We start from the raw sequence: 111,685 nt of genomic DNA on the forward strand, positions 1-111,685 counted from the left end.
GTACAAATGATAACAAAGGCGTTACCAATTCCCGTGGTAATGCCTTTTTTGTATCTTTTGTTAAGGGCAGTTTTGCCCTATCTCTCCCTTTTATATTAGACATGAGACTCCGGCTGTGTTTTTTGTGCGCAGCCGAAGCCTTGAGTCTGATATAATGTATCAAGCTTTTTTAATCCCATCCCCACCAGTCTTCGCTCAGCTTAATAATGAGATATTCCTGGCCGCTTTCTTCGTTGGAGAGTACCTGTATATAATTATCACTGGGATAACAGGGCATTGCATCTACAAGCGCACCAAAATCATTTTGGAAGGATTCAAAGAACAGAGCCTCATCATCTTCGGAAAAGTACTGTTCCATAGGATATCCAAGCTGACTCATAAAATAAACGATTCTGGGCCGATACATGGTTTTCTCCCAGGCATCAAATGCAAATTCTGAGACGCCCATAACATGTCCCCTCATACAGGTATCATTGTAAGGAAGCTCTGGGCGCCCAAGGAACACGGTCTTTAAAAAGAGGGAAGAACTATATTTTCCAGAGTTTTGCAAAGCCAGAAGCTTGCTGTAGATATCACCTGCAAGCTCCTTGTCATACTGATATCTCCACTCATCTGTATAATAAAGGCGGTTGCAGTAACTAAGCTGAGCAGAGAAATCCTTCCATAATAAAACAACAAGGAACAGAGCAGCACCTCGGCGAATCCATAGTTTTACGCTTGCTTCAGTGAGATTCTTTTTTTCCGGCAGCATAAAAGTAATCATGTAAAGGATGCATCCCTGGCTAAAAGGCAGAAGAAGCTGCATTCTGTCAGGAATCAAACCTCCATATATAAGGATGAAAACGGATGGGACAGCAATAATAAAAAGTTCAACTAGAATAAATAAGAAGGCAGAGCCCGTCCATTTCCGTTTCCCTGTATATAGCTGATAGAACGTGAGGATAAGCAGAAGCAGAGCAAAGTAAGGGTAGAGCCCTGTTGTATAGGGCGGATTATTTCCGCATAAGCCTCTGAGCGTATCCAGGCATAAGCGGGCGGCCTCTGAGGTTTCCATCAGGTTCCACCACATTTGGCTTTGAAGATAGTCGGTTCCATCTAAAAAAAACAGATTCGATATAATGAGATAGATAAGAAAGCCGCACAGGAATACAGAAGCATGATATAGGATCCACAAGAGCTGTTCCCTGACAGTATGCTTTGACTTGAAGGCGGATAATAAAAATATGGCAGCGATTGCAGTAACATAAATCATAATCAGAACCTGATAACAGGAAAAAACAGGCTGCATAAATGCAACCGCAAAGACAATATAATACCATTTCCGATGAAAGGCGCTCCTTGCTTTTTCTGCCAATGATATAATAATGGGTATTAAAATGCAGCTAAACAGAACCTGTGGACTTTGATTCAAAAAGTAAATCTGTGCAGTCCAAAAGGGTGAGATAACAAAAGAAAGGCCAAGCAGAAAAAGTGGAAGAACACAAACGTCTTTTCCGCTGGCGTTCCAAAACAGATATCCAAAGGAAATAGGGGCAAGTATGAGAAATAATATAACCAAAGCCTGCGCATAGTAGAGATTAAACCATTCAAGTCCCAGCAATTGTCCCAGCCAGACCAGACCCTGACGGCCTAAAGAGTTAAAATTGTGAACGCCGCTCATAATGAATTCAGTATCAATACCAAATCGCTCAGAAAACAGAAGAGAGCCATGGCACAGGAAGACGGATGCGGCAATTAATAGAATTGCCCAGGAGGTTCTGCGGATATAGGACTTAATGGAATTCCATTCATTGATCATTATTTTTGTACGCTCCAGACTACTTTTTTGTAGTATTGTACCACAATATGAGGTTTTAGTCTATTTATCCTTGCAGGATTTTGGGAGACTGCGGCGGTGTACGGGCATAAGCTCGATTCTGTTTTGCTCATAGCCCCATAAATGGGAGGATGCCAGGCAGCTAGTCTGCCTGGCATTTATTATGAAAAAGTTTATTCAAAAAATAGTAATTGCTTACTAGGGGCTGTCATGTTGTTTTTTGTCTTGCTTTATCTTATGGTCTTATTATATAGAATAGAAATGAATGGATTATGTTAATCAATTTAACGTTTTTTGAAAGATATGTGAATAAAATATGAACGTGGTTATGGTTGGATTCATTTGGAGGCATTGTAGGGATTTCGTTTGTTTGCGTGGATATGAAGTCATGAAAAGGATAAATTTTGTGAAAATTTCCAGATATATAAATTTTTTAACAATAATTTTTTGGAACATCCTACCATTGACTTTCAAAATGGGAGGGGTATAATAAGGGTCATATCAAAGGAGATTTTGATGAACGGAAATCGTTCATGGAAATCTCCTTTTTTATATTTCTTAATTTACAGGGCGGCCGCCTGTATGGAAGCTGTATTCACAGAAAAGAAGCTGGTTATCAGACAGCAATCCTTTTGGAATGCGAAAGAGCCAGAACAAAGAGGAGGAAATGTTATGACAGAAGAATTAATGAATGCTGTAAGCGGCCAGGTTTTCGCAGTCTGGTTTTTAATAGGCGCAGCGCTGGTATTTTGGATGCAGGCAGGCTTTGCCATGGTTGAGACGGGCTTTACCCGGGCAAAGAACGCAGGAAATATTTTAATGAAGAACCTGATGGACTTCTGTATTGGTACGGTCGTGTTTATTCTGATAGGCTTTAGCTTATTATTGGGCGAGGACTTGATGGGGCTGATTGGAAAGCCGGGCTTTGATATATTTACCGGCTATGAAAGCTTTGACTGGTCAAACTTCGTGTTTAACCTGGTATTCTGTGCCACCACAGCAACCATCGTTTCCGGCGCAATGGCAGAGAGAACAAAGTTTTTATCCTACTGTATCTATTCGGCGGTGATTTCCGCCCTGATTTATCCCATTGAGGCACACTGGATCTGGGGCGGCGGCTGGCTCTCGCAGATGGGCTTTCATGATTTTGCCGGTTCCTGCGCCATTCATATGGTAGGCGGTATTTCCGCACTTATCGGAGCAAAGATTCTCGGTCCCCGTATCGGAAAATTTGTAAAGGATAAGGATGGAAACATAACAAAGGTAAATGCATTTCCGGGACACAATCTTCCCATTGGATGTCTGGGCGTATTTATCCTCTGGCTGGGCTGGTACGGCTTCAACGGCGCTGCGGCAACAAGCGTAGAGCAGCTTGGCTCCATCTTTGTAACAACCACAGTTGCTCCCGCAATTGCCACTGTAGTTTGTATGATATTTACCTGGATCAAATATGGAAAGCCAGATGTATCCATGAGCCTGAATGCATCCCTGGCCGGTCTGGTAGCCATTACTGCTCCCTGTGATGTTACGGATGTGACGGGGGCCCTGATAATTGGCGCAGTATCCGGTGTGCTGGTAGTCTTTGGTGTTTGGCTTTTGGATTATGTGCTGCATATTGACGATCCCGTAGGCGCCGTAGCCGTACACTGCTTAAACGGCATCTGGGGAACCATTGCGGTGGGACTCTTTGCAACCACCTCCGCACCGGGCAATGACAGTCTTATCGGCTTGTTTTACGGCGGCGGTTTTGAACTGCTCGGCATTCAGCTCATAGGCTTTATCGCAGTAGCGGCCTGGACAGCCGTAACTATAACCATCGCATTTTTCATCATTCGGGCAGCCATCGGTCTTCGTGTATCCGAGGAAGAAGAGATCATAGGACTGGATTCCTGCGAACACGGTCTTCCATCCGCCTATGCAGGCTTCAGCATCATGGATATCGCCAACACCATGACCATGGAAATAAACGAAAATACCAACCTTGGCGTAGAGGATTATGATGCGGCATCCAATGCACAGAGAAACGCCGCCGTAAAAGTAGCAGAAGCCCCCATCTCTCCTTCCGGCATCTACAAAGTATCCATTATCGCCAAGCTGTCCCGGTATGACAAGCTTAAGAAAGCTATGAATGACATCGGCGTAACCGGAATGACCGTCACCCAGGTTATGGGCTGCGGTGTACAGAAGGGAGCCGGCGAGCGCTATCGGGGCGTAGAGATGGATGCCACCCTGCTCCCGAAAGTAAAAGTAGAAGTAATCGTAGGAAACATCCCGGTAGACACCATAATAGAGACAGCCAAGAGGGTTCTCTACACAGGACATATCGGGGACGGCAAGATCTTCGTCTACAATGTAGACCGGGTAGTAAAAGTCCGCACCGGTGAAGAGGATCTGGCAGCGCTGCAGGATGTGGAATAAACAACAAAACATATTTAAGTCACTTGCGTATACTAACTTATTAGCTTCATTAATAAGTTCCGGTTATTTCAAAAACCAGGGACAGCCATAAAACAGATCCGCCGGCTTTTCCGATATCAGGTGTCCGCCTGTTCTCGAAAAAGCCGGCGGATCTGTTTTATGGCTGTCCCGTCCGTCCTCAAAATACACCCCTCCCCATACATACTTTACACAGAATTTACAAATACTGCGATTGTATTTTACATCCCTCTGTTATTCTGATTCGGACCACAAATAACAAAAAATGTAAAATACACACGGAGGAAACCACATGCAGCATATAGAAATGCTATTCCGCTTTATCGGCGGTCTTGGAATGTTCTTATATGGTATGAACGTAATGGCAGACGGCCTGCAAAAATCCGCAGGAGGCCGTATGCGCCATCTCCTGGAAGTGCTTACAAAAAATCGCCTTATGGGAATCCTTTTGGGCGCAGCAGTCACCGCAGTTATCCAAAGCAGCTCCGCCACCACAGTCATGGTCGTAGGCTTTGTCAATGCCGGCCTTATGAACCTCACCCAGGCGGCCGGCATCATCATGGGAGCCAATATCGGAACCACCATCACCGCATGGGTCGTATCCATGAGCGAGTGGGGAAGCGCATTAAAACCCGAATTTTTTGCCCCCCTGCTAATCGGAATTGGTGCATTTCTCATACTCTTTTCCAAAAAAGAAAAGGCACGGGAGCTAAGCGAGATCCTCATGGGCTTCGGCATCCTGTTCATCGGTCTGAGCTTCATGTCCGGCGCCATCACTCCCTATCGGGATGCGCCCATCTTTTCCGAAGCCTTTCGAATCTTAGGAGGAAATCCCATCCTTGGAATCCTCACAGGACTTGCAGTGACAGCCGTAATCCAAAGCTCATCCGCCTCTGTAGGTATTCTCCAAACCCTTGCGGCAAATGGAGTCGTGACCTGGAACTCAGCAATCTATATCACCCTGGGTCAGAACATCGGAACCTGCGTTACAGCATTGCTGTCAAGCCTTGGGGCACAGCGGACAGCCAAACGGGCGGCGGCAATCCATCTGCTCTTCAACGTTATAGGAGCAGTCATATTCGGCGGAATTATGTTCAGCATATTTACCCTGAACCGCACGCTGGCGGCATCCTCCATCAGCAGTGTACAGATCTCCGTCTTCCATACAGTCTTCAACATAACAAACACCCTCATTCTATTCCCATTTGCCAACTGGCTGGTAAAGATGTCAGGGCTTCTGGTAAAGGGAGAAGAAGAAACGGAAGAAGAGAAAGAGGAAGAATACGGACTTCCTCATCTGGACGAGCGTATTTTGGAGACCCCATCCTTTGCGGTAGAGCATGCGGCAAAAGAAGTAGTGCGCATGGGTGAGCTGTCCTGTCAGCATGCGAAGCTAGTCTTTGATGCAGTCCGCACGGGCAATCAAAAACGAGTTGACAAAGCTTATCAAATAGAAGAAACTATGAATAAGTACGAAAGTCGAATGACAGAATACCTGGCTAAAATCAGTACCACTTCCCTGACCGATCACCAGAGACAGGTGGTGGGGAACCTTGTTTATACAGTGAGCGATATTGAGCGAATGAGTGATCACTGTGATAACATTGCGGAAATGGCAGAACGAATGATTCAGGAGAGGCTGACCTTTTCCATGGAAGCTATGGAAGGTCTGGAAGAGCTAGAAGGGCTGGCGCTGGACTCTATGAAAGCATCCATATTAGCCCGGCAGACAGAGAAAATAGCTTATGTGCAGCAGACCATACAGCTGGAGGATGAGGTTGACGATCTGGAAGAGGAACTTCGGGAGAAACACATCGAACGTTTATCCCGGAATCAATGCTCCGCCGCTAGGGGAGTGATTTACCTGGATATCTTAAGCAATATAGAGCGAATTTCAGACCATGCCAATAACATTGCAGGCTATGTGGCGGATGAGATATAGCAACAAAAACAGCGGCCCATTGAACAGTGCCGGAGGGACTTACGGGCACATGGTCTTAAGACCGGAAGCCTTTTCCATATAAAAGGTGCGGGGAATAGGAACGTCATGGATTTGAAAAAGAAATTTTTAATCGGCTATGCGGTGGCTGCGGTAATAGCCTTGCTGGCCTTTGAATATGCATTTTGGAGTAATGGATTTACCTATCTGGAAAAACAGAGCGAAGTCGGATATCTGACCCAGGCGGAGCTGCTTCGGGATATTCTTTTGGAAGAGGATACCAGGGGTGTGTTTCCCTCCGGTGAGGAATTAAAAGATTTTGCAGAGCATTACGGAGAAAAATACAATATAAGAATTACGATTATAGATGAAAAAGGACAGGTGCTGGGAGACTCTAAGGGGGCCGGACAGGTGATGAGCAACCATTTGGATCGGGAAGAGGTGCAAAAAGCATTATCCGGCGAGAGCAACAGCATCATTCGCCGTTCATCCACTTTCGGGATGGATTACTGCTACTGTGCGGTACCTTTGCGTGTGAAAAGCTTTCGGGGTGTGCTGCGAACGGCCATTCCCATGGAGGAGCTAAAGAATATGGATGATGAATTTTTTCGCTCCACCATATTAGCCATTGCAATCCTGCTGTTACTGGTACTTTCCCTGATCATGTATTTTCGAAAATATCTGTCGGCTACGAAAGCGGTAGAAAAGCAGCGTCGGGAGTTTGTTTCCAATGTAACCCATGAACTGAAAACACCTCTGACTTCTATCCGGGGATTTGTGGAAACCCTGAAAAATGGGGCCTTGGAGGACCCGGAATGTGCAGGAAGGTTTCTGGATATTATTGACATTGAGACGGAGCGTCTGGGGAATCTGATTGATGACACACTGCTGCTTTCCGAGATTGAAAATAAAAAAGATGTGCGGCAGGAGCCCTGTGATGTCAATAAGGTGATTGAGGAAGTGGTGGAGCTTCTGACACCAAAGGTAAAGCCCCATGTGCGTCTGATCTTCACACCGGATTCCAGCGTGCGTCCCTATACCTGCAATCGAGATCGCTTGAAGCAGCTTCTGATTAATCTGGTGGACAACGGACTGAAAGCTACGGAATTCGGAGCAGTGACCATTAACTGCAGGAGTACGCCAAAAGATTTGGTGCTGGAGATCACCGATACGGGAATCGGCATGGAGGCAGAGCAGACAGAGCGTATCTTTGAGCGGTTTTACCGTGTGGACAAGGGACGTTCCAGAGAACAGGGAGGAACGGGCCTGGGGCTGTCTATCGTGAAGCATATTGTGGAACTATATAAAGGCACGATTCAGGTAAAAAGCCGCCCGGGGGAGGGAAGCGAATTCCGGGTGGAGCTGCCCTATTATTTCTGAGAGTGGAATACATGTCTCTTTAGGACAGGAGAACTTTGCCTTGCAACATGATAAAATGGGAGGAACATATGGGAAAGCAGGTTATTCTAACCATTGATGACGAGCAGCATATACGGGAGCTTCTGGAATACAATCTGACAAAGGCAGGCTATAAGGTTCTTGGGGCGGAAACGGGAGAAAAGGGTCTGGAGCTTTTAAAGAAAGCACAGGTGGATCTGGCGCTGCTGGACTGCATGCTTCCGGGGATAGACGGAGTCGAGGTGCTACGGAGAATCCGAGCTGATTCTATGCTCGCTTCTCTGCCGATTATCATGCTGACTGCAAAGGGAGATGAGATTGACAAGGTTCTGGGACTGGAGATGGGGGCGGATGATTATTTAAGCAAGCCCTTTGGCATCCGGGAGCTGGAGGCCAGAGTCAAGGCCCTTTTGCGCAGAAGTACCCCCGGAAAAACGGAAGTCCAGTCGGAGCCTAAGCTTCTGGCAGGGGATTTGGAGATCGATCATGGGGCTCGGGAGGCAAGGCTTCGGGGAGAGCCTGTTACCCTTTCCCTAAAAGAATATGAGCTGCTGTATCTTTTGGCCAGCCATCCAAACAGGGTATATACAAGGGAGCAGCTTTTGGAACAAATATGGGGTTACGCTTACTTAGGAGAAACCCGGACAGTGGACGTTCACATCCGCAATCTGCGGAGGAAGCTGGAGCGGATTGCAAAAAAGCCGGAGTATATTCAAACGGTTCGGGGGATTGGGTATAAATTTGTAAAATGACAATGAAGCAAACCTCTCTTTTTTGTGCAGGAATAGAGAGGAAACAGAGAAGAAAATATTTTATAATAGTGTGTGAAAACAGACGATTTTAAACGCATTCATTGGACTGCGTCAGTTTTGTCCAATGAATGCCAATGGAAAGCAGGAGGTATTTTCATGGAATGGGTGGAACGGTTAAATGACAGCATGCGCTACATAGAGGAGCATCTGACGGAGGAGATGGATTATGAGCGGCTTGGGAGGATTGCCTGCTGCTCCGCATATCATTTTCAGAGGATGTTTACCTATATGGCCGGCATTACCCTGTCCGAATACGTTCGAAGAAGAAAAATGTCCCTTGCTGCAGTGGATCTGCAGGGAGGAAAGGAAAAAATCGTGGACATTGCGGAAAAATACGGCTATCATTCTCCCACGGCCTTTAACCGGGCCTTTCAGGGAGTTCATGGGATAGCGCCCTCCGCAGTTCGAAGCGAGGGCGTATCCGTGAAATCCTTTCCGCCTCTTGCATTTACCATTGCGGTGAAAGGAGCAGAGGAAATGAATTACCGTATTGAAACAAAGGAGAGCTTTCGCATTGTAGGCGTATCAGCGCCCTTGCAGCAGGAGGTTGAGAAAAATTTTATGGTAGTGCCCCAGATGTGGCAGGATGCAGTCACAAACGGAACCATAGAAAAGCTGGCCGGCTTGATGGACACACCTCCCATGGGTCTTTTGGGCGTGAGTGCCTGCGGCAACGAGGAGCAGTGGAAATACTTTATAGCCGTTTCCAGTACAAAGAAGGCAGAGGGCTTTGAGGAATATCAGATACCGGCGTCTGCCTGGGCCATTTTCCCGGGAAGCGGAACCAATCAGTCCATTCAGGAGCTGGAACAGCGGATTATCAGTGAATGGCTGCCAACCTCGGGCTATGAATATGCAAATGCGCCGGATGTTGAGGTTTATCTCAATCCGGACCCGCAGAATGCCCAGTATGAGGTGTGGATTCCCGTAACAAAAAAATAAGAAATCAGGAAAGAAAGCACAGAGCCAATTGCTTGTGAAGCAGCACAGGGGATTAGTTCTGTGCATTTTTTGTGCTTACTTTTGTACTTTTTAAAGAGTAGAATTTTTCCAAAAGTGTCGAAAATTCTTAATATTCATTTAAGAATCAGAAAAATAATTAAAATTGTGAAGAAATAAGGGTAAAATAATCGTTTAGAAAGATAGATAAGCAAATCAAAGAAGAATGACAGCAAAGGAGGGAGAGAAAATGACCCAAAAGAAACAGAAGATTATAAATCTAATTACCTGGGGCTCCATGGCAGCGCTTTTGATTTTTACCATATATGGCATAAAGACGGGAATATTTACGGATCGAAGTCAGATGGAGGCGCTTGTGGCAAAAAGCGGAATCTACGGTCCGTTGATATTTGTACTGATCCAGATCATACAGGTAGTCATTCCTATAATTCCCGGAGGGATTTCCTGCGCCGTGGGCGTTATCCTGTTCGGTGCCTGGGAGGGGCTGCTCTACAATTACATTGGAATCGTCATCGGTTCCTTTATTAACTTCTATCTGGCCAGACGATACGGAAAATGCTTTGTACAGGCATTTGTAAAGGAAGAAACCTACGAAAAATATGCAGGCTGGCTGGAACGGGGAAAGAAGTTTGACCGTTTTTTTGCCATGGCAATTTTCTTCCCCTGTGCGCCGGATGATTTCTTGTGCATGCTGGCAGGACTTACCCGTATGTCCTGGAAGAAGTTTGGAACCATTATAATATTAGGAAAGCCTGCGTCCATTGCCATGTACAGTTTGGCATTGCTTTACACGGGAAGCTGGCTGGGAGGATTGATAGCATGAAAATTTTGATTACAACCGATTTATTCCGCTCCACCATCAACGGCGTGGTAACCTCTGTGCTGAATCTGGAGAGAGAGCTTGCAAGGCAGGGACATGAGGTGCGGATTTTGACCGTATCCGATACGGGAAAGGCTTACCAGGAGGAAAATGTGTGGTATCTCCGCTCTGTTCCGTCCGGAATCTATCCGGGGGTGCGCATTCCGGTACCGGGAGACGGATCCTATCGGCGGGAGCTGACGGAATGGATGCCCGATATCGTTCACAGCCAGTGTGAGTTCTGCACTTTCAGCTATGGAAAACGGATTGCGGAGGATACGGGAGCTGTCTTTATACATACCTGCCATACTCTGTATGAGCAGTATACAAAATATGTTCCCATGGGAAAATATCTGGGTCCTGCAGCCGTAGCCGCATACATGCGCTGGCGGCTTCGCCCTGTAGATCGGATCATTACTCCGACTAAAAAAGTGGAGAGAACCTTTCTAAGCTATGGGGTGGAAAAGAAAACAGCCATCATTCCCACGGGAATCCAGCTGAAAGAGTTTTCTGCTCCCATACCCGGGGATATGCTTTCCGAAATCCGAAAGGAATGTAAAATAGAGCCGGATGTTCGGATCGTCCTGAGCCTGGGGCGCCTTGGATTTGAAAAACGGGTGGACGAGCTGCTGCGCAGCTGGAAAGAGGCGGATATCTCCGGCCAGGAAGCCATACTTTTGATTGTAGGCGGCGGTCCGGCGGAGGATAGTCTCCGGAGACTGGCCGGGGAACTGGGGCTTGAGAAGCAGGTTTATTTCTATGGAATGGCAGAGCCTAAAATGGTTCCGGCTTTTTACCGGATGGCGGATTTGTTTGTCTGTGCATCCACCAGTGAAACACAAGGCTTAACTTATGTGGAAGCGCTGGCAAGCGGCCTGCCTTTGGTCTGCCGCAGAGATCCCTGTTTGACCGGAGTACTGGATCATGGAGAGAATGGCTATTCCTACCGGGGCAGAGAAGAATTTAGCAGCTATGTGAAAGAGATTTTAAGAGACGGGCAAAAACGAGAGCGGATGAGCATTCATAGCCGTGAACTTGCAAAAGCTTTTGGAACGGAGGCTTTTGGGCAGGCGGTTAATCGTTTATATAACAGCAGCATCCGGGAGAGTCTCCCGGCGGAGCCGGGGACACACGCTTTCGGTGACCGGAAATTCATCTAGCAGTCCGTACTGTTCCGGATGCTGCGGTACTGGAATGGAGGTTGAGGGTACATGAAAGTTCTTTTGTATTCGAAGAATCAAAAGCTGCTTTCCCGAAGCGGAATCGGGCGGGCTATGCAGATGCAGAGAGACTCCCTTGAAGAAAATGGCGTGGAGGTCACGGATAATCCGGAGGAGGATTATGATATTCTGCATTTGAACAGTATTTTTCCCAGTGATTACCAGATGGCGAAAAAGGCGAAGAGAGCCGGAAAGAAAGTGATTTATCACGCTCATTCCACCAGGGAGGATTTTGAAAATTCATTTACAGGATCCAATCTTTTGGCGCCCCTCTTTCAGAGGTGGCTGGTAAAATGCTATGAGCTGGGAGATTTGATTCTTACACCCACGGCTTATTCCCGCTCCCTTTTGATAAGCTATGGGATTCGCAGGCCCATTGCCGTGATTTCCAATGGGGTAGATACTTTTCGCTTTCAGAAAAATATGGCTGTGCGCAGCCGGTTCAGGAGAGAGTACGGCTTTACGGAGACGGATCGGGTCATTCTTTCCGTAGGGCTTTACTTTGAACGAAAGGGAATCCTGGACTTTGTGGATATGGCCCAGCAGATGCAGGAGTACCAGTTTATTTGGTTCGGCTACACGCCGGATATTCAGATTCCCGGAAAGGTGCGAAAGGCCGTGCGCACCCGCCTGCCGAATCTGACCTTTGCAGGCTATGTGTCTCCGGAAGAGATACGGGAGGCTTACAGCGGCAGTGATCTGTTCTTTTTCCCGTCCTACGAGGAAACGGAGGGGATTGTAGTTCTGGAGGCCCTTTCCTGCGAGATTCCGGTTTTGCTCCGTGACATTCCCGTTTACCAGGGATGGCTTAAGAACCGGGCGGATGTGTACAAGGGAAGCAGCCAGGCGGAATTTGAACGTTTGATCAGCCAGATTTTGGAGGGGGAGCTGCCGAATTTAACCACTCGTGGAAGACAGAGGGCTATGGAACGGGACGTGTTCCGGCAGGCAAGAAAGCTGTATCAGCTGTATGCAAAGGCAGCTGTTCTGTAGAGTGATGAAAAACAAATGATAGAAATTTTTCGGCATAAAAAGGGGAACAGGAAAAAAACGGAAACAATCGGAAAAATTTAATTGGAAACGTGATTTTTCTTCATAAAAAATTAAGGTGTTGCTGTTATGCTTATCTGAAAGGATGAATGATAGTAATACCTTAATTTTTTCGTTTTATGAGGCAGAAAAGGGGTGAAAGGAATGAAAAAGAGTATACTTTTATGGGGGATGATGCTTCTGATTCTGTTAACAGCGGCTTGCGGCAACAGGAAAAGCGCACAAGATCCCATGGCGCTTCCTGCGAAAGAGGACTCGGAAAATACCGGTTCATCCGGAATCCCCATCCGCATCTATTACAGCGATGAAAGCGGAGAACCCCTTTGCGTCAGCATGACCCGGACAGAAGAGATTACCCCGGAGATCCTGCTTTTGAATCTGTCTTTTTACCAAATGGTTCCGGATACGGCATCTGTTCAGGGCTTTGAACAGAGAAAGCAGGAGGATGGTCTTATGCTGATGCTGGATCTGTCGGAGGATTTTGAGACGTATCTCTCCGGTTTGGATGCGGCCGGGGAAGCGGCGGCAATGGGAAGCCTGGTAAACACCTTTCTGGACGCCTATCAGGGAAGCTCCATTCTTATAACCGTAGAGGGAGAGACGCTGAATACTGGTCATGGTGTTTACAGCGAGGCCCTTGAGCTTTATCCCTATGAAGAGGCATCCTATCATGTGGAGGAAAAGAAATTGTCCCGGAATCAGATACAGATTTCTTATCCCCAGATTGCCGGACTTTCTGACGGGGAAGCAGAGAAGAAATGGAATGAAACCATCCGTGGACATGCCGAGAAAGCCTTAAGCGAAGCTGAAGAGGGAAGCAGCATGGAGGTCACTTACTCGGTAAAGACCATGAATGATCAGATGCTTTCCATACTGATAGAGGGTCTCTACAGTCAGAAAGATGAGACGGACCCCGCCCGCTTCTGCTACACCTATAATATTGACATAATTTCCGGAGAAAGCGTCCGCCTGGCTTACTGCCGGGATACGGATGAACTGGCGAAAAAGCTTTTAGAGGGGAACGGATATACGGCGGAAGGTGAGCTTGACTGGGAGCTTAAGGAGCGTCTGACAATCCTTTACGGAGATAAGGAGCAATTGGCAGATGCACTGAGAAGCTTTGACTATGGTGAGAATCGGGAAACGCCTCAGGGCTTTTCCTACCATGAGGACGGGCAGATCCATTTGTGTATAAAAATACCCCATGCCCTGGGGGATTATGTGGACGTGATTCTGGAATGAATTTGTATGAAATTAATAGAATATTTCTGAAAATTAAAATAATTAATATAAAATAATAAAATGATACAATTAAAAATAGAAAAAATAAAATTTTTTCCAAAAAAGTGTTGACAAATTAAAAATACCGGGTTATAATGATTTCAACATAAGAAATACAAAACACCACATAATCTAATCGATATATAAAAATATATTTCATATAGATGTGAGGTGAAAAATTAAGAATAGGAGGTACGGACCAACAAAAACTTAACGAATTACCTCATAATTTAAGAAAAGGAGGTACGGGCCAAAGTACAGTTAGGTTAGGCTTTCTACTATAAGATAAGAAACGGATGTAACACACATCTGAATCAAAAACTATAGTAAGAAGAAAGCCAGGGACAAAAAAGTTCGACGAGAATCGGTAAAATAGAAGCAGCCGGAAAAGAAGTAAAGAAGAAGAAAAGAAAACCGGAAAAGAAAATCTTATGATTACAGAGGGGAAAAGCCGAGAACAGAAGAAGTCGAACAAGAGAAGTCAATAAGACTTCGGAAAATTACCAACTGAAGAAAAAATTTTCGAGAGCAGAAGTTCCCGGAAGAAAAATTCAGAATGGTAAGCGCAACTTGAAAACCCGGCAAAGAAAAGAGGTATAGGTCCAATGGACAGCATAGTTTAACAGAGGGTATCAGAAGACAATACGTACTGATACCCTCTAATTCTGTCTTAAATAAAGAATTCGTCAGCCGAAATTCAATCTAACACTTTACAACTCTAAAGTTCCGTGGTAGAATATCACCAGATTTCCGTTGAAATAAAATAGATTGATGATAACTTCGCAGGAGAGGTAACAGGGACTCCTGCGTTTTTTAATAGGATTTATGAACTGAATAAAAGGAATCACGGCTTGAATTATGGAAACGGAAGAAAACAGAGGAGGAAGTGTGTTATGATAGAATTTATCACAAATGTCAACAGTTTTGTCAATAATATTGTCTGGGGCTGGCCGGCCCTGATTTTGCTTTCCTTTGTGGGCGTGCTGATGACTTTTTTGACAAAGTTTTTTCAGTTAAGCCATATTGGTCATTGGTTTAAAATGACCTTAGGGGCGATTTTCAAGGACAAAGGAGTTATGGGGCATACGAAAGACAGTTCCATTTCCCAGTTTCAGTCTTTATGCACCGCACTGGCGGCTACGGTAGGAACGGGTAATATCGTAGGCGTGGCGGGAGCTATTATGGCAGGTGGTCCGGGAGCCGTATTATGGATGTGGCTGATTGCCTTTTTCGGCATGATGACCAATTACTCTGAGAATGTGCTGGGCATCTATTACCGGCGCAAAAACAGCGCCGGTGAGTGGTCCGGAGGGGCCATGTATTATCTCAGGGATGGTCTGGGTGCGAAAAAGGGATGTAAAGCCATTGGTTCTGTTCTGGCGGTGCTGTTTTCCGCCTTTTGCTTTTTGGCATCCTTTGGCATCGGAAATATGACTCAGGTAAATTCCATTTCCGGCAATATGAATTCCGTATTTGGCGTGCCTGTATGGATTACCGGTATTGTGGTTCTGGTTTTGGGCGGCCTTGTCATTGTAGGAGGATTGAAACGGATCGCTTCGGTTACGGAGAAGATTGTACCTTTTATGGTGGTTTTGTACATAGTGGGAAGTGTTGTGATCTTCTTTACCAATATCTCTCAGGCAGGAGCCGTGTTCAGTGCCATTTTCCAGGGAGCCTTTGGGCTGAAAGCGGCAGGCGGCGGTGTGGTTGGTTATGGCGTGAAGCTGGCCATTGAGCAGGGTATGAAACGTGGCGTATTCTCCAATGAAGCGGGTCTGGGTTCTTCTGTTATGGTACATTCCAGCTCCAACGTCAGCGAGCCGGTACGTCAGGGGATGTGGGGAATCTTTGAGGTATTTGCGGACACGATCGTTGTCTGTACGCTGACTGCCTTTTCCGTATTGTCCTCAGGACTGGTTGATCTGGAGACAGGCGTGGCGGCAGCCGAGTATGGCGGCATCGAACTGACAAAGGCAAATATCGTTTCTACGGTCTTTTCCATACATTTTGGTAAAGTGGGAGCGGGCTTTGTGGCTGTTGCAATTATGCTGTTTGCTTTTTCTACGGTATTGGGCTGGAGCCACTATGGAAGTAAAGCATGTGAATTCCTGTTTGGAGAGAAGTTTACCATTATATATCGGGTAATTTTTGTGCTGGCTATTTACGGCGGCGCTGTGATGGGGGACAACCTGGCCTGGGATCTGGCGGATACCTTTAACGGTATGATGATGATTCCCAACCTGATTGGCGTTCTGGTGCTGTCTCCGCTGGTTTACAAGATTACAAGGAATTATGTGGATCGGGTGCTGAAAGGGAAAGATGAGAAGCCTATGCTGTCCGCATTTCCGGAGATTCAGAAAGAGCAGGAGAAAACATTGTAGACGGAACGCATGTTTATCTGAGACATGGAAGACAAAAATAAGCCGGCTGACTTTTTTATAACCAATGTATGTTTTGGGAAAAGCTATAAGGAAAAACGTACGGAACTGGGATATAAGAAAGTTGGCCGGCTTATTTTTGCGGGATTTTTTTCTGTATAAAGGAATTTTCAAAATTCTGGCATTTCTTTGGTGCTGACTTCTTTTTCTGTTTGTGTTACACTTAAAAATGCAGGCGTATGTGATGCTTTTTATAGATAGGAAAGACATCAGCAGTTTTCGAAAGAAAGCTCTTACGGCTTATCGCCGGGATGATGTTGGTTTTGTATTCCGATTTTACAATTTGGTGCAGAATCTTGTTCATGCACAGAGGCATTTATGGACGCATGTACTTGCGGCCGGAAATGTCTCTAAGTAAAGGTGTATGAAAAAGATTCTGCGGAACTGGAATGGAGAAGATATGTCACTTCAATTTATTTTAGGAAATTCGGGGGCCGGAAAATCCCATACCCTTTATCAGAATATTATCCGGGAGTCCAGGGAGAACCCGGAACAGAAGATCTTGGTACTGGTGCCGGAGCAGTTTACCATGCAGACTCAGAAAGAGTTGGTAACCATGCATCCGGACGGCGGCATTCTTAATATTGATGTATTAAGCTTCCAGCGTCTGGCTTACCGTGTATTTGAGGAAACGGGAACCCGTGTGGGAAAGGTTCTGGAGGAGACAGGCAAGAACCTGGTGCTTCGCAAACTTGCCCAGGAGCATCAGGAGGAGCTTAAGATCCTAAGCGGAAATCTGAAAAAGACGGGCTATATCAATGAGATCAAGTCGTTAATCTCGGAGCTTACCCAGTATGCGGTGTCAGAGGAAGAGCTTGAGCGCTTCACGGAGTCCAGTAAAAAAAGACCTCACCTTTATTGGAAGCTTCGGGATCTGCAGGTGCTTTACAGGGCATTTCATGCCTACCTGGCGGATCAATATATTACGGCAGAAGAGCTTCTGGAGGTATTATGCCAGGTTGTGGAGCGTTCGGAAATGGTGCAAAGCAGTTTTATTGTTCTGGACGGTTTTACGGGCTTTACTCCCATTCAAAATAAATTAATGCAGAAGCTCATACGGTATGCGAAGAAAGTTACGGTGACAGTTACCATAGACAGCCGGGAGGATCCGTACAGATCCCAGGGCGAGCATCAGCTTTTTTCCCTGAGTAAAAAGACCATTTCCACATTAATGAGTCTGGCCCGGGAGGTGGGAGCTGATATAGAGGATGCCTTGGTCATAAAGCCCTCCAATCAGTCACGGTTTGGCAGGGCGAGCGCTCTGTCTGCTCTGGAACAGAACCTGTTCCGCCCTCATCGGAGGTCCTTTGGGGAGAAGCAGGAACAGATAAGTCTTCATCTTCTTCGCAATCCCGAGGAAGAGGTAGGCTGGACGGCTTTAAGGATCTGCCGCCTGATTCGGGAGCAGGGCTTTCATTATCGGGATTTTGCTGTCATTACGGGCAATATGGAGGCTTATGGACACTGTCTGGAGCGGATATTTCCGGAATATGGAATCCCTTGTTTCCTGGACTACAAGCGAAGTGTCCTTGGAAATCCGTTTATTGAGTTCCTGCGGTCGCTGCTGGAGATGACGGAGCAGGACTTTACCTATGAGACCGTATTTCGTTTCTTAAGAAGCGGGCTGTCAGGCATGAAGCGGGAGGATACGGATCTTCTGGAAAACTATGTCCTGGCCCTTGGGATTCGGGGGAGGAAAAAATGGGAAAACCGTTTTATACGCACCTATGGAAGCTTAACGGAAGAAGAGCTTTTCCGGATTGACGATCTCAGGCAGCAGTTTGCCAGTATGGTTCTGCCCTTTGGAGAGGTTATGAGGAAAAAGGGGGTGGATGTATTCACACGTACTGCGGCTCTTTACCGGCTGATTGAAAAGCTGGAAATTCAGAAGAAATTGGCAGCCTTTGAGGAGCGCTTTCAAAAAGAGGGCAATCAAGTACTGGCAAAGGAATACCATCAAATCTATCCCATTGTTATGGATCTTTTGGATAAGTTGGTAGATCTTCTGGGAGATCAGAAGCTTTCCGCAAGGGAATACCGGGAGATTCTGGAGGCCGGATTTGCGGAAGCCCGTGTAGGAGTAATTCCTCCGGGGGTAGATCAGGTGGTGGCCGGCGATATGGAGCGTACCCGCCTTAAGGATGTAAAGGTGCTTTTTTTCCTGGGTGTAAATGAGGGAAATGTGCCGAAAAACACCTCTCGTACGGGACTTTTGTCCGATATGGAACGGGAGCAGCTAAAGGCACAGGGCATGGAACTGGCGCCTACGGCAAGGGAGCAGGGATATATTCAGCGGTTTTATTTATATTTGAACCTGACAAAGCCCTCCAAGAGACTTTATGTGTGCTGCAGTCTTTTGGACGGCGGCGGAAAAGCCCTGCGCCCGTCTTATCTGATGAATGTGTTAAAGGGAATGTTTCCGAACATGGAGCTTATGAGGGAAGAGGGATGGAAAAAGGAGGCTTTTGCAACGCCCAGGGAGGGTCTTCGTCTTTTGATTGAGGGCCTGCGCTCTTACCGTGCCGGGGAGGAAAGTGAAAAGTTTTATGAGCTGTATCGGTGGTATGCTTCCAGGGAGCAGTACGAGGAAAAGCTTTCCAAGCTTTTACAGGCGGCTTTTTCCCGGCATACAGATAGTCATCTGGGGCGTGCGGTAGCTCATGCCCTGTACGGAACGGTGCTGGAGAACAGTGTCACAAGGCTTGAGCGGTATGCGGCCTGTGCTTACGCTCATTTCCTTATGTATGGCCTGAGGCTTTCGGAACGGGCCCTGTATGAGTTTGCACCGATGGACATGGGAAATATATTCCATGAGACTCTGGAGCTGTTTTCCAAGCGGCTTGAGGAGAGCGGCTATACCTGGAGGGATATTCCCGAAGAGATCCAGGGAGCCTGGGTGGAGGAATGCATGGAGCTGGTGACCTCAGATTATGGAAATACCATTCTTAAAAGCACAGCCCGAAATGCTTACGCCGCAGAGAGGATGAAACGGATGATGAAGCGGACCGTCTGGGCTCTTGGGAGGCAGATTGAAAAAGGTCTGTTTACGCCGGAGAATTATGAGATCGTCTTTTCCGGAGTGTCAGATCTGGATGCAGTGAACATTGCACTTTCCCCGGAGGAACAGCTTCGGCTTCGTGGACGGATTGACCGTATGGATATTTGTGAGGAAGAAAAGAATGTCTATGTAAAGGTGGTAGATTATAAATCGGGAAATACCTCTTTTCAGCTTGTGTCCCTGTATCATGGGCTGCAGCTTCAATTGGTGGTTTATCTGAATGCGGCTATGGAGCTGGCGGCAAGGGAGCATCCGGATAAAGAAATCCACCCGGCAGGAATCTTCTACTATCAGATAGAGGATCCTGTGCTGGAACAGGAGGCCGGAGGGCCGGCGGAGAACCTCAATGAACGGGTAATGGAAAAGCTTAAGCTGTCCGGATTGGTAAACAGCGATCCGGAGGTTATTCAAAAGCTGGATCGGGATATGCCGGGAAAATCCTCCGTGCTTCCTCTGTCTTATAATAAGGACGGCAGTCTTCGGGCAGGATCCAGTGTGGCGGCGGAGCGGCAGTTTCGGGATTTGTCTTCCTTTGTCAATCGAAAGATCCAAAAGATAGGCTCCGAGATACTGGAGGGGCAGATGGAGGTGAATCCTTACGAGATGAAAGGCAGAACTGCCTGTGATTACTGTGCCTATAGAGGTGTATGCGGTCTGGACTCCAAGGATGAGGGATACGGCTTCAGGCGTTTGAAAGCCTTTGAGGATTCGGAGGTTTGGGAGCGGATAGAGAAAGAAATACAGTAAAGACTGGAATGGAGAACGTAAAAATGAGCGTCAAGTGGACAGAGGAACAGCAAAAAGTCATTGATGTGCGGAATAAGGATGTGCTGGTGTCGGCAGCAGCCGGGTCCGGCAAGACGGCGGTGCTGGTGGAGCGGATTTTATCTTTGGTCTGCGCAAAAGGTGAGGGGGATGCGCCCATAGATGTGGATCAGCTTCTGGTAGTAACTTTCACCAATGCGGCGGCGGCAGAAATGCGGGAGCGGATCGGCCTTGCCCTTACAAAACAGTTGGAGGCAGAGCCGGAAAGCGTGCATCTGCAGAAGCAGCAGACCTTAATTCACAATGCCCAGATTACTACCATCCATAGCTTTTGCCAGTATGTGATTCGGAATTATTTTCATCAGCTGGATTTGGATCCCTCTTTCCGAATCGGTGAGGAAGGAGAGCTGAAGCTTCTAAAGGGAGAGGTATTAAAGGAACTTCTGGAAGAGCGTTATGCACAGGACAGCCCGGAATTTGTGAATTTTGTAGAAACCTATGCAGTGGGAAAAAGTGATGCTGTCATTGAAGATCTGCTCCTGCAGCTCTACGAGTTTTCCATGAGCTACCCGTATCCCTCAAAATGGCTGGAAAGCTGTATGGATACCTATCAGGCGGCGTGCAGGGAGGATTTGGGTCAAAGCAAATGGATGGAATTTCTGCTGGAATATGCAGGAAAACTTTTGGCAGGTTGGAGGGAAGAGCTAAAGGGGGGACTTGAACTCTGCAAAGAGACAGATGGTCCTTATATGTACCAGGAGGCTCTTTTAAAAGATTTGGAACAGGTGGAAGAACTCTGCGGCTGTCATACCTATGAGGAATATCAGGAGATTTTGGAAAACTTGGCATTTGCCAGACTTTCCGCTAAACGGGATGAAAATGTAGATGAGGGGAAGAAAGCCCGGATTAAGGATCTTCGGGACCGGATGAAAAAGAGTTTAAAGACTTTGAGAGAAGCCTATTTTTCCTGCTCTTTGGATGAGGTATGGGAGCTTCTGCAAATGGCAGCTTCCCCTACGGAGGTTCTGATTTCTCTTGTAAAGGAATTTATAGAGCGGTACCAGGAGAAGAAGCGAAACAAGAATCTGGCGGATTTTTCCGATCTGGAGCATTTGGCGCTGGAAATTCTGGTGGCTGATGTGCGGGAGGAAGCCGGACGCTTTACGGTAACGGTTACAGATGCGGCCAGAGAGCTTTCCGAGCGCTATGTACAGATTATGATTGATGAATATCAGGACAGCAACCTGATGCAGGAGATTATTCTAAACAGTGTAAGCCGAAGAGAAGCTGGCAGCCAAAATGTGTTCATGGTGGGAGATGTAAAGCAGAGCATCTACCGGTTTCGACTGGCACGGCCGGAACTGTTTATGGAGAAATACCGCTCCTATCCCCAGACGGACGAGGGAACGGCTATACGAATCGATCTTCATAAAAACTTCCGAAGCCGGGAAGAGGTGCTTCAGGGAGTCAATGAGATTTTTTATAGCCTGATGACGCCTGGTGTAGGAGGGATTCTCTATGATAAGGCGGCAGCCCTCTATCCGGGGGCTTCCATGCCGGAGCCGGAGCAGGTGATGAACGGACCGGAGCTTTTGCTATTGGATGGAGATGCACCGGAGCTTTCCGATGAGGAGAGGGATTTGACTGTGAGGGAAATAGAAGCCTATGGGGCGGCCCGGCGCATTAAGGAGCTTCTTGCCTGCCAGCAGGTATGGGATGCGGGAAAAGAGAGCTTTCGGCCTGCGTCTTATGGGGATATTGTGATCCTGCTCCGCAGCCTGACCGAATGGGGGGATGTGTATGCCCGGGTGCTGACGGAGGCAGGAATTCCGGCTCATACGGAGTCACGGACCGGATATTTTACTACCATTGAGATAAAGACCCTTTTGAATCTGCTTCGGGTGGTGGACAATCCAAGACAGGATATTCCTCTTGCGGCAGTATTGAAGTCTATGATCGGGGGCTTTACGGATGTGGAGCTGGCTCTTGTGAAAAGCCGGTATCCTGACAGGCCGTTCCATGAGGCGTGTATAAGCTTCTGGCAGGGGGAATATGGCAAAGAGGAATTGGGACAACGGCTGCAAGCATTTTATAAACGGCTTAACCGCTATCGAAGCAAGGCGGAGTATCTTCCCATCCATGAGTTTCTCTGGTTTGTACTGGAAGATACAGGCTACGGCGATTATCTGGCGGCGCAGCCGGGAGGGGAACAGCGTGAGGCCAATGTGCGGATGCTGATAGAGCGTGCCATTGCCTTTGAGAAGACCAGCTATCGGGGACTGTTTCATTTTGTACATTATATGGAGCAGCTTCAAAGCTATCAGGAGGATTTTGGCGAAGCCGGAATTACCGGAGAAAATGAGGATGCGGTGCGCATTATGACCATTCATAAGAGCAAGGGATTGGAATTTCCCATTGTCATTGTGGGCGGTCTTGGCAAAAGCTTTAACAGGCAGGATACCAGAAGCCGGGTGGTGATTCATCCGGATCTGGGGCTTGGAGTAGATTATGTGGATACCAGGGAACGGGTGAAAATTCCCCTGCTGCCTAAGAAAGTTTTGCAAAGGGCGCTGGATCTGGAAATGTTGGGAGAAGAGCTTCGGGTGCTCTATGTGGCATTTACCAGGGCAAAGGAAAAATTGATTCTTCTGGGGAGCGCAAAGAAGCTGAATGAGAAGCTGGAGCAAAACCAGGGGACACAAGGGAACGCTCAGCTGCCGTTTTCCAGGCTTTCTTCGGCAGGAACCTACCTGGACTGGATTTTGCCGGCAGCCGCAGGCACCAGCTTTGCTTTGTCCCAGGTACAGCCGGAGCTTTTGTTGGAGGAGACTATCGGAGAACAGATCTCAATGGAGGAGCTGAGGGAACGGCTTGGCCGTCCGGAAGAGCTTCCGGGCAGAGACGAAGCATTTGCAAGGGAACTGGAGGAACAGTTTGGAGAGGGATATCCCTATGAGGAGGAAACCTCCCTGAGAGTAAAGGTGAGTGTCTCCGAGCTTAAAAAAGCGGGGCAGACGGAGGATGAGGACGTGGACACCCTTTTGTATCCCCAGGAGGAGATTGTTCCTTATATCCCCCGGTTTATGCAGGAGGAGGAGCCGGTCAGCGGAGCAGCCCGTGGTACGGCCTACCACCGGGTATTGGAGTGTCTGGATCTGTCGGGTCTCTATCACTCTGACCGGGTACGGGAGGCCATCGGAAAGCTGGTTGAGGATGGAAAGCTTACGAAAGAGCAGGCGGATGTGGTTCGGCCTTATGATATTTATGCCTTTGGAAAGACGGACCTGGCGAAGCGCATGATGGCGGCAAAGGGGTGCGGACAGCTTCGCACGGAACAGCCCTTTGTGATTCAGCTTCCGGCCTGTGAGCTGGACTTAGGTTACACCAGCAGGGAACCGGTGCTGGTGCAGGGAATTATTGATGCCTATTTCTATGAGGATGACGCCATTGTGGTAGTGGATTATAAGACGGATTATGTGCAGCAGGGAGAAGAACTGCTGGAGAAATACGGGCGGCAGCTGGATTATTATGAGATTGCTTTGCAGAAGCTGACCGGAAAGAGGGTGAAAGAGAAAGTAATCTATTCTTTTTGCCTTGGAAAATGTGTAAAACGGTAAAGGCTGGAAATTCTTTTGATAAGGGGGTATACTAAAACATGGCGGATTGCCGTTTACGCCCGGCATCATGAGATTTTGTTAAGTTTAGGAAGACTTTAGAGCCGGATTTTAGAGCTTAAGGTAATGGTATTGCGTCTGAGCAGGAATAAGGAGACAGCGGCGAAAGGGATAGATTTATGTACCAGATTGAAAAGATGAATAAAAAACTTCTGGCTTCTCAGGTTGAGGAGGAGTTGATGAATTATATTCTCCACGAACCTGTGGAAATCGGAGAGAAGATTCCAAATGAATATGAACTGGCGGAAAAATTCGGTGTGGGAAGAAGCACCATTCGTGAAACCATAAAAAGCCTGGTAACAAAAGGCATTCTGGAGGTCCGGAGAGGATCCGGAACCTATGTGATCAGTAAAAGCACTTTTGAAGAGGATCCTTTGGGGCTGGCAAGATTTACGGATAAGTATAAGCTGGCGCTGGAGCTTTTTGAAGTGCGGCTGATGCTGGAGCCGGAGATTGCGGCCCTGGCCAGTGATTATGCGCTGCCGGAGGAAAAAGAGGAATTAAAACGTCTCTGTGACGAGACGGAGCAGCAGTATCTTTCCGGAAAAAACCATACTTTAAAAGATATTGAGTTTCATACCTGTATTGCAAAATGCAGCAAAAACCGGGTGGTGGAATTGCTGCAGCCCATTATTCAGACTGCGATTGTCACTTTCGTGAATTTAACCAACCGGCGTTTAAAGGAGGAAACGATAGAGACACACCGTGAGATTACAAATGCCATTCTGAGAGGAGACCCGGTAGGTGCAAGATGCGCCATGATTATGCATTTGACTTATAATCGTCAGATGTTGATGAAAATGATGGAAGAAAAAGATGAATAAATCAGGGTCAGACTGCACAGACTATGGAATGCAAGCGAATTTTGATAAAGTGCAGATGGCTGACAAAATATATAATACTGGTAAATATAAACAAAAATAAGGTGGATTTCCTCTTTGAATCCATCTTTTTTTGTTCAAAAGGGAGAAAAGGAAGAAAATACATCAGATGTATTGACTAAAAAATAGAGAAAATATATAATAATTTCAATACAACATATGACGTCAGATGTTAAAAAGAAAACGTAACTCACAGAATATTTACTGCTGGACGGTAAAGCTGCGAAAGCGCACGAGAGGAACTTTCATGAGTGCACTTTCGAATGAAAGTTTCTCTCATAGGTGTGCGCTGAAGTGATTTTACCCTTTCGTGCTGCCCGGCAGCAATTTAAAAAGGAGGATTTGTTATGGACGCTACGGTAACCCTTAATCCCACCAGACTTGTCATAGCGGCAATTATAGGCCTGGCGCTGCTTTTGCTGCTGATTATTAAGTTTAAGATTCATGCGATGCTTTCCATTCTGATTGGTGCGGTTGTCATCGGCCTGGTGGCCGGAATGCCCTTTACGGATATTGTTACGGCGGTGGATGACGGTATTGGCAACACCTTAAAAGGGATTGCACTATTGGTAGGACTTGGCTCTATGTTCGGCGCAATTCTGGAGGCTTCGGGCGGGGCCCAGACCCTGGCTGTCACCATGGTAAATAAGTTCGGAGATCAAAAGGCAGCCTGGGCTTTGGGAATCACCGGCCTTGTTATTGCCATGCCGGTATTCTTTGATGCGGGACTGATTATTCTGATTCCCCTGGCATTTTCACTGGCAAAAAGAACGAAACGCTCTTCTTTGTTTTATGTGATTCCGCTTCTGGCAGGTTTGGCCGTAGGTCATGCGTTTATTCCTCCCACACCTGGTCCGGTACTGGTAGCTACTATGCTGGGGGTAGACCTTGGGTGGGTAATTCTGGTAGGTGTTTTCTGCGGTATCTTTGCTATGATTGTGGCTGGTCCTGTGTGGGGCTCCATCTGCGGCAAAAAATTTGATGTGGCAATTCCGGAGCATGTGGCTAATCAGGAAGACTTTGACGAATCCAAGCTGCCCGGCTTTGGTACGGTGGCAGGCATCATTTTGATTCCCCTGGTGCTGATTGTATTGAAGTCTCTGGCAAGCGTAATCCCGGCTTTAAGCAGTGCCGAGTCCCTGTTGAGCTTCCTGGGTCAGCCTTTTGTGGCGCTTCTGATTGCAACACTGGCAGCTATGTTCCTGCTTGGAACAAAACACGGTTATACTCTGCCGGAGCTGGAAAAAATAATGACAAAATCGCTGGAGCCTACAGGCCTGATTCTTCTTGTAACGGCCTGCGGCGGCGTGCTCCGCTACATGCTCCAGTATTCCGGACTTGGTGAGGTCATCGGAAACGCAGTGGCATCCGCAAATCTTCCTCTTGTGCTGGTAGCATTTTTGGTAGCTGCGCTGGTTCGTATCTGTGTAGGCTCCGCAACGGTGGCTATGACAATGGCGGCGGGAATTATTGCGGCAATGCCCGGCATATCGGAGCTTTCTCCCATGTACCTGGCATGTGTGACAGCGGCGGTGGCCGGCGGTTCTACCGTATGCTCCCACTTTAATGATTCCGGATTCTGGCTGGTGAAATCTCTGGTAGGACTGGATGAGAAGACTACCCTGAAGACATGGACCATTATGGAAACCCTGGTGGGCGGAACCGGATTTGTGGTGGCACTGATTATTTCATTCTTTGTGTAAATTGCGGAACTAAAACAGCAGCATCATGTAGAGTGCCAGAAAGAATTCCAGGCACATGAACGTGTGACTGGAAATCTTTCTTAGCAGAGGGCACCGGAAAGATGCTGCGGAACTTTAAATGGAGGGCTTCTTATGGAACTAGTAAGTCAGAAAATGCGGAAATTGGCTCCGGAGCTGGATCCCTTACGTATCGGAACAGGCTGGAAGCCGGAAGATTTGGAAAAAATTCAGGTTATGATTGAGAGCACCTTTGGAGACAGCCATCCGGGAAGCGGCCATCTGGATGTTCTGGTGGAAGAGGTGAGAAAAGGAATCGAAGAGGCAGGGGGCTATGGGGCCAGATACTTTGCCACTGATATCTGTGACGGAGAGAGCCAGGGAACAGACGGAATCAATTACAGTCTGGCCAGCCGTGAGATGATTGCCAATATGATTGAGATTCATGCAAATGCAACGCCCTTTGACGCAGGCGTTTATCTTGCAAGCTGCGACAAGGGAATGCCTGCCAATCTAATGGGCCTGGCCCGTGTCAACATTCCTGCCGTAGTCGTACCGGGAGGAACCATGAATGCAGGGCCCGAGATGCTGACCCTGGAACAGCTGGGCATGTACAGCGCCAAATATCAGAGAGGTGAGATTGACCAGGAAAAGCTTGACTGGGCAAAGTGCAATGCCTGCCCAAGCTGCGGCGCCTGCTCCTTTATCGGAACAGCTTCTACTATGCAGATTATGGCAGAGGCATTGGGACTTGCGCTTCCGGGAAGTGCATTGATGCCGGCTGCCAGCCCGGATCTTCTGGATTTTGCTCATAAGGCCGGAGAGCAGGCAGTGAAGCTTGCCGCTATGCCAAATATGCGCCCCGGCGACATTGTAACAATGGACAGCTTTGAAAATGCCATTCTGGTTCATGCTGCTATCTCCGGAAGCACCAACTGTCTGCTCCATATTCCTGCTATTGCCCATGAGTTTGGAATCGAGATCACGGGAGATACCTTTGACAGACTTCACAGAGGAGCCCGTTATCTTCTGGATGTTCGCCCAGCCGGACGCTGGCCGGCGGAGGTATTCTATTATGCCGGCGGAGTACCGGCCATTATGGAAGAAATCAAGGATCACCTGCATCTGGATGTAATGACGGTAACGGGAAAGACCCTTGGGGAAAACTTAAAGGAGCTGAAAGAAAACGGCTTTTATGAGCGCTGTGAAAAATGGCTCCGGGATTTCAACAGCCGTTACAATGTGAATGTGACCAGAGAGGATATTATCCGTCCTTACGATAAAGCTATTGGAACAGACGGAAGCATTGCAATCTTGAAAGGTAATCTGGCTCCGGAGGGTGCGGTTATCAAGCATACGGCATGTCCAAAGGAAATGTTTAAGGCGGTTCTTCGGGCAAGGCCATTTGACAGTGAGGAAGAATGCCTGGATGCGGTGCTGAAGCATCAGGTACAAAAAGGCGACGCAGTATTTATCCGTTATGAGGGGCCCAAGGGAAGCGGTATGCCGGAGATGTTCTATACATCGGAGGCTATCAGCAGCGATAAGGAGTTGGGACGCAGCATTGCCCTGATCACCGACGGACGTTTCTCAGGGGCATCTACCGGCCCGGTAATTGGACACTGCAGCCCGGAGGCTGTAGACGGAGGTCCCATCGCTCTGGTAGAAGAGGGGGATTTGATTGAGATTGACGTGATGGAGCGTAAGTTGAATATCATTGGCATTGCCGGTGAGAAAAAAACTATGGAAGAGGTGGCAGCCGTTCTGGAGGAAAGAAAGAAGAAATGGAAGCCCCGTGCATCCAAATATAAGAAGGGCGTACTGCGCTTGTTCAGCGAATTGGCCGCCAGTCCCATGAAAGGCGCCTATTTGGAATATGATAAATAAAATGGCATACGAAGCCTGGAAATAGTTGCAAGTATCCGGCGGATGTGGTACGGTTACAAAGTAAACCCACATGCACCTCATTGGTGTATCACCATAAATGAAAGTTGGCAGTGGCGCATGGGGCATCCCTGAACTCAGTTTTCTGCTACACAGAAAAGGGATCTTAATGTAGTAAAGAAATAAATGAAACAATAAAATAAAACGGAGGAGAATTTCACATGGAAAAGATGCAGGAACAGCTTCAAAAATTCGGTGTGGTTCCGGTAGTTGTATTAAATAACGCCAAGGATGCCCTGCTGCTGGCAAAGGCTCTCATAGAGGGCGGACTTCCCTGTGCGGAGGTTACTTTCCGCACGGAAGCGGCAGAAGAATCCATTCGTCAGATGGCGGAAAAGTATCCCGAGATGCTGGTGGGGGCAGGGACAGTACTGACCATAGAGCAGGTAGATCGGGCTGTAAATGCAGGGGCAAAATTTATTGTTAGTCCTGGTTTTGACCCGGAGATTGTAGATTATTGTCTGTCCAGGGAGATCCCGATTTTCCCGGGATGCGTTACGCCCTCCGAAGTAGCGCAGGCGGTAAAACGGGGATTAAAGGTAGTTAAGTTTTTCCCGGCAGAGCAGTATGGCGGAGTCTCTGCCATCAAAGCGTTGGCGGCCCCCTATACCATGGTGCGGTTTATGCCTACCGGCGGCGTAAGCTTAAAGAATCTGAAGGACTATTTAAGCTGTGACAAAATTATAGCCTGCGGCGGAAGCTGGATGGTAAAGGGCGATCTGATTGAGGCCGGAGAGTTTGATAAAATCCGTGAAATGACAAAAGAGGCTGTGACACTTGCAGAAGAGATTCGTGGAGAAAGGTGACAGGGGACAGAGATTATGAATTTAAATGTAAGACCGAAAGAAGAGTGCAAGTTTGACGCCGTATCTCTTGGAGAAGTGATGCTGCGTCTGGATCCGGGAGAGGGCCGCATCCGCACCGCCCGTTCATTCCGTGCATGGGAGGGCGGCGGAGAGTACAATGTTGTCCGTGGACTTCGCAGATGCTTTGGTATGAATACGGCAGTGATTACGGCTTTTGCAGACAATGAAGTGGGCATGCTGATGGAGGATTTCATTCTCCAGGGAGGTGTGGATACCTCACTTATTAAATGGATGAAGACGGATGGAATCGGCCGTGTCTGCAGAAACGGAATTAATTTTACGGAGAGAGGATTTGGAATCCGTGGGGCGGTAGGATGCTCAGACAGAGCTAACACGGCGATTTCCAAGGCAACGCCGGAGGACTTTGATTTTGAGTACATCTTTGGTGAGCTTGGAGTTCGCTGGCTTCACACGGGCGGAATTTATGCGGCTCTTTCCGAACAGTCCTGCGAGACGGTTTTGGCAGCTATCAAGACGGCGAAGAAATACGGAACCCTTGTATCCTATGACCTGAACTACCGTCCCTCCATGTGGAGCGCCATCGGCGGCCAGGCGAAGGCACAGGAGGTAAATAAAGAGGTTGCCAGGTATGTGGATGTGATGATTGGAAATGAGGAAGATTTCACGGCTTGCTTAGGCTTTGAGGTTGAGGGAAATGATGCGGACTTAAAGGAACTGAATCTGGAGGGCTACCGAAAGATGATCAATGAAGCGGCCAAAGCTTATCCGAACTTTAAGGCGGTAGCAACGACGCTTCGCCAGGTGAAGACCGCAACCGTCAACGATTGGAGCGCCATCTGCTGGGCAGACGGGGAAATCTATAAGGCTAAGGACTACAAAGGTCTGGAGATTATGGACCGGGTAGGCGGAGGAGATTCCTTTGCCAGCGGCCTCATCTACGGCTTGATGACCACAGGGGATGCGCAGCTTGCGGTTAATTATGGTGCGGCTCACGGCGCACTGGCTATGACAACCCCTGGTGATACGACTATGGCAAGCAAGAAAGAAGTGGAAGCAATCATGGGCGGTGCAGGCGCCCGGGTGCAGAGATAAATAGAGTTGGAGTAAAGCTGGGGCTGTCCTTTGGGGCAGCCCTATATTCACATGATGGGCAAGTTGGCGGAAGTTAATATCGGTGGGAGGGGAGCATCTCATACATGTTCCTCTGCATGAAAATAAAAATGCATTGAAATGCGCTTCCTGCGGCAAATGGTTATACATGCCGGGGAAAGAACATTCGCAGATATGCCTTGAGTATTGTAAGATGGTAAAGGAAATCCCGCTATGTTTTGGCTGTGCGTGGGAATTGGAGGCTGATTTGAAAAAATAAAAGCCGGAAGGGAGAGCAGCATGGAAATATACAAATATGAAGGGAAAATGTTGCTTATGGAGCACATGATTACTGGAAGTTGAAAAAGTATTTGTAAAATGGATTGGTTTTGGAGATTGAGTATCCCGAAGGAAGAATTATAGGAATGGTGACCCGTCAGGTTACGGTGGCTTTTGACTTGGGGAGAATATATCCCTTTCTCACAGTATTGAGCTTTTGGAATATTAGAAAAGAACCCTTCTGTCCGGATATCCTAAGGGATGGAAGGGTTCTTTGTTTCTTAATTATTAAAAAGAGTTTTATAAATAGATATAAAAAGGGGTTGAAAACAAATTTTTTATGGTATAATATCCAATATAAATTATAAAAACCAAATAAAAATAGCAAAAACGATAATTTAAGTTAATATTTTTTTAAAATAAATTAAATAAATGAGGGATATATGAACGATGGAATTAACAGCAAAGTAATGAAGGTAAACAATGCTTTGCTGGTACTGGAAACAATTATGCGCCGGGGACCTATAGCGAGAAATGAATTGACAGGCTTGGTGGGGCTGACACAGGTTTCTGTGATCAATGTAACGAATGCGCTTCTGGAGGCAGGGATTATTGTAGAAGTAGGCCGTGCTAACAGTGGAAACCAAGGACGCAGATCTATGGTTGTAGATATTAATGAACATGCGTTTTACTGTTTTGGAATGGAGCTGAGTGTTGGAAAGCTGGTGTGCGGGCTTGGCGACGCAAGGGGAAGGCTGCTTCAATTTGAGGAGATTAAATTTCCTTCCAGATCCAGTGCGGAGATGCTGCTGGATAAGGTAGATGAGCTTGTGGAAGAGTTTTTAAAAAACAACCAAATAGATAAAAGAAGAATTTTAGGAATGGGGATTGCTGTTCCGGGTCCGCTGGATGTGCAGGAAGGCATAATGATTAATCCTCCCAACTTTCCTGGATGGAAGAATGTGCCGATCCGAAGTATGTTGGAGGAACGTCTGGGTTTTCGGGTGTGCCTGGACAAAGAGACGAATCTGGCGGCTTTGGCGGAAAGCTTTTATGGAGTATCCGTAGGGTATAAGACATCCTTTTTTATGAGTCTCTTTCGTTTGGGAATCGGAGGCGGACTCGTTGCAGAAAACAATATTTTCCATGGCTTTTGCGATGGAGCAGGTGAAGTGGGTCATATGACAGTAGAATCATCTGGAAGAAAGTGCGGATGCGGAAATTATGGCTGTCTGGAGACTATGATTGCGGAAGATTATCTTATTGAGCAGGTACGTCATTTGTATAAGATCGGCATGGAGATAGAGCGGCCGGAAGATATAGATGGTATTACCCTGGAAGAGATTTTTGAACGGAGCAGCAATGGAGACGACGTCTGCAAAGATGTGGTAAAACAGACGGCAGTTTATATTTCAATTGCCATAGGAAATATTGTAAATTTATTCAGTCCGGAGATGATTGTTTTAGGCGGTCCCCTGCCTGAAATGAGCACTCAGCTGGTGGAACTGGTGGCGGATCGGATTCACAGTAAGAAGTATCCGAGTCATTGTAAGGATATTAAAATTGTAAAATCGGTTCTTGGCCCTCAGGTATATGTAAAAGGAGCTATCGCATTGGCGGAAAAGACTTTTTTAAGCTATGTGCTGCCGGAAAATTTTTAGATTACATTTTGCAGAAAGCTGTAATAAAGGCTCATTAACCAAATAGGAGGCATCAAAAATGAAGCGTTCAGAGATTAACAAAATTATGCGTGAGGCATTAAAACTATTTGAAGATTATGAGACATCCTTGCCGCCCTTTGTACTTTGGACACCGGAGGAGTGGAAACAGAAAGGAGAAGAGGCCCAGGAAATCAAGAATAATATGCTGGGCTGGGATATCACTGATTATGGACAGGGAGATTTCGGCAAGGTTGGCCTTTTGCTGATTACTCTGCGTAATGGAAACCAGATGGACAGTCAAAGATATCCAAAACCCTATGCGGAAAAATTGATGGTAGTCAGAGAAAATCAGGTAACACCTATGCATTTCCATTGGAGCAAGATGGAGGATATTATTAACCGTGGCGGCGGTAATTTGCTGATTAAACTTTACAATTCTACAGAAGAGGAAGGCCTGGCCGATACGGAAGTAACTGTGAGCATAGATGGCGTGAAGCATGTGTTTCCGGCAGGCCATGTAGTATGCCTGAAGCCGGGAGAAAGTATTACACTGACACAGGGGCTTTATCATAGATTTTTGGGGGAGGAAGGAAAAGGAACTGTTTTGGTGGCGGAAGTATCTATGACAAATGATGATAACATGGATAACCGGTTTTATGACACGGTAGGACGTTTTCCGAAAATAGAAGAGGATGAAGAACCATTATATTTTTTGTGCAATGAGTATCCGGAATAAAGCATAGGGGAGGTATAACAGATGAAAGCAATGTATTTAAAATTTTCTTTGGAACAGGCATGTGAGGGTATTATGGAGTTTTTAACCAACAAAACGGAAGCTGTGAAAGCTGTAATGCTTACGGAATGACAGCATCAGATGGGAGACATACCATGAAAAACGGAATTGCAATAGCAGGAAATCTTATTGTGGATTATGTGAAGATGATTGATACATATCCAAAACAGGGAATGCTCTGCAGCATTCTTGATAAAACCCAGAGTCCGGGAGGCTGTGCGGCGAATACCCTGGGGTGTATTGCGGCTATGGACAGGGATGTTCCCCTGCGGTGCTTTGGATCCATTGGAGATGACGAAGCGGGAAAATATATTCAAGAATTTCTGGAGAAATATGGAATCTGTTCGGATGGGGTATCCATAAAAGAAGGATGTATGACTTCTTTTACGGATGTTATGACGGTGAAGGAGACAGGGGCAAGAACCTTTTTTCAGGCCAGGGGCGCCAATGCGGTATTCGGATTGGATGATTTGGATCTTGAACAAATTGGGAAATGCAGGATGTTCCATATTGGGTATGCATTGCTGCTTGATCGGTTTGATGAAGAAGATGAGGAATATGGAACAGTTATGGCGCATGCCCTGGCCGGAATTCAGAGCTTTGGGGTGAAGACTTCTATGGATGTGGTGAGTGAGGACGGAGATCGATTTGCCCGTATTGTAAAACCAAGTCTGAAATACTGTGATTATTTTATAGCAAATGAGATAGAAGGCGGCAATGTCACCGGCATAAATCCAAGAAAAGAGGATGGAACTCTTAACCAGGAAGCGTTGGGGGAGATCTGCAAAAAACTGATGACATATGGAGTATCGGAGCTTATAGTGCTGCATGCGCCGGAGGGGGGAGCCTATCTTACAAAAGATGGTAAGCAGGGGTTTGTTTCTTCTCTAAAGCTTCCGGAAGGGTATATTAAGGGAAGTGTAGGAGCAGGAGATGCATTTTGCGCCGGAATTCTCTATGCACTGTATCAAAATTATTCCATTGAAGAAGCTGTGGTTTTGGCCAATGCCGCTGCTGCCGCCAATTTGTCCCAACCGGATTCCCTTTCAGGACTTCGGCCGGTGAAGGATATTTTTAAATTGTCAGAGAAATATCGGTAAGAAAGGAATTGTTGATATGAAAGCGGTAATGTACGGAGGGGGAAATATTGGCCGTGGATTTATTGGACTTCTGTTCAGTCAGTCCGGCTATGAAGTAACCTTTGTTGATGTAGTGGACTCTGTAGTAGAGTCTTTGAACAGAGAGAAACGATATCCGGTGAGATATGTCTCAACCAAAGGAAAAGAAGATATTTTTGTAGGGCCTGTAGCGGCTGTGCATGGAAATAATCGGGAAAAGGTGGCACAGTCGATAGCAGAAGCTGATGTTATGGCTACGGCTGTGGGCGTGAGAGTTCTGAAGTTTATTGCACCCAATATTGCAGAGGGGATTCGCAGACGTATGCAGACAGGCGGGAAGCCATTGAACATTATTATTTGTGAAAATCTGATTGATGCGGATAAACTTCTGGCAAGTCTCATAAAGGAACAATTGTCAGAGGATGAGAAGACTTGGTTTGAGGACAACATCGGTTTGGTGGAGGCATCCATTGGACGTATGGTTCCGGTACAGACAGAAGATATGAAAGAGGGGGATCCTCTGCGTGTATGCGTGGAGCGGTATGGTTTCCTGCCGGTGGATCAAGCAGCGTTTAAAGGGGAGATTCCTTCTATAAAAAATATGGTTCCTCATATACCCTTTGGTTTTTATATAGAAAGGAAGCTGTATGTGCATAATATGGGTCATGCTGTATGCGCATATCTGGGAGATTATTTGGGAAAAGAATTTATTTACCAGGCTATAGATGACAGTGATATACAGTATATTGTAGAAAATGCCATGTTAGAAAGCGCAAGAGCAATTGCGAAGCAATACCATGCGGATTTATACAGTATTTTCCTGCATACGCAGGACTTGCTGGCACGATTTACCAATAAAGCGCTGGGGGATACTTGTGCCCGTGTAGGAGGAGATCCAACAAGGAAGCTTTCGGCAAAGGACAGGCTTATCGGTTCCTCCGGTCTTTGTATAGAGCAGGGGATTTATCCTGCGTACATATTTTTGGGAACGGCCGGGGCAGTTTACCAGTACTTGAAAGAAGCCGGAAAAGAGCAGGGAATGGAAAATGCGGCATTTGTCTTAAGAGAAGTATCAAAGCTGGATGAGACGGATGGCAGAACAAAGGGGATACTTGCCTTTTATGAGAAATATCTAAAAGGGGCCTCTGTAAAAGAACTAAAGCAGATGGCTCAGCAGATGGAAGCGGAGCAGCTTGGAAATATTGTATAATAAAAAATTTTTTAAAGTTTCTTATAATGAGTGGAGGAAGTATTCCGCAAGAGCAAGAAAATAGCTTTTAAGAATTGCTCGACTTCACCTGCCACTTCCCGGTTCGATACTCCCCATAAGAAATCAAAAAATTCACCAGCCATCCAAGAGGCACCGCATACCACACCATAGCGATTCCACACCGTGGCGCCATGGTGACGGCAAATATTACCCGAAGAGAAAGATTGGCCAGGTTTGCTATAGTAAACATTTTCATATCAGCAGCGCCCCGAAGAAGACCATCCGTGCACATCTTCAGGCCGATAAGGGCGAAGAAAAAGCCAATGAATCTTAAGTAACTGCTTCCGGTTTCCAGAGCCAGAGCCGTTCCGTCGCTTCCGAGGAAGGAGGCAATAATAGCGGAATGGAACAGTTCCAGTATCAGACAAAGAAGCAGGGCAAAAAAGGCGACAAGCCCTAAGGCGGAATGGTAGCCCTTTACAACCCGGTCTTTTTGCTTTGCTCCCAGATTCTGGGCGGTGTAGGAAGACATGGCATTGCCCAGAGCGGCCATAGGAACGATACAGATACTCTCTACCCGCATGCCGGCGGAGAAGCCAGCCAGCATCTGAGGGCCAAAGCTATTAACCACAGACTGTACCAGCATCATACCAATGGAGACCGTGGACTGCTGGAAGATAGAGGGAAGTGCCACACGGCACATAGTAGAAAGTTCTCTGAAGCTGTAATATTTATGAACAAATCGTGTAATAGCGGTTCTTTCGGGACTTTGCGGTTCCTGTGTAACAGTCCGTGTATTCTCAGGATATGCCTGCAGCTCTTTCAGGAAAATCACAAAGGAAACAAGGGCAGAAATCCCCTGAGCAATCAGCGTAGCCCAGGCAACTCCGGCAATGCCAAGTCCCAAGGAGCGTACCAGATAAATATCCAAAACAATATTAAAGACAGAGGAAAAGATCAGCAGGTACAAAGGAATCCGTGAGCGTCCCAGGGCATTGAACATAGAGGACAGCACATTATACATAAAGAGAAAGGGCAGTCCCATAAAATAAATATTCAGATATTCCACAGCCATTGGAAGGATATCCTCCGGCGTTTTCAGGAAGATCATAAATTCCTGTCCAAAGAAAAGTCCAAGAACTGCCAATATCAGGCTGACTGCCAGAAAGGTCAAAAGAGCCGTGGAAATGGATTTTTTCATGCGTCCATATTCCTGAGCGCCAAAATATCGGCTGGTGAGGATGGAAGCCCCCACACCGCCGCCGATGGCAACACAGATAAACACATTGGTAAGTGAGTAGGAAGCTCCCACAGCAGCCAGGGCATTTTCACTTACATAGCGGCCAACCACCATGGAATCAGCCATGGTATAAAACTGCTGAAACAGATTTCCAATGATCATAGGCAGTGCAAACAGAAACAACGCCCGCATAGGGCGTTCTTTTAACAGATAATCTTTTTTCATAGTAATCTCCATTCCGCCGCCTTTTTAGCTGGCGGCACAAATAGTAATGAAAGTCTGTTTTCTTTTTAAAGCTTATCATTTCATTGTCATAATTAGAACCGTTGTCTTTTTTATCATATCCCCAATATGGATTAAGGGAGCGTGAAATACCAGGTCATTTATTACAGGCAGTCGATTTTTCCCTTCTTTTTAGAATCCTTTTTGCATACTTACGGATTTCTTCATTACTGTCAAACAGGCATTCCTGCAGAAGCTTATTGGTCAGCAGCCTGCGCTTTCCCATTTGATATAGTGTATATTCCCGGCAGCAGGAGCAGTAGGTAGTCTCATAGATATGAGAAAGTAATGAGGCAGGCGCTTTTTGTCTATCATCCTTCATACTCAGTATGTACAAATGGATTCCATGCCATCCGGTGGTGTCCCGGAAATTCACAGGAATAGCCTGGATATGGCCCTCTAATAATCGGGCATCCTGCTCCTGATAATTCTTAATCAATACAGGCAGGGCAGCGTTCGGATTTCCTTTCAGTTCTTCCAGAGCAAATTTTCGTACCAAAGGATGCCGGATATTAGAAAGCGCTTCCCATGCGGCGTCATTCAAGCTCTTGTACTGGGATTTTGCGTCTTTTATAATGGGCAAAGGGTCTTTCGGGTAGGGACAGCGGCAAAAAGCGGTTAAGGCTTCGGCACGTGCTTTTGGCTCACGCTGTCCCAGATATGCTTCTGCATAGGGCAAAAGGGCTTCCGGATCATTTATTCTTTGCAGGCGGAGAGACAGGCGAACTCCGGTTAGAGGAAGAGCCTGCGGGCGGCATTCTTTCCTGTTTTCCGTTACTTTTTCATATTCCTGGGATATGATAAGATATTTTTCCAAATACCTTGATTTCATAGCTTCCCTGACAAGGGCAGTAAGGTAATATCTTCCCCTGCTGTCATACAGCCAGAGAAAATCATAAGCATGATAAAGAGATTTCTTTTCATATAGTCTGCCTATGTCTTCTGCTATTTTTATAAAAGCAGTCTTATTTTCCGCCAGAATGATACATAGCATTTCAAAATCATCCCTTTGGGGAAAATGCTGTCCAGGAGAGAGTTTTTTCTTCATCAATTGGGCATAGAGCATCTCATACTTATGCCATAAAGCTTGCTGTGCGGCCGAAAATCCATCCAGTGAAAATTGATTTAGGAGCTCTGCAAGATAAAGGAATTTCCAATTACCATTAGACCTTGTGTGGCGGAAACTGTCAATTGCAGCTGTTAAAAATGTTTCTTTGTCTGGAAAACAGCAGATGAATTGATACAAATACCAGGCCCGGGATCCCTCGCACTGAGGATCAAAGGCCAGAGAATGGCTGCATGCCCATAAAATGACTTCCCGATAGTTTTCCCGATCTTCTTGCAGAGCCTGCATACAGCAGCCCCGCCCCCTCAAAAGATTCTCTTTGAACTGCCTTTTTGTCATAATGCCTCCGGATGTTTTTGAATGGGAGATGAGATGCGCTTTTATTATAGTACAGAAGAAAGATTTTTTCTACTTTTGTTAGAAGTAAAAAATCACGAAGGCGCACACTTAAGTATCTTGATACGTTATACTTTATGAATCAAAGCTTATGGTATTATTATAAGCTGCAAAAGAAAAGCTGTATATACAAGCAAAACATGCGGATTCAAGGCGAGAAAGGAGGGGCCATGTCAGCGGATCTGGAAGAACAGTACAATAAAATCTACCGCTACTGTTATATGAAGCTGGGACACCGGCAAACGGCAGAGGATCTGACACAGGAAACCTTTCTCCGGTTTTTGGCGGACAGGCGTTATCAGGATATGGGGAGAGAGTTGGCCTATCTCTATACCATAGCCAGAAATCAGTGCATTGATTATTACCGGAAGCAGAAGCCCCTGGCATTGCCAGATGAACTGCCGGAAGTTCAGGAAGAGGACGAGCTGCTGACCTCCTTTGCCTTACAGGAAGCAGTTAAACAATTACCTTTGGAAGAACAGGAATTAATTTTTCTGAAATATGTCAATGAGCTGAGTGCAACTGAGATTGGGCAGATTCTGGGATGGTCCCGGTTTGCGGTATACCGCCGGCTGAAGGGGTGCTTGAAACGTCTGAAGCAATTATTAGGGGAGTTTTAATGCTGAGAGGATATTACGGAACTTAAAACAGTAATATCTTTTCAGTGCACAAATCAAATTACAAGCACATGGACTTGTGATTGTAGTTTGATTTAGTCAGAGGTGTACTGAAAAGATATTACGGAACTCAAAATAGGAGGGATTTTTTGACCAGCAAATTACAAAAGGATCTAAAAAACTTATATCCGGCCCCTCCGCCCCTGGAACGGGAGAGTTTTTTAAGAAGCCTTCCGGCTCCGGAGCTGTCTTTCGGGCAGTTCCTGTGGAGGCAGGCCGGTTATATTCAAAAAGGAAATTGGCTGTTGGCAGCAGGACTTTTGGCTTTAACAGCTATAAGTAGCCGCTATGCGGATGGGACAATGCTTGGAATCCTTGCGGCCTGTACGCCTTTCCTGGCACTTGTGACAGTGGCAGAAGGCAGCCGTTCTCTCCGCTTTGGAATGGAAGAGCTGGAGCTTTCCAGCCGGTTCCCTTTAAAAGTCATTGTGGCGGCAAGGCTTGGAATACTGGGGCTTGGCAATCTGCTTTTATTAGGAGGAATTACACCCCTGGTACTTTTTGGAGAGGGAAATTCCCTCTTTCGCTCAGCCTTTTCCCTGCTTTTGCCTTATCTTCTGACTGCATTTTTGAACCTGTGGGCAGTCCGCACTTGTCAGGGAAGCAGCGGCCTGTACCTGTGTATGGGAATCACGGTACTGGTCAGCGGCCTATGCCTGCTTATGGGAAAGCAGGGGCCATCTTATGAAAAATGGATGCCGGACTTATTGCAGAATTTTGCCCTGACAGCCGGTACCCTTCTGTTTGGAGCCCTTACCGGCTTTGAATATAGAAAAACAATCAGACAATCGGAGGAATACAGATGGAGCTTACAATAGACCGCTTGACAAAGCAGTATAAAAACAAAATTGCAGTAGATAGGGTTTCCTTACACCTTAAGCCGGGCGTGTGCGGCCTGCTTGGATCCAACGGCGCCGGAAAGACTACCCTGATGCGTATGATCTGTGGTGTCTTAAAGCCCACAGGAGGAACGGTATCTTTTCAGGGCAGCGATGTATCCACAGAAGAATACCGCAAAAGCTTAGGCTATCTGCCCCAGGATTTTGGCTATTACCCCGGTTTTACCGGATTGGAATTTCTGGATTACATGGCACTTCTTAAAGGACTTCCCAAAAGTGCAGCAAAAAAGCGCAGTCAGGAACTCTTGGAGTTGGTAGGATTAAAAAATAACGCTAAAAAAAAGATTAAAACCTATTCCGGCGGAATGAAACAGCGCCTTGGGATCGCTCAGGCAATGCTGAACCGCCCGAAGCTGCTTGTTTTAGACGAGCCCACGGCCGGTTTAGATCCGAAAGAACGAGTTCGCTTTCGGGAGCTGATAGAGGAACTGGGAAAGGAAAGTATTGTGCTTTTGTCCACTCACATTGTATCAGACATAGAGCAGGCAGCAGACCGGATTCTCATGATGAAGGATGGACAGATTATATTTGACGGAACCGGAAAGGATGTGGAGGGACCATTGGAGGATTTTTATTTGAAACAATTTGGGGAGGAGGAAGCAAGTGATGAGTAATAATTTCTGGCCATTGGTTATTTATGAATACCGTAAGCTTTTCCGGCGTAAAATCCTTTGGATTACCCTTGGGGCCATGACAGCCCTCTGTATCTTTGCGGCCTGCAGCCATCTCTTAGGCAATGCGTATGTGAATGGGCAAGTCTATGAGAGCCACGGCGAGGCTTTGGAAAAGAAGATTGCTTTTGCAAAAGCCCTTTCTGGGAGAGCCCTGGATGACATGCTTCTTTCGGAAATGCAGGAGGGCTATGCCAAGGTACCGAATATTCCGCTGGCCGGAGTTTCAAGGGAATACCAGACATATGCCAGACCCTATGAGGCGATCTGGCAGTATGCCTTTTTGCTTGCGGGAGATCCGGCCTATAAAACGATCACAGAGGAAGAATTGTATGCTGCCAGAAGCGAAAAGCTGGAACAGGGCTGGACAAATGAACAGCTTGGCAGCAGAGAGAAGGAATATCTGAGAGCCGCAGAGGAAAAGGTGGAAAAGCCCTTTGTCTTTACCTACTGTGAGGGCTGGGGTGTTCTGGCAAATCTGATGAATATGCTGTGTGTGCTGCAATTACTGCTGATTGCAATCTGTATACCGCCTGTTTTTTCCGGAGAGCACAGCTGCAGAACGGATCAACTGATTCAGTCCACCGGTCTGGGGAAAAAGCCTCTGTATCTGGCAAAGCTTTTGGTGGGAATCACCTTTTCCGCCCTATCCACACTTTTTCTGGGTATGGTACTTATGGGGGCCCTCTTTTGTGTTTATGGAACGGAAGGGGCCGATGCGGCGTTGCAGCTTCTTAATTTCAGGTGTGTTTGGCCCCTGACCGTAGGTGAAGGGATTCGGATTTTGTTTGGATTGCTTTTGATTACGGCGCTGCTTCGCACTGTACTTGCCATGCTGCTGTCGGAGTGTTTTCGCAGCAGTACGGTTCCGCTGGCGTTGATGTCAGGCTTTCTGCTGTCCGCCCTGCTTTTTCGCATTCCGGAAGAATATCGGCTGTTATCGGGGATTTGGAATACAATTCCGGTGAATCTGGTGGCTGTCTGGGAAGTTTTCGGAAGCCGCCTGTATCCCTTTTTCGGAACATTCCTGACCCCATGGCAGGCAGCCCCAGTCATTTACCTGCTGCTTGGCGCAGGAGCCGCTGTTTTGTGCTTTCGGCGGTATAAGGGCTTTCAGGCAGGAGGAAGATAGGGGATAATAAAAGAGGAATGTTACCATGTACATGATAGATAAAATTCCTTGAGACAGGGCAGAATAAGTAGTAAGATATAGAAAAGCCATTGGAGGATAATATGTGCGGCAGATATTATGTGAACGATGAAACGGCCAGGGAGATTGAAAAGCTAATCCGGCAGATGGATGAAAAAAGAAGACAGGAATCCATAAAGGCCATAGGCAGGATAGCAGCCGGAGATATTCATCCGGGCAAGGATGCTCCGGTTCTGTCAGGAAAAGGCGGTTCCATACACTGCGGATGGCAGCGCTGGGGGCTTCCGGGGTTTCAGGGGAAAAAGCTGATCTTCAATGCCAGATGCGAATCCGCTCTGGAAAAGTCCCTGTTCTGGGACAGCATCCTGCACAGACGTATTGTGGTTCCGGCAGCCTGGTTCTATGAATGGAATCCTCAGAAAGAAAAGAATACATTTACCAGGAAGGATACGCCGATACTATTTATGGCCGGATTCAGCAGGTATTATGAGGACGGGGAGCATTTTGTGATTCTCACCACGGCGGCCAATCCTTCTATGAAGCCGGTACATGAACGTATGCCCCTGATTTTGGAGAGGGAGGAAATTGCGGACTGGATGCTGGATGATACGAAGACAGAAGCCATGCTCCATAAGATTCCCTGCCTGTTGGAACGCCGGTCTGATTATGAGCAGATAAGCCTGTTCTGATTCCTGCCAAATGGAACATAGGCAGACCAATTAGCATAAATTACCGCTTGAAACAGGAACGTATGTTTGATAGAATTTCTCTTACAGGAGGTGAACATACGTTTGAAAAACATAATCTTTCATATTGACGTGAACTCGGCCTTCCTTTCCTGGGAGGCCGTTTACCGTCTGGCTCACAAAGGAGGAAAGCAGGATTTGAGGGAAATCGCATCTGCGGTAGGTGGAGATGTTACTTTGCGGCATGGGATCATACTGGCAAAATCCATTCCGGCGAAAGGCTACGGGATCAAAACAGGCGAGACGATACCGGAGGCACGAAGAAAATGTCCGGGGCTGGTACTGGTTCCGCCCAATTACAACCTGTATGAAAAATGCTCTGCCGCCTTTATGGAGATCTTGAGAGAATATTCGGACGTAGTGGAGCAGTACAGCATTGATGAGGCATTTGTGGATATGAGTGCAAGCTGCCATCTGTTCGGTTCACCGGAAGAAACAGCCGGACAGATCAAAGATCGCATCCGGGAGGAACTGGGATTTACGGTCAATGTAGGAGTGTCTGCAAATAAGCTCCTTGCAAAGATGGCCTCTGATTTCCGGAAGCCAGATCGAGTGCACACACTGTATCCGGAAGAGATAAAAACGAAAATGTGGCCTCTTCCGGTATCGGAGCTTTTCTTTGTGGGAAAGGCTACGGCCGGTAAGCTGCTTTCCATGGGGCTGCGGACAATTGGGGAACTGGCACAGGCGGAGCCGGCATGGTTAAAAAGTATGTTGAAGAAGCAAGGGGAGATAATATGGGGCTTTGCCAATGGGATTGATTTTTCTCCGGTACTGGAAAAGCCAGAGGCAAATAAAGGGTATGGAAACAGCACTACCACGCCCTATGATGTGACAGACGAGAAGACCGCAGCCCAAGTGCTCTTAGCCCTTTCTGAGACTGTGGGGAACCGCCTGCGGGCAGATGGGGTGCAGATATGCGTGGTGTCTGTGGGAATCCGATATGGAGATCTGTCTTATACCTCCCATCAGAAGCGGCTTTGGAGTTCAACAGATCTGACAGTGGAGATCTATGGAGCTGCATGTGAATTGTTTCGGGAATTATGGAATGGACGGCCTGTTCGCCATCTGGGTGTGCATACAAGCCGGGTGAATGAGACGGATTTTGGAAGGCAGTTGAGCATATTTGATGAGATTGATTATGAGAAGCTCAGCAGGATGGATCGAACCGTAGACGAGATAAGGAAACGCTTTGGTGGGGATGCCGTGATGCGTGCCGTATTTTTAAATGGGCCCATAGACCATATGAGCGGAGGGGTATCCCGGGAGAAGCGGTCCGTAGATTATGATGAAGTGATAGTTCAGTAAAGGGGAAATGGACAATGGCATTTGGGATTGGGGTAAATCCGCCGGAAGCGGATGCAGGCAGCGTCAGGGGGATTCAAAGGAAGGTAGCCTGTGAGTGCTGGTTCACCAGCACAGGAAGGGTTATGCCGCTTATGCTGAAGATACAGGATGAGGATGGTGAGATACGGACGATACGGGAGATTACGGTGCATTCTCAGGAAAAGAAAAGGTACGCCGGAATCCCCGCCATAGAATATGACTGCACACTGGTGCTTCGGGGACAGAGCAGAAGGGTGAGACTGATTTATTATCAGTCGGAAAATCGGTGGGTGCTCAACTTTTGATAAAAGTATGGGATGATTTAAAAATAGGCCGATGTAGCAGCAAAGGCAGCAGAAATTTTTGTGAACAAAAGGGGCGGAGCTACACACGTTTGATTCTTATCAATTGTATAGTAGCTCCAAGCAATTATATTTGTTTTTTTGAATGTAAAAAAATGATACAACAAGTATATCAGGAGGAGAAAAGAATGAAAAATCAGGGATTATATAGTAGAGTGATCGAGAATATAAAAATAAAAATTATATTACCGGTATAATGACAAAGATGTAAATTGGTGTTATAGTAATTACAGTTAAACAAAGCGGACGAAATAAGTTCAGAAAGGAAAAATCATGGCAACAGTTAATTTCGCTGGGAATGGCTTCACATATTACCTGCATAGTGAATATTATGAGACACTGCTTAGTAAAGAAAAAGAGCAGAGTCTTGTTAGGATACGCTCATGTAAGGTAAGGAAAAGGCGAAGAACTGTTTGAGAGCCGGAAGACAATGGGGTATAGGAGCTTTCGGGAATAGAACATGGATTTAGGTGCCGCTTATCTTGTGTGAGATAGGCGGTATTTTTAATGCTCCATTAGCTCAGTTGGGAGAGCACTCGACTTTTAATCGAGAGGTCATGGGTTCGAGGCCCATATGGGGTACTACCGCCTGGATATTTATTCTCACGGTAACAAGTCAAGGATACGCTTGCATGCCTTGGAACCGTAAAGAATTTGAGTTGAGATAACAGGAGGTGAGAATTATGGTGAATCTGCCAATCATCGATATGGTAAGAACAGGAGAGAACATCAATAGGCTGCGGAAGCAGGCAGGACTTTCCGTAAGAGAACTGCAGGATATTTTCGGATTTGCTACGCCGCAGGCCATATACAAGTGGCAGCAGGGAGCAGCCCTGCCGACGATAGATAATCTGGTGATGCTGGCGGCAGTCTTGCAGGTACGGATAGATGATATTCTGGTGACTGATGCAGCAGTGCAGATGCAGATTGGTGCATGAATAAAAGAGAAGCCGGTAATGCGGCTTTAAGTTCCACAGGAACTATGGTGGCTATAGGATAATGGTAGTCCGGCAGATTGTGGCTCTGCTCGTGGGGGTTCGATTCCCTCTGGTCGCCTTTTGGATGGGTATGCCTAGCGGCGAGGGCAGCGGACTGTAAATCCGTCACACAGAAACAGCGCAGGTTCGAGTCCTGCCCCATCCACTTTGGTTGGCAGAACAAACGTCCATTAGACGTTTTGTATGCCTGCCCCAACTATTTCCTGTTTGCGTGTCCGAGAGGTTTATGGTGCCGCCCTGCTAAGGCGGTGTGCGGCAACGCACCGAAGGTTCGAATCCTTCCGCAAACGCTCTGAAGTCGAGGAAAATTCGGCTTCTTTATTTCTGCGGGCAACGAGCCAAGCAGACATGCTGGCATGTCTATTTGGCGACTGCCGCGAGGGTCAAATACTCCGCAGCTTGCTGCGGGGTATTTGACTACTTTTTTCGGAAAAATCTGAAAACTCATTGAACTATAAAAATGCCATGATGAGAATGGATGACAAAAATAACGATACAGGAAAATTGCTCATAGAAAAAATTTTGCTTATGGTGAAAACCAGAAGATAATGCTAAAATAATATAAGCCAGATAACATACTTTGACCTATCAAAATACTTTTCAAGAAAAAACAAGCTTACAGCTTGCATGCGGCACCCATTCTCGGAGGAAAAAATGTACATAGCAGATTTACATATCCATTCCAGATATTCCAGAGCCACCAGCAGAGACTGCACACCGGAGCACTTGGACCTATGGGCGAGACGTAAAGGAATCCATCTGGTGGGAACCGGAGACTTTACCCACAAAGCATGGCGGGACGAGCTGAAAGAGAAGCTGGAGCCGGCAGAGGAAGGCTTCTATCGTCTAAAAAAGGAATACCGAATCAAGGACAAGACGGCCCGGACCTCCTGGGAGCCCCGTTTTGTGGTAAGCGGGGAGATTAGCTCCATTTACAAAAAATACGACAGAACCAGAAAAGTCCACAGCCTGATTCTGCTTCCTGGCTTAGAGGAAGCAGATGGGATTGCGGCCAGACTGGAGACCATAGGCAATATCCATTCTGATGGACGCCCGATTCTGGGATTGGACTGTCATGATCTTCTGGAAATCATACTGGATCTGTGTCCCCAGGCGCTCTACGTGCCGGCCCATATCTGGACGCCTCATTTCTCCCTTTTTGGAGCTTTCTCCGGGTTTGATACCATAGAAGAGTGCTTCGGAGATCTCACACCGGAGATTCATGCTCTGGAAACGGGACTGTCTTCCGATCCCTCCATGAACTGGCGGGTTTCTGCCTTGGACAGGTATCAGCTTATCTCCAATTCGGATGCCCATTCCCCGGCAAAGCTGGGGCGGGAGGCGAACCTTCTGGATATCCCCTTGTTCTATGAGGGACTGTATCAGGCGATTCAGAGAGGTGAGGGCCTTAAGGGAACCATTGAGTTTTTTCCGGAGGAGGGCAAATACCATTACGACGGACATCGCAAATGCGGAATCTGCTTAAGCCCTGCAGAAGCGGAAAAGCATCAGGGCCTATGTCCTGTTTGTGGACGAAAGCTGACCACAGGGGTTTCTCATCGGATTGAGCAGCTTTCCGACCGTCCGGAGGGCTTTTGGCGAAAGGAAGCAAAAGCCTATGAAAGCATGGTGCCTCTGCCGGAGGTGATTGGCGCCTCCATTGGAAGAACGGCAGCCAGTGTAAAAGTAGTACGTGAGTATGATTCCATGCTGGAAAAGCTGGGAGCGGAATTTGAAATCCTGCGCACCATTCCCATAGAAGAAATCAGGAGCAATGCAGGAACACTGATTGCAGAAGGAATCAAACGCCTGCGCCAGGGGAAGGTAGAACGCACACCAGGTTTTGACGGAGAATATGGTAAAATATTTCTTTTTCGGTCAGAAGAATTGGAAAGTCCGGATGGACAGATGAGTTTTCTTGAGACGCTTGGCATCTCAGAGATGGGAAATAAGAAAAAGACCAATTATAATAAGATTGAATCGAGTAATATCGACAATAAAGTAAGAAAATTAGATGGAAGAGAGGAAAATAGAGATAAAAATCCAAAGCAGCAGGAAGCAATCCGTTCCCTGGCTCCAACGGTTGCCGTGACTGCAGGTCCGGGAACCGGAAAAACTTTTACTTTGATATCCCATATTCTTTATTTGGTTCAGGAATGCCAGGTAAAGCCATCGGAAATCACAGCCGTCACCTTTACCAATCGTGCGGCATGCCAGCTTAGAGAGCGCCTGCAAAAAATTGCCGGCAGCAAGCGAGGCTGGAAGAAGCTTCAGACAGGAACCTTTCATGCCCTTTGCCTGTCCTATCTCCAGGAAAAGGGCGAGACAAAGATTCTGATAGACAATGTGGAAGCCCTGGAGCTTATTCGGGAAGCAGCAGAGAAGATTGGAGTGAAAAGAAAACCGGAGCGGCTTCAAAACATCATATCCCTTTATAAAACTGCCGGAGAGAATAGGAAGCCGGATTTAAATGAGAAAGAGCGGCAGGTAATGGAGACTTATAACCAAAGTCTGCAGGAAAATGGCCTTTGGGATTATGACGACCTTTTAAGAGAAGCTTACTGCCTGTTAAAAGCAGAGAATAATGAAGAAGAAAATAAAAACCAAGAGAATAAGGAAAATGAACCCATAAGAGGAAAAAAGCCTACAAAAACCGAAAAGGTCCATAGATATCTTCTGGTAGACGAATTTCAGGATATCAATCCCATCCAGTACGAATTGTTAAAGCTATGGAATCGTGGAGGAAAGCAGCTGTTTGTGATTGGCGATCCGGATCAGTCTATCTATGGATTCAGGGGAAGCAGTTCCAAATGCTTTGAGCAGCTTAAAAATGACAATCAGGAGCTTTTGGAGATAACATTATCTGCAAATTATCGCTCCGCTCCGGAGATATTGGAAGCAGCGCTTCCGGTGATTTCCAACAATCCGGGATTAGAAAGGCAGCTTTTTTCCGTTAACCCCAAAGGCCCGAAGGTGCGTCTTGTGACTGCGCAAAATCTGAGAGAAGAGGCAGCCTTTGCAGCCAAAGAGATTGTGCGTCAGGTAGGCGGTGTGGATATGCTGCAGGCCCATGAAGCGGCAGAAGAGGATAGAGAGGAAAAAAATAGGAGCTTTGGAGATATTGCAGTTCTTTACCGGACACATCGTCAGGCGGAGCTTATAGAGCAATACTTAAAGCAGGAAGGAATTCCCTGTGTCATAGGAGGAAGAGACAATTTTCTATCTGAACCGGAAGTTCGGGGAGCCATATGCTTTTTCCGGCACCTGATGAATCCCGAGGATGTGCGTTCGGAGAATACCTGTAAACGGCTTCTGTGGAATAACCGAGAAGATTTTGCTCAGATGGAAGAACAATATCGCTTACTTCTGCAAAAAACCAAACCGGAGAAGCTTTTCATGCAGTGGTCAGAGGATATGGGATTAAAGGAAAAAGAATCAATAAGGAAGCTTAGCCATATGGCAGGTCTTTTTGTAAGCATGGAAGAGTTTTTGAATGGCCTTCTTCTTGGTGTGGAAAGCGATCTGCAGCGCTGCTCAGGACGGCATTACACCTCGGATGCCGTAAAGCTGATGACCCTGCATGGGGCAAAAGGACTGGAGTTTCCGGTTGTTCTCTTATGCGGCCTGAGCAAAGGACTGCTGCCCCTGGAGACAGGAGCAGGACAGGCAGATATTCAGGAGGAGCGCAGGTTATTCTATGTAGGCATGACAAGAGCGAAAGAGGAATTAATACTCACCACATCAAAAGAATCCTCCCCCTTTGTAAAAGAACTGCCCAAAAGCGCAATCCAACAGGAAGCGGCGGCCGCAAAGAAGCAGGAGGACAGGGGAATCCAGATGAGCCTTTTTGACTGGATGAAATAAGACAGAATATCATTTATAATGCCTTGTAATGGTAAATCTATTGGTATGATATATTAAAATTTATTGGATTATAATTCAAAAATCTACCGGAATAAATTATATTAATAGATCGGATTATTCTTCCGGAAAAATTAGAGCAAGGAATGAAAAATATTATTTTGAATCATAAGGAGAGGATTACCGGATTCAACAGAACAAAATTACCGGAATACTATAACCATAAATAGTATTCCGGTGATTTATCATGTATTCCTTTCTTTTCGAAATATTGCTTCTGGTGACGGCCTTATCCGTAGATGCATTTGCCGCCGGCTTTGTATACGGCGTAAGTAAGATAAAAGTCCCATTTACTTCAATTATAGTAGTAACAGGCATTTCCAGCCTGATGCTGGTCTTATCCCTTCTGGCAGGAAATCTGGTCAGCAGCCTGTTCCCAGAAAATCTTACCAAATACTTTAGCTTTCTGCTTCTGTTTACACTGGGACTGATAAAGCTCTTTGACCATTCACAGCATGACGAAGCAGAAAACGCTGATAAAAATAAGGACGATTTGGTATCCCCCACAGAAGCATTCACCCTGGGGGTGGCCCTCTCCATCGACAGCCTTGCGGCCGGAATCGGAGCAGGCATTGGGAGTGCCTATATACCTGTGGCATTTCTTGTTTCCTTTCTCATAGGTGCTCTGGCCCTCATTGCAGGAAGCTGGCTGGGGGGCCTAATATCGTCCCGCTGTCGATCGAACCTCTGTTGGATTAGCGGTGTACTTCTGATACTTCTTGCTTTTATGAAATTGCTGTAAAATGCGGCCGGGGCTTAGTAAAAGCAGCTCATGGGCCACAAGGGGCATAGCAGACAAAAGAATAAGCTGCGTCCACTCCCGAACCTTAAGATGGCAGGTGCCGAAGGCCTGAATAAAATAAGGAAATTCCGTAACAAGTCCCTGAAGACCAAGACCTATGACAAAAGCCGCCAGCATCAGACGATTGTTCAGATGCTTCATCCGAAACAGAGAGGTTTCCACATCCCGCATTCCGATGGCATGGAAGAGCTGGGAGATCCCAAGAACCGTAAAGGCATAGGTCTGGGAACGGGAGAGAATCTCCGGTGCCGCCAAAAGTAGCCGCAGGTTTTCAAGATTCAAGGAAGCCCCATGAGCCATTAACAGGGAAATGGGAAGCTGTAGGAAAGCCGTCATGCTGATAAAGGCAATCAAGATTCCGTAAAGCAGGGTACAGCTTAACCCCCCGGCGGCAAAAAGGCTTTCATTCCGGGACCTGGGAGGACGGTTCATAAAATGCCGTGGGTCCCCGGGGTCAACACCCAAAGCCAGAGCAGGCAGGGAATCGGTAATCAGGTTAATCCAGAGGATATGGCTGGGCTTTAAGGGGGAGCCGAGGCCCAGTAAAATGGCAGTCAGCATGGTAATGATTTCCCCGAAATTGGAGGAAAGCAGAAACAGTACCGACTTCTTAATATTTTCATAGATTCCCCGTCCCTCCGCAATGGCTTTGGCAATGGTGGCAAAATTATCATCGACCAATATCAGATCTGCTGCGTTTTTTGCCACATCCGTTCCGGTGATTCCCATGGCAACACCCACGTCCGCAGCCTTTAGGGAGGGAGCGTCATTGACTCCATCCCCGGTCATGGCTACTATTTTTTCGGAAGCCTTTAAAGCCTTTACAATGCGAACCTTATGTTCCGGAGAAACCATGGCAAATACGGATAGCTTTTGGACTGCCTGAGAAAATTCCTTGTCGGTCAAACCATCAATCTGTGCACCTGTCATACAGTCTTCCGGTCTCTCTGCGATTCCCAGTTCTTTTGCAATGGCAAAGGCCGTATCGATCCGGTCGCCGGTGATCATCACGGTCTTAACTCCGGCACGGCGGAAATCACGGACAGCCTTTACGGCTTCCGGGCGGATGGGATCCATCATTCCTACAGTTCCAACAAAGGTCAGCCCCTTTTCAGTAGGACGGTTGGTGCCTGTCTTCATTCCCAAAGCTAAAAGCCGTAAGGCCCGTCCGGAGAGGATTTTCATAGCCTGGGAGATTTCACGGCGTTTCCCCGTATCCAGGGGAACAATTTTTCCATTTAATAAAATAGTACCACAGCGTTTCAGAATCTCATCCGGAGAGCCCTTGGTATAGGAGACGGTAGAGCTGCCGCTTCGATGGAGGGTAGTCATCATTTTTCGATCCGAATCAAAGGCAAGCTCCTGAATCCGGGGGAATTTTCGTTCCAGTGCAGGCCGTTCCAGATAAAAGCGGCGGGCCAGGTCCAAAAGAGCCAGCTCCGTAGGATCCCCTAAGCGGTCATCCGAATTAATAACAGCATCATTACAGAGGGCAAAGCCCTCCAAAAGCGGCCCATTTTGCTCGGGGGAGAGGGCAGCCGCATCCAGAATTCTGCCATTGGTGTAGCAGGCGGTGACTGTCATTTTGTTTTGTGTGAGGGTGCCTGTTTTATCCGAGCAGACCACGCTGACGCAGCCAAGAGTTTCCACGCTGGGAAGCCGTTTTACAATGGTATTAACCTTTACCATTCGGGAGACGCTTAAAGCCAGCACCATGGTTACAATAGCAGGCAATCCCTCCGGAACTGCGGCCACTGCAAGGGAAATGGCGGTGATTAGCATTTCCAGAATATCTCTTTTTTGCAGAATGGCAATAAAGAAGAGCAGGGTGCACAGCAGAAGAGATACAATACTTAAGAACTTCCCAAGCTCGGCCAGCCGGTGCTGAAGAGGTGTGGTTTCTGTGGGAGCTTCGTTAATAAGGCGAGCGATTTTACCGATCTCCGTATCCATGCCAATGGCCGTAACCATACCCTCTCCACGTCCATAGGTTACATTGGTGGACATGTAGGCACGATTGTTTTGAGACAAATCTTTTTCTACAGGAACAGATTCTCCGGTCAGTGCAGCTTCTTCAATCTTCAGGCTGTTTACGGAAATCAGCTCCAGATCTGCGGGCACCTGGCGGCCGGCATCCAGGCAGACAATGTCGCCAGGCAGGAGATCCCGGGCCGGAATTTCTTTTAAAGTTCCATTTTGGCGAATCAGGGCAGTAGGACTTGTCATCTGCTTTAAAGATTCCAGAGCTTTTTGAGCCTTTCCCTCCTGGACCACACCGACAATGGAATTTACTAAAATCACGGCAAGAATAATGGCCGTGTCGCTAACTTCGCCCAGCAGCATGGAAATGGCGGCTGCAATAAAGAGGATGAAGATCAGGGGATCGTTCAGCTGTTCAAAAAAGGATTCCATCAGAGTTTTGTGATGTCCGTCCTCCAGAATATTCTGTCCCCGAAGTTCATTTGAAGAGGTTGTCTCTTGCTTCATGCACGATTCGTCCTTTCTTGCATATTGCGGATATTAGGCTCGTACATAAGTTAAAACTTATTCCTGCGGGAAGTTTGCCTTACAAATGGTAAATACGGAAAACCTTGTACGAGCATTCGTTATCAAAAGATATGAAAAAAGGGACAAAGTTATGTTAGGAAAAAATAAGTTTATGGAAAAGCCAAAAAATCTGCCGTATAATAATTGCTAGAGTAACGATTTTCAAAGCAGGCTCCCCGGCAGGAAAGGAAAAGGATATATCTTATGAAAAAGATCGCAGTCATTGACGATGATATTTACATTGGTGATATGGTAGAAGAGATTTTAAAGAAAGAGGGCTATGGCGTCCTGCGGGCTTACTCCGGGACGGAGACGGTGTATCTTTTGAAAGAGCACCACCCGAATCTCATTCTCCTGGACCTGATGCTGCCCGGCCTGACCGGAGAGCAGGTACTTCCCTTAGTACAGGGAATCCCGGTGATTGTAGTCAGTGCAAAGGCGGATGTGGCGGATAAGGTAAAGCTGCTTCGAGACGGTGCGGCGGACTATATCACGAAGCCCTTTGACACAAGGGAGCTGTTGGCCCGTATCGATGTGCAACTTCGCACGGCGGTCTCTCTGGGCAGCGGCGGGAGCCTTACTTTCGGCGGCTTAAATCTGGATTTGGACAGCCACGGCCTGAGTGTAAATGGCCAGGCCGTAAGGCTTACAAGAACGGAATATGCCATCCTGAAGCTTTTGATGCAGAACCCGAGACAGGTTTTAACAAAATCCCTCCTGTTGGAGAGGATCAGTACGGACACGCCAGACTGTACGGAAAGCTCCCTGAAAATCCATGTGAGTAATCTAAGGAGAAAGCTTCGGGAGACAGGCGGAAGAGATTATATAGAGTCCGTGTGGGGCATTGGATACAAAATGCAGGAAGAATAATTATTTACGATTTCTTAACCATTTCCTTAACCGTTTTCTAAATCCCTTTCTGCTACACTTAGTGTACCGAGAGACATATTACGGAACTAAAATAGGAGACGAAAAATGGAATATTGTTTAACAGCAGAAAGATTAAGCAAACACTACCGGCACTTCAAGGCTCTGGAGGGACTTTCCATCCACGTCCCCAAAGGCTCTATCTACGGTCTGGTGGGAAGAAACGGTGCAGGCAAGACAACGCTCATCCGCCTTATCTGCGGACTCCAAAGCCCGACGTCCGGCGAATACATTTTATACGGAAAACGAAACACGGAAAAGGGAATCACAGAAGCACGCCGCCGGATGGGGGCCGTAGTGGAAACGCCCTCCATATATTCGGACATGACTGCAGAGGAAAACATCCGGCAGCAGTATCAGATCCTGGGAATCCCCTCCTTTGACGGGATTCGGGAGCTTCTGGAACTGGTGGGTTTAGAGGATGTGGGAAAGAAAAAAGCCAAAAACTTTTCCCTCGGCATGCGTCAGCGTCTGGGAATCGCCGTGGCTCTGGCAGGAGATCCGGACTTTCTCATTCTGGACGAGCCGGCGAACGGCCTGGACCCGGAGGGAATCATAGAAATGCGGGAGCTTATTCTGCGTCTCAACCGAGAGCGTCAGATCACCGTCCTGATATCCAGTCATATCCTGGATGAATTGTCCAGGCTTGCAACCCATTACGGCTTTCTGGATCAGGGCCGCATGGTAAAGGAATTAAGTGCACAAGAACTGGAGTCTGCCTGCCAGAAATGCGTCCGGCTTCGAATTTCGGACACAAAGGCACTGTCACAGGCATTGGAGAGAGTGGGATTGGAATACAAGATCCGAAGCCATGAGGAGGCCGATGTATACGGGGAGGTCAATCTGTCACAGTTGATTCTGGATCTTGCAAAGGAGGACTGTCAGGTGTTCGGTATCCAGGAGCACAACGAAAGTCTGGAGAGTTATTTTATGGGTCTGGTAGGAGGTGGAGAGCATGAATAAGCTGTTTTGGGCGAACCTGAACCGCCTGCACCGGGACAAAACCTTTAAACTTGGATGTGCATTTCTGGCAGGCATGAGCATATATTTACCCATTCTTCATTATGTGGAACAGGGAGAGAAAGCAAATCCCAACAATTATTTCTGGAACTTTAACCTTGTAATCGGAGTGATTGCGGCCGTCTGCTGCAGCATGTATCTGGGTACGGAATACAGCGACCGAACCATGCGTAATAAACTGATAGCAGGACATACGAGAAAAGACATCTATTTATCCAATTTAATCATCTGTACCCTTGCCTGCTTTTTTGCGGTGGCAGTATATATAGCGGCGGAGAGTCTTGTGGGGATTCCACTAAACGGAAATGTCCGGATGGATCCGTGGGAGCTGGCGGTCCGGTTTCTGGTAAGCGGACTTATGATTTTGGCCTATGTCTCCATTTTCACCATGATCAGTATGCTGAATCAGAACAAGGCTTCCGGGGCTGTGGCCAATATCCTCCTGTTTTTCGCTCTGCTGGTGTTGGCCTTTGTTGTTAAAGCAAGGCTGACGGAGCCGGAATTTCTCACAAACCACTATACCTTAAATGAATTAGGGGAGGTGACACAGGGGGAACCCATGCCACATCCACGGTATCTTCAGGGAACTGTACGTGCCGTTTATGAGTTTCTGTATGATTTTCTTCCCACGGGGCAGATGATTCAGATGTGCAACCAGGTATTCATATGGTGGCAGCGGATGGCGTTGTGCAATGTGGGGATTACGGCTGTGACTACGGGGATTGGGATGTATTTGTTTGGGAAAAAAGATATTCGGTAGTTTAAAAGGACATGGATGGAAAAAATGATTTGTATGGAAATATTGTGTCTGGTGCTGTTGGCGGTCTGCCTGCTGCTTTTATGGAAAATACACCTTTTGCGTAAAGGGGCAAAAGAAATACGCAGAGAATTTGAACAGAAGCTTTCGGAGGATACCAATACGCCCATTGTGATTTCCACCCGGGACTTATGTATGCGTCAGTTAGCAGAGGGAATAAACCGTCAGCTTAAGCTTCTGAACCGGGAACGCCATCGGTTTTGGCAGGGAGATCGGGAGCTTAAGGAAGCGATCACCAACATTTCCCATGATCTGCGGACACCTCTGACGGCCATATCCGGGTATCTTGATCTGCTGGATCAGGAGGAGCACACCCCGACGGCAAGGCGGTATCTGGAAATGATCCGCAACCGGACCAATGCCCTTGGTGACTTGACGGAGGAGCTGTTCACTTATTCCGTCATAACCTCCCAGGAGGAGAATGCGGGGGAGTACCTGTCACTGAATCGTGTATTGGAGGAAAGCCTGGCCTTTTACTACGGGGCCTTTGTGCAGCATAAGATAACACCCGAGATCTCCATTCCGGGGGAAAAGGCAGAGCGATTTCTCGATCGCTCTGCCCTTATGCGCATCTTTGGAAATATCATCAGCAATGCGCTGAAATACAGTGACGGAGATCTGTCCGTAGTGATGAAGCCTGACGGGACCATTGTCTTTGCAAATAAAGCAGCGAGCCTCACTCCGGTTCTGGCAGGCAGACTCTTTGACCGCTTCTACACGGTGGAAACCGGCAGTCAGTCCACGGGTCTTGGCCTGGCAATCGCAAAACAGCTATGCAAGCGCATGGGCGGCAGCATCCGGGCCGACTATCAGGAAGAAAAGCTGATCATAACTCTGTTTTTTCCAAAATAAAAACGGTATAAATGTGTTTCCAAAAACATGGTCTCTGCCAATGCAGAACATATACGGGCGTATCCGATTGACAGACATATTCTTACCTTATTTCAAGTTTCAAAAGCATCAGCCGCTTTCCGGAAACGCTCCATAACCTGAGAAAGAGAACGCACACCCGTACAGGCTCCCAGGGATTCCACGGCCAGAGACGCGGTCATATTGGCAAAGCGGCCGCAGTCCGCCAGATCCATATGCTCCGAGAGCGCATAGAGAAATCCGGCGGCAAAATTATCGCCGGCTCCCGTGGTATCAATGCATCTTGTATGGGGATAAGCGGGAATCACAAGCCTCTGCTCTTTTGTCTTAATAAAACATCCGTCTTTCCCCATCTTAATCACCATACAGGACACGCCGCAGTCCAAAAAGGCATCGGCAATCTCATCGGGCTTGGAAAGGCCCGATACGGCCTTCGCCTCTTCATAGTTGGGAAATAAATAATCCAGATATTGAATGGCGTCCCGAATATCCGCAAGCCGTTCGCCGTTCTTGCAGCGGGTCATGTCGGCACATAGAATACAGCCCTGCTCCTTAGCGGACCGGAACAGAGAAGCCATAGCCGGAATGTCAAAACAGGGTGAGACGAAGATACTGGCAAAGCACAGAAGGGGAGCTTTTTTCAAAGCATCCGTATTAACATCCGAAAGCGCCAGTTTACGCAGGGACCCGTTCCGGTTGGTGATAAAGGAACGTTCGGCCTCCTGCTCCACCAAAACAACATTGATCCCGGTGTCCAGATCCGATTCGATCACCATATCCTCCGTAGAAACACCATTTTCCCGGAAATAATTCAGAAGAACCTGTCCGCTCAGATCCGCCCCGAGCTTGGTAATAAGATTCACACGCTTTCCCAGGCGCGCCAGAGTGACAGCTTCGTTGGCGGCGTCTCCGCCGGGGGTAAGGGTAACGTGGTCTGCCGGACAGGAGCGGCCGGCCAGATCCTTTTTGGAAACGGGCCGGGCCAGAACATCCAGAACGGCGGCGCCGATGATGGTAATGTCGTACATATGGGTTATCTCCTTTGTGTGGTTGAAATGAATGATTCGAATCTTCCCCGCTTTATCAAATACTGCCATAATATAAGAGAGCCTTGCGACTGCTATATTAGCAAAGCTGCAAATAACTATTAAAATTATAGCATTTGCTGATACGGCGGGCAATGCCAAAAACGGCTGCTGCTGTTTGCAGAATGAGCAACTATAACTACTTCCGCCGCAATGGTACAGGAGTAATATCCTTCTCATCCGGATGCTTCAGGTAATACCGCGTATCCCTGGCAATGGTTCCGGACAGCAGCAGGACAGCCAGCAGATTCGGAACCGCCATCAGAGCATTGAGGGTATCCGAAATGCTCCACACCAGCTCCAACTGCACAACCGGTGCAAACACAAGTACCAGTATCCAAAGAAAACGATAGGGGAACAAAGATATTTTCCCAAATAAATATTCCAGACATCTTTCTCCATAGTAAGACCAGCCCAGTATAGTAGCATAGGCAAAGGTGATAATGCCAAAGATAAGAATGGGCCTGCCGATATAAGGAATCTGGGAAAAGGCAGCAGTAGTCAGTTCCCCTCCGGAAAGAGTATCCCAGGAAATAGAGCCGCCCCTCAGAATGCTGCTTACCAGCACCAGCCCGGTGATCAGGCAGACCACAACCGTGTCCCAAAAGGTAGCGGTAGAAGCGATAAGAGCCTGGCGAACCGGATTCCGGGTACGGGCGGCCGCAGCAATAATAGGGGCCGACCCCATGCCGGCTTCATTGGTAAAGAGGCCCCTTGCAATGCCGTAACGGGCAGCCAGCATCATACCGGATCCGGCGAAACCTCCGGCTATGGTTCGGGAACTTCCAAAAGCGGAGGACAAAATCAGAGAGACACTTTCCCCTAAAAAGCTTCTGTTTAGAAAAAGGATCATAAAACAGCCGGTCAGATAAGAAAGGGCCATAAAGGGGACAAGCTTTTCACAAACCCTGGCAATGGAACGAACGCCGCCCAGAATAACCAGGCAGGTAATAAGCCCGGTTACAATACCCACAATCAGGCAGATGGAATCCGGACGTATCTCTAACAGCCGAACAAAAAAGGAAGAGGTTCCCTCTATGGCGGAGCGAACGGAGGAATCAATGATTACGGCAATTGCATTCACCTGAACTCCGCATCCGATGCCAAAGGAGGTCAGAACTCCAAAGCATGCAAAAAGGACCCCAAGCCACCGCATGTTAAGTCCCCGTTCCAGAGCGTACATGGCACCTCCTAACATGGTGCCGTCCTTGGTGCGAACCCGGTACTTTACGGCAATGAGGGATTCGGCATAGGTGGTGGCCATGCCAAAGACCCCGGTAAGCCAGCACCAGAAGACGGCCCCCGGACCGCCCAGAGCAATGGCGGTTCCCACACCTATGATATTGCCGGTTCCCAGGGTGGAGGCCAGAGAGGTTGAGAGGGCGGCAAAAGGACTGATATCACCATTGGAATCCGGATCCTTAGTAAAGGAAAGCCGAATAGCTAACGGTGTTTTCCGCTGAATAAATCCCGTTTTCCAGGTCATAAAAAGGTGAGTGCCAAAGAGAAGCACGATCATAGGCATGCCCCAGAGATATTGGTTGATGGTTTCAATAAATGCAGAGAACGTGGACATGAGGAATTCCTTTGAATTTGCGAGGGTTGTTAGATTATATGCAGAGGAGGATAGAAGAAATGAGTTGACTTATGAAGCCTAGTGTACTGACCTGATTATATTCAGCCAAACTTACTTGTCTATTTGCCCATCTGCTACGTTGAATTTTCTAGTCGTAGCCACCGCTACGCCGTCGAAAATTCGCCTTGCAGATGAACAAATATCCTGCGTAATTTTGCTAAATATAATCAGGTCAGTACACTAGTATAACAAATATTAAGTTATACCAGTACCAGTTTTATTATAAAGGATATGAAAGGATCTCTTTTATAAATATTGTAGAATTTTGTACAAAAACATTAAAAAAATCCATTTTATTCAAAAAAATTGGAAAGTACTTACAATTTAATAACATTTGTAGTATAATAAATGTCAGAGCAAGTGAAAATACATAATTTATAAGTCTGGGAGGTCACAAACTCTAAAGAATCAATTAATTTAGTTTCAAGCTGTGTGTTTCGAGTCAAGATTAAGGCCTATGTCTTTTCGTTTTATTTTGGCACATTGCAATACAGCGGAAAGGCAAGGTTACAAATGAAGAAACTTCGTACACTAATTGTTGGGTTGTTGGTGTTTGCACTTATGTGGAACAGCAGCTTTTTTGTGACGGCACAAAGTAAGAGCACGCTGGGGACATATACGATTACTTTAGACAGCGGCGTGCCGGGACAGACATACAACATTTATCCGGTCATTAAAGAGAATGGCGGCTATGTACGGCCGTTGGGAGAGTGGGCATCTGCAGGATGGGATTTGTCTGAAAATACGATTCCGTCAAATAATGCTTTAGGCGAGGGAATAAAGGGAATTTCTATTTATAACAATGGTGAGGAAATATTTCCTTTTGCCAACATAGACGTGGGAAATGCGGAAGAGACTGCCAAGATTTTGGATCAGAATGTAATGACGGACGACAGCCTGAAAGTTGATCCGCCAGATATTGGTTACGTGCTGTTAAGGCCGGATTTGGCCAAGGAGATGTATCAGGAATTAAGGCATGGAACTACGCAGAATAATCAGCCAGTTCTTCACAATCCGGATACAGTGACAACGGATGAAAATGGACAGGCCCGTTTTGGCAAGGGGCAAAATAAGTATTTTTTAATAACCACTGGACAGGCCGGGACGGAAGAAGAAGCGTTTGTGTGTATTTTCAGGCTTGTATATGGTGATGGTCATCAGGGTAATTCCGGAAATACACCGGGTGATGTGGTAATTGATGTGAAGCCTAAAAAAGAAACACCGGAGATTCATAAAACCATAGGCGAAAATCCGGATGAGCCGGTAAATGGGGCGGGATATGATGTGGGCAGCAGGGTTCCTTTTACCCTGAAAGGAACAGCACCTGATCTTGAGAAAGCAGACAGTTATCATTATGTGATGAACGATACTTTGAGCAGCGGGTTGGAATTTGACTCAAATAGTGTAAAAGTTTTTATTGACGGCAGTCTTTTAGACGAAAGGTTTTACAGCATTTCATCAGAGCAGAAAGATACCAGAACGGTGGTCAGATTTCAATTTGGAGGAGAGAATGGATTAAAAGATGTTCCTATTACTTCAAACAATCCCTCCATTGTCGTAACTTATGAAGCAATATTGAAAGAAAGTGCTTTCCGAACGGATAAGGAAAGCAACGAAGTATTTTTGGAATATGATAATGGAGGCGGAATAAAGACGACTCCCGGCGAAAAAGTAAATATATATGATTTTGGCATTGGTATAGATAAAGTTGCCATAGAAGAAAACGGAGATAAATTATCCGGAGCTCGATTTGCACTTGTGAAAGGAAGTGAGGATACGGGTTATCAGGCTTACTGTCGTACGCAAACGGGTGTAGAATGGAAAAGTGTTGTTCTTGCAGATGGGCAGAATTTGCGGGAAGCATTAAAGCAGATGCAGGATATAACCATAGGAACTACAGATGATAAAGGATATACTTCGTTTTCAGGTATAGCTGATGGCGAATACCTGTTGATTGAGATAGAGGCTCCGACGGGTTACGCTATATTGGCGGATCCGGTAAAGGTTACAGTTAAAGCCGTCTATGAGGAGGATGGAGAACTTAATCAGGAAGAGTCTACGGTAAAACTTACGGAACAGCGTTATGAGGCGACAACAAAAGTGGTTAACCGAAAAGGCGGTGCTCTTCCTGATACAGGTGGCATTGGCACGAGAATTTTTTATGTTGTCGGAGGTATTCTGGTAGTAGGAGCATCTGTTCTTCTGGTAGTAAAAAGACGCATGAACAGGGAAGACTGATATATTTAGGGGGTGTCGGGAAATAAGACAGCCCCCTTTTTTCTGAAACAAAGAGCATCTGGAATTTGAATATAAAAAAGAGTATAATAAAAAAAGCTCTTTAAGAAAATGAGTCAGAAAAGAGAAAGATGAGGATAAAATCATGGGACATCTAGCAAGCAGAGATGCCTACAAGAATCTGGAGGACCGGATCAACTGGTTTACCCAGGGTGCTCCGGTATCAAATACCCTGTATAAGATTCTGCAGGTACTCTATACGGAAAAAGAAGCCAAATGGGTATCGCTCCTGCCCGTCCGCCCCTTTACGGCGAAAAAAGCGGCCAGGATCTGGAATACCAGTGAGGCGAAAGCAGAAAAATTCCTGACCCATCTGTGTGAAAAAGCTTTACTGGTGGATTCCTGCCACAACGGAGTGCGTAAGTTTGTAATGCCCCCTCCTATGGCGGGATTTATCGAGTTTGCCCTTATGCGGACAAGAGGGGACATTGATCAAAAATATTTAAGCGAACTGTATTATCAATACATGAACGTGGAAGAAGACTTTGTAAAGGATCTGTTCTTCGTCACGGAAACCAGGCTGGGCCGTGTCTTCGTTCAGGAACCGGTGCTTACCAATGCCAACACATTGCACATTCTGGATCACGAGAGAGCCAGCCATATTGTAGAGGAAGCCGAATACATTGGCTTGGGAACCTGTTACTGCCGTCACAAAATGCTCCACGCAGGTCATCCCTGCGAGATAGACGCTCCTTTAGATGTCTGTCTTACCTTTGGAAACGTAGCCAGATCCCTGGCAGAGCACGGCGGTTATGCCAGACTCATTGACAAGTCAGAAGCCATGGATGCACTGGAGCGATCCTATGCCCATAATCTGGTGCAGATCGGAGAGAATGTCCGGGAGGATCCGGCATTTATCTGCAACTGCTGCGGCTGCTGCTGTGAAGCATTGCAGGCGGCCCGGAAGTTCAGCCCCATGCAGCCCGTGGCAACCACTAACTATATACCGGAGGTGGAAAAAGAAACCTGCGTAGGCTGCGGAAAATGTGCCAAAGCCTGCCCCATATTTGCCATTTCCATGGAAGAGGGAGAAAATGGGAAGAAAAAGGCGGTAGTCAACAAAGAAATCTGTTTGGGCTGCGGTGTCTGTGCCGGAAACTGCCCCACAAAGGCTATTGAAATGAAACGCAGGCCCATACAGGTGATCACTCCGGTGAACAGCACCCACCGCTTCGTATTACAAGCTATCGAAAAAGGCACCCTGCAAAATCTGATATTTGACAATCAGGCATTTGCCAACCACCGGGCGATGGCCGCTGTATTTGCGGCAATTCTAAAGATGCCGCCCTTAAAACAGGCATTGGCAAGCAAACAATTTAAGTCCATATATCTGGACAAGCTTCTGTCCATGCAGGAAAACCAAAAAAAGAAAAAAATGTAAGATTACCAATAACAAATTCCTCTATAGAGTATTGCAAAAAAGCAACAGGATATAGAAAAGTCTTCTGTCTTATTTCCCGACAACCCCAGCAATACTTCATATGGAGGAATTTGTTATGAAAAACTATAAATGAGCAAATTTAAAAATTGTGCAATTAATCTACGCCGCTAGAGCCAAAACTTCCTCAAAAAGGACATGCCTTGCCCCACACTGGAAGCCAAAACGGAGACGTTCTTCCTGGATATGGCGATAAATATAAGCATAGCCGTCCTCAAAGGACATGGTTTCACCGCATCCGGTGCAGGCAATCAAGTGAGTCAGCGACATCAGCAGCCAATACCTCCGGATTCCTTTCAACAAACGAATCTGGTATCTGTCAAATGCCGGTTTGTCCTTGCGCTGGCGGAAGAATACTTACACCGGCTACCGTTCTACATATGAATCAATGTCATTAAGTTAAACAAGGCTTGTCAGAGGAACCCTGCCATAAATCAGCCATATATTGTGATGATATGAGGATTCTGTTAGCTGTCAGAAGTTCTATAAGCTGATCTGCAGTATAATGGGAAGTTTTTTGGTATAGCAAACAGACAGATTGCATATCTGCCTCAAATAATGGTATACTGTTAGCGGCAGTTGCGCTTTATATGAAACGATAAGCGAAACTGGCTGGTGCTTGGAACCTTAGCTGGCGGGCATAGGTTCTCTCTGGCCTGATCGGCAGTATATAACGGCTGATCAGGTCATTTACGCTTCCGGGACCCACATGGTCTGAAAGGAATGCAAAGCATATTTTTATTGCCATAGACAAATTGACTTGATATTCCCATTTCTCCGTTCTCTTTTCTATGGGAACCTCCATGGTTATAATCGTGCAAAAATTATACAGGGTCATCCGGCTAAGAATCTCGAACTCGATGTATTCCGGAGACTTGGAATGAAAGTTTGCGGTTCCGATTGTATGCTTCAAATCACGGAAAGAAGTTTCCTGGCCCCACCGGAGATAGTAAAGTCGCTTTATCTCTTCCAATGAAAATTCATCCGAGGGGAGATTGGTAAGGATATTCTCAAAAACCCCTTCCGCTATCTGAAAACGAACCACACGCAGCCGCATGTGGTATTCCGGAGAGTTGTCCGAGATAAAGTCAAAGGGGACAGTTTTGCATATATAGCGGTACAGGGGGGCTGATTCCGGGTGCTGCATTTTCTTTCTGGCCCTGGACCGGGAAAGGATAACTTCTGTCCAGCCATCCATCCGGTCCGTCAGGCTGTCGGCTGCAAGGAGACGTTTTATGTTGATGTCTTTGGTGCGGATGGCAAAGAAACAGCCTTTTTCAATGGCATGTGCAAAGACGTTATAGCTGGAACCCCCCCCTGTCAGCCACGAAGATTGGGAAACCGCCATAAATATAGCGGTCAATGAGCTGGCAGATAGCGTGAAATTCATTTTTGAGTTTTCCCGGCTGGAGAACCACATCCAAAAACCTCTTGGAAAGCAGGTCATACAGAGAAATGGTATGGAGAGAATTGAAGCCTCTTTTAGACCTTCCGCTTGTAGGATGGAAGGTGGAAGGGTCCCCAGGGTTCCGGGCAATGTTAAATTCACAGCCGTCTACGGCAATGAGGGAATACTTGCCCCAAAGCCCTTTTGCCGGGAAACGAAGGTTAAACTGCGTGAGGACATGTCGGAAAGCTTCGGGAAGGAGCTTGGCCCGCTGTTGGATGAAGGAGGAAGCAGAGGGGATTTCATCGGGAAGGAAATAAAAATATTTCAATAGTTCGTGGTTGATGCAGCCGCTTTCCATAGAGAGAAAGAAACGGATGAGTTGAGCAAAGCCCAGCTTACGGTTACGGGTAAAGTCCTTTTTTGGTTTTTTAACGAAGCAGGCAGTGTTGCAGGCCATGTTGTCCACGATCGCCCGCACATTTTAGGCTCTGTGTCAACCACTTTTTGAGAAATTTATTGATAAATTTGAGTTAGACCATAGGATAAGATTTTTTCAATCAGCTTAACTTAATGACATTGGGTGTGAACAGTAACAAAAGAAATGAAAAATTGTTGAATTTATGAGAAAATGCTTGAAATCCCTCTGCTTTTATGCTACACTTTATAGGCTGTCTATACTGACAGGGAACTGTAGGGACTTGCAGGGATAGCCCAGGGAAACTTACTGTGGAAGCATCGGAGCAGTATTGACTGGGAATTGGAGAGACAGAAGTTCACAAATTAAAATGAGAGGTGAAAATCATGAAGGAAGGAATCCATCCAGCGTATTATCAGGCAACCGTAACCTGTAACTGCGGCAACACATTCGTAACAGGTTCCACAAAGAAGGACATCCATGTTGAAATTTGTTCCAAGTGCCATTCGTTCTACACAGGACAGCAGAAGGCTGCGGCAGCCCGTGGACGTATTGATAAGTTCAATCGTAAATATGGTATCAACAAATAAGAATGTGTAAGTCAGGGTTGAGGTTGGAAAATCTCACCCTGTTTTACTATGCGGCAAAGCGTATGGCGTCAGGACCGCTGGCGCTGTGGAGGAAGAACATGAAGAATGCATGCAAATCTTCGGGAATCGGGGGGCAGGCTGTATTGGAAGGCATCATGATGAAGAATCAGGAGGTTTATTCCATCGGTGTGCGCAGGCCGGACGGAGAGATTGAAGTAAATTTAAGTACCCATGAGGGGATTGGAAATAAAAAGTTGAAAAAGGTACCGCTTATCCGGGGCGTGATAAATTTTGTGGATTCTCTGGTACTGGGAATGAAGTGCCTTACTTTTTCTGCCAGCTTCTATGATGAGGAGGAGGCTCAGCCCTCTAAAGCAGATGAGGTAGTGCAGAAGATTTTTAAGGATAAAGCGGAAAAAGTTGTTATGGGCGTGACGGTGGCATTTTCTATCGTAATGGCAGTAGCTATTTTTATGGTGCTGCCCTATTATCTGGCCGATATTTTCCGCCGGTATATTGTGTCAGATACTGTGCTGGCGGTAGTGGAGGGAGCTATCCGGCTGCTCTTATTTATCACTTATGTGCTGTTGATTTCCTTGATGAGAGATATTCAGAGAGTATTCCAGTATCATGGAGCTGAGCATAAGTGCATCAATTGTATTGAGAAGGGATTGGAACTGAAGGTAGAAAATGTGCGGAAAAGCTCCAAGCATCACAAACGGTGCGGAACCAGCTTTATGCTGATTGTTATGGTGATTAGTATTATTTTCTTTATCTTTATCAGGGTAGAATCGCCGATTCTCCGAGTGGTATATCGTGTGGCGCTGGTTCCGGTGATTGCAGGTGTATCCTATGAATTCATCCGCCTGGCCGGTAATACAGATAACCTAATTATCCGCATACTGAGCCTTCCCGGTATGTGGCTGCAGTCTTTGACTACAAAGGAGCCGGATGATGATATGATTGAGGTTGCCATTGCAGCAGTGGAAGCAGTCTTTGATTGGAGAGCTTATCAGGGGAGAACAGAGGAGGAAGCAGCCATCGAGATATTGACGGAGCTTCCGGATGATGAATCTGCGCAGTCAGAGGAAGAACTGCCAAAGGAAAAAGAGCTTGATCCGGAAGAGGGAGTTTTGGAAGAAAGAGAATCTGACTTGGAGGAAGAATTTTCGGCAGAGAAAACATCGGAGCAGGAACAGGAAACCATTGAAAAGCAAGAAGCAGAGCCAGAGAAAGATTTGAAGCAGAAAAAAGAACTGCAAGAACTCCAGGATATTGAGGATATTCTGGAAGCGGAACAGTGACCCTTTTGGAAGCCTGTCAATATGGTGAAAAGCAGCTGGAAGCGGCAGGCGTACCAGAGGCCAAACTGAATGCATGGCTTCTTTTGGAGCATGTGAGCGGCTGTACCAGAAGCCATTATTATGCATATCCGAAGGAAATGCTGTCAGAGGAAGTGCAAAAGAATTATTTGGAAGTGCTTAAGCTTCGGGGCCGGCGGATTCCGCTGCAGTATATTACAGGTGTTCAGGAGTTTATGGGGCATTCCTTTCTGGTCAATGATCAGGTGTTGATTCCCCGCCAGGATACAGAGCTTTTAGTGGAAGAGGGGTTGAAGTATCTGAGACCTGGAATGCATTTTCTGGATCTGTGCACAGGATCGGGCTGCATTCTGTTAAGTCTGCTGCTTGGCTGTCCCGAGGCAATCGGAATTGGTTCTGATATTTCTTTGGAAGCCTTAAAGACAGCAGAGCAAAACCGAGAGCGTATGGATACCAAGACTGTACTGGTAGAGAGTGATTTGTTTGACAAAATAGAGGGGATATTCGATTTGATTATATCGAATCCTCCTTATATCCCAAGCCAGGAGATTTTGGGACTTATGGATGAGGTTCGGAATTATGAACCTGTGTGTGCATTAGACGGACATGAGGATGGTTTGTATTTTTACCGAAGAATTGCAAAGGAAAGTCCTTCTTATTTGAAGGCGGGAGGAAGGCTGTATCTGGAAATCGGATATGATCAGGGCGCTGGGGTTTCACAGCTTTTAAAAGAACAGGGCTTTTGTGACGTAGAGGTAAAGAAGGATCTGGCCGGCTTAGATCGGGTTGTGAAAGGGACTTATCCCGGATATTGCGGAATTGGAATGGAGGAATAACATGTTTGATAAGCTAGAAGATCTGCTGTTGCGGTTTGAGGATGTATTGAACGAGCTGAATGAGCCGTCGGTGGTCAATGATCAGGAACGTTTTCGAAGGCTGATGAAGGAACAGAATGATCTGCAGCCTATTGTAGATGCCTACAGAGAGTATAAGAAGTGTAAGCAGACCGTTGAGGAAAGCCTTCAGATGCTGGAAGAAGAAAATGATGAGGAAATGCGCGAGATGCTCAAAGAGGAATTAAATGATGCCAAGGAACGTATTTCCCAGCTGGAGCGTACGCTGAAAATTTTGCTTCTGCCAAAGGACCCCAATGATGATAAAAATGTAATTGTGGAGATTCGGGCCGGAGCAGGCGGCGATGAGGCTGCTCTGTTTGCTGCGGAGATTTATCGTATGTATGTTCATTATGCAGAGAGCCGCCGCTGGAAGGTAGAAGTGATGGAGGCAGATGAAATCGGCATAGGGGGCATGAAGAGCGTTACTTTCCAGATCAACGGACAGGGAGCCTATTCTGTTATGAAATATGAGTCCGGTGTCCATCGGGTACAGCGTGTTCCGGAGACAGAGTCCGGCGGAAGGATTCATACCTCTACGATTACTGTGGCAGTGATGCCGGAGGCAGAGGAAGTAGATGTTCAGATTGATGAGAAGGATATTCGGATTGATGTAATGCGTGCTTCCGGAAATGGAGGACAGTGCGTCAACACTACGGATTCTGCTGTGCGTCTGACCCATTATCCTTCTGGAATCGTCGTATACAGCCAGACAGAGAAATCTCAGCTTCAGAATAAAGCAAAGGCTTTTGCACTGTTGCGCACAAAGCTTTATGACATTGAATGTCAGAAAGCCCATGATGCGGAAGCAGAGGCCAGGAGAAGCCAGATCGGAACAGGGGACCGCTCGGAAAAGATTCGGACTTATAACTTTCCTCAGGGCAGGGTGACGGATCACAGAATTGGTTTGACCCTCTACAAATTGGATAAGATAATGAATGGGGATATTCAGGAGATCATAGATGCATGCATCGCAGCCGACCAGGCGGCGAAGCTGGCAAAAATGAATGAGGAATAGGTGGCGGAGGAATACTGCCACAGGAGGCTTACATGGCAGATGCACGCAGCCGGACTATAGATGCATTAAAGGGAATTGCTATTTTAATTGTGATGGCAGGGCATGTTTTGAGTTGGAATCACATGGAGGACGGATATATCTATGATGCCGTAAAGGTAATCCAGATGCCGCTGTTTATGCTGGTTAGCGGCTATGTGTGCGGAATTGGAAGACGGATAAAGAACTTGGCCGGATATGGAGCAGTTTTAAAAAAAAGGATGCTGGCATATCTGGTTCCCTTTTTTTTCTGGATTGTAGTTCAGCATCCGCTTCATCCCTTTACAAGCATTAAGGAGGTACTCTTCGCCCTGGATAAAGGGCTGTGGTTTTTGATGACGCTCTTTTTGCTTAATTTGATGACTTATACGTCACAGCTTGTGAGCGCTAAGGCTAAGGGCTTTGAGAAGCAGGTTTTTTGGCTTGTATATATGGGGTTTGGGGCCTCCGTAGTGCTGGAGACCTATTTGGGCTGGGAATTTTTAAGTCCCGGACTGACGAGACTATACTTTCCTTTTTATGTAATCGGATATGCAGCAGGAGAGTGCAAAGAGAAGATAGAGAGGATACCAACAGCTGTAAAGGGGGCGGTCTTTTGGATATCAGCAACTGGGTTAGTGCTGTTGGTAATTTTTTATGATTTATTAGATGTGGGAAGTCCGTTGCTGCTGGGAAGACAGCTTTTTGCATCTGTTTTGGGATGTTATGTGGTCACGTACCTGATTGCTTTATGTAAAGACGGAAAGGGAAAGCGCTTTTTGACCTGGCTTGGACACTATACTTTGGAAATTTATGTACTTCATTTCCATTTTGCTGCAATTTTAAACCAGGGTAAGAGCTATGAGTTGTATACGTGGAAGGGCTTATTCTTTGTTTTGGCTTCTTTTACAGTTATGAGTCTGATTACAGCAGGGATTATCATAGTGACAAAGCAAGTTCCTTTACTGGACCTTTTTCTATATGGGAAGATTCAGAAGAAAAAATAAGCTGATCAGCTTTTGGAGAGTAACATGGGAATTACATCGCTAACTTTTTTAAGCTTTTTCCTAATTGTATATGGAGTGTATGTGTTTATACCTTCGAAAATGAGAGCATGCTGGCTTCTCGCAGCCAGTTACGGGTTCTGCATGAGCTTTGGAACAAGGTATGCTCTCGTGCTTTTGATTTCTACGGCAGGAACCTGGCTGGCAGGGATTTTTATAGAAAGATGTCAGGGAAAAAGCTTAGGAAGGCTAATTGTAACAGGGGTTATCGCTCTTCACATTCTGCTTTTGTGCTTTTTTAAATTTGACAGCAGGAATCTGGTGCTTCCTGTGGGTATTTCCTTTTACACCTTTCAGGCAGTGGGATATTTAATAGATGTATATGAGGGAAGGGTACGGCCGGAGCATAATGTAATCTTTTTCGGTCTGTTTCAATCTTTCTTTCCTAAACTGGTTCAGGGGCCCATTGAGCGTTCAGACGGATTTTTAAAGCAGCTTCACAGTTTGGAGAATGTAACGCTTTTTGATTTGCAGCGCATTCGCAAGGGGCTGCAGCTTATCCTGTGGGGATTATTTGAAAAGCTGATGATAGCGGATCGGATTGCGATTCCGGTAAATGCGGTTTATAAGCAGTTTTGGGCTTTCGGCGGAGTAGAGATATTGCTGGCAACGCTTTTGTATGCATTTCAGATCTATTGTGATTTTGCCGGATATACAAATATGGCCTGTGGAATTGCACAGCTTTGCGGAATTGAACTGACGGAAAATTTTAAAAGGCCTTATTTGGCGATTTCTGTTCGGGACTTTTGGCGCAGATGGCATATTTCCCTAAGCAGCTGGCTTCGGGATTATGTCTACATTCCGCTGGGAGGGAACCGGAAAGGGAAGCTTAGAAAGCATATCAATATGATGCTTACTTTTCTTGTCAGCGGAATCTGGCATGGAACAGGCTTTCATTTTTTGGCCTGGGGCGGTATGCATGGAATGGCGCAGATTTTAGAGACAAAGCTTTCAAAGGCACCCAAACTACTTCGATGGTTTTTAACTTTTTGTTTTATAGATGCATCCTGGATGGTGTTTCGAGTTAATTCTCTGGGAGATTTAAGGGGGATGCTTTGGGTTGTAATTACGGATTTTCGGCTTCGGGATCCGGCCGGAATGGAGCTTGGAGGATTCGAATGGCTGCTTTTACTTCTGGGAATTCTGCTTATTATTGGGAAGGATATTTTGAACGAGAAAGGAATATCCCTTCGGGAGCAGCTAGGGAGGCAGAGCTGGCTGGTGCGTGCTCTGATTTACACGGCTCTGCTTTCAGGAATTGTGATTTTGGGTGTATATGGCGGTGCTTATGATACCAGCGGATTTTTGTATACACAATTTTGACAGGAGAGGAGGTCTGAGATGCGGAGAGAAGGATTTGGTTCAGGTGTAAGGTTTCTGGGCATGGGGCTGTTGGTGCTGTTGCTGACAGGATTTTTGATTTGTGGTTGTAATTATCTTCTTTTGGATGACAGTCAGAGTTATACGCGGCTTACCATGCATGAGCTGTATGAGTCTAAAGAACCTATAGACACTCTTTTCCTGGGAAGTTCCCATTGCTTTCGTGCTTATGATCCACAGCTTTTTACGGAATTAACGGGGAAGATATCTTTTAACCTGGGTTCATCCTCGCAGAATTATGATACCTCCTATTACCTCCTTCGGGAAGCAGCAAAGAAGCATGATATAAAAACGGTTTACCTGGATATGCATTATAAATTTCTCTTTATAGGAAAGGAAGGTCGGGATTTAGTACAGGCCAATATTATTTCTGATTATATGCCTCCGTCTTTGAACAAGCTTGAATTTTTAACTGTAACCTCAGAGGCTAAGCAGATAACGAATCGTATATTTCCTTTCCGAAGGGAATGGAAGAGGCTTGAAGATATTTCCTATTTGTGTGAGGTTTTTGAAAAAAAACAGACAGAGTCCTATCGGAATTATGAACCGGTTATACTGGAGAAGGAATATTATGCAGGAAAGGGCTTTGTTTATTCCATGGAGGAGCTGGATGCAAAGGCCATCACCTGGTGGGAGAATTTTGGACTAGTGAAGGAAGACATGGACAGCGATGAGACTTACAGTATTTCCTATATTGAGAAGATTGTAAAGTTCTGTAAGGAGGAAAATATTCGCTTGATTTTTGTTACTGCCCCCAGCTTTGACCAATATCTTGAGACTGTAGGTCCTTATGATTTGGCTTATGATTATATAAAGGCTATGGCAGAGAGCTATCAAGTTCCTTATTGGGATTTTAATTTATGTAAAAAAGAGTATCTGGAGTTGAAAGAGGAAAGCTTCAAGGATGTAGATCACTTGAATGGAAAAGGGGCAGAGGAAGTGACAAAACTGTTAGCAAAATTGGATTCTGGTCAGGTGGAGATTGACGAATATTTCAACCCATGTTATGATGAAAAGAGTTTGGACCGATAAAAAATGACAGTCCTTCATAGAAAAAGTGTACAGTCAGAAGTCTGCGGACTGGAACAGGAGGAATAAGATTGAAGATAATGGCAAACCGCATGGATCGGGGATTTTTCCGATACCAGAAAGAGTTTGAAGATAGAGCCCTTGAAGTCTTACGTTCCGGCTGGTATGTGCTTGGAAATCAGGTGAAGAGCTTTGAGGAAGAATTTGCGGCCTATACGGGAGGCGGATATTGTGTAGGCTTGGCAAGCGGCCTGGATGCCCTGTGGATTGCCTTTCGAGTTTTGGGAATCGGGCCGGGGGATGAAGTTATTGTCCAGGGAAATACCTATATTGCCAGTGTGATGGGAATTACCATGAATGGAGCAACCCCTGTTTTCGTGGAGCCGGATGAATATTTTAACATTGATACAGCAAAAATAGAGCAGAAGATTACAGAGCGTACGAAGGCGATTCTGGTGGTGCACCTCTATGGTCAGGCATCTAAGATGGACACGGTGGCGGAGCTGGCACAGAAGTATCATCTTAAGCTGGTGGAGGACTGTGCCCAGTCTCACGGAGCCTGCTTTCACGGACAGATGACAGGAACCTTTGGGGATGTGGGTTGCTTTTCTTTCTATCCTTCTAAGAATATCGGAGCCTTCGGAGACGGTGGTGCGGTTGTCGTGAAGGATGAAAAGCTTGCAGAGGACTTTCGTGTTTTTCGCAACTATGGAAGTGAAAAGCGTTACTATAATAAGATTGTAGGGGCTAATTCCCGTTTAGACGAGCTGCAGGCAGGACTTCTGCGGGTGCGGCTGAAGCATGTGGCAGAGTGTCAGGAAGAGCGTATTCAGATTGCCGAAAGGTATCAAAGAGAGCTTACGAATCAAAAGTTTATGCTGCCCAGGGTAAGAGAGGGGGCAACAGCTGTATGGCATCAGTTTGTGATACGTACCTCCAAGCGAGAAGAGTTGATCTCCTACTTAAATGACAGGGAGATTGGGACCATTATTCATTATCCCATTCCGCCCCATTTATCGGAAGCCTACAAAGACCTGGGTTATCAAAGGGGAGCATTCCCAATCACAGAGCGGTATGCGGATGAGGTACTTTCCATTCCTATGTATAATGGGATGACAGACGAAGAACAGAGTTATGTTATAGAGGCCTTAAATAAATTTTAAGGATGGGAAGGCAGTGCTGCATTAGGAGGCAGAATATGAATATTAAGGATCAGTACCGGATTCTGGAGTTTGGGGATTTGGGAGATGAACGGGGCAATCTGGTAGTTGTGGAGGGGGAACAGGACATTCCCTTCGAGATTAAGCGAGTATTTTATATTTATGGTTCGGATAGTGAAGTAGTCCGGGGGCAGCATGCCAACCGCAACTCAGAATTTGTTCTGATCAATGTGAGCGGAACCAGTAAGGTTCGGGTAGATAACGGCTTTGAGGAAGCTGTCATTGAATTAAACCGCCCTCGTATGGGCCTTTATCTTCCCACTATGCTGTGGAAAGATATGTATGAATTTAGCGAGGATTCCGTACTTTTGGTTTTAACCAATACGCACTATGATGGGACGGAATATATCCGTAGCTATGATGAATATCTAAAGGAAGTAGGAGGTACTGGAGCCAAATGAGCAGGCTTTCAATTATAGTTCCTGTATATTGGAATTCCGATACCCTGATGCTCCTCTATGAGGATATGAGGGAAAAGATTCTCCACAAGCTGGAGGATTATGAGATTGTATTTGTAGATGACGGATCCGGAGATAACTCATGGGAGATTATGAATCAGATTCGAGAGATGGACGGACATGTAAAGCTTGTAAAGCTGTCCCGAAATTTTGGGGAACATGCAGCAATATTGGCAGGACTGTCCAACTGCACAGGAGATTGTGCTGTGACGAAGCAGGCGGATCTCCAGGAGGATTCTGAGCTGATCCTGGAGATGTATGAGAAGTGGAAGGAAGGCAACAAGGTGGTTCTGGCTGTTCGCTCTGACCGGGATGAGGGGCCGATCCAAAAGTTCTTTGCAAATCTGTATTATACCTTGATGCGAAAGCTGGTTATCAAGGATATGCCCAAAGGTGGTTTTGACTGCTACCTGTTGGATCGTCAGGTGATTCAGGTTTTGATGATGCTGGATGAGAAGAATTCGGCCTTGACTCTGCAGGTGCTGTGGGTGGGCTTTAAAAGCGATAAAGTATATTTCCACAGAAAAGCCAGAGAGATCGGAGAATCCCGCTGGACGCTCTCCAAAAAAGTGAAGTTGGTACTGGACTCTATGATGAGCTTTTCCTATTTCCCCGTCCGTTTTATGTCCGGAATGGGGACAACCTTTGCTTTTATTGCTGTAATATGGGCGATTGTTCTTGTGGTCCAGCGTCTCAATGGAATAGAGGATGTGGCAGGCTGGACCTCCATGATGGTATTGATGCTTTTTGGCTTTGGCGTGATTATGGTGATGCTGGGGCTTTTAGGAGAGTACATCTGGAGGGCCCTGGATGCCTCCCGGAATCGACCGCCGTTTTTGGTAGACGAGATGAAAGGTTTTGATGACAAGAAATAATTCTAAGGACAGAAGGAGTACGGCAAACAGGCCGTACTCTTTTTTTGAGGCGGCAGTTCCAATATAGCGGCATATAACCCGGAAGCTGAGATCACGTTCTGCGGGTGTTCCATTGACTGCAAGAGTGCCGTGAGGATAGAGATCTACATAGTTTGCATCATGGAACTGAAAATAAATATAGTTATCATTACTTTGAGTAACAGGCTCGATAGAAATAGTATAAACTGTTTTTCCGGCAGGGACAACCGGATTAAATTGAATCTCGTAGAGCGGGTTATATCCGGCATCCTTACCATAAATCATACCATCATAAAGAATAATGCCAAATTCATCTGACAGAGTAAGACGATAGACGGAAGAATTGGCTTCAGGGTTTGAAACATCATAATAAAGATTCAGGACATTAAAAATATGTCCTGTTTCAAAGGTTTGTGTCCAGACTTCCCCGGCTTTGATGTCAGGCCCCTCTTTTGAGCTTAACATCAAATGCTGATTTACAACGAAATCACTCATAATAGATTCCTCTTTCGTATAGAGGTTTTTGTTTGTCAGAAGAGAAAAACTGCTGGCAAACAGACAGAATATGGAGCAGAAAAAGAGAATAACAGAAGAATATCTGTGTTTAAATACAGGTACTGTGTTTAACTGTTCCATAGCATCAGAGGCGACAGCATAGGAAAACAAAGTAAAGGGAATGCTGTAGAAGGGGCCGGCTTCCCACAACAGATGAAAAACCATTCCGCCTAAAAGATTCAATGCCATGAGAAACATGCCGTCGGCCCGCTTTTTCGCAAAGGCAAAAATACAATAAATGCAGGTCAGAAAAAGCTGCAGTCTGCGGAAAATCTGTGCATATGCTGCCAGGAAACCGGATTTGCTGCCTATGACATAAGTATGAAGTTTATTAAAATCTGTACAGTGAGTGTGCTCTTTGGTGAAAAAATCCGTTCCATCCGCCCAGCAATTTAATTGTTTATTCAAAAGAAGACGGATGTTTCCAGCCAGTCCATTCTCAGACAGGCGCTGACGAATGACGGCTACGGTTCCTTCCAGCTTGGCTTCTGCTGTTGGGAGGGACACAGTGTAAACAAGATCGCTTGTATCGAAGCTGCCATCCTCTCCAAAGGTGCCAAGCATAATGAAATGTGTTATGGGAAGAGCCGTATCCTTTGTATCAAAGGGGACATAATGATTAACGATACCTTTCCATATGAAAAAGGAAAGAAGAGCGGAAAGGATAAAAACGGCGATAGAACGAAAGTGCTTTTTGAGGCTCCCCTTTTTATGGGTGACGCTCCAATAAAGTATAATAGCGATATAAGCGATGAGTGAGGTGGCCCGCACTTTAAAGCCGGTAATACAGAGAAATCCCAATAATCCGGCCCAAAGAAGCTGTTTTTTTTCAGAGGACGAGCTGCAGATACAGGACCAGATGAAGATGGCTGCGCATGCAAACATCATGGAAGTGGTAGAAGTATAATAATAGGGTGTCCATACATACAGGTAGGGCGATACAGCACAAAAAAACAGGAAAAAAGCAGATGCAGCGTTTCCCTTTTTCTTTCGAATAAACAAGTAAATAAAAAGCAGAGAAAGATCAATAAAAACAATATTAAATAATTGAACTGCCCTCATGAAACAGGTTGAAGGGAGCCCTAAAAACCGCAGAATTTTCAAAAACCAGTATGTGATAATGGTTAGTCCGTAATTGTTCGGAACCTGTGCAAAATAGGCATCAGAGATCGTAGGCGAGATCTGATGTGTATCCAGCATTTCAATAGCCTGATTTAAGATACAGAATGCATCATGGCGGATATTATTGTGAAGAAGCAGAACAAAAATTATCTGCGCAAAGATTATGAAAACCCACAGAAAAAGAGAGGCATGGTTTAAAAACCTGTCATCTTTTCCGGAGATAGCTTGCTGAACAAATAAAAGGGATAAGAATAATACAATCCCTATGATCCACCCAGAGGCAGCATGAATCAGAGTGTAAAAGTTTAAAAACAGAAGCAGTCCCAAAACAGACCAAAGGACTAACTTATTCCAGACATTTGATTTCATGGTTGCATCATTTCTCCAATTTGTTTATAATATAACAAATATACCATTATGAATTAGAGAATTCAAGTTGCAGTTCACAGAGCAGCCAATAATAGTTTTAATAGAGAAAAGGGAGAATCAGGCAGGATGGATACCATATACCTTGTTATGCCGGCGTATAATGAAGAAGCGAATATAGAACAGGTGATTTCAAGCTGGTATCCGATTGTAGAGAAAATTGGAGGAGAGAGCCGCCTTGTTATTGTTGATGACGGGAGCAGAGACAGAACCTATGAATTGATGAAGCAGGCTGCCGGGAACCGCCCCCTCTTCCTGCCTTTGACAAAAAAGAATGAAGGACATGGAGCCACGGTTCTGTATGGATATGAGTATGCCCTGGGATGTGGCCCTGATTACATTTTTCAGACGGATTCAGACGGACAAACTGTTCCGGATGAATTTTGGGAATTTTGGGAGCAGAGAGAACAGTATGATATGCTCATTGGGCATCGCTGCAAGAGAGAAGATGGCTTGTCCCGTATCTTTGTTACAAATGTATTGGGCATGGTGATTCGGCTGTGCTTTCGCATGAAGGTAACAGATGCCAATACGCCGTTTCGGTTGATGCGGGCAGAGGTGTTGGCAGAACAGATTGGTTTGATTCCCAAAGGCTTCAATCTGTCAAATGTTCTTATTTCGGTTATTTATGCCAAGAAAAATCTAAGGGTAAAATATATTCCTATTACCTTCCGGCCAAGACAGGGAGGAAAGAATTCTATTAATTTAAAGAAGATTTTTGGAATTGGCTGTCAAGCTGTTCATGATTTCAGAGAGATTAACAGGACGCTGCAGAAAAATTAAGAGAATGAGAGAAGCAAATGGATAAAATTTCTATTATTATTCCCTGCTACAATGAGCAGGAGGCCATACCTATTTTCTATGAGGCTATTGTCAGAACAGCAGAAACCCTTTCGCAGGTTCAGATGGAATTCTTGTTTGTCAATGACGGCTCTAAGGATGGGAGCTTAAAAGAGATGAAACGTCTGGCGGAGAAGGATGAGAGAGTAAAGTATGTGAGCTTTTCCAGAAATTTTGGAAAGGAAGCGGCTATGTATGCCGGTTTAAGCTATGCCTCAGGAGATTATATTGCCACGATGGATGTAGATCTGCAGGATCCGCCGGAACTGTTGCCGGACATGTATCGCTTTATCAAAGAGGAAGGCTATGACTGTGTGGCAACCAGGCGTGTGACAAGGAAGGGAGAGCCGATCATCCGTTCCTTTTTTGCTCGGATGTTTTATCGGATGATGCACAGGCTGTCAAAGACAGAGATTGTGGACGGGGCCAGAGATTATCGTCTGATGACGCAGCAGTTTGTGGAAGAGCTTCTGCGACTGAAGGAATATAACCGCTTTTCCAAAGGGCTGTTTGGCTGGGTTGGCTTTGATACAAAATGGCTGGAGTATGAAAACGTGGAGCGCAGCGCAGGAGAGACCAAGTGGTCTTTTTGGAAGCTTCTTATCTATAGTGTAGAGGGAATCGTAGGCTTTACCACGGCGCCGCTGATGATGGCGGCTTTTATCGGACTCTTTTTCTGTCTGGTGGCTTTTGCTGCTATTTGTTTTATTATTATTCGTACACTGTTATACGGGGATCCGGTTTCGGGATGGCCTTCCATGACCTGCATCATTGTGTTCCTTGGCGGAATTCAGCTTTTTTGCATAGGAATACTGGGAGAGTATTTGGCGAAAACCTACATGGAGACAAAGCGGCGTCCTATTTTTATTTGCAAAGAGACAAATATCCGATTGCCATAGGGAGGAACCATGATAGATAAGAAATTGAGACCGCTGCTGGCAGTGTTCGCCCTTCTGCTTTCGGTATTGCTGTTCTGGAATATCAGCCTTCAAAGAGAACTGGAAAAGTATAAGCCCCAGGTTGAAGCTTATTTGCCGGGGGACATCTATGTGGCGGTAGGAAGTACGATAGAGCTCTATAACAATCAAGTGGCGTGGACCGGAATCAGAGATGGTTATTCCTTTAACTGGGACTGTCAGGTGGGAGAGAATCTGGAGGATCGTTTTTCCGTTACAGGAAAAGAGGAACAGATAGGAGATTATCCGTTGACACTTACCATCTATGACTACAATATAAACGAGGTACTCTCTTTTACCAGTGTTCTCCATGTGGTGGATCAGGTGATAGAGGGAGAGTTTTCTGTTATGAATATGGGAGACAGTCTGTCCAACGGCAGAGAATGGTATCGCACTATTTTCTATTTGTCCGATGGACAGATAACATTTACGGGGACAAGAGGCTGGGAGAAATACAGTCATGAAGGCCGGAGCGGTTTTTCCGCAGAGGATTATTTGAATCCAACAGAGTATTTTTCTCAGGGAGACAGCGAGGGAGTTCATCCCTTTTACGATCCGGTTCAAAATATGTTTGACTGGAATTACTATAAGATGTACACAGGCAAGAATCCGGATGTGATTCAGATTTTTTTAGGAACCAATGGATTAAAGGATGACCCTTCAAAGACAGTAGATGCGATTGCACAGATGGTAAAGAATATCCGTAAGTATGACAAGGAGATTCCCATCTATCTGGTAAATACGATTTACTGGGCCGAACAGGAGAAGATTGGAACTATGGTGCGCCAGGATGGAATGGCTTTTTTGCCGGGAGAATTTAAGAACCGTTCGGATAAACGCATTATGGATTTGATGAAAGCCATGGATAAGAAATTCGGATCCATGGATGGCGTGACACTGATTCCTTTGGCTTTGATGCATAACAGTAAAGAGAACTTTCAGGATGGAGATGCTCTGCATCCGGGAGAGGCAGGCGATCAGCAGTTTGCGGAAGTAATGTACAGTGTATATTGCGGAACGCTGGAGCATTAGATCAGGGAACTGAGAGGGAGGATTCTATGCTGAAAAAAGCATATATGGTAATTCTAAGGTTCTTTGAAAAATTTTATTGGATATTTTTCGCGGCGGCCTGCCTGACACTGGCTTTTTATTGTTTCCGTTGTCTGGATGTGCAGTATGTAGATTCCTGGGATGAGGCCCGTCATGGAGTGAATGCCTATGAGATGATACAGAATGGGGATTATATCCGCCACACCTATAATTATGTTGTGGATGACTGGAATTTAAAGCCGTCTATAAGCTATTGGGGAATTATATTGGGCTTTCGGATTTTTGGATACAGTGTTCTCGGCCTGCGTTTCTGTTCTGCTCTGGCTTATCTGCTGACAGGAATCGGCTGCGGCCTTTTTGCAAAAAGGTACAGCAAGGAGGCGTCTATTTTGGTTCTGGGATTTTTCTGTGCCAATACCCTTCCGCTGTCTGCGCATCTGGCCCGTGCCGGAGATGCAGATGCTTTGTATCTGCTGTTTTTTACCTTTGCAATACTGGCTATGTTTCGGATTCGGGAGAACCATAGAAATCTGTATATCTGCGGCCTGCTTTTTTCTCTGGCATTTCTCACGAAAAGCTGGCATGCCGGGATGATTGCGGTCATTGGGGGCTTATATTTGCTTTTGACAAGGGAACTTTTTACCTTGAGGATTAAGGAGTGGGGAGTATTCCTTTTGTCTGTATTTGCGCCGCTTCTGACATGGTTTGGCTGGCGGTATACAAAAGACGGATTTACCTTTCTTATACAGATGGTGAAAGTAGATCTTTTGGCACGCACTTCCGGCACGAACTATGAGGGGCATGAATTTCCTTTTTCGTTTTATTATGATACCGTTTTTGGGAATGAAGCACATATTTACAGATGGCTCATATGGATTTGCATCATAGGTGCAGTAGCGGGGACAATCCTTTTGCTGCATAAAAAAGCTTTATCAAGAATTGTGTTAGAAGACAGTGCGGGATATCTTCTGTGGTTCTCTGTGCCGCTTTTTGGTTTTTCTCTGGTTAGCACAAAGCTTATCTGGTATTGCTATCCCTGTATCGTCCCGCTTTTTTTGGCGTCGTCTGTTTTTCTTGGGAAGCTTTTGCGCCTTCCGGCTGAGGGGAGGAAAGCCGGAGAGACAGTCAGATGGAAGCAGGAGATATTTGGGGGATGTATGTGGCTTGCGGCGGCAGGATGCATTTTTCTGACGGCTTATTTTATGCGGGATACGTATCTGACAGTTATTCGGGGGGCAAAGGGAGATGGATTCCAGATGTTTCTTCAGGAAAGCGTGGACCGGATGGATGCTTATGCCGGACGAAAGGCTTATATTATGACGGATACAGAGAATCCGGAGCATATAGGGAGCTGGGATCAGAATATGCTGTTTCTTGCAGAGATCAGCGGGGATTTCCACTGTATGAATGGCGGAGTGGAGGAATTTTTAAAGGAAGATGAAGAGGCAGTGCTTTATCTGGACCGAGGCCGTTATACAGAGTATGCAGAGGAACTTAAAGGGACAGAGATTTTGTATGGAAGCCCCATGGAGGAATACCTTTTATTGGGAAAAGAGAAGAATCCCGGAGCATTATGAGAAGCTTCGGGATTCTTTCCGCATTCCTGCCGTAATGCTTCCTGCCAGAATGAGAATGCCGACACAAAGCATCAGATAAACCTTCAGATTAAAATAAGTCGTAACCTCATATTCATAAACTGCAAAAGCCAGATCTCCATGGGGCTGTTCCTCACCGCCGATGGATAGTGAACCGTCAGGGTACATATCACAATTCCCGGTATTATAGGCAAAGAACTCCAAACTGTCCTCACCATTCACATAACCGGGTGCAATCTCAAAAGTATAGCTTGTGAGACCATCAGGTATTACAGGATCCAGAACAAAAGCGTAAGGTGTATTTTTTACAACCATACCAGAGAGAAACTTCTCATTATAGAGCACCGTTCCGTATTCATCTGTGAGTTTCACCATAAAAGCGGACTGATTGTATGGCCCTATCGTATTAACAGCCTGAATCGAAATTCGATTGAAAGGCTTATCTGTGGTAAAGGTTTGGATATAAACCTGGTCATAATCATTTACAAAGCCAGCGGCCTCGCCGGCATATTGGTATTGATTTACATGGTAATGCTCTTCCTCAATGGGGGTGTCAACCAACTCTCTTTTACTAAAAATTAGAAGAATGAAAAGGATGCCGAAAGCTCCGGTACATGCCCTCCATCCTTTTCGAAGAATGGGGTTAAAGCTTTCTTCCTCTGCAAAGCAGGCAATGCTGTCAGAGAGCAGGATGAGTCCCAAAAAGGTAAAACAGATGCTGTAGAGCGGATTGGTTTCCCAAACTAAGTGAAATGCTATGCCGCCTAGAAAAGTCAGCTGAATCAGAAACAATGGCGGCCGTTTCCTGTGTTTGAGAGAGTAAAATGCTGCAAGGCTGATAAGCAGCATCTGAAGAACACGGAAGCATTGGGCATAGATAACTGTAAAGCCGCTTTTGATACCCAGCAGGTAGTCGTAGAATCTGCTGTAAGTACAATAGCTGTTTTCTGCCAGAAAGTTATCCGTTCCGTCTACCCAAGTATTCAGAAGCTTTCGACCGGCCAGAACTATTAATCCTGCCGGGCCGGCTTCCTGAATTCGCTCCAGCAGAACTTTTTTGTCTGCTTCAATTTTTTCCTCTTTTGTCGCAAAGCTGAATGTATAAAGCTCGTCGGACTGATCATAGGAGCCATCCCAGTGTGAACTCATCATAACCCAGTGAATCATGGGAAAGCCTGTATTTTTGTAATCAAAGGGAACATAGTGTTCAACCATAGCCTGCCAGAAACTCAGTGAGAGTGTGACTGTTACTAAGAAAGCAGCTATGGCGCCAGCGTATTTCCTGAAAATTGCAGTGAGGATGGGGCGAAGGCCGAGGAAGCTTTTTCCGTTCGCTTTTATCAGATTCTGAAGCTTAAAAATAATCATGATAAATACTGCGATTCCGGCAATCATAGTGGTGGCCCGCAGTTTATAACCAAGAAGCAAAATTGCACCCATAAGGCCGCCAAGCAAAGTTCGCTTAAGGACAGTGCGAGCTTTGGGAATACACAAGTATAGATATAAAACACCCATCAGACAGGGAATAGAGCAGGTGGTAGTGTAAAAAAATCCTGCCCATACATAGGAGAGTGGACAAAGCACACAGACAGTCAGATAAAAGACGGCTTTCTGCCGGTTCCGGAGCTCCTTTACGATCAGATATCCCAGCCAGATGGAGCTTGTAATACAGGCAATATTCAAAAGCTGGACAGCAGGCATAAAAAAGGACTCTGCTATGCCGCATTTAGATAAAAATAATAAAAACCAATAAGTCAAAAGAACCATAGGATAATTGTTGGTATATCGGGCAAAATATCCGGTTTCGTAGGTTTCGGAAATGGCATGGGTCCGCAGCATCTCAACAGCCATGTCAAAGGTCTTTAATGGGTCATAACGCAGTATGGGGCGAATTAAAAACAATAGGGCAAGCTGCCCGATAATCAGGATTACCATACAAAGAAGCGCTGTCCGTTTTAAACTTTGCTCGGTCAGTCTTTGGAGCAGACGGTAAATAAGAAAAAGGGCAGCACATAAGAAAATAATCCCTGTTAGAATGATTAGTGCCTGAACAGGAAAAAGATTCATATCTCTAAGCCAGGAGGCATCCCATCGAACGAATCCGCAGATGCCGATAAAAAGGCAGAAAATAATCAGTAAAAGAAGGGACAGTGTATACATAAAACCTCCAAAAAGTTCATTATTCAATAGAATATCGCAAAAATCGGACAGGGTCAAGATAAAGCAATCTCTTTTGGAACAAACAGCAGTAAAATTTTATCTTGTGAAATTTCAATTATTTGGTATAATAGTTGCCAAAGGCAAATGTTAAAAGGAGTATATTATGGGAAAATATTTCGGTACAGACGGCTTCCGCGGGGAGGCAAATGTGAAATTGACTGTAGAGCATGCCTTCAAGGTCGGAAGATACCTGGGCTGGTACTATGGAAGAGATCACAAGGCAAAGATTGTGATCGGTAAAGATACAAGAAGAAGCAGCTATATGTTTGAGTACGCTCTGGCAGCAGGAATCACAGCTTCCGGCGCAGATGCATATCTGCTTCATGTAACCACAACACCCAGCGTTTCTTATGTGGTGCGCACAGAGGGCTTTGACTGCGGCATTATGATTTCTGCAAGCCATAACCCTTTCTATGATAATGGAATTAAAGTTATCAATGGCCTGGGTCATAAGCTGGAGGCAGAGGTAGAAGAGAAGATTGAGCGCTATATTGACGGTGAGGTGGAAGAGCGTCCTTTGGCTACAGGAGAGAACATAGGAAGAACCATTGATTTTGCAGCAGGAAGGAACCGCTATCTGGGATATTTAATTTCCCTGCCTACCCGTTCCTTTAAAAATATGCGGGTGGGTCTGGACTGTTCCAACGGCAGTGCTTCTGCTATTGCCAAGAGTGTATTTGATGCTTTGGGAGCAAAGACCTATGTGATCAATAATGATCCGGACGGCACGAATATCAATACCAACTGCGGATCTACCCATATTGAGGCGCTGCAGCAGTTTGTAAAGGAGAAGCATCTGGATGTGGGCTTTGCCTACGACGGGGATGCGGACCGGTGCCTTGCGGTAGATGAGAATGGGGATGTTGTAGATGGAGATCGGATCATGTATATCTGCGGCAAGTACATGATGGAGCAGCAGGCGCTGCGCCACAATACCATTGTAACTACGATTATGTCCAATCTAGGATTATATAAAGCCTGTGACAAGATAGGCATGAAATATGAAAAGACTGCCGTGGGTGACAAATATGTTTATGAAAATATGACAGCCAATGGTTATCAGCTGGGCGGAGAACAGTCGGGACATATTATTTTCAGCAAGCACGCAACTACCGGAGACGGGATTTTAACCTCTTTAAAAATCATGGAAGTGATTTTGGAGAAAAAGACCACCCTTGCAACTCTGGCTTCTGAAGTTAAGATTTACCCTCAGCTTCTGCAGAATCTGAAGGTATCGGATATGGATGCCACCCTGAACCATCCTGATGTGGTGAAAGCCATTGCAGAGGTGGAAGAAAAACTGGGCAGCGACGGGAGAGTTCTGGTGCGCAAAAGCGGAACCGAGCCTTTGCTGCGTGTGATGGTGGAAGCTTTGACAGATGAGCTTTGCGAAGAACATGTACTGCACATCATCAATGCTATGAAGGGAACCCTGTAAAGGTTCACATAGAAAGAATATTACGGAACTGAAATGGAGGAAAGGGTATGAAAAAGACAGCGTTAGTAGTGATGGCAGCCGGAATCGGAAGCCGTTTTGGTGGAGGTATCAAGCAGTTGGAGCCTGTAGGACCAAGCGGTGAGATTATTATGGACTATTCCATCCATGATGCTCTGGAAGCTGGTTTTAACAAGGTAGTATTCATTATCCGGAAGGATCTGGAGAAGGATTTCAAAGAGATCATCGGCAACCGGATTGAAAAGCTTACGGAAGTGGAATATGCTTTTCAGGAGTTGGATAACCTGCCGGGGGGATTCAAAAACCCGGAAGGGCGTACCAAGCCATGGGGAACAGGTCAGGCAGTATTGAGCTGCAAAGGACTTTTAAATGAGCCATTTGCAGTAATTAATGCAGACGACTATTACGGAAAAGAAGCCTTCGTAAAGGTTCATGACTATCTGGTAGAAGAGCACCCGAACAATGGAATGTATGATTTCTGCATGGCAGGCTTTATTCTGGGCAACACCTTAAGCGATAACGGAGCTGTCACAAGAGGAATCTGCAAGGTAGAGAACGGATATCTTACAGATGTTGTGGAGACCTCCGGCATTGAGAAGCTTCCGGAAGGGGGAGCAGCTGTTCCAGGTGAGGATGTAAAGCTGGTGCCCGTTGATGCCAAAAGCTATGTGTCCATGAATATGTGGGGACTGACCCCGGAGCTTTTAGATGAGATTGAGAAGGGCTTTATTGAATTCCTGGGTAATGTGAAGCCGGGAGATCTGAAGGCTGAGTATCTGCTTCCGGGGATCATTGATGACCTGTTAAAGAAGCAGAAGGCAACCGTAAAAGTTCTGGAGACAAAGGACAAATGGTTCGGCGTTACCTACAAAGAGGATAAGCAGTCAGTGGTAGATTCCTTTAAGAAGCTGATTGCCGACGGTGTATATAAAGAGAAACTTTTTGCATAAGCGGATGTGCACGGCATGAAGAGAGGGGAGGCTGTGGAATGTACGATACAATACAATTAGTGGTAGAGATTGCCTTTTTTGTCTGTGTGGTGATTGCTGTTGTTACTACTATTAAGAAAAAGAAAAAGTAAAACTGCAGGAAGAATTCCAGCAGGAAGCATACTGTTTGAACGAATGGGAAAAGAGGAAGTAAAAGGGATGCCGCCAGAAAAGCCGGCATCCCTTTTGTAGGCAGGAGCCTGATTAAACAAAAACAAAAGAAAAACCTGTTCTTCTGGAAAAACCAAAACATATGTGATACACTGTAAAAGCTATCAATGGAAAATGGCAGAATTTTTCTATATAAAGATGTAATGGGAAGTTTCTGCGTAATTTGAAACAGGAGAAGAAATCAGAAAAAATAAATATGGAAACTAAGGCGATGAAAACAAGTACACTTATAAAAAGATTTACCCCCTATTATAAGAAATATACGGGGGTTATGGTGATGGACCTCTTTTGTGCAGCTCTCACAACCATCTGTGAGATGGTGCTTCCCCTTATTTTGCGTCATATTACAAATGTAGGAATGCGTGATCTGTCTCTTCTCACGGTGCGGACAATTGTGAATATAGGTATATTATATTTCGCATTGAGAGTGGTGGATGGACTGGCAAGCTACTATATGGCTTATACAGGTCATGTGATGGGAGCGGCCATAGAGACGGATATGCGGGAGGACGCTTTTGCCCATCTGCAGAAGCTTTCAGACAATTATTTTAATAATACTAAGGTTGGACAGATCATGTCCCGGATTACCAGCGATTTGTTTGATGTGACAGAGTTTGCCCATCATTGTCCGGAGGAATTCTTTATTGCATTTTTGAAGGCAGTGGTATCTTTTGTGATATTGGCACGGATTAATCTTCTGCTGACCTGCATTATTTTTATTTTGATTCCTGTAATGGCAGTTTCCTGTACTTACTTTAACTTGCAGGTTCGGAAAGCCTTTAAACTCCAGCGGAATCATATCGGTGAGCTGAACGCAAGGATTGAGGACAGTCTTCTGGGAAATAAGGTAGTAAGGGCCTTTGCCAATGAAGAGGTGGAGCTTGAGAAATTTAATCGTGACAATCATGAATTTTTGAAAATAAAGCGTCAAACCTATAAGTATATGGCTGCCTTTCAGAATACCATCCGCATGTTTGACGGACTGATGTATGTGGTTGTGATTGTGGCAGGCGGTATTTTTATGATAAAGGGCCTTATTGAACCAGCGGATCTGGTGGCTTATACACTATATGTAACAACGCTTCTGGCGACAATCCGCCGTATTATAGAATTTGCAGAGCAGTTCCAGAGAGGCATGACGGGTATAGAGCGGTTTATGGAACTGATGGATGCCAATGTGGATATTTTTGATGAAGAAGGGGCAGTTCCTCTTGAGAATGTGGAGGGAGGGATCACCTTTCGCCATGTATCCTTCGAATATCCGGACGATCAGACTCCGGTTTTGTCGGATATTGATCTTACTATTCATCCGGGTGAAAAGGTGGCTTTGGTGGGCCCTTCCGGAGGTGGTAAGACAACACTTTTGAACCTCATCCCCCGTTTTTACGATCCCACGGAAGGGGAGATACTTTTGGATGGGCAGAATATTCGGATGGTAACACTTGAGAGCCTGCGGAGCAGTGTGGGGGTAGTTCAGCAGGATGTATACCTTTTTTCAGGCAGTGTCTATGAGAATATTGCCTATGGGCGGCCCGGGGCAAGCAGGGAGGAAGTGGTTCAGGCGGCAAAGCTGGCTGGAGCCCATGAATTTATTGAAGAATTGAAAGACGGCTATGATACCTATGTGGGAGAGCGGGGGGTAAAGCTGTCAGGCGGACAGAAGCAGAGAATCAGCATTGCCAGAGTATTTTTAAAGGCTCCCAAGGTGCTGCTTCTTGACGAGGCTACGGCTGCACTGGATAACGAAAGTGAGCATTTGGTATCTGAGTCATTGGATAAGCTGGCAGCAGGCAGAACCACACTCACCATTGCCCATCGGCTGACGACAATCCATGGGGCGGACCGTATCCTGGTCCTTTCGGGAAATCGGATCGTAGAGGAAGGAAATCACGAAGCTCTTATGAAACAGAAAGGGATTTATTATCAGCTGTATGTGTCGGCAAATGTTCTGGAGAAGTCTGCCTCCAAGGGAGATTCTTTCCCTGAAGTTAAATGTGCCAATGAATAAACAAGATAATATGTAAAGTATAAGGAGAAAACCATCTATGGAAATCAACCTGAAGCGTCCGGAACTGGAGGATCGGACGCAGATCAATTATTATTTAAGCTATGCGGATACACGAAGCTGTGAGATGACTTTTGCCAATAGCTATCTTTGGTCACGGCATTACGATACAGGATTTGCAATTGTAGAGGACATGCTTGTATTTGGTTATACTTCAGGAACTACTTCCTTTACGGTTCCGGTAGGGCCGGGTGATTTAAAGAAGACAATCGACATCTTGATGGCTTATTGTCAGGAGAAGGGTACGCCATTCCAGCTTCATAACGTAACAAGGAAAGATTTTGACAGGCTGGAGGAGCTTTATCCGGGAATGCTTACCATTGCCTATGAACGAGATTATGCGGATTATGTGTATGAGACGGAGAAGCTTGTCAGGCTGTCGGGCAAAAAATATCACAGCAAAAAGAATCATATCAACAAGTTTAAAGCTCTCTATCCGGATTGGAGCTATGAGCCGATTACAAAAGACAATATTGAAGAGTGCTTTCAGATGGGTCTGCGTTGGAGAGAGCTGAATGGCTGTGAGGAGGATGAGGAAAAGCATGCAGAGATCTGTGTTGCACTTAACTTCCTGCGTCTCTTTGAAGAATTGGAAGTGCGTGGAGGAGCCCTGAGAGTCAATGGGAAAATTGCGGCCTTTACCATAGGAGAGCCTGTAGGAAAGGATACCCTGGTGGTGCATATTGAGAAAGCTTTTGCGGATATTCAGGGAGCTTACACCATGATCAATCAGCAGTTTGCAGAGCATGAAGGGAATGGCTTTATGTACCTCAACCGGGAGGAAGACATGGGAGAAGAAGGCCTTCGACAGGCGAAAATGTCATATAAACCCGTATTTCTTATTGAAAAAGGGGTTGTAAGAAGGACCAGTCTCCTGTAAGATAGTAGGGAATTGTATCAGAGGCAAAAGAGGAGTCTATCTTTATGAAAAAATGGGAAAAAAACATACGAAGAGTTGTGCCCTACACACCAGGGGAACAGCCCAACGAACCAAATATGATTAAACTGAATACCAATGAGAATCCCTATCCCCCTGCTCCGGGCGTTCGGCGTATGCTGAAGGAGATAAAGGAAGAGCAATTCCGGCTTTATCCGGATCCTACATCTTCAGTACTGACAGAGGCGCTGGCAGAATGCTATCACAGGCCGAAGGAGCAGTTTTTTGTGGGTGTTGGATCGGATGACGTGCTTGCGATGGCTTTTCAGACTTTTTTTAATTCTGACAAGCCAATACTTTTTCCGGATATTACCTATTCCTTCTATCCGGTTTGGGCGGATCTCTTCCGGATTCCTTATGAGCGTCCGGCGCTGGATAAGGAGTTTCGGGTTGTTAAGGAGGACTATCTGAGAGAAAACGGAGGAATCATTTTCCCCAATCCCAATGCGCCCACCGGAATTTATATGGAGCTTGACCAGGTGGAGGAGATTATCCGGCGGAATCAGGACGTGGTTGTCATTGTGGATGAAGCCTATGTGGATTTTGCCGGAGCGTCTGCTATGGAATTGACAGATCGGTATGAGAATCTTCTGGTAGTTCAGACCTTTTCCAAATCCAGATCCATGGCCGGAATGCGGATTGGTTTTGCAGTGGGAAATCCGGTTCTGATCCGGTACTTAAATGATGTAAAGTATTCTTTCAATTCTTATACCATGAGTCAGGCTGCCCTTGCGCTGGGGGCAGCAGCAGTAAAGGATGAAGATTATTTTAAGGAAACCATAAGGAGGATTGTGGAAACCAGAGAGCGGACGAAAAAAGAGCTGTCAGCTTTGGGATTCCGGTTTCCGGATTCCGGCTCCAATTTTATCTTTGCTTCTCATGAAACTTGTCCGGCTAAGGAGCTTTTTGAGGCTCTCAGAGGGCACCAGATCTATGTGCGGTATTTTGAGGAACCAAGGGTCTGTGATTATCTGCGGATTACGGTAGGAACAGATGAACAAATGGATGCGCTGCTGGCATTTTTGAGAGAATACATCAATGAGAAAGGATAAGTAAATTATGACAGAGACATTAGTACAGTGGTTTGTGGAAAATCTGGGAGGAAGTGCGGCCAAGGAGCTTGTTATTTTTATTATTTCCATGATTCCTATTTTGGAGTTGAGAGGAGGGCTTCTGGCAGCCGGCCCGGCTTTTTTGGATGTGGAGATGTGGAGGGCAATTCCCATATGCATTGTGGGAAATCTGATTCCGGTTCCCTTTATTCTTCTGTTTATTACAGCGATTTTCAACTGGCTCAAAAAGACGAAGATTTTTCGCCCTATGGTAGAGAAGCTTGAAAACCGGGCTATGAATAAAAAGGATCAGATAGAGAAGTATGAATTTTGGGGATTGCTGCTTTTTGTGGGGATTCCTCTGCCGGGTACAGGTGCCTGGACGGGGTCCCTCATTGCTTCCCTTCTTGGAATTAGATTCAGAAAAGCATTTCCGGCAGTTATTTTGGGTGTGCTGCTGGCGGCATTTATTATGACTATCTTATCATATACCATCCTGGGTTCAATTTTTGGTTAAAAGGAGAGGTGAAGGCTGTGGAGTGGCCGAAAAAGAAATTGTATTTTATTTACAATCCCCATGCAGGAAAGGAGCATATTAAGGGAAAGCTGTATGGGATCCTGCAGGTTATGGCAGATGCGGGGTATGAGCTGACGGTTTACCCTACCAAAGGGGCGCAGGACGCTGTGGATCAGTTGATACAAATGCCGGAAGGCTATGATCTGGTGGTGTGCAGCGGAGGAGACGGAACGCTGGATGAAGTGGTGACAGGGATGATGCAGCGGGAGGAGAAGCTTCCCATTGGCTATATTCCTGCAGGCACCTGCAATGATTTTGCCCGTTCCTTAAAGATTCCGGTTAATATGGCGGAGGCGGCCCAGATTGCCGTTCAGGGACAGAATTTTCTATGTGATGTGGGGTCCTTTAATGATAAACATTTTATCTATATTGCGGCTTTCGGCATTTTTACGGATGTATCCTACTCTACCAAGCAGGAGGTAAAGAACGTTCTGGGACAGATGGCCTATATTCTGGAGGGTATGAAAAGCATCTATAATGTGAAGTCCTATCAGCTGAAAGTGACCAGCGAGGAAATGAGCTTTGAGGGAGATTTCCTTTTTGGCATGGTGACCAACTCCAAGTCCGTGGGAGGATTTAAGGGAATTGTGGGCAAGGATGTAGTCTTTGATGACGGCGTGTATGAGGTAACTTTTATCCGGAGGCCCAGGAATCCCATGGAGCTGCAGGAGATTCTGGCAGCGCTTTTGGTGAAGGAGATAGACAGTAAGTATATGTATTCCTTCCGAAGCGCCCGGATCGAGGTGGAGGCGCAAGAACCTATTCCCTGGACACTGGACGGGGAGTTTGGCGGAGAGCATGCCCATGCGGTGATTTCCAACAATCCAAGAGCGGTAGAGATTCGTGTTACGGAGGAGTGCAGGAAAAGTATATCCTGCAGGCAGTAAAAGCGTGGCGGCAGGTGAAAAACTTCTTGCCAGAAAACAGGCAGATCATATATAATAGACAAGTATGAAAAAGAAAGCGGAGGTAAAAAGCTATGTTAGTATCAGCAGCAGAGATGCTTAAGAAGGCAAAAGCAGGACATTATGCAGTAGGACAGTTTAACATCAACAATCTGGAGTGGACAAAGGCAGTGCTTTTAACTGCTCAGGAAAATAATTCTCCTGTAATTCTCGGTGTATCCGAAGGTGCGGGAAAATATATGGCAGGTTACAAGACTGTAGTGGGAATGGTGAATGGAATGCTTGAAGAGCTGAACATCACTGTGCCGGTTGCCCTTCATTTGGATCATGGCAGCTACGATGCATGCTATAAGTGTATTGAGGCAGGCTTCTCATCCATTATGTTTGATGGCTCTCATTACCCCATTGAGGAAAATATTGAGAAGACCAAGGAGCTGGTAAAGGTCTGCGCAGAGAAGGGAATCTCTCTGGAGGCAGAGGTTGGCTCCATTGGAGGTGAGGAAGACGGCGTTATCGGCATGGGTGAGTGTGCGGATCCCAAGGAGTGCAAGGCCATTGCAGATTTGGGTATTGACTTCTTGGCAGCAGGTATCGGCAACATTCATGGAAAATATCCGGAGAATTGGGCAGGCTTAAGCTTTGAGACACTGGATGCGATTCAGCAGCTTACAGGCGAGATGCCTTTGGTTCTGCACGGAGGTACAGGTATTCCTACAGATATGATTAAGAAGGCTATTGACTTGGGAGTATCTAAGATCAATGTTAATACAGAGTGCCAGTTATCCTTTGCAGCAGCAACCAGAAAATATGTAGAAGAGGGCAAGGATCAGCAGGGTAAGGGCTATGATCCAAGAAAGCTCTTAGCTCCTGGTTTTGAAGCAATTAAGGAAACTGTAAAGGAGAAGATGGAGATTTTCGGATCCATTGGAAAGGCCTGAGAACAAAATTATAAGGGGCGGTGCAGGATGCACTGCCCTTATTACAATTTTACTTGCATTTTCTTAAGATTTTCAGTATCTTAAGAAAGAAAAACATGCGAGGGAGACAATGATGGCAGAGAAAACAAATATATCTAAAATATTCGGAGAAAATGTATTTAATGACACAGTGATGCAGGAGCGTCTGCCGAAAAAGATTTACCGGGAGCTGAAGCTGACGATTCAGGAAGGAAAAGAGCTGGATCTGGCGGTAGCTGACGTGGTGGCTCATGAGATGAAGGAGTGGGCTATTGAACAGGGTGCAACTCATTATTCTCACTGGTTTCAGCCTTTGACAGGGGCTACAGCAGAAAAGCATGATGCCTTTCTCTCAGCGCCCAAAACTGATGGAAAGGTTCTTATGGAGTTTTCCGGAAAGGAGCTGGTAAAGGGGGAACCGGATGCTTCTTCTTTTCCCTCAGGAGGCTTAAGGGCAACCTTCGAGGCAAGAGGCTATACGGCCTGGGACTGCACTTCACCGGCCTTTGTAAAAAAGGATGCGGATGGTTCCAGAGCGATTTTGTATATTCCTACGGCATTTTGTTCCTATAAAGGTGAGGCGCTGGATCAGAAGACACCCCTTCTGCGTTCCATGGAGGCTGTCAGCAAGCAGGCCCTTCGGCTGCTCCGCCTTTTTGGCAATGAAACTTCTCACAGGGTAACGCCTTCCGTGGGAGCGGAGCAGGAATACTTTCTGGTAGATAGAGAGAAATATTTAAAACGTAAGGATTTGGTGTTCACCGGACGAACATTGTTTGGGGCTATGCCGCCTAAGGGACAGGAACTGGATGATCATTATTTTGGTGTTATCCGGGAACGGATTGCAGACTTTATGGAGGATGTGAACCGGGAGCTGTGGAAGCTTGGAGTATCGGCAAAGACACAGCACAATGAGGTAGCTCCCGGACAGCATGAGCTTGCACCCATCTATGCAGAATGCAATGTGGCAGTAGATCACAATCAGCTCGTTATGGAGACACTGAAAAAGGTTGCCTACCAGCACGGATTACAGTGTCTGCTTCATGAGAAGCCTTTTGCCGGCGTAAACGGCTCAGGAAAGCATAACAACTGGTCTCTAACTACGGATGATGGAATCAATTTGCTGGATCCAGGACGGACACCCCATGAAAATATTCAGTTTTTGCTGATTTTAACTTGTATTTTGAAGGCTGTAGATAATCATGCGGCATTGCTTCGGGAATCCGCCGCAGATGTGGGCAATGATCACCGGCTAGGGGCAAGCGAGGCACCGCCGGCTATTATCTCAGTTTATCTGGGAGAGCAGCTTGAAGATGTGCTTTCTCAGCTTATCAGTACAGGTGAGGCCACACATAGTTTGAAAGGCGGTCATCTTCACACGGGAGTCCGGACGCTTCCGGATTTTGCAAAGGATGCAACAGACCGCAACCGCACTTCGCCCTTCGCCTTTACGGGCAACAAGTTTGAGTTCCGCATGGTAGGCTCCAGAGATTCTATCGCGGCGCCTAATGTAGTACTCAATACCATTGTGGCACAGGCATTTTCAGAGGCAAGTGAATACTTGGAGCAGGCAAAAGATTTTGATTTGGCAGTCCATGATCTGATTAAGAAATATGCTTCCGATCATCAGCGGATTGTCTTTAATGGGAATGGATATTCGGAAGAATGGGTTGAGGAAGCCAGGCGGCGGGGGCTGCCCAATATTAAGACGATGGTAGATTCGATTCCGGTTTTGACAGAGGAGAAGACCATAGAGCTATTTGAAAAGTTTGGGGTATTCACTCGGGCAGAGCTTCAGTCCCGAGCGGAGATTCAATATGAGACCTATGCCAAGGCTATCAATATTGAGTCCAGAGCTATGATTGATATTGCAAGCAAGCATATTATTCCGTCTGTTTTGCAGTATACCACAGCACTTGCGACCTCCATAAATCAGATACGGGAGGCCTGCGGTGAGGCGAACATCAGTGTACAGATCGAACTTTTAAAGGAGTGTTCCTCTCTTCTGGCAGCCACAAAGGCCGCTTTAAGAAAGCTTATGGAGGTAACAGATGCTTCTCAGGGGAAAAAGGAGGGAAGAACCAGGGCTGTATATTTTCAGGATGTGGTGGTTCCGGCCATGGGGGATCTGCGCCAGCCGGTGGATAAGCTGGAGATGCTGGTTGCAAAAGATATGTGGCCTATGCCCTCTTATGGGGATCTGCTTTTTGAGGTGTAATCTGCCCTGACTTGCTGTTTTGCAGGAATGAAAAAGGACAGTAGTTTATAGCCAAGGCTATCAGCCGCTGTCCTTTTAAAGGCTTATGTAAGAATTTTCAGAAATGCCCAGTAGTTGATTTAGTATTTGTCCAGATCATCGGACTTGCTGTTGGACTTTGCCTCTGTCTCTGTCTTGTCTTCTGCTTTAGGCGGTTCTTCCTCTTCAAGCTCCAGAGCGGCGGCATGGTTAGTTACCATGGCGCATCTGCCGTCAAAGAAAGCATCCTCGTCAATGACAAGGGAGCGTGCTGTGATATTGCCGGACAATTTTCCGGTAGCAAGCAGCTCCAGCTTACCGGAAGCAGCGACATCTCCTACAACCTTACCGGAAAGAATCACATTCTGAGCTCTAATATTTCCCTTAATTTGTCCTTCCGTACCAAGAATCAGATTTGCTTTGCAGTCACAATTACCGGTTAAGGTACCGTCGATCCGGATGGCCTCCGGAGCTGAGATATCACCCTTAAAGATTGCGCCGGGACCGATGATGGTACCGATCTTTGCTGTTTGAGTTTCTACCGTAGTGGTAGTGGGGGTGGGTTTGCTTTTTCCTAACATGATAAAATCCTCCTTAACTTAATTACACAGAATCCTTCCAGTGCATGAACCAGCCATACACTGGCAGATATTGCTGTTTTATCCTTTTGCATCGATTATGGTCAGCGGATCAATGGGTTCTCCATTTAAGAGAACTTGATAATCCAGCTGACAGTCATCCGATGTAATGGTCATCAAACTGTCGCCGGCCTGAACCTGAGCGCCTTCTTCCGTATTCACTTCCGCATCCTGATGAAGCAGGTAACGAGTTGTATAGCCGCCTTCATGCTCTACCTCAATAATATGGGCATAGGTATCATCGGAGCTAACGGCTGTCACAGTTCCGTTCCCGGCAGCTACAATATGGGCATCCGTATAGGCGCTGATGGAGATGTAAGGCTGCTCGTCAGAATAGGAAGTTTTCTGCATGCCTACACCATCGGAAGGATAGAGGTCAGGAACTGGGGACTCTTCTTCTTCCTCTTCGCTTGTCTCTTCTTCAGGAACTTCTTCCGGTGCCTCTGCTGCCTCAACCTGCCGCTGCAGTGCTTCATTCTCTGCTGCAAGTGTCAGTTTATCCTTTGTCAATGCTTCCTTTTCCGTCTCAAGCTGCTGAAGCTGCTCTTTCAAGGAGGCCGCTTCCTGACGCAGAACCTGCTGGGCCCCGTCTGCCACTGAAGCCTGGTAGATAAGCCAGCCTATGACAAGGCAGAGAAAAATAACAAAAGCAGCACAAAACCGGAGCGTAAAAGCAGATACCTGAAATTGTCTGCTTTTTCCATTGGTATTGGAAACCATGAGAACGGAATAGATTTCTTTACGTTTATGTCTCTGGTCTTTCATTTTTTACCTCCTGGAATTTTTATTATACCATAAAGAGGGAAAAAAGGAAACAAAGAAAAGGGATCATTTTATGATTTTATAATTTATAATAATTGGAATAAATAAATACTTTTTTGGCTACTATTACTAGTATTTACATCAAAAATTTGGTTATTATTAACCTAGAATTTAGTTGAAATATCCAAGTTATTGTGTTACTCTATTATTAACTTCAGTGGAATAAATAATGAAAGGAGGATATTATGGGGAGTCATAATAAAAAAAATGAGGTGTTAAGATGGATTGAATCCAATCAGGAGCAGCTAGTAGAATTGCTTAGAAGCATGGTAAAATCTAGGCCGGTTAATGGAGCGCTATCTGAAACGGAAAATGAAAAAGAAGTCCAGAAGATCGTTGGGCAGGTTATTCAGGATATGGGGCTTTGTGTGAATTCCGTGCCGGTAGATTTATCACAGCTGGAAGCATATCGGGGAATGCCCGGATTTGTAACGGGTTACACGGATCAAATTGATTTTACGGAAAGAGAAAATGTTTATACCCGAATAGAGGGAAATAACACAGGGGAAAAAAGATCTCTAATGCTGGTTGGACATGCAGATGTTGTTCCGGTTGAAAATCCTGAAAAGTGGGATTATCCACCGTTTGAGGGACAGGAGGCAAAAGGTTTCCTTTATGGCAGAGGAACTGTAGATATGCTGGGTGGAATAGCAGGAATGCTCATAGCAATGAAGGCAATACAGGAAAATCATGTAAAGCTGAAAGGTGATATCTGGTTTGGGAGCATTGTTGGAGAAGAAACTGGAGGAACAGGCATGCTGGCCTTTTCTGAATTTTTGAGAAAAGAAGGCATTTTTGCAGATGCAGCCATTATGGGTGAACCTACAAACCTGCAACTGAGCCTTTTGTGCAGAGGAATCCTTTGGGTAGATGTAGAGGTTTATGGAAAGACAGGACATCTGGAGGTTACACAGCCTCATTGGAGCCAGGGTGGCGTTGTAAGTGCCATTGAAAAAGCATTTCATCTGGCTGACGCAATTGAAGAATTAAACAAAGATTGGGAGTCCAGACCGGATAAAAATCATGAGCTGTTAAGGTTGCCTTGCCAGGCAAAACTTTCCAAAATCCAGGGTGGACACCATCATTCCAGCTATCCGGATCGATGTGTTCTCAGTTATAATCTCCAGGTTCTTCCTCATGAGACAGATGAAAATGGCCTTGGAACGGTTACAAAAAGAGAATTTGAAGAGTATATTGCAAAAGTAGCTGCCAGTGATCCATGGATGAGAGAACATCCACCTAAGGTAACCTGGATTTTGGAAGCAAATTGTGGCGAGGTACCCAGGGAGCATCCGTTTGTAGACGCTTTTATGAGGACAGCAAAAGAAATTACGCCAGAAATAACATTGACCGGCTCGGAATTCCATACAGATAATGAATGGCCGCAGAAGCTGGCAGGCATTCCAACGGTTAACTTTGGACCGGGAAATCCCGCATTAGCTCATAATGATAATGAACGGTGCAGTATCTGGCAGCTTGTGGAATATACAAAGATTATTGCATGTCAGTGTATGGACTGGTGCGGATATGAGGAGGAATAAGGTGAACATTACAACAGCAGATCAAATTATATACGGGGAAGTAAAAAATCCTGAAAAGTGGATAGGAATGGAATTTCCCGAAGTCCCAAAATCTGTTTATGAGAGGAGAATTCAAAAGGTTCGGGAGCGGATGCAGGAAGAAAAGCTGGATTTTCTATTTATATATGCAGACAAAGAACACTGCGGAAACTTTGAGTATTTGTGCGGTTATGATCCAAGATATGAAGAAGCCGCTTTAATTGTTCCAATGGAAGGAAATTGTCATGTAATCCTGGGAAATGAATGTTACAGCCTGCATGTACTTTCCAAAATTCCGGTTATACCACATTTATATCAAGTTTTTTCCCTACCGAATCAGCCCTTCAGAGAATCCAGCCGGTTAGATGTAATATTAAAAGAATCCGGTATCAAGAAGGGAGATCGAATTGGAGTCTGTGGATGGAAGCTGTTTCCGGAGCATGAGGGTACTAATGGTTATCTGGACATTCCATGGTATCTGATCAAGGAACTCTCAAACCAAACGGAGGGCATCCATTGTCTGACAGATGCGAACGGAATTTTTATTCATCCAAGAGACGGACTCCGCACAGTAAATGAAGCAGAGCAGATTTCATATTTTGAATATGGAGCTGCGCTGACCTCAAATAAAATGCTGGATGCACTTGATGCCATGGAACCAGGAAAGAGCGGACAAGAACTGGCAGAGGTTTTGTCACCGATGGGCCTTCCCATGACCAGCCATGTGATGTTTGCTTCCGGAGAGCGGACGGCGGTCAGCCTGACCAGTCCCGGTTCCAGAAAAATCCAGATGGGAGATGTAATTAACTTCTCATTTAGTCTGCGGGGCGGATTGACCTGCAGAGCAGGATATGCGGTAGAGGAAGAAGAACAGCTTAGGGAAGATGTTAGGGACTATCTGGAGAAGATAGTAAAACCATATTTTGCCACAGCTGTATCATGGCTGGAGCAGATCGGAATCGGAATCAGCGGGGGTGCTATGTATGACCTGGTAGAAAAGATTTTTCCCCAGAAAAAATTTGGCTGGGTATTGAATCCGGGACATTTGACAGGAACAGAGGAATGGCTGGCATCACCTATTTATCCGGGATCCGATATTTTGCTGAAAAGTGGTCAGATTCTGCAGCTGGATATTATTCCGGACAGTATTTCTCCGTATTTTACATCCAATCTGGAGGATGGAATTTTATTGGCAGATAAAGAGCTTCGAGAGGAAATCCGGAAGAAATATCCTGATATGTGGAATAGGATGCAGAAGCGGAGAGAGTATATAGAACAGAAGATCGGCATTTTTATGAAGCCGGAAGTGCTTCCTATGTCGAACACACTTGGGTTGTTAAGGCCTTTCTTTTTTAATAAAAGAAAAGCTATGAAAAAGCAATAAATTAAAGGAGGAAAAGAAATGAGAAACAGAAAAAAAGTATTATCAGTAGTATTGGCGGGGATTCTGGCAGTATTGATGGCAGGGTGTTCCACAGAGGCAGAAAAAGCTGCAGAGGTGCCAGAAGCAGAGAACCAGCAGGAAGCGGAAGTGACCCCACAGGAAGAAACAGTTGGAAATGGTGACAAGCTTGTTATAGCGTTTTCCCAGACAGATAATGTAGGAGGTTTTAAAATTGCTGAAACAGAGAGTATTCGGGAATCTGTTACTGCAGAGGGCTGGGAGCTTCTTTTCACGGATGCACAGGCATCAACGGAGAAACAGGTATCGGATATTGAAGATTTGATATCCCAGAAGCCAGATTATTTGGTAATTGCTCCCAGAGAAGCAGAGGGACTTTCAACTGCCTTAGAAGCAGCGAAGGCTGCCGGTATTCCGGTCATTTTAGTAGACAGACTGGCGAATGGAGAAGCGGGCGTGGACTATGTTACCTGCCTCCAGTCAGACTGCGTATGGGAAGGTGAAGCAGCAGCAAAATGGCTGGCAGAGGCAACAGAAGGAAAGGCAAATATTGTAGTGCTGGAAGGAACACCTGGAGCTACATCGGGTATTGACAGGCGGGAAGGATTCCAGAAAGTATTGGAAGATTATCCGGATATGAAAATTATTGCATCACAGACAGCAAACTTTATGCGTGCGGAAGCCCAGAAGGTATTCGAAAATATTCTGCAGGCACATGGAGACGAAATTACAGCAGTTTATGCGGACAATGATGATATGACTCTGGGAGCGATCCAGTCAGCAAAGGCAGCAGGGCTTAAACCGGGTGAAGATATCATTTTTATTGGCGTAGATGGAACAAAGGAAGCCGTAGAGGCGATAAAAACAGGAGAAATTGGATGTATCGTAGAGTGTAACGCACATTTTGGTCCTGGAGTAGTAGATGTAATTAAGAAGTTGGAAAATGGAGAGAGTGTTCCTACGGAAATTATCAGTGATGATATGGTTTTTGATATAACAAACATTGATACGGCATTAGAGAGAGCATTTTAAGAAAGAGCTCAAAACACGGCGGGGTGCTTTTAGCGCCCTGCCGTCTATACAAAAAGGGGGCAACGATATGGCAGAAAGCACAGTGCTTCGAATACGGGATGTATCCAAACAATTTCCGGGAGTAAAAGCTCTGTCTCATGTATCCATGGAAGTAAAAAAAGGAGAAATCCGGGCTTTAATGGGAGAAAATGGTGCAGGAAAATCTACACTTATCAAGATACTTACAGGAATTTACCAGTTTGAAGAAGGAGAGATCGAATTTGACGGAAAACAGGTACATTCCAAATCGGCAATCGAGATGCAGAAAATGGGTGTAAGCACCATATATCAGGAGATTAATTTAATTCCATATCTGTCGGTGGCAGAAAATATCTATATTGGAAAAGAACCCACAAAGCACGGAAAGATTGATTGGGAACAGGTAAAGAAAAAAGCGCAAGAGGCTTTGCAGGATCTGGGAATCTCTTTAGATGTCACACAGAAGATCAATCAATTGAGCACAGCTTTGCAGCAGATGGTGGCTATTGCACGTGCTCTTCAGACAGATGCCAAACTGTTTATTATGGATGAAGCTACATCATCATTGGATAAAAGAGAGGTGGAGCGCCTCTTTGATGTGATTCGAAATCTGAAGGAGCGGGGAATTGCTGTTATTTTTGTGAGTCATCGTATGGATGAACTGTTTCAGATCTGCGATTCCGTGACTGTTTTAAAGGATGGAGAATTGGTTGGCACCTATGATATGAGTGAAATGAATCACCACATGCTGGTATCAAAGATGATTGGCAGGGATGCGGCTGAGATCATCGGGCAGAGAAAGCAGTATCGGATAGATTGGGAACAGAAGCCTGTTATGTGTGAGGTAAAAGATATTCGAAAAAAGACAAAGCTAAACGGTGTAAACTTAAAAATTCGGGAAGGCGAGATTGTAGGGCTTGCAGGACTTTTGGGCTCCGGAAGGACCGAACTTGCCAAAATTATTTTTGGAGAAGATACCGCTTATGATGGAGATGTACTGATTGATGGAGAAAAAGTTCATTCTCCAAATGTGAAAAAATCTATTGAGAAGGGAGTTGTGTACTGTCCGGAGGATCGGAAAACCGAAGGTGTATTTTTAGGTATGTCCGTAGAAGATAATTTAACCATATCAATTCTGCAAAGTCTGCTTCGGGCAGGATTTGTTAAAAAAAAGAAAAAGAAAGAGATTGTTGAAGAATATATCAAAAGAATCAATATCAAAACGCCCACCAGGGGAACTGTGGTGCGCTCTTTGAGCGGTGGAAATCAGCAGAAAGTAATTCTGGCCCGGTGGCTGGCAGGAAAGCCAAGGCTGATTATATTAGATGAGCCTACAAGGGGAATTGATGTAGGAGCAAAATCAGAGATTGAGAAACTCATACAACAGCTGGCTGGGGAGGGTATCAGTGTTCTGTATATATCTTCGGAGATTGAAGAATTGGTTCGCGGATGTGATCGGATAGCAGTCCTTCGGGAAGGTACTGTATTTGGTGAACTTTCCGGACAAGACATTACTTCTGAAAATCTTCTGCATATGATTGCCGGAGAAAATATAATTGAGGCAGGAGGGGAATTGTGATGAAGAAAATCTGGAAGATAGATACGGTTTCTCTATTTTTCCAAAAATATGGCGCGGTTGCAGTATTCCTGCTTCTGGTTTTGGTGAATGCAGTTTTTACACCTAACTTTGTAAATGTTTCAACTATGTGGAACATTATTGCTCAAATGACGCCGATTATGTATATTTCTGTGGGAATGACTTTTGTAATTGGAACATCAGGAATTGACCTGTCCGTAGGCTCAACGCTGGCATTCTGTTCTATTATTCTGGCTCGCATGCTGCAGCTGGGATATCCTGTTCTTGCAGCAATTGGAGTGATTCTTTTGATTGGTGCAATAATAGGAATTTTTAACGGATTTATGGTTTCAAAAATGGGGATTCAGCCAATTATACTTACCATTGTTATGCAGATGATTTTGAGAGGATTTGCTATTTTTGTCAGTGAGGGAAAGAGCATTCCAATTACAAACAGCATCCTATCGTCTCTGGGACTGCATCGATTTCAGGGAGGAGTACCAATCCAGATTATTTATGTAGGCATTATTTTGGCTGTAGGCTGGATTTTGGCAAAAAAGATGGCACTTGGAAGCTATGTGGAAGCTATTGGAGACAATGAGAAGGCAGCGTTTCTGGCAGGAGTCCGTATTGTGGGAATAACAGTTCTGGTATATATGCTGTCGGGAGTAATGTCTGCATTAGCAGGAGTTTTGGAAGCAGCCAGAAGCGGAGCAGTGGACCCGAGTATTGTAGGCGATTTATATGAGGTAGATGCGATTGCAGCAACAGCTATAGGAGGAACATCATTAGATGGTGGAAAACCAAATATAATAGGAACATTTTTTGGTGTTATGACAATGATTCTCATTACTATGACAATTAATATGAATAACATTCCGTATGAGATTTCGAATATTGTGAAAGCATTTATTATTCTTTTCTCTTTGTATATGAGAAGGGAATCTAAAGCATAATCCGGTTAAAGAAATATCATGAACAAAATTTTAAATCAGCATCTGGCAGGCTGATAAGGATGCGGATTGGAATAGGAGGAAAAATGGAGAAAAAATGGAATGGGAAAAATTTTTTCGCAAAAAATGGTTCCTGGATGGCTTTATTTCTTTTAGCCGTAGTTTCCACTATATTAAACGGGAAAAATTTTCTGTCTGTCAGCAACATATTGAATCTGCTTCGTCAGGTCAGTATGCTGGGACTGGCAACTATAGGAGTAAATTTTATTATCATTGCAGGATGTAAAGATTTATCAGTGGGAGGTATTGCAGCAGTATGCAGTATGGTAGCAGCTTTTTTGTCTCCTTATGGAACGGCAGCAGCGATTATAGGAGGAACGCTTACAGCACTTCTTCTTGGTACATTAAATGGTTTTCTTGTAGCTGTTTTAAAGATCCTCCCATTTATTGCGACATTAGGAACCATGATTGCATTTAATGGTATAGCATTACTGGTGCATGATGGAAAATCCTTGGCCATCAGCGAAAACAGCGCTGGATTTGAGTTTTTGGGCAGAGGTCTGATACTGAACATCCCATTTCCTATTTTGATTTTTGTAGTAACGGCAGCAGTGGCGATTTATGTATCAAAGCATACCAGATATGGGAGAGCAGTATATGCTATCGGAGGAAATGAAGAATCAGCAGTTATGATGGGAATTCAGGTTGCCAAAACAAAGATGCTCTTATACATTTTCAGTGGACTACTGGCAGGATTTGGTGGTATAATGATGTCGTCAAGGTTAAATGCAGGCATTCCCTTTACTGGAAAGGGCTGGGATATGTATACGATTGCAGCTGTAGTAATGGGAGGAACATTGATTCGGGGCGGGGAAGGAAAAATCAGCGGTGCGGTGGCCGGAATTTTAATATGGGGCATTATTCAGAATATGATTAATATGATGGGTGATGTGAGTACTTACTGGCAGCAGATTATTATGGGATTTATTCTTTTGGGTGCAGTCATTGTTCAGAATATTGCCGAACGGCGCAGAGGCGCTATCAATGAGGGATAAAGGACTGGATATATGCAGGGAAGGCACATAGTGAAACAAGATTCAGACTTGATGCATCAAAGAAATATGAAGATGATATATAAGCTGATTAAAAGTGAAAGGGTGACAACAAAAGCAAAACTAACCCGTATAACGAAGTTGAGTCCAACCAGTATTGGCAGGATTGTCGGGGAGCTTATTGAGAATCAGTTTGTACAGGAAGTCGGGCAGGAAAGTAATGGAGTCGGAAGAAAGGCAACCTCGCTTAGCTTGAATCCGAATAGGGTTCTGGCCATTGGAGTAAGTGTGGATCGAGGATTGATTCAGGCTGGAATTGTCAACGTAGAGGGAGAGCTGTGTGCCAGCATAGAGAGACCAATTGATCATTCTATTAGTCAGGAGATGCTCATCAGAAAGACAGTAGAATTGATAGAAGACCTGATAGGGCGGTATGACGGGAAACTGAAACAGGCACTTGTAGGAATCGGAATAAGTGTGCCAGGGCCTGTAGCATGGCCGGAAGGTATTATGCAGTATTCTCCTCAGTTTCGCTGGGGAAATTGTAACTTCAGAGAAGAACTGCAGAAGCAGTTAAAACGTTCGGTTCTTGTGGAAAATAATGTAAAGTCAATGGCGATTGCTGAGCATTTGTTTGGCGATATGAAGGAATATACAGATTTTATTGTATTTAATGTAGGCAGTGGTGTGGGTGCGGCAGTAATTTCAAAGGGAAGGCTTTGCAGGGGGGCCAGCAATTTTGCTGGAGAAATAGGACATACGATTATCGATCCGAATGGTCCCCTGTGTGATTGCGGGAGACATGGCTGCTTTCAGACTTATGTCAGCATGAATAGTGTCCAGGAGCATTTTGGCATGCCGTTCTCAGAAGTGATTGCAAAGAGGAATGCAGATAAGGAAGTTCAGGAGTATCTGGAACAGGTGACGGATCGCTTTGCAATTATGACAGCTAATCTGGTTAATTATTATGATACAAAGTGTGTTTTGTTCCATGGACAAATGCAACAGGAATGGCCGGAAATGGTAAATATAATTAAAGAGAAAGCAGATAAGCTGATATGGAAATCTCTAAGCAAGGAATTTGAGGTTTTGGGAGCAGATATAAAAAGTGAGATGGTAGCATCAGCATCTGTGATCTTGAGTGAATTTTTGGAAGCGGATAATTTGGAGGCTGTAGAAATTCCACGAAAAGAGATATAAATTATAAGAAAAGAGGGACTGCGGGATTGAAGCAGTCCCTTTTGAAATATCTGGAAGCAAGCTTTACTATTTGCTAAAATTAGCACGTTTCCGAAGAGTGGGATCTAGGATCTTCTTACGGATTCTTAAAGACTTGGGAGTAATCTCCAGCAGCTCATCCGTATCAATAAATTCCAGACACTGCTCCAGACTTAAAATTCTTGGGGGAGTCAGCTTTAGGGCCTCATCGGCGCTGGAGGATCGGGTGTTGGTGAGTTTTTTGGTCTTGCAGACATTCAGTTCAATATCCTCAGCTTTGCCATTTTGACCAATGACCATACCGGCATATACCTTTTCACCCGGTCCAATAAAGAGAGAACCCCGTTCCTGAGCGTTAAAAAGTCCATAGGTAATAGCCTCGCCTGGTTCAAAAGCAATAAGAGAGCCTTGTTTCCGATACTGAATATCTCCTTTGTAAGGACCATAGCCTTCAAAAATAGTATTTAATACACCGGTTCCCTTTGTATCCGTCAAAAATTCTCCCCGATATCCGATAAGACCCCGGGCAGGGATCAAAAATTCCAGGCGGGTAGAACCGCTGCCGTTGCTGCTCATGTTTATAAGCTCACCCTTGCGCTCGCCCAGCTTTTGGATTACATTGCCGGAATACTCATCATCTACATCAATATAAGCCCGCTCCATAGGCTCCAGGCGATGACCTTTTTCATCTGTGCGGTAGAGTACCTCAGCCTTACTTACTGCGAATTCATAGCCCTCACGGCGCATATTCTCTATTAAGACAGATAAATGAAGCTCGCCGCGGCCGGAAACTTTAAAACACTCTGTAGTTTCTGTTTCCTCCACTCGAAGGCTTACATCCGTATTCAATTCACGGAACAGACGATCCCGAAGATGACGGGATGTCACATATTTTCCTTCCTTCCCTGCAAGGGGGCTGTCATTTACCAGAAAATGCATGGCAATGGTAGGCTCGGAAATCTTTTGGAAGGGGATGGGCTCGGGATGCTCCGGGGAGCACAGGGTATCCCCAATATGGATATCTGCGATGCCGGAGATGGCTACAATGGAGCCGATACCAGCCTCAGTTACATCCACCTTGTTCAGGCCGTCAAACTCGTAGAGCTTGCTGATTTTTACCTTTTTGCACTGTTCCGGGTTATGATGATTGACCATTACCATCTCTTGATTTACCCGAATGGACCCATTGTCCACCTTGCCTACACCAATACGGCCTACATATTCATTATAATCTATGGTACTGATTAAGACTTGAGTTCCGGCGTCCGGATCGCCTTCCGGAGCAGGGATGGAATTGATAATAGTCTCAAAAAGAGGTGTCATATCCTTAGGTTCATCCTCCAGATTCAGAAGTGCGTATCCGTCTCTGGCTGAGGCAAAGACAAATGGACAGTCAAGCTGGGCGTCAGAGGCATCCAGATCCATCAGAAGTTCCAGAACCTCGTCGATAACCTCGGCGGGCCTTGCCTCCGGCCGGTCAATTTTGTTGATGCAGACAATTACCGGAAGTTCCAGCTCCAGTGCCTTGCGAAGTACAAATTTTGTCTGGGGCATAGAGCCTTCAAAAGCATCCACCACCAGAATAACGCCATTGACCATCTTAAGGACACGTTCCACCTCTCCGCCGAAATCTGCATGTCCTGGTGTGTCAATAATGTTGATTTTAATATCTTTGTAGGTAACTGCTGTGTTTTTAGAAAGGATAGTGATGCCGCGTTCCCGCTCAATATCGCCGGAATCCATCACCCGTTCCGCAACCGCCTGATTGGCACGGAATACGCCGCTTTGCTTTAGCAGCTCGTCCACCAATGTAGTCTTGCCGTGATCTACATGAGCAATAATTGCAATATTTCGAATATCATTTCTTTTCATAATCATTTCCTCATTGCTGCTGTTTTGTACATTTTCTTTTCATTAACTTATACAGTTTACCACATTTAACGAGGAATACAACAGGAAAATAGGGGAGGAAATAAAAAAATTATAAAATTTCCAAAAAATGGTTCTAAAGTGTTTTTTTGCGTCATATATATTTAAAGATACCAAAATACAAGAAGAAGAAGGGAGAACATGCGTAATGTCAGATAAGGTTATTGAAAACAACCAAGTGTCGGTAATCGGAGAAATTGTTTCGGAATTTACATTTAGTCATGAGGTCTTTGGAGAGGGCTTTTATATGATGGATGTATTAGTGAAGCGGCTGAGTGATTCCGCTGATGTGATTCCGGTTATGATTTCGGAGCGGCTGATTAATATCGGGGAGGATTATACTGGAGAATATATCCGGGTTGCCGGTCAGTTCCGCTCTTATAACAGACACGAAGAGAAGAAAAACAGGCTGGTGCTGTCTGTTTTTGCCAGAGAAGTGGAATTTCTGGAGGACGAGGTGGAGAATGCGAAAACCAACCAGATTTACCTGGATGGGTACATATGTAAGACACCTGTATACCGGAAAACGCCTCTTGGCAGAGAGATTGCGGATCTGCTGATTGCAGTAAACCGTCCTTATGGAAAATCAGATTATATTCCCTGCATCTGCTGGGGCAGGAATGCTCGTTTTGCATCGGGCTTCGAGGTAGGAGGTCACGCTCAGATCTGGGGGCGTATTCAGAGCCGGGAATATGTGAAAAAAATAGATGAGGAAGAATCGGAAAAGCGTATTGCTTATGAGGTCTCTGTGAGTAAGCTGGACTATGATGAAAACTAAAAGATTTGCAATTCTCCTGTAATTAGTGTATGATAGATACATTATTACACCATGACGTCTGATGCCCCTGCCTTTTATCAGGGAGCAGGAAAGGAGTGCAGGGATGGAGAAAGGACAGATTATGATTATCTGCGGTGAGGGAAAGGGAAAGACCTCCGCAGCCATTGGCCGGGGAATTTCCGGCGCCAGCAAGGGAAAGTCTGTGATTATTATCCGGTTCCTGAAAGGAAAGGTTAAGGAAAAGGATGAGTTTATCAAGCGTCTGGAACCAGAGATTAAGGTATTTTCTTTTGAAAAATGGGATGTGGATTATGAATCCTTATCACCGGAGGAACAGCAGGAAGAAGCATTGAATATCCGCAACGGCATAAACTTTGCCAGAAAGGTGATGAGCACAGACGGCTGTGATATATTGATTCTGGATGAGGTTTTAGGACTGGTAGACAGGGGAATTATCACGGAGGAAGAGCTGACGGCTTTGGTGGAAGCCAAGGACGAAAGCATGGAACTGGTACTGACAGGGATCAATATGTGCGATTCGCTGTATTCTTATGCGGATAATGTGGTTCAGATTGCAGCTTTGAAGTAGAGGAAATTTGTTGACAATCAAATATCCTTATGATACAGTAAGGCTGATATGGACAATTAAAGATAAAAAGATAGAGGTTGCGTTCTCCAAGAGTACCTCTTCGGATATGGCAGACATAGAAGAAGGAGAGGAAAAGGGGCGGACGCCGAAAGAAATAGCCTTCTGCAGGCGGTTTCTTGGGCATATGCTGAAGAAGCATGTGACTGTCATCAGACATTGATGGGGCGCTATCGGAAGAATTCAGTAGCAAAAGAGCGATTCTTTAGGGGCGGACTTCATAAGGGTCAGCCCCACTTTTGTATTATGAAACTGGAAACAGTAATATCCTGTCAGTGCACAGAACGATTTACAGACACATGCTACTGTGGCTGGAAATTGTTCTACTATAGGTGCACTGGTAGGATATTACGGAACTTAAAATACTAGGAGGAAAGGATATGGCTATTTTTAAAGGAGCAGCGGTGGCTATTGTTACACCATTTAAAGAAAACAGGGAGATTAATTTCCCGAAGCTTAAGGAACTTTTGGACTTTCAGATTGCCAATCATACGGATGCTATCGTTATCTGCGGTACTACGGGCGAGTCTTCCACTTTGACGCATGAGGAGCATCTGGAGGCGATTAAGTTTACCATAGACCATGTGGCAGGCCGGGTTCCGGTCATTGCGGGAACTGGATCCAATTGTACGGAGACGGCTATCTATCTGTCAACCGAGGCGGAGAAGTATGGTGCGGATGCTTTGCTCATTGTAACTCCTTATTATAATAAGGCAACGCAGAAGGGACTGATTGCCCACTATACGGCGATTGCCAATTCGGTAAAGCTTCCAATCATCATGTATAATGTGCCCAGTCGGACAGGCTGCAACATTCAGCCTCAGACTGCAGTGGAACTGGCAAGAAATGTGGAGAACATTGTGGGAATCAAGGAAGCCAGTGGAAATATTTCGCAGGTGGCGAAGCTGATGGAGCTGGCGGACGGATGTATTGAGCTGTATTCCGGAAATGATGATCAGGTGGTTCCCCTGTTGTCATTGGGAGGCTTGGGAGTGATCTCCGTATTGTCCAATGTGGCGCCGAAGGAGACTCATGATATGGTAGCGAAGTTCCTGGAGGGAGATATTGCAGGCAGCAGGGAGATTCAGCTTCGGGCGATTCCTCTGGTGGATCAGCTGTTCTGTGAGGTGAATCCCATTCCGGTGAAAGCGGCTTTAAATTTGATGGGCATGGAGGCAGGACCTTTACGGATGCCTTTGACAGAGATGGAACCGGAGCATAGAGAGAATCTGAAGAAAGCAATGATTGATTTTGGAATCGAGGTTAAATAGATGATTAAGGTACTGATGCATGGCTGTAACGGCCGAATGGGACAGATGATTGCAGGGCTTCTGAAGGATGATGCGGAGGCAGAGATTGTAGCAGGTGTAGATGCCTTTGACGGTGTGTCCAATCCGTTTCCGGTATTTTCAAGGATTGGGGATTGCCATGTGAAAGCGGATGTGGTGATTGATTTTTCCAATGCAGGTGCGGTGGACGGAGTGCTTGACTACTGCGTGGCTGCAAAGACTCCGGTGGTTCTGTGTACTACGGGGCTGTCTGAGGAGCAGCTTGCCAGAGTAGAGGAAGCGGCGAAGGAGACAGCGGTACTAAAGTCTGCCAATATGTCACTTGGGATTAATCTTCTTCTGAAGCTTTTGAAGGAAGCGGCTCCGGTTCTCTCGGAAGCGGGCTTTGATATTGAGATTGTGGAGAAGCATCATAATCAAAAGGTAGATGCTCCCAGCGGAACGGCAATTGCTTTAGCGGATGCCATCAATGAAGCGGAGGATGGAGCTTATACATATGTCTATGACAGAAGCCAGGTGCGGCAGAAGCGGGATGCAAAGGAGCTTGGGATCTCGGCAGTCCGGGGCGGAACCATTGTTGGGGATCATGATGTGATTTTTGCAGGTACGGACGAGGTGATTACCTTTGAGCATCGGGCTTATTCCAGGGCTGTCTTTGGAAAGGGTGCTATTCAGGCGGCAAAGTTTCTGGCAGGCAAGCCTGCCGGACGGTATGATATGAGTGATGTGATTGGGTGATGAAGAAAAATAATCTTGTATTTCATACGCTGTTAGCTCTTGTGCTGACGCTGACAATTATTTCTGTGTCTGTGGTATTTACACTGGCTTTTCGCCCTCTCTATTATATGGATATTTCTGCCCTTGATATTTCAGAGCAGTCAGGATATTCGGAAGCAGAGATCCGGGAAAATTATGATGTTCTGATAGACTATAATCTTTCTTTTGGCAAAGACCAGCTGCAGTTTCCAACTCTTGCCATGTCAGAACCGGGGCGGATTCATTTTGAAGAGGTTCGTGATATTTTTAATATTTTTAAATATATGGCAATTGCAGGCGTGATATTGAGTATAGGGGGAATTGTGTTTTGTATTCACAGAAAGGAGTACAGATATCTGAAGCTCACCTCCATTCTGGCTGTGGCATTGCCTGCTGTGCTTGGTCTGCTGGTGGCTTTGAACTGGGATTGGGCTTTTGTAACCTTTCATCATATAGCCTTTGACAATGATTATTGGATTTTTGATCCTTTTACAGATCCGGTGATCACAATCCTGCCGGATACCTTTTTTATGCATTGCGCTTTGATGATTCTTGGGTGTGTGGTGCTTGGGAGTGTTGTCTGCGGGCTTGTTTATAGGAAATGTAAAAGACGAAAAATCAATGTATAATTCGGTTTGGACAATTTCAGTATGGACTACGAGTGCGTTGACCGTTTGGGAAGCAGACTAATTGCCAAGCGGTCAATGCACTGGAAAGCGGTAAGGCATTTTTCAATCCCCAACCACCATCAAATTCCGAGGATGTTTATTAAATAAAATATCCTTTTGCTTTACATTGGACACATGGGTATAGATTTCCGTGGTACTGATAGAGCTATGCCCAAGTATTCTTTGGATATATCGGATATCAACATCCTGTTCCAGCAGGAGAGTTGCAAAGGAGTGCCGGAACATATGTGGTGTTAAGTGCTGCTCGATGTTGGCAAGCTTGGCGTAGCGGTTAATCATAAAGCGGACGGACTGATCCGATAATTTTTGCTGCAGTCTGTTTACAAAAAAATATCCGCATATTTCTATATCAGTCTTAAAGGTCTCCTGATACAAAAGAAGTGCAGAGAGAACCTCCGGATTGCCAATCTGCAGAATTCGTTCTTTGGCGCCTTTTCCATAGATTAAGATGCTGTTGCTTTCAAAATCTATATCAGCCGGTTTTAGAGAGCAGAGCTCTGATATCCGTATTCCGGTTGCAAAGAGAAGTTCAACCACAGCAATATCCCGAATGCAGCAATGGAGCTGATGCTCAGAGGCTGCTTTTTCTTTTTGTGTGTACAGGGCCGAGAGAAATGTCTGTATGGAATGGAAAGGGATTGTCTTAGGGAGAAGCTTTGCTTCCCGAAAACGAATGTCCAGCTTAGAGAATGGATTTTCGTTTAATAGTTCTTTGTATTCCATATAATGGAAGAATGTCTTTAATGCAGCAATTTTTCGTTTTACTGTTTTGGGCTTGTATGCTTTATGTAAGTGCGTGATGTAGCTGTCAACAGTGTCTTTGGAATAAAATTCTAAATGAGTTTTCTGATAGTCATCGTATTGTTTCAGGTCGATTCGGTATGCTTTTAAGGTTTTCGGATCCAGTCGTTTCCGGCATTCACAATATTCCAGATATTCAGCAACGTAGTAATTGAATGTATTCATAATATAGAGATGCTCCTTTGGCTTTTAGTTTATTATGCCTGTTTGGGGAGGGGTTTGTCTATGGTTCGTTGCTTTAAAATGTAAAATTGGGGGTCAAAAATGAATAGAATAGGGACAGGGTGATCTTGGAGAGGGAAAAGGTGGTATAATATTTTGCTAACAAAACAAATGTAGATTTGGGAATAAAG

General features: G+C 45.8%; 86 protein-coding genes, 4 tRNA genes, 2 pseudogenes and 1 riboswitch. Of the genes and pseudogenes, 78 read left to right on the top strand and 14 right to left on the bottom strand.

Annotated features, from left to right (window positions below; all coding sequences use genetic code 11):
• Nucleotides 1–169: 169 nt before the first annotated feature.
• Nucleotides 170–1,798 (bottom strand): glucosyltransferase domain-containing protein, encoded by a 1,629-nt coding sequence (locus tag VSQ61_RS11020; RefSeq protein WP_334344483.1) that lies wholly within the window; start codon nucleotides 1,796–1,798, stop codon nucleotides 170–172.
• A 690-nt stretch (nucleotides 1,799–2,488) separates the two neighbouring features.
• Between VSQ61_RS11020 and VSQ61_RS11025 the strand changes: the two genes are divergently transcribed.
• The 22 genes and pseudogenes from VSQ61_RS11025 to VSQ61_RS11130 all read left to right on the top strand — a co-directional run bounded on the left by VSQ61_RS11025 (nucleotide 2,489) and on the right by VSQ61_RS11130 (nucleotide 35,208).
• A complete protein-coding gene (locus tag VSQ61_RS11025) occupies nucleotides 2,489–4,234 on the top strand; it encodes an ammonium transporter (protein ID WP_334344484.1) in 1,746 nt (581 codons plus the stop codon).
• Nucleotides 4,235–4,544: 310 nt separating this feature from the next.
• Nucleotides 4,545–6,194 (top strand): Na/Pi cotransporter family protein, encoded by a 1,650-nt coding sequence (locus tag VSQ61_RS11030; RefSeq protein ID WP_334344485.1) that lies wholly within the window; start codon nucleotides 4,545–4,547, stop codon nucleotides 6,192–6,194.
• A gap of 111 nt (nucleotides 6,195–6,305) precedes the next feature.
• Nucleotides 6,306–7,571, top strand: a complete 1,266-nt coding sequence (locus tag VSQ61_RS11035) for a sensor histidine kinase (RefSeq protein ID WP_334344486.1) — start codon at nucleotides 6,306–6,308, stop codon at nucleotides 7,569–7,571.
• Between the two features lie 68 nt (nucleotides 7,572–7,639).
• Nucleotides 7,640–8,341, top strand: coding sequence for a response regulator transcription factor (locus VSQ61_RS11040; RefSeq protein ID WP_334344487.1), 702 nt, complete (start codon nucleotides 7,640–7,642; stop codon nucleotides 8,339–8,341).
• Between the two features lie 156 nt (nucleotides 8,342–8,497).
• Nucleotides 8,498–9,343, top strand: a complete 846-nt coding sequence (locus VSQ61_RS11045) for an AraC family transcriptional regulator (RefSeq protein ID WP_334344488.1) — start codon at nucleotides 8,498–8,500, stop codon at nucleotides 9,341–9,343.
• A gap of 247 nt (nucleotides 9,344–9,590) precedes the next feature.
• Nucleotides 9,591–10,184, top strand: a complete 594-nt coding sequence (locus VSQ61_RS11050; protein ID WP_334344489.1) for a TVP38/TMEM64 family protein — start codon at nucleotides 9,591–9,593, stop codon at nucleotides 10,182–10,184.
• Nucleotides 10,181–11,380, top strand: coding sequence for a glycosyltransferase (locus VSQ61_RS11055; protein ID WP_334344490.1), 1,200 nt, complete (start codon nucleotides 10,181–10,183; stop codon nucleotides 11,378–11,380). The genes VSQ61_RS11050 and VSQ61_RS11055 overlap by 4 nt, the downstream gene beginning before the upstream one ends.
• A 51-nt stretch (nucleotides 11,381–11,431) precedes the next feature.
• Nucleotides 11,432–12,433 carry an LTA glycolipid anchor biosynthesis glycosyltransferase, IagA/BgsA family gene (locus tag VSQ61_RS11060; protein WP_334344491.1) on the top strand — a complete coding sequence of 334 codons (1,002 nt, stop codon included), beginning with the start codon at nucleotides 11,432–11,434 and terminating at the stop codon, nucleotides 12,431–12,433.
• 201 nt (nucleotides 12,434–12,634) lie between these two features.
• Entirely contained in the window at nucleotides 12,635–13,732 is a 1,098-nt protein-coding gene (locus VSQ61_RS11065) for a GerMN domain-containing protein (protein ID WP_334344492.1), read from the top strand.
• A gap of 932 nt (nucleotides 13,733–14,664) precedes the next feature.
• Nucleotides 14,665–16,152 (top strand): alanine/glycine:cation symporter family protein, encoded by a 1,488-nt coding sequence (locus VSQ61_RS11070; protein ID WP_334344493.1) that lies wholly within the window; start codon nucleotides 14,665–14,667, stop codon nucleotides 16,150–16,152.
• A gap of 244 nt (nucleotides 16,153–16,396) precedes the next feature.
• Nucleotides 16,397–16,507: pseudogene (locus VSQ61_RS11075) on the top strand (ABC transporter ATP-binding protein); the annotation flags it as partial.
• Between the two features lie 102 nt (nucleotides 16,508–16,609).
• Nucleotides 16,610–20,014, top strand: coding sequence for a helicase-exonuclease AddAB subunit AddB (gene addB / locus VSQ61_RS11080; protein WP_334344494.1), 3,405 nt, complete (start codon nucleotides 16,610–16,612; stop codon nucleotides 20,012–20,014).
• A gap of 23 nt (nucleotides 20,015–20,037) precedes the next feature.
• Entirely contained in the window at nucleotides 20,038–23,649 is a 3,612-nt protein-coding gene (gene addA, locus VSQ61_RS11085) for a helicase-exonuclease AddAB subunit AddA (protein ID WP_334344495.1), read from the top strand.
• A gap of 176 nt (nucleotides 23,650–23,825) precedes the next feature.
• Entirely contained in the window at nucleotides 23,826–24,530 is a 705-nt protein-coding gene (locus tag VSQ61_RS11090; RefSeq protein WP_334344496.1) for a FadR/GntR family transcriptional regulator, read from the top strand.
• A 404-nt stretch (nucleotides 24,531–24,934) separates the two neighbouring features.
• Nucleotides 24,935–26,290 carry a GntP family permease gene (locus VSQ61_RS11095; RefSeq protein WP_334344497.1) on the top strand — a complete coding sequence of 452 codons (1,356 nt, stop codon included), beginning with the start codon at nucleotides 24,935–24,937 and terminating at the stop codon, nucleotides 26,288–26,290.
• 132 nt (nucleotides 26,291–26,422) lie between these two features.
• Complete coding sequence (gene ilvD, locus VSQ61_RS11100) at nucleotides 26,423–28,174, top strand: dihydroxy-acid dehydratase (RefSeq protein WP_334344498.1); 1,752 nt, start codon at nucleotides 26,423–26,425, stop codon at nucleotides 28,172–28,174.
• 218 nt (nucleotides 28,175–28,392) lie between these two features.
• Nucleotides 28,393–29,037 (top strand): bifunctional 4-hydroxy-2-oxoglutarate aldolase/2-dehydro-3-deoxy-phosphogluconate aldolase, encoded by a 645-nt coding sequence (locus VSQ61_RS11105; protein WP_334344499.1) that lies wholly within the window; start codon nucleotides 28,393–28,395, stop codon nucleotides 29,035–29,037.
• Nucleotides 29,038–29,052: 15 nt separating this feature from the next.
• The gene (locus VSQ61_RS11110; RefSeq protein ID WP_334344500.1) at nucleotides 29,053–30,150 is read left to right on the top strand and encodes a sugar kinase; all 1,098 of its coding nucleotides are present in this window, start codon (nucleotides 29,053–29,055) and stop codon (nucleotides 30,148–30,150) included.
• A gap of 719 nt (nucleotides 30,151–30,869) precedes the next feature.
• Complete coding sequence (locus VSQ61_RS11115) at nucleotides 30,870–32,087, top strand: ROK family protein (protein WP_334344501.1); 1,218 nt, start codon at nucleotides 30,870–30,872, stop codon at nucleotides 32,085–32,087.
• Between the two features lie 58 nt (nucleotides 32,088–32,145).
• Nucleotides 32,146–32,823 carry a D-lyxose/D-mannose family sugar isomerase gene (locus VSQ61_RS11120; RefSeq protein WP_334344502.1) on the top strand — a complete coding sequence of 226 codons (678 nt, stop codon included), beginning with the start codon at nucleotides 32,146–32,148 and terminating at the stop codon, nucleotides 32,821–32,823.
• A 152-nt stretch (nucleotides 32,824–32,975) separates the two neighbouring features.
• Nucleotides 32,976–33,980, top strand: coding sequence for a carbohydrate kinase family protein (locus tag VSQ61_RS11125; RefSeq protein ID WP_334344503.1), 1,005 nt, complete (start codon nucleotides 32,976–32,978; stop codon nucleotides 33,978–33,980).
• A 16-nt stretch (nucleotides 33,981–33,996) separates the two neighbouring features.
• A complete protein-coding gene (locus VSQ61_RS11130) occupies nucleotides 33,997–35,208 on the top strand; it encodes a mannitol dehydrogenase family protein (protein WP_334344504.1) in 1,212 nt (403 codons plus the stop codon).
• A gap of 67 nt (nucleotides 35,209–35,275) precedes the next feature.
• Here VSQ61_RS11130 and VSQ61_RS11135 read toward each other — a convergent pair whose 3' ends face one another.
• The gene (locus VSQ61_RS11135; RefSeq protein WP_334344505.1) at nucleotides 35,276–36,673 is read right to left on the bottom strand and encodes an MATE family efflux transporter; all 1,398 of its coding nucleotides are present in this window, start codon (nucleotides 36,671–36,673) and stop codon (nucleotides 35,276–35,278) included.
• A gap of 154 nt (nucleotides 36,674–36,827) precedes the next feature.
• Nucleotides 36,828–38,135 (bottom strand): hypothetical protein, encoded by a 1,308-nt coding sequence (locus VSQ61_RS11140; protein ID WP_334344506.1) that lies wholly within the window; start codon nucleotides 38,133–38,135, stop codon nucleotides 36,828–36,830.
• A 227-nt stretch (nucleotides 38,136–38,362) separates the two neighbouring features.
• Here VSQ61_RS11140 and VSQ61_RS11145 point away from each other — a divergent pair, with 227 nt between their 5' ends.
• The 14 genes from VSQ61_RS11145 to VSQ61_RS11210 all read left to right on the top strand — a co-directional run bounded on the left by VSQ61_RS11145 (nucleotide 38,363) and on the right by VSQ61_RS11210 (nucleotide 49,684).
• Nucleotides 38,363–38,812: an RNA polymerase sigma factor gene (locus tag VSQ61_RS11145; RefSeq protein WP_334344507.1), complete on the top strand. Its 450-nt coding sequence runs from the start codon at nucleotides 38,363–38,365 to the stop codon at nucleotides 38,810–38,812.
• Nucleotides 38,813–38,958: 146 nt separating this feature from the next.
• Entirely contained in the window at nucleotides 38,959–39,687 is a 729-nt protein-coding gene (locus tag VSQ61_RS11150) for a hypothetical protein (RefSeq protein WP_334344508.1), read from the top strand.
• Nucleotides 39,672–40,382: an ABC transporter ATP-binding protein gene (locus VSQ61_RS11155; protein ID WP_334344509.1), complete on the top strand. Its 711-nt coding sequence runs from the start codon at nucleotides 39,672–39,674 to the stop codon at nucleotides 40,380–40,382. Before VSQ61_RS11150 ends, VSQ61_RS11155 begins: the two co-directional genes overlap by 16 nt.
• Nucleotides 40,375–41,571: an ABC transporter permease gene (locus tag VSQ61_RS11160; protein WP_334344510.1), complete on the top strand. Its 1,197-nt coding sequence runs from the start codon at nucleotides 40,375–40,377 to the stop codon at nucleotides 41,569–41,571. Before VSQ61_RS11155 ends, VSQ61_RS11160 begins: the two co-directional genes overlap by 8 nt.
• Nucleotides 41,572–41,672: 101 nt before the next feature.
• A complete protein-coding gene (locus VSQ61_RS11165; RefSeq protein ID WP_334344511.1) occupies nucleotides 41,673–42,278 on the top strand; it encodes an SOS response-associated peptidase in 606 nt (201 codons plus the stop codon).
• Nucleotides 42,279–42,380: 102 nt separating this feature from the next.
• Complete coding sequence (locus VSQ61_RS11170) at nucleotides 42,381–43,643, top strand: DNA polymerase Y family protein (protein ID WP_334344512.1); 1,263 nt, start codon at nucleotides 42,381–42,383, stop codon at nucleotides 43,641–43,643.
• Nucleotides 43,644–43,657: 14 nt separating this feature from the next.
• Nucleotides 43,658–43,966 carry a hypothetical protein gene (locus VSQ61_RS11175; RefSeq protein WP_334344513.1) on the top strand — a complete coding sequence of 103 codons (309 nt, stop codon included), beginning with the start codon at nucleotides 43,658–43,660 and terminating at the stop codon, nucleotides 43,964–43,966.
• 566 nt (nucleotides 43,967–44,532) lie between these two features.
• Nucleotides 44,533–44,605, top strand: a tRNA-Lys gene (locus VSQ61_RS11180).
• A 101-nt stretch (nucleotides 44,606–44,706) separates the two neighbouring features.
• Entirely contained in the window at nucleotides 44,707–44,961 is a 255-nt protein-coding gene (locus VSQ61_RS11185; protein ID WP_334344514.1) for a helix-turn-helix domain-containing protein, read from the top strand.
• Nucleotides 44,962–45,008: 47 nt separating this feature from the next.
• Nucleotides 45,009–45,079: transfer RNA gene (locus VSQ61_RS11190), tRNA-His, on the top strand.
• A gap of 4 nt (nucleotides 45,080–45,083) precedes the next feature.
• Nucleotides 45,084–45,166: transfer RNA gene (locus VSQ61_RS11195), tRNA-Tyr, on the top strand.
• Nucleotides 45,167–45,226: 60 nt separating this feature from the next.
• A tRNA-Ser gene (locus VSQ61_RS11200) sits at nucleotides 45,227–45,311 on the top strand.
• A 364-nt stretch (nucleotides 45,312–45,675) separates the two neighbouring features.
• Nucleotides 45,676–48,885 (top strand): UvrD-helicase domain-containing protein, encoded by a 3,210-nt coding sequence (locus VSQ61_RS11205; RefSeq protein ID WP_334344515.1) that lies wholly within the window; start codon nucleotides 45,676–45,678, stop codon nucleotides 48,883–48,885.
• 244 nt (nucleotides 48,886–49,129) lie between these two features.
• On the top strand, nucleotides 49,130–49,684 hold the full coding sequence (locus VSQ61_RS11210; RefSeq protein ID WP_334344516.1) for a manganese efflux pump: 555 nt from the start codon (nucleotides 49,130–49,132) through the stop codon (nucleotides 49,682–49,684).
• On the opposite strand, the gene VSQ61_RS11215 is transcribed toward VSQ61_RS11210, so the two are convergent.
• Nucleotides 49,601–52,231 carry a cation-translocating P-type ATPase gene (locus tag VSQ61_RS11215; protein WP_334344517.1) on the bottom strand — a complete coding sequence of 877 codons (2,631 nt, stop codon included), beginning with the start codon at nucleotides 52,229–52,231 and terminating at the stop codon, nucleotides 49,601–49,603. The genes VSQ61_RS11210 and VSQ61_RS11215 overlap by 84 nt on opposite strands.
• A gap of 264 nt (nucleotides 52,232–52,495) precedes the next feature.
• Between VSQ61_RS11215 and VSQ61_RS11220 the strand changes: the two genes are divergently transcribed.
• The 4 genes from VSQ61_RS11220 (at nucleotide 52,496) to VSQ61_RS11235 (ending at nucleotide 55,907) form a co-directional block, all read left to right on the top strand.
• Nucleotides 52,496–53,161: a response regulator transcription factor gene (locus VSQ61_RS11220; RefSeq protein ID WP_334344518.1), complete on the top strand. Its 666-nt coding sequence runs from the start codon at nucleotides 52,496–52,498 to the stop codon at nucleotides 53,159–53,161.
• Between the two features lie 105 nt (nucleotides 53,162–53,266).
• Nucleotides 53,267–54,181, top strand: coding sequence for an ABC transporter ATP-binding protein (locus VSQ61_RS11225; protein ID WP_334344519.1), 915 nt, complete (start codon nucleotides 53,267–53,269; stop codon nucleotides 54,179–54,181).
• Nucleotides 54,174–54,998, top strand: coding sequence for an ABC transporter permease subunit (locus VSQ61_RS11230; protein ID WP_334344520.1), 825 nt, complete (start codon nucleotides 54,174–54,176; stop codon nucleotides 54,996–54,998). Before VSQ61_RS11225 ends, VSQ61_RS11230 begins: the two co-directional genes overlap by 8 nt.
• Before the next feature lie 15 nt (nucleotides 54,999–55,013).
• Nucleotides 55,014–55,907 carry a sensor histidine kinase gene (locus tag VSQ61_RS11235; RefSeq protein ID WP_334344521.1) on the top strand — a complete coding sequence of 298 codons (894 nt, stop codon included), beginning with the start codon at nucleotides 55,014–55,016 and terminating at the stop codon, nucleotides 55,905–55,907.
• A gap of 92 nt (nucleotides 55,908–55,999) precedes the next feature.
• On the opposite strand, the gene VSQ61_RS11240 is transcribed toward VSQ61_RS11235, so the two are convergent.
• Both VSQ61_RS11240 and VSQ61_RS11245 read right to left on the bottom strand, forming a co-directional pair.
• On the bottom strand, nucleotides 56,000–57,022 hold the full coding sequence (locus tag VSQ61_RS11240; RefSeq protein WP_334344522.1) for a carbohydrate kinase family protein: 1,023 nt from the start codon (nucleotides 57,020–57,022) through the stop codon (nucleotides 56,000–56,002).
• Between the two features lie 127 nt (nucleotides 57,023–57,149).
• Nucleotides 57,150–58,586, bottom strand: coding sequence for an alanine/glycine:cation symporter family protein (locus VSQ61_RS11245; protein WP_334344523.1), 1,437 nt, complete (start codon nucleotides 58,584–58,586; stop codon nucleotides 57,150–57,152).
• 573 nt (nucleotides 58,587–59,159) lie between these two features.
• On the opposite strand from VSQ61_RS11245, the gene VSQ61_RS11250 reads away from it, so the two are divergent.
• A complete protein-coding gene (locus VSQ61_RS11250; RefSeq protein WP_334344524.1) occupies nucleotides 59,160–60,884 on the top strand; it encodes a SpaH/EbpB family LPXTG-anchored major pilin in 1,725 nt (574 codons plus the stop codon).
• Nucleotides 60,885–61,026: 142 nt separating this feature from the next.
• Nucleotides 61,027–62,322, top strand: a complete 1,296-nt coding sequence (locus tag VSQ61_RS11255) for a 4Fe-4S dicluster domain-containing protein (protein ID WP_334344525.1) — start codon at nucleotides 61,027–61,029, stop codon at nucleotides 62,320–62,322.
• Nucleotides 62,323–62,481: 159 nt separating this feature from the next.
• On the opposite strand, the gene VSQ61_RS11260 is transcribed toward VSQ61_RS11255, so the two are convergent.
• The gene (locus VSQ61_RS11260; RefSeq protein ID WP_334344526.1) at nucleotides 62,482–62,649 is read right to left on the bottom strand and encodes a hypothetical protein; all 168 of its coding nucleotides are present in this window, start codon (nucleotides 62,647–62,649) and stop codon (nucleotides 62,482–62,484) included.
• 316 nt (nucleotides 62,650–62,965) lie between these two features.
• A complete protein-coding gene (locus tag VSQ61_RS11265; RefSeq protein ID WP_334344527.1) occupies nucleotides 62,966–63,769 on the bottom strand; it encodes a transposase in 804 nt (267 codons plus the stop codon).
• Between VSQ61_RS11265 and VSQ61_RS11270 the strand changes: the two genes are divergently transcribed.
• The 11 genes and pseudogenes from VSQ61_RS11270 to VSQ61_RS11320 all read left to right on the top strand — a co-directional run bounded on the left by VSQ61_RS11270 (nucleotide 63,759) and on the right by VSQ61_RS11320 (nucleotide 74,048).
• Nucleotides 63,759–64,100 carry a hypothetical protein gene (locus VSQ61_RS11270; protein WP_334344528.1) on the top strand — a complete coding sequence of 114 codons (342 nt, stop codon included), beginning with the start codon at nucleotides 63,759–63,761 and terminating at the stop codon, nucleotides 64,098–64,100. The genes VSQ61_RS11265 and VSQ61_RS11270 overlap by 11 nt on opposite strands.
• A 470-nt stretch (nucleotides 64,101–64,570) precedes the next feature.
• Nucleotides 64,571–64,774 carry a 50S ribosomal protein L31 gene (gene rpmE / locus VSQ61_RS11275; protein ID WP_160566645.1) on the top strand — a complete coding sequence of 68 codons (204 nt, stop codon included), beginning with the start codon at nucleotides 64,571–64,573 and terminating at the stop codon, nucleotides 64,772–64,774.
• A 98-nt stretch (nucleotides 64,775–64,872) separates the two neighbouring features.
• Nucleotides 64,873–65,790, top strand: a pseudogene (locus tag VSQ61_RS11280) (DUF1385 domain-containing protein); the annotation flags it as partial.
• Between the two features lie 284 nt (nucleotides 65,791–66,074).
• Complete coding sequence (gene prmC, locus VSQ61_RS11285; protein WP_334344529.1) at nucleotides 66,075–66,932, top strand: peptide chain release factor N(5)-glutamine methyltransferase; 858 nt, start codon at nucleotides 66,075–66,077, stop codon at nucleotides 66,930–66,932.
• 1 nt (nucleotide 66,933) lies between these two features.
• A complete protein-coding gene (prfA, locus tag VSQ61_RS11290; protein ID WP_334344530.1) occupies nucleotides 66,934–68,007 on the top strand; it encodes a peptide chain release factor 1 in 1,074 nt (357 codons plus the stop codon).
• Between the two features lie 32 nt (nucleotides 68,008–68,039).
• A complete protein-coding gene (locus VSQ61_RS11295; protein WP_334344531.1) occupies nucleotides 68,040–69,029 on the top strand; it encodes an acyltransferase family protein in 990 nt (329 codons plus the stop codon).
• A 141-nt stretch (nucleotides 69,030–69,170) separates the two neighbouring features.
• Nucleotides 69,171–70,409: an MBOAT family O-acyltransferase gene (locus VSQ61_RS11300; protein ID WP_334344532.1), complete on the top strand. Its 1,239-nt coding sequence runs from the start codon at nucleotides 69,171–69,173 to the stop codon at nucleotides 70,407–70,409.
• Nucleotides 70,410–70,427: 18 nt separating this feature from the next.
• Complete coding sequence (locus VSQ61_RS11305) at nucleotides 70,428–71,498, top strand: hypothetical protein (RefSeq protein ID WP_334344533.1); 1,071 nt, start codon at nucleotides 70,428–70,430, stop codon at nucleotides 71,496–71,498.
• Between the two features lie 68 nt (nucleotides 71,499–71,566).
• Nucleotides 71,567–72,658, top strand: coding sequence for a DegT/DnrJ/EryC1/StrS family aminotransferase (locus VSQ61_RS11310; protein ID WP_334344534.1), 1,092 nt, complete (start codon nucleotides 71,567–71,569; stop codon nucleotides 72,656–72,658).
• Between the two features lie 35 nt (nucleotides 72,659–72,693).
• Complete coding sequence (locus VSQ61_RS11315) at nucleotides 72,694–73,116, top strand: sugar 3,4-ketoisomerase (RefSeq protein ID WP_334344535.1); 423 nt, start codon at nucleotides 72,694–72,696, stop codon at nucleotides 73,114–73,116.
• Complete coding sequence (locus VSQ61_RS11320) at nucleotides 73,113–74,048, top strand: glycosyltransferase family 2 protein (RefSeq protein WP_334344536.1); 936 nt, start codon at nucleotides 73,113–73,115, stop codon at nucleotides 74,046–74,048. The genes VSQ61_RS11315 and VSQ61_RS11320 overlap by 4 nt, the downstream gene beginning before the upstream one ends.
• Here VSQ61_RS11320 and VSQ61_RS11325 read toward each other — a convergent pair.
• Nucleotides 73,956–76,112, bottom strand: coding sequence for a glycosyltransferase-like membrane protein (locus VSQ61_RS11325; protein WP_334344537.1), 2,157 nt, complete (start codon nucleotides 76,110–76,112; stop codon nucleotides 73,956–73,958). The two genes, VSQ61_RS11320 and VSQ61_RS11325, sit on opposite strands and share 93 nt — an antisense overlap.
• Before the next feature lie 126 nt (nucleotides 76,113–76,238).
• On the opposite strand from VSQ61_RS11325, the gene VSQ61_RS11330 reads away from it, so the two are divergent.
• Genes VSQ61_RS11330 through VSQ61_RS11345 form a run of 4 tightly spaced genes read left to right on the top strand, consistent with a single transcriptional unit; the run spans nucleotide 76,239 to nucleotide 80,592 of the window.
• Complete coding sequence (locus VSQ61_RS11330) at nucleotides 76,239–76,952, top strand: glycosyltransferase family 2 protein (protein WP_334344538.1); 714 nt, start codon at nucleotides 76,239–76,241, stop codon at nucleotides 76,950–76,952.
• A 17-nt stretch (nucleotides 76,953–76,969) separates the two neighbouring features.
• Nucleotides 76,970–77,908 carry a glycosyltransferase family 2 protein gene (locus VSQ61_RS11335; RefSeq protein WP_334344539.1) on the top strand — a complete coding sequence of 313 codons (939 nt, stop codon included), beginning with the start codon at nucleotides 76,970–76,972 and terminating at the stop codon, nucleotides 77,906–77,908.
• A 9-nt stretch (nucleotides 77,909–77,917) separates the two neighbouring features.
• Nucleotides 77,918–78,997: an SGNH/GDSL hydrolase family protein gene (locus tag VSQ61_RS11340; protein WP_334344540.1), complete on the top strand. Its 1,080-nt coding sequence runs from the start codon at nucleotides 77,918–77,920 to the stop codon at nucleotides 78,995–78,997.
• A 26-nt stretch (nucleotides 78,998–79,023) separates the two neighbouring features.
• A complete protein-coding gene (locus VSQ61_RS11345) occupies nucleotides 79,024–80,592 on the top strand; it encodes an ArnT family glycosyltransferase (protein WP_334344541.1) in 1,569 nt (522 codons plus the stop codon).
• On the opposite strand, the gene VSQ61_RS11350 is transcribed toward VSQ61_RS11345, so the two are convergent.
• On the bottom strand, nucleotides 80,587–82,770 hold the full coding sequence (locus tag VSQ61_RS11350; RefSeq protein ID WP_334344542.1) for a glycosyltransferase-like membrane protein: 2,184 nt from the start codon (nucleotides 82,768–82,770) through the stop codon (nucleotides 80,587–80,589). The two genes, VSQ61_RS11345 and VSQ61_RS11350, sit on opposite strands and share 6 nt — an antisense overlap.
• A 163-nt stretch (nucleotides 82,771–82,933) precedes the next feature.
• Here VSQ61_RS11350 and glmM point away from each other — a divergent pair, with 163 nt between their 5' ends.
• The 9 genes from glmM to VSQ61_RS11395 all read left to right on the top strand — a co-directional run bounded on the left by glmM (nucleotide 82,934) and on the right by VSQ61_RS11395 (nucleotide 94,156).
• Nucleotides 82,934–84,268: a phosphoglucosamine mutase gene (gene glmM, locus VSQ61_RS11355; protein WP_334344543.1), complete on the top strand. Its 1,335-nt coding sequence runs from the start codon at nucleotides 82,934–82,936 to the stop codon at nucleotides 84,266–84,268.
• A 47-nt stretch (nucleotides 84,269–84,315) separates the two neighbouring features.
• Nucleotides 84,316–85,236 carry a nucleotidyltransferase family protein gene (locus VSQ61_RS11360; protein ID WP_334344544.1) on the top strand — a complete coding sequence of 307 codons (921 nt, stop codon included), beginning with the start codon at nucleotides 84,316–84,318 and terminating at the stop codon, nucleotides 85,234–85,236.
• Nucleotides 85,237–85,657: 421 nt separating this feature from the next.
• Complete coding sequence (locus VSQ61_RS11365) at nucleotides 85,658–87,454, top strand: ABC transporter ATP-binding protein (protein WP_334344545.1); 1,797 nt, start codon at nucleotides 85,658–85,660, stop codon at nucleotides 87,452–87,454.
• A gap of 37 nt (nucleotides 87,455–87,491) precedes the next feature.
• Nucleotides 87,492–88,391: a DUF2156 domain-containing protein gene (locus VSQ61_RS11370; RefSeq protein ID WP_334344546.1), complete on the top strand. Its 900-nt coding sequence runs from the start codon at nucleotides 87,492–87,494 to the stop codon at nucleotides 88,389–88,391.
• A gap of 44 nt (nucleotides 88,392–88,435) precedes the next feature.
• Entirely contained in the window at nucleotides 88,436–89,500 is a 1,065-nt protein-coding gene (gene hisC / locus VSQ61_RS11375; protein WP_334344547.1) for a histidinol-phosphate transaminase, read from the top strand.
• Nucleotides 89,501–89,507: 7 nt separating this feature from the next.
• Complete coding sequence (locus VSQ61_RS11380; protein ID WP_334344548.1) at nucleotides 89,508–90,017, top strand: COG2426 family protein; 510 nt, start codon at nucleotides 89,508–89,510, stop codon at nucleotides 90,015–90,017.
• Between the two features lie 17 nt (nucleotides 90,018–90,034).
• Complete coding sequence (locus VSQ61_RS11385) at nucleotides 90,035–90,964, top strand: diacylglycerol/lipid kinase family protein (protein WP_334344549.1); 930 nt, start codon at nucleotides 90,035–90,037, stop codon at nucleotides 90,962–90,964.
• A 92-nt stretch (nucleotides 90,965–91,056) separates the two neighbouring features.
• Complete coding sequence (gene fba, locus VSQ61_RS11390; protein WP_172543888.1) at nucleotides 91,057–91,920, top strand: class II fructose-1,6-bisphosphate aldolase; 864 nt, start codon at nucleotides 91,057–91,059, stop codon at nucleotides 91,918–91,920.
• 112 nt (nucleotides 91,921–92,032) lie between these two features.
• Complete coding sequence (locus VSQ61_RS11395; RefSeq protein ID WP_334344550.1) at nucleotides 92,033–94,156, top strand: glutamine synthetase III family protein; 2,124 nt, start codon at nucleotides 92,033–92,035, stop codon at nucleotides 94,154–94,156.
• A gap of 119 nt (nucleotides 94,157–94,275) precedes the next feature.
• On the opposite strand, the gene VSQ61_RS11400 is transcribed toward VSQ61_RS11395, so the two are convergent.
• Both VSQ61_RS11400 and VSQ61_RS11405 read right to left on the bottom strand, forming a co-directional pair.
• The gene (locus tag VSQ61_RS11400) at nucleotides 94,276–94,755 is read right to left on the bottom strand and encodes a bactofilin family protein (RefSeq protein ID WP_334344551.1); all 480 of its coding nucleotides are present in this window, start codon (nucleotides 94,753–94,755) and stop codon (nucleotides 94,276–94,278) included.
• A gap of 78 nt (nucleotides 94,756–94,833) precedes the next feature.
• Nucleotides 94,834–95,577, bottom strand: coding sequence for a peptidoglycan DD-metalloendopeptidase family protein (locus VSQ61_RS11405; RefSeq protein ID WP_334344552.1), 744 nt, complete (start codon nucleotides 95,575–95,577; stop codon nucleotides 94,834–94,836).
• Nucleotides 95,578–95,819: 242 nt separating this feature from the next.
• On the opposite strand from VSQ61_RS11405, the gene VSQ61_RS11410 reads away from it, so the two are divergent.
• The 7 genes from VSQ61_RS11410 to VSQ61_RS11440 all read left to right on the top strand — a co-directional run bounded on the left by VSQ61_RS11410 (nucleotide 95,820) and on the right by VSQ61_RS11440 (nucleotide 104,426).
• A complete protein-coding gene (locus VSQ61_RS11410) occupies nucleotides 95,820–97,175 on the top strand; it encodes an ArgE/DapE family deacylase (RefSeq protein ID WP_334344553.1) in 1,356 nt (451 codons plus the stop codon).
• Between the two features lies 1 nt (nucleotide 97,176).
• Nucleotides 97,177–98,577, top strand: a complete 1,401-nt coding sequence (locus tag VSQ61_RS11415; RefSeq protein WP_334344554.1) for an aminopeptidase P family N-terminal domain-containing protein — start codon at nucleotides 97,177–97,179, stop codon at nucleotides 98,575–98,577.
• An 18-nt stretch (nucleotides 98,578–98,595) separates the two neighbouring features.
• Nucleotides 98,596–99,627 (top strand): ABC transporter substrate-binding protein, encoded by a 1,032-nt coding sequence (locus VSQ61_RS11420; RefSeq protein ID WP_334344555.1) that lies wholly within the window; start codon nucleotides 98,596–98,598, stop codon nucleotides 99,625–99,627.
• 67 nt (nucleotides 99,628–99,694) lie between these two features.
• Nucleotides 99,695–101,224 (top strand): sugar ABC transporter ATP-binding protein, encoded by a 1,530-nt coding sequence (locus VSQ61_RS11425; protein WP_334344556.1) that lies wholly within the window; start codon nucleotides 99,695–99,697, stop codon nucleotides 101,222–101,224.
• Nucleotides 101,224–102,177 carry an ABC transporter permease gene (locus VSQ61_RS11430; protein WP_334344566.1) on the top strand — a complete coding sequence of 318 codons (954 nt, stop codon included), beginning with the start codon at nucleotides 101,224–101,226 and terminating at the stop codon, nucleotides 102,175–102,177. Before VSQ61_RS11425 ends, VSQ61_RS11430 begins: the two co-directional genes overlap by 1 nt.
• Before the next feature lie 83 nt (nucleotides 102,178–102,260).
• Complete coding sequence (locus VSQ61_RS11435; protein WP_334344557.1) at nucleotides 102,261–103,229, top strand: ABC transporter permease; 969 nt, start codon at nucleotides 102,261–102,263, stop codon at nucleotides 103,227–103,229.
• A 30-nt stretch (nucleotides 103,230–103,259) separates the two neighbouring features.
• On the top strand, nucleotides 103,260–104,426 hold the full coding sequence (locus VSQ61_RS11440; RefSeq protein WP_334344558.1) for an ROK family protein: 1,167 nt from the start codon (nucleotides 103,260–103,262) through the stop codon (nucleotides 104,424–104,426).
• 66 nt (nucleotides 104,427–104,492) lie between these two features.
• On the opposite strand, the gene typA is transcribed toward VSQ61_RS11440, so the two are convergent.
• Nucleotides 104,493–106,322 carry a translational GTPase TypA gene (gene typA, locus VSQ61_RS11445; protein ID WP_334344559.1) on the bottom strand — a complete coding sequence of 610 codons (1,830 nt, stop codon included), beginning with the start codon at nucleotides 106,320–106,322 and terminating at the stop codon, nucleotides 104,493–104,495.
• 199 nt (nucleotides 106,323–106,521) lie between these two features.
• On the opposite strand from typA, the gene VSQ61_RS11450 reads away from it, so the two are divergent.
• From VSQ61_RS11450 to VSQ61_RS11470, 5 genes are all read left to right on the top strand, one after another.
• Nucleotides 106,522–107,151: a single-stranded DNA-binding protein gene (locus tag VSQ61_RS11450; protein ID WP_334344560.1), complete on the top strand. Its 630-nt coding sequence runs from the start codon at nucleotides 106,522–106,524 to the stop codon at nucleotides 107,149–107,151.
• A 103-nt stretch (nucleotides 107,152–107,254) separates the two neighbouring features.
• On the top strand, nucleotides 107,255–107,740 hold the full coding sequence (locus VSQ61_RS11455) for a cob(I)yrinic acid a,c-diamide adenosyltransferase (RefSeq protein WP_334344561.1): 486 nt from the start codon (nucleotides 107,255–107,257) through the stop codon (nucleotides 107,738–107,740).
• Nucleotides 107,741–107,803: 63 nt separating this feature from the next.
• Nucleotides 107,804–107,978: riboswitch (Lysine riboswitch) on the top strand.
• 199 nt (nucleotides 107,979–108,177) lie between these two features.
• Nucleotides 108,178–109,068, top strand: a complete 891-nt coding sequence (dapA, locus tag VSQ61_RS11460) for a 4-hydroxy-tetrahydrodipicolinate synthase (RefSeq protein WP_334344562.1) — start codon at nucleotides 108,178–108,180, stop codon at nucleotides 109,066–109,068.
• Nucleotides 109,069–109,824, top strand: coding sequence for a 4-hydroxy-tetrahydrodipicolinate reductase (gene dapB / locus VSQ61_RS11465; RefSeq protein ID WP_334344563.1), 756 nt, complete (start codon nucleotides 109,069–109,071; stop codon nucleotides 109,822–109,824).
• Nucleotides 109,824–110,471, top strand: a complete 648-nt coding sequence (locus tag VSQ61_RS11470) for a TIGR01906 family membrane protein (protein ID WP_334344564.1) — start codon at nucleotides 109,824–109,826, stop codon at nucleotides 110,469–110,471. Before dapB ends, VSQ61_RS11470 begins: the two co-directional genes overlap by 1 nt.
• 102 nt (nucleotides 110,472–110,573) lie before the next feature.
• On the opposite strand, the gene VSQ61_RS11475 is transcribed toward VSQ61_RS11470, so the two are convergent.
• Nucleotides 110,574–111,497, bottom strand: a complete 924-nt coding sequence (locus VSQ61_RS11475; protein ID WP_334344565.1) for a tyrosine-type recombinase/integrase — start codon at nucleotides 111,495–111,497, stop codon at nucleotides 110,574–110,576.
• Nucleotides 111,498–111,685: the final 188 nt, after the last annotated feature.

The organism is Candidatus Merdisoma sp. JLR.KK006 (genome assembly GCF_036941035.1).
Taxonomy (GTDB): domain Bacteria; phylum Bacillota; class Clostridia; order Lachnospirales; family Lachnospiraceae; genus Laedolimicola.

Coding starts and splice junctions, on each gene's coding strand:
- VSQ61_RS11395 (WP_334344550.1), top strand. CDS start 92,033: ATGGCAGAGAAAACAAATATATCTAAAATATTCGGAGAAAATGTATTT.
- rpmE (WP_160566645.1), top strand. CDS start 64,571: ATGAAGGAAGGAATCCATCCAGCGTATTATCAGGCAACCGTAACCTGT.
- VSQ61_RS11155 (WP_334344509.1), top strand. CDS start 39,672: ATGGAGCTTACAATAGACCGCTTGACAAAGCAGTATAAAAACAAAATT.
- VSQ61_RS11330 (WP_334344538.1), top strand. CDS start 76,239: ATGGATACCATATACCTTGTTATGCCGGCGTATAATGAAGAAGCGAAT.
- VSQ61_RS11350 (WP_334344542.1), bottom strand. CDS start 82,770: ATGTATACACTGTCCCTTCTTTTACTGATTATTTTCTGCCTTTTTATC.
- VSQ61_RS11025 (WP_334344484.1), top strand. CDS start 2,489: ATGACAGAAGAATTAATGAATGCTGTAAGCGGCCAGGTTTTCGCAGTC.
- VSQ61_RS11175 (WP_334344513.1), top strand. CDS start 43,658: ATGGCATTTGGGATTGGGGTAAATCCGCCGGAAGCGGATGCAGGCAGC.
- VSQ61_RS11250 (WP_334344524.1), top strand. CDS start 59,160: ATGAAGAAACTTCGTACACTAATTGTTGGGTTGTTGGTGTTTGCACTT.
- hisC (WP_334344547.1), top strand. CDS start 88,436: ATGAAAAAATGGGAAAAAAACATACGAAGAGTTGTGCCCTACACACCA.
- VSQ61_RS11260 (WP_334344526.1), bottom strand. CDS start 62,649: ATGTCGCTGACTCACTTGATTGCCTGCACCGGATGCGGTGAAACCATG.
- VSQ61_RS11165 (WP_334344511.1), top strand. CDS start 41,673: ATGTGCGGCAGATATTATGTGAACGATGAAACGGCCAGGGAGATTGAA.
- VSQ61_RS11235 (WP_334344521.1), top strand. CDS start 55,014: ATGGAAAAAATGATTTGTATGGAAATATTGTGTCTGGTGCTGTTGGCG.
- VSQ61_RS11475 (WP_334344565.1), bottom strand. CDS start 111,497: ATGAATACATTCAATTACTACGTTGCTGAATATCTGGAATATTGTGAA.
- VSQ61_RS11060 (WP_334344491.1), top strand. CDS start 11,432: ATGAAAGTTCTTTTGTATTCGAAGAATCAAAAGCTGCTTTCCCGAAGC.
- VSQ61_RS11470 (WP_334344564.1), top strand. CDS start 109,824: ATGAAGAAAAATAATCTTGTATTTCATACGCTGTTAGCTCTTGTGCTG.
- VSQ61_RS11090 (WP_334344496.1), top strand. CDS start 23,826: ATGTACCAGATTGAAAAGATGAATAAAAAACTTCTGGCTTCTCAGGTT.
- VSQ61_RS11130 (WP_334344504.1), top strand. CDS start 33,997: ATGAAAGCGGTAATGTACGGAGGGGGAAATATTGGCCGTGGATTTATT.
- VSQ61_RS11185 (WP_334344514.1), top strand. CDS start 44,707: ATGGTGAATCTGCCAATCATCGATATGGTAAGAACAGGAGAGAACATC.
- VSQ61_RS11430 (WP_334344566.1), top strand. CDS start 101,224: ATGAAGAAAATCTGGAAGATAGATACGGTTTCTCTATTTTTCCAAAAA.
- VSQ61_RS11215 (WP_334344517.1), bottom strand. CDS start 52,231: ATGAAGCAAGAGACAACCTCTTCAAATGAACTTCGGGGACAGAATATT.
- VSQ61_RS11410 (WP_334344553.1), top strand. CDS start 95,820: ATGGGGAGTCATAATAAAAAAAATGAGGTGTTAAGATGGATTGAATCC.
- dapA (WP_334344562.1), top strand. CDS start 108,178: ATGGCTATTTTTAAAGGAGCAGCGGTGGCTATTGTTACACCATTTAAA.
- addB (WP_334344494.1), top strand. CDS start 16,610: ATGTCACTTCAATTTATTTTAGGAAATTCGGGGGCCGGAAAATCCCAT.
- VSQ61_RS11255 (WP_334344525.1), top strand. CDS start 61,027: ATGGGACATCTAGCAAGCAGAGATGCCTACAAGAATCTGGAGGACCGG.
- VSQ61_RS11120 (WP_334344502.1), top strand. CDS start 32,146: ATGAAGCGTTCAGAGATTAACAAAATTATGCGTGAGGCATTAAAACTA.
- glmM (WP_334344543.1), top strand. CDS start 82,934: ATGGGAAAATATTTCGGTACAGACGGCTTCCGCGGGGAGGCAAATGTG.
- VSQ61_RS11340 (WP_334344540.1), top strand. CDS start 77,918: ATGATAGATAAGAAATTGAGACCGCTGCTGGCAGTGTTCGCCCTTCTG.
- VSQ61_RS11140 (WP_334344506.1), bottom strand. CDS start 38,135: ATGACAAAAAGGCAGTTCAAAGAGAATCTTTTGAGGGGGCGGGGCTGC.
- VSQ61_RS11205 (WP_334344515.1), top strand. CDS start 45,676: ATGTACATAGCAGATTTACATATCCATTCCAGATATTCCAGAGCCACC.
- VSQ61_RS11135 (WP_334344505.1), bottom strand. CDS start 36,673: ATGAAAAAAGATTATCTGTTAAAAGAACGCCCTATGCGGGCGTTGTTT.
- VSQ61_RS11365 (WP_334344545.1), top strand. CDS start 85,658: ATGAAAACAAGTACACTTATAAAAAGATTTACCCCCTATTATAAGAAA.
- VSQ61_RS11145 (WP_334344507.1), top strand. CDS start 38,363: ATGTCAGCGGATCTGGAAGAACAGTACAATAAAATCTACCGCTACTGT.
- VSQ61_RS11315 (WP_334344535.1), top strand. CDS start 72,694: ATGAATATTAAGGATCAGTACCGGATTCTGGAGTTTGGGGATTTGGGA.
- VSQ61_RS11230 (WP_334344520.1), top strand. CDS start 54,174: ATGAATAAGCTGTTTTGGGCGAACCTGAACCGCCTGCACCGGGACAAA.
- VSQ61_RS11265 (WP_334344527.1), bottom strand. CDS start 63,769: ATGAATTTCACGCTATCTGCCAGCTCATTGACCGCTATATTTATGGCG.
- VSQ61_RS11360 (WP_334344544.1), top strand. CDS start 84,316: ATGAAAAAGACAGCGTTAGTAGTGATGGCAGCCGGAATCGGAAGCCGT.
- prfA (WP_334344530.1), top strand. CDS start 66,934: ATGTTTGATAAGCTAGAAGATCTGCTGTTGCGGTTTGAGGATGTATTG.
- VSQ61_RS11245 (WP_334344523.1), bottom strand. CDS start 58,586: ATGTCCACGTTCTCTGCATTTATTGAAACCATCAACCAATATCTCTGG.
- VSQ61_RS11105 (WP_334344499.1), top strand. CDS start 28,393: ATGGAAAAGATGCAGGAACAGCTTCAAAAATTCGGTGTGGTTCCGGTA.
- VSQ61_RS11095 (WP_334344497.1), top strand. CDS start 24,935: ATGGACGCTACGGTAACCCTTAATCCCACCAGACTTGTCATAGCGGCA.
- VSQ61_RS11045 (WP_334344488.1), top strand. CDS start 8,498: ATGGAATGGGTGGAACGGTTAAATGACAGCATGCGCTACATAGAGGAG.
- VSQ61_RS11240 (WP_334344522.1), bottom strand. CDS start 57,022: ATGGCAGTATTTGATAAAGCGGGGAAGATTCGAATCATTCATTTCAAC.
- VSQ61_RS11455 (WP_334344561.1), top strand. CDS start 107,255: ATGGAGAAAGGACAGATTATGATTATCTGCGGTGAGGGAAAGGGAAAG.
- VSQ61_RS11220 (WP_334344518.1), top strand. CDS start 52,496: ATGAAAAAGATCGCAGTCATTGACGATGATATTTACATTGGTGATATG.
- VSQ61_RS11115 (WP_334344501.1), top strand. CDS start 30,870: ATGAACGATGGAATTAACAGCAAAGTAATGAAGGTAAACAATGCTTTG.
- VSQ61_RS11295 (WP_334344531.1), top strand. CDS start 68,040: ATGGCAGATGCACGCAGCCGGACTATAGATGCATTAAAGGGAATTGCT.
- typA (WP_334344559.1), bottom strand. CDS start 106,322: ATGATTATGAAAAGAAATGATATTCGAAATATTGCAATTATTGCTCAT.
- addA (WP_334344495.1), top strand. CDS start 20,038: ATGAGCGTCAAGTGGACAGAGGAACAGCAAAAAGTCATTGATGTGCGG.
- VSQ61_RS11425 (WP_334344556.1), top strand. CDS start 99,695: ATGGCAGAAAGCACAGTGCTTCGAATACGGGATGTATCCAAACAATTT.
- VSQ61_RS11210 (WP_334344516.1), top strand. CDS start 49,130: ATGTATTCCTTTCTTTTCGAAATATTGCTTCTGGTGACGGCCTTATCC.
- VSQ61_RS11325 (WP_334344537.1), bottom strand. CDS start 76,112: ATGAAATCAAATGTCTGGAATAAGTTAGTCCTTTGGTCTGTTTTGGGA.
- fba (WP_172543888.1), top strand. CDS start 91,057: ATGTTAGTATCAGCAGCAGAGATGCTTAAGAAGGCAAAAGCAGGACAT.
- ilvD (WP_334344498.1), top strand. CDS start 26,423: ATGGAACTAGTAAGTCAGAAAATGCGGAAATTGGCTCCGGAGCTGGAT.
- VSQ61_RS11065 (WP_334344492.1), top strand. CDS start 12,635: ATGAAAAAGAGTATACTTTTATGGGGGATGATGCTTCTGATTCTGTTA.
- VSQ61_RS11055 (WP_334344490.1), top strand. CDS start 10,181: ATGAAAATTTTGATTACAACCGATTTATTCCGCTCCACCATCAACGGC.
- VSQ61_RS11305 (WP_334344533.1), top strand. CDS start 70,428: ATGCGGAGAGAAGGATTTGGTTCAGGTGTAAGGTTTCTGGGCATGGGG.
- VSQ61_RS11400 (WP_334344551.1), bottom strand. CDS start 94,755: ATGTTAGGAAAAAGCAAACCCACCCCCACTACCACTACGGTAGAAACT.
- VSQ61_RS11320 (WP_334344536.1), top strand. CDS start 73,113: ATGAGCAGGCTTTCAATTATAGTTCCTGTATATTGGAATTCCGATACC.
- VSQ61_RS11030 (WP_334344485.1), top strand. CDS start 4,545: ATGCAGCATATAGAAATGCTATTCCGCTTTATCGGCGGTCTTGGAATG.
- VSQ61_RS11160 (WP_334344510.1), top strand. CDS start 40,375: ATGAGTAATAATTTCTGGCCATTGGTTATTTATGAATACCGTAAGCTT.
- VSQ61_RS11125 (WP_334344503.1), top strand. CDS start 32,976: ATGAAAAACGGAATTGCAATAGCAGGAAATCTTATTGTGGATTATGTG.
- VSQ61_RS11020 (WP_334344483.1), bottom strand. CDS start 1,798: ATGATCAATGAATGGAATTCCATTAAGTCCTATATCCGCAGAACCTCC.
- VSQ61_RS11435 (WP_334344557.1), top strand. CDS start 102,261: ATGGAGAAAAAATGGAATGGGAAAAATTTTTTCGCAAAAAATGGTTCC.
- VSQ61_RS11405 (WP_334344552.1), bottom strand. CDS start 95,577: ATGAAAGACCAGAGACATAAACGTAAAGAAATCTATTCCGTTCTCATG.
- VSQ61_RS11370 (WP_334344546.1), top strand. CDS start 87,492: ATGGAAATCAACCTGAAGCGTCCGGAACTGGAGGATCGGACGCAGATC.
- VSQ61_RS11070 (WP_334344493.1), top strand. CDS start 14,665: ATGATAGAATTTATCACAAATGTCAACAGTTTTGTCAATAATATTGTC.
- VSQ61_RS11335 (WP_334344539.1), top strand. CDS start 76,970: ATGGATAAAATTTCTATTATTATTCCCTGCTACAATGAGCAGGAGGCC.
- VSQ61_RS11050 (WP_334344489.1), top strand. CDS start 9,591: ATGACCCAAAAGAAACAGAAGATTATAAATCTAATTACCTGGGGCTCC.
- VSQ61_RS11110 (WP_334344500.1), top strand. CDS start 29,053: ATGAATTTAAATGTAAGACCGAAAGAAGAGTGCAAGTTTGACGCCGTA.
- VSQ61_RS11420 (WP_334344555.1), top strand. CDS start 98,596: ATGAGAAACAGAAAAAAAGTATTATCAGTAGTATTGGCGGGGATTCTG.
- VSQ61_RS11345 (WP_334344541.1), top strand. CDS start 79,024: ATGCTGAAAAAAGCATATATGGTAATTCTAAGGTTCTTTGAAAAATTT.
- VSQ61_RS11040 (WP_334344487.1), top strand. CDS start 7,640: ATGGGAAAGCAGGTTATTCTAACCATTGATGACGAGCAGCATATACGG.
- VSQ61_RS11380 (WP_334344548.1), top strand. CDS start 89,508: ATGACAGAGACATTAGTACAGTGGTTTGTGGAAAATCTGGGAGGAAGT.
- VSQ61_RS11300 (WP_334344532.1), top strand. CDS start 69,171: ATGAGCTTTGGAACAAGGTATGCTCTCGTGCTTTTGATTTCTACGGCA.
- dapB (WP_334344563.1), top strand. CDS start 109,069: ATGATTAAGGTACTGATGCATGGCTGTAACGGCCGAATGGGACAGATG.
- VSQ61_RS11450 (WP_334344560.1), top strand. CDS start 106,522: ATGTCAGATAAGGTTATTGAAAACAACCAAGTGTCGGTAATCGGAGAA.
- VSQ61_RS11225 (WP_334344519.1), top strand. CDS start 53,267: ATGGAATATTGTTTAACAGCAGAAAGATTAAGCAAACACTACCGGCAC.